General features: G+C 70.4%; 115 protein-coding genes (2 of these 115 running past the window's edge). 27 read left to right on the top strand and 88 right to left on the bottom strand.

Annotation, left to right across the window (positions count from 1 at the left end; all coding sequences use genetic code 11):
* Both DEJ31_RS06095 and DEJ31_RS06090 read left to right on the top strand, forming a co-directional pair.
* Nucleotides 1-651, top strand: the 3' portion of a protein-coding gene (locus tag DEJ31_RS06095) for an ATP-binding cassette domain-containing protein (protein WP_111043481.1). It extends 351 nt beyond the left edge of the window; the window shows 651 of its 1,002 coding nt (coding positions 352-1,002); its start codon lies off the left edge, out of view; the stop codon is at nt 649-651.
* Nucleotides 648-1,493 (top strand): ABC transporter permease, encoded by an 846-nt coding sequence (locus DEJ31_RS06090; RefSeq protein WP_111043482.1) that lies wholly within the window; start codon nt 648-650, stop codon nt 1,491-1,493. Before DEJ31_RS06095 ends, DEJ31_RS06090 begins: the two co-directional genes overlap by 4 nt.
* Here DEJ31_RS06090 and DEJ31_RS06085 read toward each other — a convergent pair.
* Nucleotides 1,462-4,764, bottom strand: coding sequence for a BTAD domain-containing putative transcriptional regulator (locus tag DEJ31_RS06085; protein WP_111121434.1), 3,303 nt, complete (start codon nt 4,762-4,764; stop codon nt 1,462-1,464). The two genes, DEJ31_RS06090 and DEJ31_RS06085, sit on opposite strands and share 32 nt — an antisense overlap.
* Nucleotides 4,765-4,847: 83 nt before the next feature.
* On the opposite strand from DEJ31_RS06085, the gene DEJ31_RS06080 reads away from it, so the two are divergent.
* On the top strand, nt 4,848-6,026 hold the full coding sequence (locus DEJ31_RS06080; protein ID WP_111121433.1) for a hypothetical protein: 1,179 nt from the start codon (nt 4,848-4,850) through the stop codon (nt 6,024-6,026).
* Nucleotides 6,027-6,031: 5 nt separating this feature from the next.
* On the opposite strand, the gene DEJ31_RS06075 is transcribed toward DEJ31_RS06080, so the two are convergent.
* From DEJ31_RS06075 to infA, 7 genes are all read right to left on the bottom strand, one after another.
* Entirely contained in the window at nt 6,032-7,222 is a 1,191-nt protein-coding gene (locus DEJ31_RS06075; RefSeq protein WP_111121432.1) for an aromatic acid exporter family protein, read from the bottom strand.
* Between the two features lie 136 nt (nt 7,223-7,358).
* On the bottom strand, nt 7,359-7,931 hold the full coding sequence (gene rplQ / locus DEJ31_RS06070) for a 50S ribosomal protein L17 (RefSeq protein WP_110903550.1): 573 nt from the start codon (nt 7,929-7,931) through the stop codon (nt 7,359-7,361).
* Nucleotides 7,932-7,995: 64 nt separating this feature from the next.
* Entirely contained in the window at nt 7,996-8,991 is a 996-nt protein-coding gene (locus tag DEJ31_RS06065; RefSeq protein ID WP_110903551.1) for a DNA-directed RNA polymerase subunit alpha, read from the bottom strand.
* Nucleotides 8,992-9,179: 188 nt separating this feature from the next.
* Nucleotides 9,180-9,578, bottom strand: coding sequence for a 30S ribosomal protein S11 (rpsK, locus tag DEJ31_RS06060; RefSeq protein ID WP_110824227.1), 399 nt, complete (start codon nt 9,576-9,578; stop codon nt 9,180-9,182).
* A 9-nt stretch (nt 9,579-9,587) separates the two neighbouring features.
* Nucleotides 9,588-9,962: a 30S ribosomal protein S13 gene (gene rpsM / locus DEJ31_RS06055; RefSeq protein ID WP_110903552.1), complete on the bottom strand. Its 375-nt coding sequence runs from the start codon at nt 9,960-9,962 to the stop codon at nt 9,588-9,590.
* A gap of 226 nt (nt 9,963-10,188) precedes the next feature.
* Nucleotides 10,189-10,305 (bottom strand): 50S ribosomal protein L36, encoded by a 117-nt coding sequence (rpmJ, locus tag DEJ31_RS06050; RefSeq protein WP_022903266.1) that lies wholly within the window; start codon nt 10,303-10,305, stop codon nt 10,189-10,191.
* 70 nt (nt 10,306-10,375) lie between these two features.
* Nucleotides 10,376-10,597, bottom strand: a complete 222-nt coding sequence (gene infA, locus DEJ31_RS06045; RefSeq protein ID WP_017885509.1) for a translation initiation factor IF-1 — start codon at nt 10,595-10,597, stop codon at nt 10,376-10,378.
* Between the two features lie 331 nt (nt 10,598-10,928).
* Here infA and DEJ31_RS06040 point away from each other — a divergent pair, with 331 nt between their 5' ends.
* Nucleotides 10,929-12,203, top strand: coding sequence for an LCP family protein (locus DEJ31_RS06040; RefSeq protein ID WP_111121431.1), 1,275 nt, complete (start codon nt 10,929-10,931; stop codon nt 12,201-12,203).
* Nucleotides 12,204-12,398: 195 nt separating this feature from the next.
* Here DEJ31_RS06040 and map read toward each other — a convergent pair whose 3' ends face one another.
* The 23 genes from map to rpsJ form a co-directional block, all read right to left on the bottom strand.
* On the bottom strand, nt 12,399-13,178 hold the full coding sequence (map, locus tag DEJ31_RS06035; protein WP_375537615.1) for a type I methionyl aminopeptidase: 780 nt from the start codon (nt 13,176-13,178) through the stop codon (nt 12,399-12,401).
* A gap of 59 nt (nt 13,179-13,237) precedes the next feature.
* The gene (locus tag DEJ31_RS06030) at nt 13,238-13,828 is read right to left on the bottom strand and encodes an adenylate kinase (RefSeq protein ID WP_111043489.1); all 591 of its coding nucleotides are present in this window, start codon (nt 13,826-13,828) and stop codon (nt 13,238-13,240) included.
* A complete protein-coding gene (secY, locus tag DEJ31_RS06025; RefSeq protein WP_110824231.1) occupies nt 13,825-15,147 on the bottom strand; it encodes a preprotein translocase subunit SecY in 1,323 nt (440 codons plus the stop codon). The genes DEJ31_RS06030 and secY overlap by 4 nt, the downstream gene beginning before the upstream one ends.
* Before the next feature lie 177 nt (nt 15,148-15,324).
* Nucleotides 15,325-15,789, bottom strand: coding sequence for a 50S ribosomal protein L15 (rplO, locus tag DEJ31_RS06020; RefSeq protein WP_110903556.1), 465 nt, complete (start codon nt 15,787-15,789; stop codon nt 15,325-15,327).
* Entirely contained in the window at nt 15,786-15,971 is a 186-nt protein-coding gene (rpmD, locus tag DEJ31_RS06015) for a 50S ribosomal protein L30 (protein WP_022906355.1), read from the bottom strand. Before rpmD ends, rplO begins: the two co-directional genes overlap by 4 nt.
* Nucleotides 15,971-16,843: a 30S ribosomal protein S5 gene (gene rpsE / locus DEJ31_RS06010; protein ID WP_110903557.1), complete on the bottom strand. Its 873-nt coding sequence runs from the start codon at nt 16,841-16,843 to the stop codon at nt 15,971-15,973. Before rpsE ends, rpmD begins: the two co-directional genes overlap by 1 nt.
* Complete coding sequence (rplR, locus tag DEJ31_RS06005; protein ID WP_110824233.1) at nt 16,840-17,217, bottom strand: 50S ribosomal protein L18; 378 nt, start codon at nt 17,215-17,217, stop codon at nt 16,840-16,842. Before rplR ends, rpsE begins: the two co-directional genes overlap by 4 nt.
* 2 nt (nt 17,218-17,219) lie before the next feature.
* Nucleotides 17,220-17,756 carry a 50S ribosomal protein L6 gene (gene rplF, locus DEJ31_RS06000; RefSeq protein ID WP_110903558.1) on the bottom strand — a complete coding sequence of 179 codons (537 nt, stop codon included), beginning with the start codon at nt 17,754-17,756 and terminating at the stop codon, nt 17,220-17,222.
* Between the two features lie 6 nt (nt 17,757-17,762).
* The gene (rpsH, locus tag DEJ31_RS05995) at nt 17,763-18,161 is read right to left on the bottom strand and encodes a 30S ribosomal protein S8 (protein WP_110903559.1); all 399 of its coding nucleotides are present in this window, start codon (nt 18,159-18,161) and stop codon (nt 17,763-17,765) included.
* 158 nt (nt 18,162-18,319) lie between these two features.
* On the bottom strand, nt 18,320-18,910 hold the full coding sequence (rplE, locus tag DEJ31_RS05990) for a 50S ribosomal protein L5 (RefSeq protein ID WP_110903560.1): 591 nt from the start codon (nt 18,908-18,910) through the stop codon (nt 18,320-18,322).
* Nucleotides 18,910-19,263, bottom strand: a complete 354-nt coding sequence (rplX, locus tag DEJ31_RS05985; protein ID WP_110903561.1) for a 50S ribosomal protein L24 — start codon at nt 19,261-19,263, stop codon at nt 18,910-18,912. The genes rplE and rplX overlap by 1 nt, the downstream gene beginning before the upstream one ends.
* 3 nt (nt 19,264-19,266) lie before the next feature.
* Nucleotides 19,267-19,635: a 50S ribosomal protein L14 gene (gene rplN, locus DEJ31_RS05980; RefSeq protein ID WP_110903562.1), complete on the bottom strand. Its 369-nt coding sequence runs from the start codon at nt 19,633-19,635 to the stop codon at nt 19,267-19,269.
* 31 nt (nt 19,636-19,666) lie between these two features.
* The gene (gene rpsQ / locus DEJ31_RS05975; protein WP_110903563.1) at nt 19,667-19,951 is read right to left on the bottom strand and encodes a 30S ribosomal protein S17; all 285 of its coding nucleotides are present in this window, start codon (nt 19,949-19,951) and stop codon (nt 19,667-19,669) included.
* Nucleotides 19,951-20,271, bottom strand: a complete 321-nt coding sequence (gene rpmC / locus DEJ31_RS05970; protein WP_110903564.1) for a 50S ribosomal protein L29 — start codon at nt 20,269-20,271, stop codon at nt 19,951-19,953. Before rpmC ends, rpsQ begins: the two co-directional genes overlap by 1 nt.
* Entirely contained in the window at nt 20,271-20,690 is a 420-nt protein-coding gene (rplP, locus tag DEJ31_RS05965; protein ID WP_110903565.1) for a 50S ribosomal protein L16, read from the bottom strand. The genes rpmC and rplP overlap by 1 nt, the downstream gene beginning before the upstream one ends.
* A gap of 2 nt (nt 20,691-20,692) precedes the next feature.
* A complete protein-coding gene (gene rpsC / locus DEJ31_RS05960; RefSeq protein ID WP_110903566.1) occupies nt 20,693-21,505 on the bottom strand; it encodes a 30S ribosomal protein S3 in 813 nt (270 codons plus the stop codon).
* Complete coding sequence (gene rplV / locus DEJ31_RS05955; protein ID WP_111043490.1) at nt 21,505-21,897, bottom strand: 50S ribosomal protein L22; 393 nt, start codon at nt 21,895-21,897, stop codon at nt 21,505-21,507. The genes rpsC and rplV overlap by 1 nt, the downstream gene beginning before the upstream one ends.
* A 25-nt stretch (nt 21,898-21,922) precedes the next feature.
* Nucleotides 21,923-22,204 carry a 30S ribosomal protein S19 gene (rpsS, locus tag DEJ31_RS05950; RefSeq protein ID WP_017885529.1) on the bottom strand — a complete coding sequence of 94 codons (282 nt, stop codon included), beginning with the start codon at nt 22,202-22,204 and terminating at the stop codon, nt 21,923-21,925.
* An 11-nt stretch (nt 22,205-22,215) separates the two neighbouring features.
* Complete coding sequence (gene rplB, locus DEJ31_RS05945) at nt 22,216-23,055, bottom strand: 50S ribosomal protein L2 (protein WP_110903568.1); 840 nt, start codon at nt 23,053-23,055, stop codon at nt 22,216-22,218.
* Between the two features lie 18 nt (nt 23,056-23,073).
* Nucleotides 23,074-23,373, bottom strand: coding sequence for a 50S ribosomal protein L23 (gene rplW, locus DEJ31_RS05940; protein ID WP_110824245.1), 300 nt, complete (start codon nt 23,371-23,373; stop codon nt 23,074-23,076).
* On the bottom strand, nt 23,370-24,029 hold the full coding sequence (gene rplD, locus DEJ31_RS05935) for a 50S ribosomal protein L4 (RefSeq protein WP_111043491.1): 660 nt from the start codon (nt 24,027-24,029) through the stop codon (nt 23,370-23,372). The genes rplW and rplD overlap by 4 nt, the downstream gene beginning before the upstream one ends.
* A gap of 2 nt (nt 24,030-24,031) precedes the next feature.
* Nucleotides 24,032-24,685, bottom strand: coding sequence for a 50S ribosomal protein L3 (rplC, locus tag DEJ31_RS05930; RefSeq protein WP_110903570.1), 654 nt, complete (start codon nt 24,683-24,685; stop codon nt 24,032-24,034).
* 14 nt (nt 24,686-24,699) lie between these two features.
* Nucleotides 24,700-25,008, bottom strand: a complete 309-nt coding sequence (gene rpsJ / locus DEJ31_RS05925) for a 30S ribosomal protein S10 (protein ID WP_110824248.1) — start codon at nt 25,006-25,008, stop codon at nt 24,700-24,702.
* A 502-nt stretch (nt 25,009-25,510) separates the two neighbouring features.
* On the opposite strand from rpsJ, the gene DEJ31_RS05920 reads away from it, so the two are divergent.
* Nucleotides 25,511-26,308: a TrmH family RNA methyltransferase gene (locus DEJ31_RS05920; RefSeq protein WP_111121429.1), complete on the top strand. Its 798-nt coding sequence runs from the start codon at nt 25,511-25,513 to the stop codon at nt 26,306-26,308.
* Nucleotides 26,309-26,370: 62 nt separating this feature from the next.
* On the opposite strand, the gene DEJ31_RS05915 is transcribed toward DEJ31_RS05920, so the two are convergent.
* The 21 genes from DEJ31_RS05915 to DEJ31_RS05815 form a co-directional block, all read right to left on the bottom strand.
* A complete protein-coding gene (locus DEJ31_RS05915; protein ID WP_110903572.1) occupies nt 26,371-27,168 on the bottom strand; it encodes a DarT ssDNA thymidine ADP-ribosyltransferase family protein in 798 nt (265 codons plus the stop codon).
* A gap of 98 nt (nt 27,169-27,266) precedes the next feature.
* Entirely contained in the window at nt 27,267-28,244 is a 978-nt protein-coding gene (locus DEJ31_RS05910; RefSeq protein ID WP_111043493.1) for a DNA topoisomerase IB, read from the bottom strand.
* A gap of 138 nt (nt 28,245-28,382) precedes the next feature.
* Nucleotides 28,383-29,570 (bottom strand): elongation factor Tu, encoded by a 1,188-nt coding sequence (tuf, locus tag DEJ31_RS05905; protein ID WP_110903574.1) that lies wholly within the window; start codon nt 29,568-29,570, stop codon nt 28,383-28,385.
* 148 nt (nt 29,571-29,718) lie between these two features.
* Nucleotides 29,719-31,833, bottom strand: a complete 2,115-nt coding sequence (fusA, locus tag DEJ31_RS05900) for an elongation factor G (RefSeq protein WP_110903575.1) — start codon at nt 31,831-31,833, stop codon at nt 29,719-29,721.
* An 87-nt stretch (nt 31,834-31,920) separates the two neighbouring features.
* Nucleotides 31,921-32,391, bottom strand: coding sequence for a 30S ribosomal protein S7 (rpsG, locus tag DEJ31_RS05895; protein WP_110903576.1), 471 nt, complete (start codon nt 32,389-32,391; stop codon nt 31,921-31,923).
* 5 nt (nt 32,392-32,396) lie between these two features.
* Nucleotides 32,397-32,765 (bottom strand): 30S ribosomal protein S12, encoded by a 369-nt coding sequence (gene rpsL / locus DEJ31_RS05890; protein WP_058728453.1) that lies wholly within the window; start codon nt 32,763-32,765, stop codon nt 32,397-32,399.
* A 250-nt stretch (nt 32,766-33,015) separates the two neighbouring features.
* Nucleotides 33,016-34,164 carry a hypothetical protein gene (locus DEJ31_RS05885; protein WP_111121428.1) on the bottom strand — a complete coding sequence of 383 codons (1,149 nt, stop codon included), beginning with the start codon at nt 34,162-34,164 and terminating at the stop codon, nt 33,016-33,018.
* Nucleotides 34,165-34,239: 75 nt separating this feature from the next.
* Entirely contained in the window at nt 34,240-34,695 is a 456-nt protein-coding gene (locus DEJ31_RS05880; protein WP_110903578.1) for a DUF6121 family protein, read from the bottom strand.
* A gap of 42 nt (nt 34,696-34,737) precedes the next feature.
* Nucleotides 34,738-35,367, bottom strand: coding sequence for a hypothetical protein (locus tag DEJ31_RS05875; RefSeq protein ID WP_146243103.1), 630 nt, complete (start codon nt 35,365-35,367; stop codon nt 34,738-34,740).
* Nucleotides 35,368-35,563: 196 nt separating this feature from the next.
* The gene (gene pilO, locus DEJ31_RS05870) at nt 35,564-36,301 is read right to left on the bottom strand and encodes a type 4a pilus biogenesis protein PilO (protein ID WP_111121426.1); all 738 of its coding nucleotides are present in this window, start codon (nt 36,299-36,301) and stop codon (nt 35,564-35,566) included.
* Between the two features lie 5 nt (nt 36,302-36,306).
* Nucleotides 36,307-36,840 carry a hypothetical protein gene (locus DEJ31_RS05865; protein ID WP_111121425.1) on the bottom strand — a complete coding sequence of 178 codons (534 nt, stop codon included), beginning with the start codon at nt 36,838-36,840 and terminating at the stop codon, nt 36,307-36,309.
* A gap of 227 nt (nt 36,841-37,067) precedes the next feature.
* Entirely contained in the window at nt 37,068-38,120 is a 1,053-nt protein-coding gene (pilM, locus tag DEJ31_RS05860) for a type IV pilus assembly protein PilM (protein ID WP_111121424.1), read from the bottom strand.
* 20 nt (nt 38,121-38,140) lie between these two features.
* Nucleotides 38,141-38,965, bottom strand: a complete 825-nt coding sequence (locus DEJ31_RS05855; protein WP_111121536.1) for an A24 family peptidase — start codon at nt 38,963-38,965, stop codon at nt 38,141-38,143.
* Nucleotides 38,966-38,976: 11 nt separating this feature from the next.
* A complete protein-coding gene (locus tag DEJ31_RS05850) occupies nt 38,977-40,752 on the bottom strand; it encodes a hypothetical protein (protein WP_111121423.1) in 1,776 nt (591 codons plus the stop codon).
* Nucleotides 40,753-40,799: 47 nt separating this feature from the next.
* A complete protein-coding gene (locus DEJ31_RS05845) occupies nt 40,800-41,507 on the bottom strand; it encodes a prepilin-type N-terminal cleavage/methylation domain-containing protein (protein ID WP_181433466.1) in 708 nt (235 codons plus the stop codon).
* Entirely contained in the window at nt 41,504-42,883 is a 1,380-nt protein-coding gene (locus DEJ31_RS05840) for a prepilin-type N-terminal cleavage/methylation domain-containing protein (protein WP_181433465.1), read from the bottom strand. The genes DEJ31_RS05845 and DEJ31_RS05840 overlap by 4 nt, the downstream gene beginning before the upstream one ends.
* Nucleotides 42,884-42,970: 87 nt before the next feature.
* A complete protein-coding gene (locus tag DEJ31_RS17710; RefSeq protein WP_309147273.1) occupies nt 42,971-43,405 on the bottom strand; it encodes a prepilin-type N-terminal cleavage/methylation domain-containing protein in 435 nt (144 codons plus the stop codon).
* A gap of 198 nt (nt 43,406-43,603) precedes the next feature.
* Complete coding sequence (locus tag DEJ31_RS05830) at nt 43,604-44,827, bottom strand: type II secretion system F family protein (RefSeq protein ID WP_111121420.1); 1,224 nt, start codon at nt 44,825-44,827, stop codon at nt 43,604-43,606.
* The gene (locus DEJ31_RS05825; protein ID WP_309147272.1) at nt 44,827-46,464 is read right to left on the bottom strand and encodes a type IV pilus twitching motility protein PilT; all 1,638 of its coding nucleotides are present in this window, start codon (nt 46,462-46,464) and stop codon (nt 44,827-44,829) included. Before DEJ31_RS05825 ends, DEJ31_RS05830 begins: the two co-directional genes overlap by 1 nt.
* 17 nt (nt 46,465-46,481) lie before the next feature.
* Entirely contained in the window at nt 46,482-48,149 is a 1,668-nt protein-coding gene (locus DEJ31_RS05820; RefSeq protein ID WP_110903689.1) for a GspE/PulE family protein, read from the bottom strand.
* 190 nt (nt 48,150-48,339) lie between these two features.
* Nucleotides 48,340-49,371: a GNAT family N-acetyltransferase gene (locus tag DEJ31_RS05815; RefSeq protein WP_181427314.1), complete on the bottom strand. Its 1,032-nt coding sequence runs from the start codon at nt 49,369-49,371 to the stop codon at nt 48,340-48,342.
* Between the two features lie 56 nt (nt 49,372-49,427).
* Here DEJ31_RS05815 and DEJ31_RS05810 point away from each other — a divergent pair, with 56 nt between their 5' ends.
* A complete protein-coding gene (locus DEJ31_RS05810; protein ID WP_110903687.1) occupies nt 49,428-49,826 on the top strand; it encodes a VOC family protein in 399 nt (132 codons plus the stop codon).
* 130 nt (nt 49,827-49,956) lie between these two features.
* Here the strand turns inward: DEJ31_RS05810 and DEJ31_RS05805 are convergent, their stop codons facing one another.
* The 6 genes from DEJ31_RS05805 to DEJ31_RS05780 form a co-directional block, all read right to left on the bottom strand.
* A complete protein-coding gene (locus tag DEJ31_RS05805) occupies nt 49,957-53,838 on the bottom strand; it encodes a DNA-directed RNA polymerase subunit beta' (RefSeq protein ID WP_111121419.1) in 3,882 nt (1,293 codons plus the stop codon).
* 44 nt (nt 53,839-53,882) lie between these two features.
* Nucleotides 53,883-57,371, bottom strand: a complete 3,489-nt coding sequence (gene rpoB / locus DEJ31_RS05800; RefSeq protein WP_110903685.1) for a DNA-directed RNA polymerase subunit beta — start codon at nt 57,369-57,371, stop codon at nt 53,883-53,885.
* 360 nt (nt 57,372-57,731) lie between these two features.
* Nucleotides 57,732-58,352, bottom strand: a complete 621-nt coding sequence (locus DEJ31_RS05795) for a hypothetical protein (RefSeq protein WP_111121418.1) — start codon at nt 58,350-58,352, stop codon at nt 57,732-57,734.
* Between the two features lie 347 nt (nt 58,353-58,699).
* Nucleotides 58,700-59,209 (bottom strand): response regulator, encoded by a 510-nt coding sequence (locus tag DEJ31_RS05790; protein ID WP_111121417.1) that lies wholly within the window; start codon nt 59,207-59,209, stop codon nt 58,700-58,702.
* Nucleotides 59,206-60,495 carry a sensor histidine kinase gene (locus DEJ31_RS05785; RefSeq protein ID WP_181433464.1) on the bottom strand — a complete coding sequence of 430 codons (1,290 nt, stop codon included), beginning with the start codon at nt 60,493-60,495 and terminating at the stop codon, nt 59,206-59,208. The genes DEJ31_RS05790 and DEJ31_RS05785 overlap by 4 nt, the downstream gene beginning before the upstream one ends.
* Entirely contained in the window at nt 60,495-60,902 is a 408-nt protein-coding gene (locus DEJ31_RS05780; RefSeq protein ID WP_146243102.1) for a hypothetical protein, read from the bottom strand. Before DEJ31_RS05780 ends, DEJ31_RS05785 begins: the two co-directional genes overlap by 1 nt.
* Here DEJ31_RS05780 and DEJ31_RS05775 point away from each other — a divergent pair.
* From DEJ31_RS05775 to DEJ31_RS05750, 6 genes are all read left to right on the top strand, one after another.
* The gene (locus tag DEJ31_RS05775) at nt 60,901-61,743 is read left to right on the top strand and encodes a spermidine synthase (protein ID WP_111121414.1); all 843 of its coding nucleotides are present in this window, start codon (nt 60,901-60,903) and stop codon (nt 61,741-61,743) included. The two genes, DEJ31_RS05780 and DEJ31_RS05775, sit on opposite strands and share 2 nt — an antisense overlap.
* A gap of 108 nt (nt 61,744-61,851) precedes the next feature.
* Nucleotides 61,852-62,493: a DUF4064 domain-containing protein gene (locus tag DEJ31_RS05770; protein WP_111121413.1), complete on the top strand. Its 642-nt coding sequence runs from the start codon at nt 61,852-61,854 to the stop codon at nt 62,491-62,493.
* 109 nt (nt 62,494-62,602) lie between these two features.
* Complete coding sequence (locus DEJ31_RS05765) at nt 62,603-63,415, top strand: hypothetical protein (protein WP_111121412.1); 813 nt, start codon at nt 62,603-62,605, stop codon at nt 63,413-63,415.
* The gene (locus DEJ31_RS05760) at nt 63,412-63,918 is read left to right on the top strand and encodes a SprT-like domain-containing protein (protein WP_258366182.1); all 507 of its coding nucleotides are present in this window, start codon (nt 63,412-63,414) and stop codon (nt 63,916-63,918) included. The genes DEJ31_RS05765 and DEJ31_RS05760 overlap by 4 nt, the downstream gene beginning before the upstream one ends.
* A 9-nt stretch (nt 63,919-63,927) precedes the next feature.
* Nucleotides 63,928-64,623, top strand: coding sequence for a CGNR zinc finger domain-containing protein (locus DEJ31_RS05755; protein WP_111043514.1), 696 nt, complete (start codon nt 63,928-63,930; stop codon nt 64,621-64,623).
* Nucleotides 64,624-64,719: 96 nt separating this feature from the next.
* Complete coding sequence (locus tag DEJ31_RS05750) at nt 64,720-65,970, top strand: Nramp family divalent metal transporter (protein ID WP_111121411.1); 1,251 nt, start codon at nt 64,720-64,722, stop codon at nt 65,968-65,970.
* A gap of 57 nt (nt 65,971-66,027) precedes the next feature.
* Here DEJ31_RS05750 and DEJ31_RS05745 read toward each other — a convergent pair whose 3' ends face one another.
* Nucleotides 66,028-66,330 carry a DUF427 domain-containing protein gene (locus tag DEJ31_RS05745; RefSeq protein ID WP_110903675.1) on the bottom strand — a complete coding sequence of 101 codons (303 nt, stop codon included), beginning with the start codon at nt 66,328-66,330 and terminating at the stop codon, nt 66,028-66,030.
* A gap of 51 nt (nt 66,331-66,381) precedes the next feature.
* Nucleotides 66,382-66,990 (bottom strand): hypothetical protein, encoded by a 609-nt coding sequence (locus DEJ31_RS05740; protein ID WP_111121410.1) that lies wholly within the window; start codon nt 66,988-66,990, stop codon nt 66,382-66,384.
* A gap of 158 nt (nt 66,991-67,148) precedes the next feature.
* Here DEJ31_RS05740 and DEJ31_RS05735 point away from each other — a divergent pair, with 158 nt between their 5' ends.
* The 4 genes from DEJ31_RS05735 (at nt 67,149) to DEJ31_RS05720 (ending at nt 69,342) form a co-directional block, all read left to right on the top strand.
* Nucleotides 67,149-67,781 carry a GNAT family N-acetyltransferase gene (locus DEJ31_RS05735; RefSeq protein ID WP_111043517.1) on the top strand — a complete coding sequence of 211 codons (633 nt, stop codon included), beginning with the start codon at nt 67,149-67,151 and terminating at the stop codon, nt 67,779-67,781.
* Between the two features lie 68 nt (nt 67,782-67,849).
* On the top strand, nt 67,850-68,323 hold the full coding sequence (locus DEJ31_RS05730) for a hypothetical protein (protein WP_111121409.1): 474 nt from the start codon (nt 67,850-67,852) through the stop codon (nt 68,321-68,323).
* Between the two features lie 16 nt (nt 68,324-68,339).
* Entirely contained in the window at nt 68,340-68,972 is a 633-nt protein-coding gene (locus DEJ31_RS05725; protein WP_111043519.1) for a DUF1684 domain-containing protein, read from the top strand.
* Between the two features lie 10 nt (nt 68,973-68,982).
* Nucleotides 68,983-69,342 (top strand): GntR family transcriptional regulator, encoded by a 360-nt coding sequence (locus DEJ31_RS05720; protein WP_111043706.1) that lies wholly within the window; start codon nt 68,983-68,985, stop codon nt 69,340-69,342.
* A gap of 70 nt (nt 69,343-69,412) precedes the next feature.
* Here DEJ31_RS05720 and DEJ31_RS05715 read toward each other — a convergent pair whose 3' ends face one another.
* Entirely contained in the window at nt 69,413-70,309 is an 897-nt protein-coding gene (locus tag DEJ31_RS05715) for an endo alpha-1,4 polygalactosaminidase (RefSeq protein ID WP_258366181.1), read from the bottom strand.
* A gap of 409 nt (nt 70,310-70,718) precedes the next feature.
* Here DEJ31_RS05715 and DEJ31_RS05710 point away from each other — a divergent pair, with 409 nt between their 5' ends.
* Together DEJ31_RS05710 and DEJ31_RS05705 are read left to right on the top strand one after the other, a co-directional pair.
* Complete coding sequence (locus tag DEJ31_RS05710; RefSeq protein WP_110903669.1) at nt 70,719-72,350, top strand: DEAD/DEAH box helicase; 1,632 nt, start codon at nt 70,719-70,721, stop codon at nt 72,348-72,350.
* Nucleotides 72,351-72,463: 113 nt separating this feature from the next.
* The gene (locus tag DEJ31_RS05705; RefSeq protein ID WP_110824283.1) at nt 72,464-72,664 is read left to right on the top strand and encodes a CsbD family protein; all 201 of its coding nucleotides are present in this window, start codon (nt 72,464-72,466) and stop codon (nt 72,662-72,664) included.
* Between the two features lie 122 nt (nt 72,665-72,786).
* On the opposite strand, the gene DEJ31_RS05700 is transcribed toward DEJ31_RS05705, so the two are convergent.
* Entirely contained in the window at nt 72,787-73,341 is a 555-nt protein-coding gene (locus DEJ31_RS05700; RefSeq protein WP_110903668.1) for an NUDIX hydrolase family protein, read from the bottom strand.
* 146 nt (nt 73,342-73,487) lie between these two features.
* A complete protein-coding gene (locus DEJ31_RS05695) occupies nt 73,488-74,171 on the bottom strand; it encodes a PadR family transcriptional regulator (protein WP_375537614.1) in 684 nt (227 codons plus the stop codon).
* Between the two features lie 150 nt (nt 74,172-74,321).
* Between DEJ31_RS05695 and DEJ31_RS05690 the strand changes: the two genes are divergently transcribed.
* Both DEJ31_RS05690 and DEJ31_RS05685 read left to right on the top strand, forming a co-directional pair.
* Complete coding sequence (locus tag DEJ31_RS05690; protein WP_111121535.1) at nt 74,322-79,070, top strand: ATP-dependent helicase; 4,749 nt, start codon at nt 74,322-74,324, stop codon at nt 79,068-79,070.
* Between the two features lie 8 nt (nt 79,071-79,078).
* On the top strand, nt 79,079-79,858 hold the full coding sequence (locus DEJ31_RS05685; RefSeq protein WP_110903666.1) for an Fpg/Nei family DNA glycosylase: 780 nt from the start codon (nt 79,079-79,081) through the stop codon (nt 79,856-79,858).
* Nucleotides 79,859-79,907: 49 nt separating this feature from the next.
* On the opposite strand, the gene DEJ31_RS05680 is transcribed toward DEJ31_RS05685, so the two are convergent.
* From DEJ31_RS05680 to DEJ31_RS05660, 5 genes are all read right to left on the bottom strand, one after another.
* Nucleotides 79,908-80,426, bottom strand: a complete 519-nt coding sequence (locus DEJ31_RS05680; RefSeq protein ID WP_110903665.1) for a hypothetical protein — start codon at nt 80,424-80,426, stop codon at nt 79,908-79,910.
* A gap of 75 nt (nt 80,427-80,501) precedes the next feature.
* The gene (locus DEJ31_RS05675; protein WP_111121407.1) at nt 80,502-82,574 is read right to left on the bottom strand and encodes a glycosyl hydrolase; all 2,073 of its coding nucleotides are present in this window, start codon (nt 82,572-82,574) and stop codon (nt 80,502-80,504) included.
* Nucleotides 82,571-83,311: an HlyD family secretion protein gene (locus tag DEJ31_RS05670; RefSeq protein WP_110903663.1), complete on the bottom strand. Its 741-nt coding sequence runs from the start codon at nt 83,309-83,311 to the stop codon at nt 82,571-82,573. The genes DEJ31_RS05675 and DEJ31_RS05670 overlap by 4 nt, the downstream gene beginning before the upstream one ends.
* A complete protein-coding gene (locus DEJ31_RS05665; RefSeq protein WP_258366180.1) occupies nt 83,308-85,308 on the bottom strand; it encodes a cellulose synthase catalytic subunit in 2,001 nt (666 codons plus the stop codon). Before DEJ31_RS05665 ends, DEJ31_RS05670 begins: the two co-directional genes overlap by 4 nt.
* Nucleotides 85,309-85,696: 388 nt before the next feature.
* Nucleotides 85,697-86,617: a LysR family transcriptional regulator ArgP gene (locus DEJ31_RS05660; protein ID WP_220033146.1), complete on the bottom strand. Its 921-nt coding sequence runs from the start codon at nt 86,615-86,617 to the stop codon at nt 85,697-85,699.
* A gap of 68 nt (nt 86,618-86,685) precedes the next feature.
* Between DEJ31_RS05660 and DEJ31_RS05655 the strand changes: the two genes are divergently transcribed.
* Nucleotides 86,686-87,474, top strand: a complete 789-nt coding sequence (locus tag DEJ31_RS05655; RefSeq protein WP_181433463.1) for a LysE/ArgO family amino acid transporter — start codon at nt 86,686-86,688, stop codon at nt 87,472-87,474.
* Between the two features lie 218 nt (nt 87,475-87,692).
* Here the strand turns inward: DEJ31_RS05655 and DEJ31_RS05645 are convergent, their stop codons facing one another.
* The 5 genes from DEJ31_RS05645 to DEJ31_RS05625 form a co-directional block, all read right to left on the bottom strand.
* The gene (locus tag DEJ31_RS05645; RefSeq protein WP_111121406.1) at nt 87,693-89,165 is read right to left on the bottom strand and encodes an APC family permease; all 1,473 of its coding nucleotides are present in this window, start codon (nt 89,163-89,165) and stop codon (nt 87,693-87,695) included.
* Nucleotides 89,166-89,272: 107 nt separating this feature from the next.
* Nucleotides 89,273-90,160 (bottom strand): hypothetical protein, encoded by an 888-nt coding sequence (locus tag DEJ31_RS05640; RefSeq protein WP_111121405.1) that lies wholly within the window; start codon nt 90,158-90,160, stop codon nt 89,273-89,275.
* 18 nt (nt 90,161-90,178) lie between these two features.
* Entirely contained in the window at nt 90,179-91,003 is an 825-nt protein-coding gene (locus tag DEJ31_RS05635; protein ID WP_111121404.1) for an alpha/beta fold hydrolase, read from the bottom strand.
* A 219-nt stretch (nt 91,004-91,222) separates the two neighbouring features.
* The gene (locus tag DEJ31_RS05630) at nt 91,223-91,735 is read right to left on the bottom strand and encodes a methylated-DNA--[protein]-cysteine S-methyltransferase (RefSeq protein WP_111121403.1); all 513 of its coding nucleotides are present in this window, start codon (nt 91,733-91,735) and stop codon (nt 91,223-91,225) included.
* Nucleotides 91,732-93,345 carry a DNA-3-methyladenine glycosylase 2 family protein gene (locus DEJ31_RS05625; protein ID WP_111121402.1) on the bottom strand — a complete coding sequence of 538 codons (1,614 nt, stop codon included), beginning with the start codon at nt 93,343-93,345 and terminating at the stop codon, nt 91,732-91,734. Before DEJ31_RS05625 ends, DEJ31_RS05630 begins: the two co-directional genes overlap by 4 nt.
* A gap of 104 nt (nt 93,346-93,449) precedes the next feature.
* Between DEJ31_RS05625 and DEJ31_RS05620 the strand changes: the two genes are divergently transcribed.
* On the top strand, nt 93,450-94,010 hold the full coding sequence (locus DEJ31_RS05620; RefSeq protein WP_110903657.1) for a molybdenum cofactor biosysynthesis protein: 561 nt from the start codon (nt 93,450-93,452) through the stop codon (nt 94,008-94,010).
* 83 nt (nt 94,011-94,093) lie between these two features.
* On the opposite strand, the gene DEJ31_RS05615 is transcribed toward DEJ31_RS05620, so the two are convergent.
* The 5 genes from DEJ31_RS05615 to folE form a co-directional block, all read right to left on the bottom strand.
* Nucleotides 94,094-94,642: a type 1 glutamine amidotransferase domain-containing protein gene (locus tag DEJ31_RS05615; protein ID WP_111121401.1), complete on the bottom strand. Its 549-nt coding sequence runs from the start codon at nt 94,640-94,642 to the stop codon at nt 94,094-94,096.
* Between the two features lie 134 nt (nt 94,643-94,776).
* Nucleotides 94,777-95,433 (bottom strand): HAD-IA family hydrolase, encoded by a 657-nt coding sequence (locus DEJ31_RS05610; protein WP_110903655.1) that lies wholly within the window; start codon nt 95,431-95,433, stop codon nt 94,777-94,779.
* Between the two features lie 30 nt (nt 95,434-95,463).
* Nucleotides 95,464-96,210 carry a pyrimidine reductase family protein gene (locus DEJ31_RS05605; RefSeq protein WP_110903654.1) on the bottom strand — a complete coding sequence of 249 codons (747 nt, stop codon included), beginning with the start codon at nt 96,208-96,210 and terminating at the stop codon, nt 95,464-95,466.
* Complete coding sequence (gene folP, locus DEJ31_RS05600; protein WP_110903653.1) at nt 96,207-97,148, bottom strand: dihydropteroate synthase; 942 nt, start codon at nt 97,146-97,148, stop codon at nt 96,207-96,209. The genes DEJ31_RS05605 and folP overlap by 4 nt, the downstream gene beginning before the upstream one ends.
* Complete coding sequence (folE, locus tag DEJ31_RS05595; protein WP_110903707.1) at nt 97,148-97,750, bottom strand: GTP cyclohydrolase I; 603 nt, start codon at nt 97,748-97,750, stop codon at nt 97,148-97,150. The genes folP and folE overlap by 1 nt, the downstream gene beginning before the upstream one ends.
* Before the next feature lie 154 nt (nt 97,751-97,904).
* Here folE and DEJ31_RS05590 point away from each other — a divergent pair, with 154 nt between their 5' ends.
* Complete coding sequence (locus DEJ31_RS05590; RefSeq protein WP_110903652.1) at nt 97,905-99,374, top strand: NCS2 family permease; 1,470 nt, start codon at nt 97,905-97,907, stop codon at nt 99,372-99,374.
* A gap of 103 nt (nt 99,375-99,477) precedes the next feature.
* Here the strand turns inward: DEJ31_RS05590 and DEJ31_RS05585 are convergent, their stop codons facing one another.
* Entirely contained in the window at nt 99,478-99,933 is a 456-nt protein-coding gene (locus DEJ31_RS05585) for a hypothetical protein (RefSeq protein WP_110903651.1), read from the bottom strand.
* 132 nt (nt 99,934-100,065) lie between these two features.
* On the opposite strand from DEJ31_RS05585, the gene DEJ31_RS05580 reads away from it, so the two are divergent.
* Together DEJ31_RS05580 and DEJ31_RS05575 are read left to right on the top strand one after the other, a co-directional pair.
* Nucleotides 100,066-100,329, top strand: a complete 264-nt coding sequence (locus tag DEJ31_RS05580; protein ID WP_110903650.1) for a hypothetical protein — start codon at nt 100,066-100,068, stop codon at nt 100,327-100,329.
* Between the two features lie 62 nt (nt 100,330-100,391).
* The gene (locus tag DEJ31_RS05575) at nt 100,392-100,913 is read left to right on the top strand and encodes a DUF1697 domain-containing protein (protein WP_110903706.1); all 522 of its coding nucleotides are present in this window, start codon (nt 100,392-100,394) and stop codon (nt 100,911-100,913) included.
* Between the two features lie 21 nt (nt 100,914-100,934).
* On the opposite strand, the gene DEJ31_RS05570 is transcribed toward DEJ31_RS05575, so the two are convergent.
* The 3 genes from DEJ31_RS05570 to DEJ31_RS05560 form a co-directional block, all read right to left on the bottom strand.
* Entirely contained in the window at nt 100,935-101,702 is a 768-nt protein-coding gene (locus tag DEJ31_RS05570; protein WP_110903649.1) for an SDR family NAD(P)-dependent oxidoreductase, read from the bottom strand.
* A gap of 145 nt (nt 101,703-101,847) precedes the next feature.
* Nucleotides 101,848-104,355 (bottom strand): glycoside hydrolase family 65 protein, encoded by a 2,508-nt coding sequence (locus tag DEJ31_RS05565; protein ID WP_110903648.1) that lies wholly within the window; start codon nt 104,353-104,355, stop codon nt 101,848-101,850.
* Nucleotides 104,352-105,122: an HAD family phosphatase gene (locus tag DEJ31_RS05560; RefSeq protein ID WP_111121400.1), complete on the bottom strand. Its 771-nt coding sequence runs from the start codon at nt 105,120-105,122 to the stop codon at nt 104,352-104,354. Before DEJ31_RS05560 ends, DEJ31_RS05565 begins: the two co-directional genes overlap by 4 nt.
* Nucleotides 105,123-105,280: 158 nt before the next feature.
* Here DEJ31_RS05560 and DEJ31_RS05555 point away from each other — a divergent pair, with 158 nt between their 5' ends.
* Complete coding sequence (locus DEJ31_RS05555; RefSeq protein ID WP_111121399.1) at nt 105,281-106,633, top strand: APC family permease; 1,353 nt, start codon at nt 105,281-105,283, stop codon at nt 106,631-106,633.
* 128 nt (nt 106,634-106,761) lie between these two features.
* Here DEJ31_RS05555 and DEJ31_RS05550 read toward each other — a convergent pair whose 3' ends face one another.
* From DEJ31_RS05550 to hxlB, 6 genes are all read right to left on the bottom strand, one after another.
* Nucleotides 106,762-107,400 (bottom strand): PepSY domain-containing protein, encoded by a 639-nt coding sequence (locus tag DEJ31_RS05550; protein ID WP_111121398.1) that lies wholly within the window; start codon nt 107,398-107,400, stop codon nt 106,762-106,764.
* A gap of 79 nt (nt 107,401-107,479) precedes the next feature.
* The gene (locus DEJ31_RS05545) at nt 107,480-108,826 is read right to left on the bottom strand and encodes a HAMP domain-containing sensor histidine kinase (RefSeq protein ID WP_258366179.1); all 1,347 of its coding nucleotides are present in this window, start codon (nt 108,824-108,826) and stop codon (nt 107,480-107,482) included.
* On the bottom strand, nt 108,819-109,496 hold the full coding sequence (locus DEJ31_RS05540) for a response regulator transcription factor (RefSeq protein ID WP_111121397.1): 678 nt from the start codon (nt 109,494-109,496) through the stop codon (nt 108,819-108,821). Before DEJ31_RS05540 ends, DEJ31_RS05545 begins: the two co-directional genes overlap by 8 nt.
* A gap of 160 nt (nt 109,497-109,656) precedes the next feature.
* Nucleotides 109,657-110,124, bottom strand: coding sequence for a hypothetical protein (locus tag DEJ31_RS05535; protein WP_146236721.1), 468 nt, complete (start codon nt 110,122-110,124; stop codon nt 109,657-109,659).
* A 196-nt stretch (nt 110,125-110,320) separates the two neighbouring features.
* A complete protein-coding gene (gene hxlA, locus DEJ31_RS05530; RefSeq protein ID WP_110903642.1) occupies nt 110,321-110,950 on the bottom strand; it encodes a 3-hexulose-6-phosphate synthase in 630 nt (209 codons plus the stop codon).
* Nucleotides 110,951-110,970: 20 nt separating this feature from the next.
* A complete protein-coding gene (hxlB, locus tag DEJ31_RS05525) occupies nt 110,971-111,543 on the bottom strand; it encodes a 6-phospho-3-hexuloisomerase (RefSeq protein ID WP_111043529.1) in 573 nt (190 codons plus the stop codon).
* A gap of 113 nt (nt 111,544-111,656) precedes the next feature.
* Here hxlB and DEJ31_RS05520 point away from each other — a divergent pair, with 113 nt between their 5' ends.
* On the top strand, nt 111,657-111,719 hold the beginning of the coding sequence (locus DEJ31_RS05520; RefSeq protein ID WP_110903640.1) for a LuxR C-terminal-related transcriptional regulator. 762 nt of this gene lie beyond the right edge of the window; only the first 63 of its 825 coding nucleotides appear in the window; its start codon is at nt 111,657-111,659; its stop codon lies beyond the right edge, outside the window.

Raw genomic sequence — 111,719 nt, 5'->3', positions numbered from 1 at the left:
AAGTCGACGGAGCTGCTCGAGCGCTTCGGCTTGAGCGAGGCCGCACGACGACCGCTCCGCGGGTTCTCCGGCGGCATGCGCCGACGGTTGGACCTGGCTGCGAGCCTCATCGCACAGCCGCCGCTGATCTTCCTCGACGAGCCGACGACGGGCCTCGATCCCCGGACCCGGGCGCAGATGTGGGACACGATCCGGGAGCTCGTCGCGACCGGGTCGACGGTGCTGCTGACGACGCAGTACCTCGACGAGGCCGACCAGCTCGCGGACCGGATCGCGGTGATCGACCACGGCCGGGTCGTGGCCGAGGGCACGAGCGACGAGTTGAAGGCCTCGGTCGGCACCGCGTCGCTGCAGCTCCGGCTGGCCGACTCGACGCCGGCACGACTGGCCGAGGCGTCCGACCTGGTGCTCCGCGTGCTCGGGACCGAGGCGGTGGCGAGCCCGGAGGGCTCCCGCCTGACCGCGCCGATGGCGGACCCCGACCGTGTCACCGACCTGCTCGTGTCCTTCCGGGACGCCGGCATCTCCCTCGCCGAGATGAGCGTGCAGAAGCCGACGCTCGACGAGGTCTTCCTCACCATCACCGGCGAGGGGGCGGGCGCTGGCACGCCTGCACCCGCCGCCCGCGCGCTCGAAGGGAGCAACGCATGAGCACGCTCACCACCCCCGACCTGGCCGCCGCACCGTCGGGTGCCCCGCGGGTCGCCCCGCGGCCCGGCGTCGGCGGATCCGGCCTGGCCGCGACCGTCCGGCAGTCGCTGACGATGGCGTACCGCGGCCTGGTCAAGGTCCGACGGACGCCGGAGCAGCTCTTCGACGTGACGCTCATGCCGATCGTGTTCACCGTGATGTTCACGTACATCTTCGGGGGCGCGATCGCCGGGGACGTCAGCAGCTACCTGCCGATCATCATCCCGGGCATCCTCGTGCAGACGAACATCACGTCGTCGATCGTCACCGGCGTGCAGCTCCGTGAGGACATGGACAAGGGCGTGTTCGACCGCTTCCGGTCGCTGCCGATCGCCCGTATCGCCCCGCTCGCCGGAGCGCTGCTCGCCGACACGGTCCGCTACGCGATCGCCACCACGATCACGTTCACGGTCGGGTTCATCATGGGGCTGCGTCCCGCCGGTGGCATCGGCGCGGTGCTGGTCGCCGGCCTGCTCGTCGTCGTCGTGGCCTGGGCGATCAGCTGGGTCTTCGCCTACTTCGGTGTCGTCGCCCGCACCGCGTCGAGCGTGTCGGGCATCTCGAACCTGGTGCTCTTCCCGCTGACGTTCCTGTCGAACGCGTTCGTCCCGGCGGACACGCTGCCGGACTGGCTGCACTGGTTCTCCGACGTGAACCCGATCTCGCACCTCATCACCGCGGTCCGCGACCTGGTCAACCACGGCACGGTCGGCGGCGACCTGTGGTTGAGCCTGCTCGGCGCAGCGGTCGTCGTCGCGGTGTTCGCCCCGCTCACCGTCCGGGCCTACATGCGGAAGGCCTGACCGCTTCGAGCGTCGCTCGCGCGGCAGCGACGGCCTCGGCCCGGGACATCCCGGCCGAGGCCGTCTCGGCGTCCTCCACGAGGGCCTCGCCGACCGCGGCCACGACCAGCGGCCGGAGCCGTCCGTGACCGAGGACCGCGAAGTCCTGCCGGGCACCCAGACGGAGCGCACTGGCCCAGGCAGCGGCGACCAGGGCCGGGTCGACTCCGCGGTCGATCGCCTCGAGCGTGGCGCCGAGGACGGCCGTCCCGACGACCGGCAGGTCGTTCCACAGCGACGGCATGCGGAGCGCGACCAGGGCGCTCACCCGGACCTGCCGGGCGAGGTCCGCACGGGCCTCCCGACCGGCGTCCTGGAGGCCCGCTGCGGCCCCGGCGGACCGGGCCTGCGCCGCCTCGTCCTGCGCGGCCTCGTCCTGCGCGGCCAGGAGCGCCGCACCGATGACCATCACCCACTGGCTCGCCTCGCGCCGGTGCGGCACCACCTGGTCCCAGGCCCGCCGGTACTCGACGACCGCGCGGGCGGGGTCCCCCTCGGTCCGTGCGACCTCGGCCCGGACCGCGTGCGCGAGCAGCGTCATCTGTGCCCGCTCCCCGCCGGGGCCGCCACCCGGGCCACCGACCGGTCCGGAACCGGGGGACGCCGGGAGCGCGGCGAGTTCGGCCGCCAACGAGCGGGCGCGATCGACGTCCCCGGTCGCCGCGGCACTCAACCCGACGCTCCACCCGACCTCGACCAGGTCGTCCTCGGCGCCGAACTGCTCGAGCCGTTCCCGGGCTGTGGCCGCCGCGGCGAGTGCCTGCTCGTACCGACCGAGTTGCCCGGCGAGCTGCGTCACCGAGACGGCCGCGGTGCCCGAGGTCCAGACGTCACCGGCCTGCTCGGCGAGCAGCCGCGCGCGGGTCGAGAAGCCGAGGGCGCGTTCGAGCTCACCGTCGTTCTCGGCCAACGGCGCGCTGAGCAGGTGCGCCAGGCACGCCACCCCGGTGTCCGGGTCCTCGCGGAGTCGGGTCAGGGCGGTCTCACCCGCGGCCCGACGGCCGAGGGTGAGGAGCAGCTCGGCCTGGGCGTCGACCACCGGGACGCCGGTCACGCCGGCCCGGTGCAGGCGGCGGAGCGCGGCGCGGGCGCGCACCGAGGTGCGGCGGTCGGAGAAGGCGGCGGTCGCGCAGGCGATGACGAGGCAGAGGACGGCGGCCGTCCGCACGCCGGTCGCGGGCTCGGGCTCGGGCTCGGGCTCGGGCTCGGGTGGGACGGTGCGGAGGACGGCCACGACGTCGGACGCGATCGCCGCGACCTCGCCGTGGGCCCCACGGAACGACCAGTACCCAGCGAGTGCCGAGAAGAGCGGCGCGACCGCGACGGCGTCCTCGGCGCGCAGGTTCCAGCGCAGCATCGTGACGAGGTTGTCGGCCTCACGTTCGAGCACCCGGAAGCGCACGACCTGGTCCGTGGTCCGCACGATGAACAGGTCGTGCTCGGCCGCGACCCGGCAGGCCCAGCGGGTCATCGCCGCGCGGACGTCCCCGGTGGCGCCGGACTCCTCCAGCCGTGCGGCACCGAACTCGCGGACGGTCTCGAGCAAGCGGTAGCGGACGGGCTCGCCCTCCTGCTCGACGAGCTGCACGAGGGACTGCTCGACCAGTTCGGCCAGGTCGTCGAGGGCGTCGTGGACCCGTGACGGTGCGGCGACCGCTTCGACGGCGTCAACGGACAGGCCGTCCGGGAAGAGCGTGAGGCGGGTCAGCAGGTCCCGGGCCCCGTCGTCGAGCAGTCGCCAACTCCACTCGATGACGGCGAGCAGGGTCCGGTGCCGTTCCGGGGCCGACCGGTCGCCACCGCGGAGCAGCGCGAAACGGTCGTCGAGTCGTCGTTCGATCTCGTCGACGCTCATCCCCCGGATCCGCGCGGCGGCCAGCTCGATCGCCAGCGGGGACCCGTCGAGCCGCGTGCAGATCCGGCGGACCGCGTCGACCGGCAGCACCGCACCCGGTCGTGCCGCGCGTGCCCGGTCGGTGAACAGGCAGACGGCGGCCCCGTCGGCTTCCACCGGCAGCGGCGCCAGCGGCGCGACGACCTCGCCGGCGACCGCGAGCGGCGCGCGCGAGGTCGTCAGGACCCGCAGTCCGGGCAGCTCCGCGAGCAAATCGGCGGTGAACGCGGCGACGGGTTCGAGGATGTGCTCGCAGTTGTCGAGCACGAGCAGGGTGGGTTCCTCGCCGAGTGCTCGGACCACCCGGCTCCGCAGGTCGGCCACCACGGCGTCCCGCAGGCTCCGTGCGCTGCGGACCTCGGCGATCCCCAGCAGCGCACCGATCGCGGGGACCACGTCCTCGCCGGTGGTGAGCGGCGCGAGCTCGACCACGACGACACCGCAGGCGGGCGGGACCGTCGTCGCCGCGGCCTGCGCGAGTCGCGTCTTGCCGAGACCGCCGGCACCGAGGATCGTCACCAGCCGCGCCTGGGACAGGAGGCGCGTGACGGTGGCGAGGTCGGCCTCCCGTCCGATGAGCGCATTCGGCGCGGCCCGCAGCCCGACCCGCCGGACCGAGCCGCTGACGGGACCGGTGCTGCGGAGCACCTCGGCGTTGAGTCGCACCAGGTCGGCGGACGGATCGGCGCCGAGTTCGTCGGACAGCCGGTCGCGGTGCGCGGCGAAGACGGCGAGCGCCTCGGCTGCCTGTCCGGCACCGGCGAGGGCACGGACCAGCCCGGCGACGGCTGCCTCGTCGAACGGGTCGGCCGCGGCCTCGTCGCGCCAGAGGGCTGCGGCGGCATCCGGGTCGCCACTGGACTGGAGGACCGTGGCGAGTCGACGACGGAGGTCCCGTCGGACCGCGCCCGCCCGGTCGGCGAGCTCCCCGGCGACGGAACCCTCGAGGTCCCCTCCGGGCTCGCCGCGCCAGCGGTCCAGGGCCGCGCGCAGCACCGGCGCGTCCGGGGTGCCGCCGAGCATCCGTTCGGCCGCACCGAGGTCGGTCGCGTCGGTGTCCACGCCGAGGACGTACCCGGACGGGGTGGAGACGACGAGCCCGTCGGCGGTGGCGCGGCGGAGGCGCGAGACGAGCGTCTGCAGGGCCGCGCGGGCGCCCCTGGGTGGTTCGTCGGCCCACAGGTCGTCGATGAGGGACTCCGTGGTCACGGCGCGGCCGCGCGCCAGGACGAGCGCGGTGAGGAACGTCCGAGCCAGCGTCCCGGGGACCGGGACGAGGGCACCGGTCCGGTCCTCGGCGAGCACCGGACCGAGGACGGCGACACGGAGCTCGGGCACGCTCGGAGTCTAGGCGCGCCTCGTCACGCGATCGTGATGGGAACGGCCTCTGCTGCCGTCGTGCCCGCCCGTACCCTGAGCATGTGTCCACACGCTTCCGCCGTATCACGACCGCCGCCGTCGCGGTCACGGTCGTCCTCGGTCTGACGGCCTGCTCAGGCACCGACTCGTCGTCCGCGCCGGGTCCGACGTCGGGAGCTGCGAGCGGGACGACCTCCACGCCGGACACCGGGGCTGCCGGGTCCGACCAGGACGGTGCCGACCAGCGGGTCTCCTTCGGGCGCACCCCGGACAGCGCCGGATGGCCGAGCTGTGCGCACCTGCTGCCGGGCGGCCTGGTCGAGGCGGTCGTCCCGGGCGTCGCCGTCGAGGACCCGCTCACCGGGCAGGCACACACCCTGGGCGCGTGGGCGTTCCCGCAAGCCGCCGGTGGCACGTCCTGCTGGGCCACCAACGGGGTGTCCACCCTCGATGACGTCGCGGAAGCCCGACGGGACGACCCCGTGTTCCAGGGCGTCCACGTGTCGGTGCTCCCCGACGCGGGCCCCGAGTTCCGGGCTGCGGGCGGGAGCGACGCGGCCAGTGCGGGCATGTCCGTGACCGAGGTCCGCTGCGACGCGTCGGATGCCGCACGGGTGCAGTGTCAGGGTGGCGTCCTCGCCGGTGACGCCTGGGTCGACGTCACGGTCGTCCGGGCGCAGGACAGCGCCGCTGCGGTGCCCGAGGCCGTGCTGCCCGCCTTCCGGACGCTCCTCGGACACGTGCAGCAGGACGTGGCGAGCTCCGCCGGAGCGTCGGTGTCCACCGGTCATGCCGCAGCGAGCAGCCGACTGACGGTGTGCGACAGCAGCCGGGTGGACGACGTCAGCGACGTCGACCTCTCGACGCCGTCCGACGTCGCCACCGACACCGCCGCCGAACTCGGCGACTTCGCGATGCACCGGGTCGAAGGCGCCGTGTGCGTCTTCCGGTACGACGGCTCGGGGCGCTACCCGCTGACCGGTGCCACATACTCCGCACTGCCCGACGGCGGGTGGGTGCTCGAACAGCGGCTCGGCAACGGCACGGTCGACCGGTCCGGCCGACTCGACCTCGACGGACTTGAGAGCGGCGACGCAGCCTGGCGTACCTGCGACGACACGCTCTGCTCGGTGGACGTCCTGCGGGGCGGCAGCTGGGAGCACTTCGCGCTCTGGCGTGCGGTCGCGCCGGACACCACCTCGGCGGTCGTCCGCTGGGTGGAGGCCTCGCTGACCGCCTGAGCCGCCTACCGCTCCCGGCGCCGCTCCGGACGGGCCGCACGGAGCCGCCGCCCGATCCCGGTGCTGACCCGCTGGGGAACCGGCGACCGGTCCGTGTCGTCCGAGGGCCCGGTCGCGGTGTCCAGGTCCTGCGTCGCCTGGCGCTCGGACTCGACGATGCCGCGGAGCGACACCAGCGCGGACGAAGTCACCGCCACGTCCGACGGGTACTCGCGCGATGCGTCGAGCGCCCGTTCGAGTTCGGAGATCGCCCGGTCGCCCTCCTCCGGCGGGTGGTCACCCCGGACCATCGCCGCCACCTGCCGGACCGCCGTCGTGAGCGACACGGTGAACGCCTCGTCCGGCCGACCGAGGTTCGACGACACCGGCCCTGACCGGGCGACGAGTTCGGTGAGGTCCGTCGTGTACCAGGCGACCCGCTCGAGTGCGCGGAACCGGGAACCGTCGCGCTGCAGCCGCGCACGCGATCCCCGGAGCGCTCCGCGGGGGTTGATGCGACGACTCTCCTGCGCGACCGACACCCGGCTCCGGACGTCGGCGATGGCACGGTCGAGACGGTCCTGCGCGCGGTCCCACGCCCGCTCGTCCCGCTCCCCCTGCTCGAGCACGTCGGCCAGTCCGTCGAGGTGTTCGGCCAGCACGCCGTTCACCTGGTCGATCCGACGTTCGGCGTCCCAGAACCGCAGGGGTGGGAACACCAGGAAGTTCACCAGCAGGCCGACGAGCACACCGACCGCCATCTGCACGAGGTACCCGAGCGAGTACCCCTCGGCGTGGGCGCCACCGACGAGCAGAACGAAGAGCGCCGCCGTGGAGACCCACGAACTGCCCTCGCCGAGGATCCGGAACCCACCGACGAGCACACCGACGCCGACCGCGAGGGCGACCGCCAGGACTCCCGAGTGCCCCACCCACATCGTGAAGGCGGCGACAGCGATGCCCAGGGCGATGCCGACCAGGGTCTGCACGCCGCTGCGGAGGCCGGCGAACACCGTCGTCTGCATGGCGACCACCGCCCCGAGCGGGGCGTAGTACGGGTAGTCGGACGCGACGCCCGGGACGTGCCGGGCGATCATCCATGCGAGCGCTGCGGCGGCGGCGGCCTTGCCGGCGTGCAGCAGGCGCGGCTGTGTTCCGGAACTCCGGCTCCACCGCCACACGCGCGTGCCGACCCCGGCGATGTGCTGGAACTGCATGGGTGCTCTCGTCTCGTCGGCCGGCACCGTGGCGGCGGGCGCTGGGCGTGCCTCCCGGCCGCGCGGGTCCACGCACGAACACCGGAGGGCCCCCACAGCCTGCGCTGCGAGGGCCCTCCTGTGTGGTGCGGTGCGACTACTTGGAGGCGTCCGCGGCGTCGTCCGACTTGGCGGCGGCGTCGGCCTCGACCTCAGCGGCAGCGTCGGTCGTGGTCTCCTCGGCGACCGGCGTCGACTCCTCGGTGGTCTCGGTCTCCTCGACCGGGGCCTCCGTGGTGTCGGACTCCGTCGCGGCCGGCGCTGCGGCGGCCGGAGCAGCCGTGCGCGAGACCGGAGCCGGCGTGCTCGACACGGGCTCGAGGACGAGCTCGATCGAGGCGAGCGGCGCGTTGTCGCCCTTGCGGAAGCCGAGCTTCGTGATGCGGGTGTAACCGCCCTGGCGGTCGGCCACCTGCGGCGCGATCTCGGTGAACAGCGTGTGCACGACGGTCTTGTCGCGCAGCGCTGCGATCACACGACGACGAGCGTGCAGGTCGCCACGCTTCGCGAACGTGATGAGCCGCTCGGCGACCGGGCGGAGGCGCTTGGCCTTCGTCTCGGTCGTGGTGATGCGGCCGTGCGTGAACAGGGCGTTGGCGAGGTTGCTCAGGAGCAGGCGCTCGTGGGCGGGACCGCCACCGAGGCGGGGGCCCTTGGTGGGCTTCGGCATGTCAGTTCTCCAGTGGTGATGGTGGTGCGCCCCGTGTCAGGAGCGCGTGCGCGTGAGCGCGAGGTCAGTTGCTGGACTCGTCCTCGTCGTACCCGCTGTAGAAGTGGGCACCATCGAATCCGGGGACGGTGTCCTTGAGGGACAGGCCGAGCTCGGTGAGCTTGTCCTTGACCTCGTCCACCGACTTCTGGCCGAAGTTGCGGATGTTCATGAGCTGCGTCTCCGAGAGGGCGACGAGCTCGGACACCGTGTTGATGCCCTCGCGCTTCAGGCAGTTGTAGCTCCGGACCGACAGGTCGAGGTCCTCGATCGGCGTCTGCAGCTCGTTCGAGAGCACGGCGTCGACCGGCGCGGGGCCGATCTCGATGCCTTCAGCCGCCGTGTTGAGCTCGCGGGCGAGCCCGAACAGCTCGACGAGCGTGCGACCGGCCGACGCGATGGCGTCGCGCGGCGTGATCGCGGGCTTCGACTCGACGTCGACGACCAGACGGTCGAAGTCCGTCCGCTCACCGGCACGCGTCGCCTCGACGCGGTAGGTGACCTTGAGCACGGGCGAGTAGATCGAGTCGATCGGGATCTGACCGGCTTCGCTGAACTCCGAACGGTTCTGCGTCGCCGAGACGTAGCCGCGGCCACGCTCGATGGTCAGTTCCAGCTCGAAGCGAGCGGCGTCGTTCAGGGTCGCGATGACGAGGTCCGGGTTGTGGATCTCGACACCGGCCGGCGCGGAGATGTCCGCAGCGGTGACCTGTCCGGCGCCCTGCTTGCGCAGGTAGGCCGTGATCGGCTCGTCGTGCTCACTGGAGACGACCAGGCTCTTGATGTTCAGGATGATCTCGGTGACGTCCTCCTTGACACCGGGAACGGTGCTGAACTCGTGGAGGACACCGTCGATGCGGATGCTCGTGACGGCAGCACCCGGGATGGACGAGAGGAGCGTGCGGCGCAGCGAGTTGCCGAGGGTGTACCCGAAGCCCGGCTCGAGCGGTTCGATGACGAAGCGCGAGCGGAATTCGGAGATCGACTCCTCGTTCAGGGTGGGGCGCTGTGCAATGAGCACTGTGGAATTCCTTTCGGCGAAGTGTCCGCTATATGACACTTGGCGGTACGACGGGGCCGGCCGGGCCCCGACGGGTCTGTTTCAGTTGTGATCACGCGCACAGGAGTGCGCGATCGAACGACCAGGAATGGCCGCCCCCACTCGTCCCGGTCAGGGAACGAGCGGGGAACGGCCGGTTGCTCCTCGCGTCAGACGCGGCGGCGCTTCGGCGGGCGGCACCCGTTGTGCGCCTGCGGCGTCACGTCGTTGATCGAGCCGACCTCGAGGCCAGCGGCCTGGAGCGAACGGATCGCCGTCTCGCGACCCGAACCCGGGCCCTTGACGAAGACGTCGACCTTCTTGACGCCGTGCTCCGCTGCCTGGCGGGCAGCCGACTCGGCGGCGAGCTGCGCCGCGAACGGCGTCGACTTGCGCGAGCCCTTGAAGCCGACGGCCCCGGAGGACGCCCAGCTGAGGACGGCACCCGACGGGTCGGTGATGCTGACGATGGTGTTGTTGAACGTGCTCTTGATGTGGGCCTGGCCCACAGCGACGTTCTTCTTCTCCTTGCGGCGCGGCTTGCGCGCGGCGGTCTTGGGGGTAGCCATCGTGATCTCCTATCGAGCCTTCTTCTTGCCTGCCACGGTGCGCTTCGGGCCCTTGCGGGTACGAGCGTTCGTCTTGGTGCGCTGACCGCGCACCGGGAGACCGCGACGGTGGCGGAGACCCTCGTAGCTACCGATCTCGACCTTGCGGCGGATGTCGGCGGCGACCTCACGGCGGAGGTCACCCTCCACCTTGAAGGTGCCCTCGATGAAGTCACGGAGGGCGACGAGCTGGTCGTCGGTGAGGTCCTTGACGCGGATGTCGCCGGAGATGCCGGTCTCCGCGAGCGTCTGGACGGCGCGGGTACGGCCGACCCCGTAGATGTAGGTGAGTGCGATCTCCACGCGCTTCTCGCGCGGGATGTCGACGCCTGCTAGACGTGCCATTGTGCTGGCTGCTCCTGTTGTCGATGGAGGTGTGGCGCAGTGCCGGTGCCCGGGCCTCCGACCCGAGGTGTCCCCCGCCCGCTGGTGCGGACGGGATCTGACACTGCGTTGTCGATGTTCAGTTGTGGGTCGTGCTCGAGCCGCTGGCAGTCTCTCGACTGGCGGCCCCGGTCGTGCAACCGGACCGGAGTCCGTTCCGGAGCAGCTCTCGCTGGTCCGTCAGGGACTAACCCTGGCGCTGCTTGTGACGCGGGTTGCTCTTGCAGATCACCATGACGCGGCCCTTGCGGCGGATGACGCGGCAGTGCTCGCAGATGGGCTTGACGCTGGGGTTGACCTTCATTGTTCGTTCCTCGTGCTCGCTGGCTTCGTGCTCGGCGGGTTCGCCTTGCCGTTCCTTTCCAGCTCGCGGATCACTTGTAGCGGTAGACGATCCGGCCGCGGGTCAGGTCGTACGGGCTCAGCTCCACGATCACGCGGTCCTCGGGGAGGATGCGGATGTAGTGCTGGCGCATCTTCCCGGAGATGTGCGCGAGGACCTTGTGTCCGTTGGTCAGCTCAACGCGGAACATCGCGTTGGGCAGAGCTTCGAGCACCGAGCCTTCGATCTCGATGACGCCGTCTTTCTTGGCCATAGCCTCACTGTCGCTTGGTTGGATTACCGGTGTGATCCCCGAGCCGGTCTGCGGGTTCGGGCGCCACGCCAGAAGGCATGGCACACCAAAGATCGATCTTATGTGGTAGTCGGCGGATTGCCAAGTGCGGGTTCCGTGCTGCGCGCGTCGGGCCCCGGTCCGGCGCGCGGCGAGCACCCGTGCGGCAGGGGCCGAGCACCCCAGTGCAGGGGGTGGATCGTCCGTCCGGGTCCGCGGATGCGCTGTTCCACAGGGATCTCCTGGCCACACCGTCGTCGCCACCGAGCCCGGAGCCGTACGGTGACGGGAGCAGTGACCGAAGGAGAACCCCGTGCCCGACGCCCCCGGCCACACGCGCCCTGTCGCGCGACACGGTCGCCTCCCCCGCCGACGCGGGTGGACGACCCTGCTCTCCGTCGTCGCCGCCGCCGCCGCGGTGGTGCTGGTCAGCGGCACCAGCGTCGCCACCATCGCCGCAGCGCAGCTCGCCGCCGCACCGCGGACCGTGCAGCTGAGCACCGACGACCAGAGCACCGCGAAGACCGCCGACGTCACCGCGATCAAGGGCGGTGCGAACATCCTGCTCATCGGCAGCGACACCCGCATCGGACAGTTCGACTCCGACGAGGACGTCGAGGGCGCCCGGAACGACGTCACGATGCTCATCCACGTGTCCGAGGACCACCAGCAGCTCACCGCCGTCAGCTTCCCCCGCGACCTCATGGTCCCGATCCCGGCCTGCACCAACCCGGAGACCGGCACCACCTACCCGGCCGCGTCGTCCGCGCAGTTCAACACGGCCCTCGGCAACGGTGGTGTCTCCTGCGTCGTCGACACGGTCGAGAACCTCACCGGTCTGACGGTCCCGTACGCCGGACTCATCACCTTCGACGGCGTGATCGAGATGTCGAACGCCCTCGGCGGGGTCGACGTCTGCGTGGCCTCCCCGATCGACGACACGTACACGGGGCTGCACCTCAGCGCCGGCGCCCACTCGCTGCAGGGCTCGGACGCCCTCGCCTTCCTGCGGTCCCGGCACGGCGTCGGCGACGGCAGCGACCTGGCGCGGATCAGCTCGCAGCAGGTGTTCCTGTCGGCGCTGCTCCGCCAGGTGACGTCGAACGGCACGCTCTCGAACCCGATCACGCTCTACAAGCTCGCCGGCGCGGCGCTGTCGAACATGACGCTCTCGGACGGCCTCGCCCAGACCCGCACCCTGGTCGGGCTCGCCTCCGCACTCCGGGGGATGAGCACGTCGAGCATGTTGTTCGTCCAGTACCCCGTCGTCGACGATCCGGCGGACTCTGCCCGCGTGGTCGTCGACGAGGCGAACGCCCACACCCTCAACGTCGCCCTGCAGACGGACGAGCGGACGACGCTCAACGACTCCTCCACGGGTCGAGCCTCGCGGGAGTCGTCCGACACCGCGAGCCCGTCGGCCTCCGCGGCACCGTCGGCTCCCGCGACGACGCCCGGTGCTGCGACGCCGGCCCCGGAGACACCCGCTCCGGAGACCACGACGACCAGCAGCCCGTCCTCGACGCCACTCCCCTCGTCCATCACCGGCCAGAGTGCCGCCGAGCAGACCTGCTCGGTGGGGAACTGACCCCGACGCCCCAGGGCCGCGACGCGGCGCGACCACGACATGACGGGAGGCCCGTCGCCAGCAGGCGACGGGCCTCCCGTCATGTGGGCCGGTGCGTCGGCACGCCTCGGAGCACGACCCCGACGCGGGTGGAGTCGGGGAACCGTTCCGCAGCCCCGTGGACCGTGTGGCCGTCCGGCTCCCTGGCGCAGTCCGCTAGGGGACCGGGACCGGCGTCACGCCGAGCGGCTCGAGGCCGGCGGCACCACCGTCGGCAGCCGTGAGGACCCAGATGCCACCGGGATGGACCGCGACGCTGTGCTCCCAGTGGGCGGCGTCGGAACCGTCGAGCGTCCGCACGGTCCACTCGTCGGCGTCGGTCGAGCTGTCGATCGTGCCCGCGGTGACCATCGGTTCGATGGCGACGGCCAAGCCCGGCTTGACGGCAGGCCCGGCGCCACGGACCCGGTGGTTGAACACCGGTGGTTCCTCGTGCATCGAACGCCCGATGCCGTGCCCCGTGTAGTCCTCGACGATGCCCCAGTCACCGGTCTCGTCGATGGCGTCCTCGACCGCCGCGCCGACCTCGTGCAGGTGCTTCGCGTGCGCGAGGGCGGCGACCCCGTGCCAGAGCGCGCGTTCGGTGGTGTCGCAGAGCTTCTGACGCGCCGTGGCCGTGGTGGCGTCACCACCGGGCACGACGACGGTGAAGGCGCTGTCGCCGTTCCACCCGTCGACCTCGGCGCCGGCATCGACCGAGACGATGTCACCTGGCTCGAGGGTGCGGTCCCCCGGGATGCCGTGCACGATTTCGTCGTTCACCGAGACGCACAGCGTGTGTCGGTAGCCGGGGACCAGCTGGAAGTTCGGCACACCGCCGCCGTCGCGGATGGTGCGCTCCGCGATCGCGTCGAGCTCACCCGTGGTGACGCCCGGCCGGACAGCGGCGCGGACGGCGTCGAGCGCCTGCGCCGTGAGCAGCCCGGGGCGCACCATGGCGCGGAGCTCCTCGGGCGTCTTGTAGATCGATGGCTTCCGGAGACGCGACACGGAACTCAGACCGAGGCTGCGAGGCCGCGGGCAGAGAGCGCCGCAGCGATCCGGTCGCCGACCTCGTCGACCGCGCCGAGGCCGTCGACGTCCACGACCAGCCCACGCTCCTGGTAGACCGCCACGAGCGGAGCGGTCTGCTCCTGGTACACCTGCTGACGGCGGCGGATGGTCTGCTCGTTGTCGTCGGCGCGGCCCTGGTCGGCCGCACGGTTGAGCAGTCGCCCGACCAGCGCGTCCTGGTCCGCGACCAGCTGCACGACGGCGTCGATCCCGGTGCCCTGCTCCGCGAGCAGCCCGTCCAGGTACTCGACCTGGGCCGGCGTCCGCGGGTAACCGTCGAGGAGGAACCCGTCAGCGGCATCCGACTCGGCGAGGCGGTCGCGGACCAGCTCGTTCGTCAGGTCGTCCGGGACGTAGTCGCCCGCGTCCATGATCGCCTGCGCACGCTGACCGAGGGGCGTGCCCTCGGCGACGTTCTTCCGGAAGATGTCCCCGGTCGAGATCGCGGGGATCCCGAAGGACGACGCGATCCGACCGGCCTGCGTGCCCTTCCCGGCTCCGGGAGGTCCGACGATGACGAGACGTGCGCTCAACGGAGAAGCCCTTCGTAGTGACGTTGCTGCAGCTGCGAGTCGATCTGCTTCACCGTCTCGAGGCCGACACCCACGATGATCAGGATGCTGGCACCGCCGAACGGGAAGTTCTGGTTCGCCCCGAACAGCGCCAGTGCTGCGAGCGGGATGAGTGCGATGAGACCGAGGTAGAGCGCACCGGGCAACGTCACCCGGGTCAGGACGTAGTCGAGGTACTCGGCGGTCGGACGTCCGGCACGGATGCCCGGGATGAACCCGCCGTACTTCTTCATGTTGTCGGCGACCTCTTCGGGGTTGAAGGTGATCGCGACGTAGAAGTACGTGAAACCGACGATGAGCAGGAAGTACAGGACCATGTAGAACCAGTTGTCACCCGAGGTCAGGTTGCTCTGGATCCAGGTCACCCACGGGGCCGGCGCGGAGCCGTCCGAGGGCTGGTTGAACTGCGCGATCAGCGCCGGCAGGTAGAGCAGCGACGACGCGAAGATGACGGGCACGACGCCGGCCATGTTCACCTTGATCGGGATGTACGTGTTGTTGCCGCCGTACGTACGCCGCCCGACCATGCGCTTGGCGTACTGCACCGGGATCCGTCGTTGCGACTGCTCGACGAACACGACGGCCATCATGATCACCAGTCCGACCAGGATCACGAAGAGGAACAGCTCGAAGGACTGCGACTGCTCGATCGCCCACAGGGCGGACGGGAACTGCGCGGCGATCGAGGTGAAGATGAGCAGCGACATGCCGTTGCCGATGCCGCGCTCGGTGACGAGCTCGCCCATCCACATGATGAGGCCGGTACCGGCGGTCAGGGTGATGACCATGAGCAGGATCGCGTACCAGCTGTCGTTCGAGATGATCGACGTGCAGGACGCCGAGGCGCTCGTGCCGAACAGCGCGCCCGAGCGGGCGACGGTGATCAGGGTGGTGGACTGCAGCACGCCCAGCGCGATGGTGAGGTAGCGCGTGTACTGCGTCAGCTTGGCCTGACCCGACTGACCCTCCTTGTAGAGGGAGTCGAAGTGCGGGATGACCACGCGCAGGAGCTGCACGATGATCGACGACGTGATGTACGGCATGATCCCGAGCGCGAACACCGACAGCTTGAGGAGCGCGCCGCCGGAGAACAGGTTGATCAGGTCGTAGAGGCCGCCGGAGGACGACGCGGACGCCAGGCAGGCCTGGACGCTGGCGTAGTCGACGAACGGTGCGGGGATGTACGAGCCCAGGCGGAACAGCGCGATGATCGCCAGGGTGAAGCCGATCTTCTTGCGAAGATCTGGGGTGCGCATGATGCGCGCGACCGCTCTGAACACGAGTTACTCCGAACTTCTGTGACCGGTCGAGCCGGTCGAGCCGGGCGAGGTGCCCGTGGCCGGAAGCGCCGACCCCGTGGCCCGTTGACGCACGTCGAACGACGCAGTCTTGCCGGGCCTGCCATCAAGGAAACCGTAACGGCGGCCCGCGCGCAATGCGCGGGCCGCCGACGGGGACTACTTGGTGACGGTGCCGCCCGCCGCCACGATCTTCTCCTCGGCGGATGCCGAGACCTTGTCGACCGTGACCGTGAGCTTCACGCTGATGTCACCCTGACCGAGAACCTTGACCTTCTCGTTCTTGCGGACGGCGCCCTTGGCGACCAGGTCCGCGACGGTGACGTCGCCACCGTTCGGGTAGAGCTCCGCGATCTTGTCCAGGTTCACGGGCTGGTACTCGACGCGGAACGGGTTCTTGAACCCGCGGAGCTTCGGGGTGCGCATGTGCAGCGGCATCTGCCCACCCTCGAAGCCGACCTTGACCTGGTACCGGGCCTTCTGACCCTTGGTACCACGGCCGGCGGTCTTGCCCTTCGAGCCCTCACCGCGACCCACACGGGTGCGGTCCTTCTTCGAGCCAGCGGCCGGACGAAGGTGGTGCACCTTCAGGATCTGGACGCGCTCGTTCTTCTCGTCGCTCATGCGTCGACCTCCTCGACCTTCACGAGGTGCGCCACCGTGGCGACGTACCCGCGGTTCTGGGCGTTGTCCTCACGCAGGACCGTACGGCCGATGCGCTTGAGACCCAGGCTGCGGAGCGTGTCGCGCTGGTACTGCTTCTCGCTGATGACGGACTTCGTCTGCGTGATCTTCAGCATGGCCATCAGGCACCTGCCTTCTCGTTCGCGGCGGCACGCGCGGCTGCCTCGGCGTGCAGCAGGCGAGCCGGCACGACGTGGTCGACGGGGAGGCCACGACGTGCTGCGACGGCGCGGGGCTCCTCGAGCTGCTTGAGGGCCTCGACCGTGGCGTGCACGATGTTGATGGTGTTCGACGAGCCGAGCGACTTGCTCAGGACGTCGTGGATGCCGGCGCACTCGAGCACGGCGCGGACCGGACCACCGGCGATGACACCGGTACCGGCAGCGGCCGGACGCAGGAGGACGACGCCAGCGGCGGCTTCACCCTGCACCGGGTGCGGGATCGTGTTGCCGACGCGGGGGACGCGGAAGAAGTTCTTCTTGGCCTCTTCGACGCCCTTCGAGATGGCGGTCGGGACCTCGCGGGCCTTGCCGTAGCCGACGCCGACCAGACCGTTGCCGTCACCGACGACGACGAGCGCGGTGAAGCTGAAGCGACGACCACCCTTGACGACCTTGGAGACGCGGTTGATGGTGACGACGCGCTCGAGGAACTGGCTGTCGCCACCCCGCCCGTTGCGGTCGCCGCCACGGCCACCCTGCTGGCGGTCACGGCCGCCACCGCTGCCGCCACCACGGCGACCACGGTTGTCGACGGAGTCGCGGTTGTTCGAAGCCGAACCCGCCGCGGTCTCGACGGGACGCTCGACGACGGGGACCTCGGGCTCCTTGACCGCGGGGGCCTTGGCGTCTGCGTCGGTCGTCTCGGCAGCGTCGGTGCTCTCCGTGGCGGTGTCCGCCTCGGTCGGCGCCGCAGCGGTCGTGTCGACCTCGGCGTCGGTCGTGGCCTCGGCCTTGACCTCGGCGTCGTCGTTGGTGTTCGCGATGTCGCTCACAGGTTCAGCCCTCCTTCACGGGCACCGTCGGCGATCGCGGCGACGCGACCGGCGTACTTGCTACCACCGCGGTCGAAGACCACGGCCTCGACGCCAGCCGACTTCGCGCGCTCGGCGACGAGCTCGCCGACACGACGGGCCTTGGCGGTCTTGTCGCCGTCGAACGAGCGGAGGTCGGCCTCCATCGTCGATGCGCTGGCGAGGGTGTGACCCTTCGCGTCGTCGATGACCTGGACGAACACGTGACGTGACGAACGGGTGACGGCGAGGCGGGGACGGGTCTCGGTCCCGGTGATCTTCTTCCGGAGACGGTTGTGGCGGCGGGCCTTGGCTGCCGCCTTGCTCTTGCCTCGAGTACGAGTTCCGATGGCCATGATCACTTACCTGACTTTCCGGCCTTGCGGCGCACGATCTCGCCGGCGTAGCGGACACCCTTGCCCTTGTAGGGCTCGGGCTTGCGCAGCTTGCGGATGTTGGCCGCGACCTCACCGACGAGCTGCTTGTCGATGCCGTTCACGGTGACCCGGTTGTTGCCCTCGACGGCGAAGCTGATGCCTGCCGGCGGGTTGACCGTGATCGGGTGGGAGTACCCGAGCGCGAACTCGAGGTCGCTGCCCTTGGCGGCCACGCGGTAACCGGTACCGACGACCTCAAGGCCCTTGGAGTAGCCCTGGGTCACGCCGATGATCTGGTTCGCGATGAGCGACCGGGTCAGGCCGTGCAGCGCGCGGGAGGAACGCTCGTCGTCCGGACGGCTGACGAGGACCTGGTTGTCCTCGACAGTGGCCTGGATGGGCTCAGCGATGACGAGCGTGAGCTCGCCCTTCGGGCCCTTGACGGCGACGTTCTGGCCGTCGACCGAGACGGTCGCTCCGGCCGGGATGTCGATGGGGAGACGTCCGATACGAGACATGATCGATCACCAAACGTAGGCGAGGACTTCCCCACCCACGCCCTTCTGCTCGGCTTCGCGGTCGGTCAGGAGCCCCGAGGAGGTCGACAGGATCGCCACGCCGAGGCCACCGAGGACACGGGGCAGCTCGGTCGACTTCGCGTAGACGCGGAGGCCCGGCTTCGAGACGCGCTTGATGCCGGCGATCGAGCGCTCGCGATCGGGGCCGTACTTGAGTTCGATGGTCAGGGTCTGCCCGACACGGGCGTCCTCGACCTTCCACTCGCTGATGTAACCCTCGCGCTTGAGGATGTCAGCGATGGTCTGCTTGAGCTTGGAGCTCGGAAGCGAGACGGCGTCGTGGTGCGCCGAGTTCGCGTTCCGCAATCTGGTCAGCATGTCTGCGACCGGATCGGTCATCGTCATGATGCGTATCCGTTCTTCGTCCGGTTTCGATCACCCGTTCCACGAGTGCCGACCTCGACGATCGATGTGATCCCAGGGCGGTTCCCCGGGATCGGTGTGACTTCGTGCGTGCGGGCCGGAGGAGATGAACTCCTCCGGCCCGCACCGCCCGGAGTAGCTTAGACCGTCTGCTCGCCCGAACGGAACGGGAAGCCGAGCTGGCGGAGCAGCGCGCGGCCTTCGTCGTCCGTCTTCGCGGTGGTCACGACGGTGATGTCGAAGCCACGCACGCGGTCGATGCGGTCCTGGTCGATCTCGTGGAACACGCTCTGCTCCGAAAGACCAAAGGTGTAGTTGCCGTTGCCGTCGAACTGGCGGTCGCTCAGCCCACGGAAGTCGCGGATGCGCGGGAGGGCCAGCGACAGCAGGCGGTCCAGGAACTCCCACGCACGGTCACCGCGGAGCGTGACGTGTGCGCCGATGGCCTGGCCCTCGCGCAGCTTGAACTGCGCGATCGACTTGCGGGCCAGCGTGACCTGCGGCTTCTGACCGGTGATCGCCGTGAGGTCCTTGATGGCACCCTCGATGATCTTCGAGTCGCGCGCGGCCTCACCGACACCGGTGTTGACGACGACCTTGACCAGGCCGGGGACCTGGTTCACGTTCGCGTAACCGAACTGCTCGGTCAGCGCCGCCTTGATCTCATCGCGGTACTTCTGCTTGAGGCGCGGCTGAACTTTCTCAGTCGTCGCGGCAGTCGTGTCAGTCATCAGAGCTTCTCACCAGACTTCTTGGCGTAGCGGACGCGGACGGTCTTGGTGACGCCGTCCTTCTCCACCTCTTCGTTGCGGAAACCGACGCGCGTCGGCTTCTTGGTCGTCGGGTCGACGATCGCGACGTTGGACACGTGGATCGGAGCTTCGTGCTGCTCGATGCCACCGGTCTTCGAACCGCGCTGGGTCTGACCGACGCGGACGTGCTTGGTCACGAAGTTGATGCCCTCGACGACCAGACGGTCGCCGCGGACCTCGATGACCTTGCCCTGCTTGCCGCGGTCGCCGCCACGCTCCTGCGTGGCACCGGTGATGACCTGGACCAGGTCACCCTTCTTGATGTTCGCCATGGCTTACAGCACCTCCGGCGCGAGCGAGATGATCTTCATGAACTTCTTGTCACGGAGCTCGCGACCGATCGGCCCGAAGATGCGCGTACCGCGCGGGTCGCCATCAGCCTTGAGGATCACTGCCGCGTTCTCATCGAACTTGATGTAGGAGCCGTCTGCACGACGGGTCTCCTTCTTGGTGCGAACGATGACCGCCTTGACGACGTCACCCTTCTTCACGTTGCCGCCGGGGATGGCGTCCTTCACCGTGGCGACGATGACGTCACCGAGGCCGGCGTAGCGACGACCCGAGCCGCCGAGAACACGGATGGTGAGGATCTCCTTGGCGCCCGTGTTGTCAGCCACCTTCAGGCGGGATTCCTGCTGAATCACTGCTGTCTCCTATTCCGAAGCGGGCCGAGGCCTACTTGGCCTTCTCGAGGATCTCGACCAGGCGCCAGCGCTTCGTGGCGCTGAGGGGACGGGTCTCGCTGATGACGACCAGGTCGCCGATGCCGGCGGAACCCTGCTCGTCGTGGGCCTTGACCTTCGACGTGCGACGGATGACCTTGCCGTAGAGGGGGTGCTTCACGCGGTCCTCGACCTCGACGACGATCGTCTTGTCCATCTTGTCGCTCGTGACGTAGCCACGACGGGTCTTGCGGTAGCCGCGGGTGACGGCGGCGGAGTCCTTCTCTTCGGTGGCCATCAGTTCTCCTCGGCGGTCGCGGCCTCGGTCGACTCAGCCGGCTTCTCGGCCTTCTTCGACGACTTCTTGGCCTTCGGGGCGGTCTCGACGGGCGCGGGCGTGGCACGGATGCCGAGCTCGCGCTCACGGAGCACGGTGTAGATGCGCGCGATGTCGCGCTTGACGGCACGGAGACGGCCGTGGCTCTCCAGCTGGCCGGTGGCCGACTGGAAGCGGAGGTTGAACAGCTCCTCCTTGGCCTTCTTCAGCTCGTCAGCGAGACGCTCGTTCTCGAACGTGTCGAGCTCCGTCGGACGGAGCTCCTTGGAACCGATCGCCATTATGCGTCGCCCTCCTCGCGCTTGATGATGCGTGCCTTGAGGGGCAGCTTGTGAATTGCACGGGTCAGTGCCTCGCGAGCGACGTCGTCGCTCACACCGGCGAGCTCGAAGAGCACGCGACCCGGCTTGACGTTGGCGACCCACCACTCGGGCGAACCCTTACCGGAACCCATTCGGGTCTCAGCCGGCTTCTTGGTCAGCGGGCGGTCCGGGTAGATGTTGATCCACACCTTGCCGCCACGCTTGATGTGACGCGTCATGGCGATACGAGCGGACTCGATCTGACGGTTGGTCACGTAGGCCGGGGTGAGCGCCTGGATTCCGTACTCACCGAAGGAGACCTTCGTGCCACCGGTCGCCTGGCCCGAACGCTTCGGGTGGTGCTGCTTGCGGTGCTTGACTCGACGGGGGATAAGCATGGTTACGCCTCAACTCCTGCGCCGGCCGGCGCGTCCTGCGGGGCCTGCTGCTCGCGACGGTCGCCACCGCGGTCGTTGCGGTCGCCACGGGGGCCGCCGCCACGACGGTCGTTGCCGCCGCCACGACGCTCCGGGCGGGACGAACGCTGGTTCGCCTGCTCGCGAGCGAGCTCCTTGTTCGTGATGTCGCCCTTGTAGATCCAGACCTTCACGCCGATGCGGCCGAACGTGGTCCGGGCCTCGTAGAAGCCGTAGTCGATGTTCGCGCGGAGGGTGTGCAGGGGCACGCGGCCCTCGCGGTAGAACTCCGAACGGGACATCTCGGCGCCGCCGAGGCGGCCCGACACCTGGATGCGGACACCCTTGGCACCGGCGCGCTGTGCACCCTGCAGGCCCTTGCGCATGGCGCGACGGAACGCGACACGAGCGGAGAGCTGCTCGGCGATGCCCTGCGCGACGAGCTGGGCCTCGGTCTCGGGGTTCTTGACCTCGAGGATGTTGAGCTGGATCTGCTTCTTGGTGAGCTTCTCGAGCTCGCTCCGGATGCGCTCGGCCTCGGCGCCGCGGCGACCGATGACGATGCCCGGGCGCGCCGTGTGGATGTCCACGCGGACGCGGTCGCGGGTGCGCTCCAGCTCGATACGGGCAACGCCCGCGCGGTCGAGGCTCTTCGTCAGGAACTGACGGATCTTGACGTCCTCGGCCACGAAGTCGGCGTAACGCTGACCCTTCTTCGTGCTGTCGGCGAACCAGTGGGAGATGTGGTCCGTCGTGATCCCGAGACGGAAGCCGTACGGGTTGACCTTCTGGCCCATTACTTGCTCGCCTTCTTGCTCGTCGCGGCGGCCTCGGCCTCATCCGGCGTCGCGAGGACGACCGTGATGTGGCTGGTGCGCTTTTTGATGCTGAAGGCCCGGCCCTGGGCACGCGGCTGGAACCGCTTCAGGGTCGTTCCCTCATCGACGTAGACGCTGCTCACGTAGAGATCGCGCTCGTCGAGGAAGCTGTTCGTCGAGTCAGCCTTGACCCGTGCGTTCGCGATCGCCGAAGCGACCAGCTTGTACACGGGCTCCGAAGCGCCCTGGGGGGCGAACTTCAGGATGGCGAGCGCCTCGTGGGCCTGCTTGCCGCGGATCAGCTGGATGACGCGACGGGCCTTCTGAGGCGTGACGCGGATGTGTCGCACGCGTGCGATCGACTCCACCATTTCGTTCCTCCTCTTCGTCGCCGCCTTAGCGGCGACGGCCCTTCTTGTCGTCCTTCACGTGGCCGCGGAAGGTGCGGGTCGGCGCGAACTCGCCGAGCTTGTGACCGACCATCGACTCGGTGACGAACACCGGGATGTGCTTCCGGCCGTCGTGCACCGCGATGGTGTGACCGAGCATGTTCGGGACGATCATCGACCGTCGCGACCACGTGCGGATCACGTTCTTGGTGTTGGCCTCGTTCTGCGTGACGACCTTGCGGAGCAGGTGCTCGTCGACGAAGGGGCCCTTCTTCAGACTGCGTGGCATCTTCGGAACTCCTACTTGCGCTTCTTGCCGGCGTTACGGCGACGGACGATGAGCTTGTCGCTCGGCTTGTTCGGCTTGCGCGTACGGCCCTCGGACTGGCCCCACGGGCTGACCGGGTGACGGCCACCGGAGGTCTTGCCTTCACCACCACCGTGCGGGTGGTCGACCGGGTTCATCGCGACACCACGCACCGTCGGGCGGACGCCCTTCCAGCGCATGCGGCCGGCCTTGCCCCAGTTGATGTTCGACTGTTCGGCGTTGCCGACCTCGCCGATCGTGGCGCGGCAGCGGGCGTCCACGTTCCGGACTTCACCCGACGGCAGACGGAGCTGCGCGTAGGGGCCGTCCTTCGCGACGAGACGCACCGAGGCACCGGCGGAGCGGGCGAGCTTGGCGCCGCCACCGGGGCGGAGCTCGATCGCGTGCACGACCGTACCCACGGGGATGTTGCGCAGCGGCAGGTTGTTGCCGGGCTTGATGTCAGCACCGGGGCCCGTCTCGACGACGTCGCCCTGCTTGAGCTTGTTCGGCGCGATGATGTAGCGCTTGGTGCCGTCCACGAAGTGCAGGAGCGCGATGCGCGCCGTGCGGTTCGGGTCGTACTCGATGTGTGCGACCTTGGCGTCGACACCGTCCTTGTCGGCACGACGGAAGTCGATCACGCGGTACTGGCGCTTGTGGCCACCACCGATGTGACGCGTCGTGATGCGACCCGAGCTGTTCCGGCCACCGGTCTTCGGCAGCGGACGGAGCAGGGACTTCTCCGGGGTCGAACGGGTGATCTCGGCGAAGTCGGCGACCGAGGAGCCGCGACGACCGGGGGTCGTGGGCTTGTAGTTACGAATAGCCATGATTTATCCCTCTGGTCCTCAGCCGACAGCCGTGAAGATGTCGATCGAACCGGACTTGAGCGTCACGATGGCGCGCTTGGTGTCCTTGCGCTTGCCGATCCCGAACTTGGTCCGGCGGGTCTTGCCCGGACGGTTCAGCGTGTTGATGCCGGCGACCTTGACGTCGAAGATCTTCTCGATCGCGAGCTTGATCTCGGTCTTGTTCGCACGGGGGTCCACGAGGAACGTGTACTTGCCCTGGTCGATGAGGCCGTAGCTCTTCTCCGACACGACCGGCGAGATGATGATGTCGCGCGGGTCCTTGTTGAAGCCGCTCATGCGGTGATCTCCTTCGCGGTCTTCGACGCGATGAAGGCGTCGAGGGCGCTCTTGCTGAAGACGACGGCGTCCGCACGGAGGACGTCGTAGGCGTTCAGCTGGCCGTACGAGAGCGCGTGGACGTTCGGCAGGTTGCGGACGCTCTTGAGCGTCAGCTCGTCGCCCGACTCGAGCACGATGAGCACGTGCTTGACGGGTGCGACCTTCTCGAGCAGCGTGCGGGCGGTCTTGGTCGACGGCAGTTCTGCCTCGACGAAGCCCTCCACAGCGGAGATGCGGCCACCGCGGGCACGGTCCGAGAGCGAGCCGAGCAGAGCTGCGGCGATCATCTTCTTCGGGGTGCGCTGCGAGTAGTCACGCGGGGTCGGTCCGTGGACGACGCCACCACCGGTGTGCTCCGGGGCGCGGACCGAACCCTGACGGGCGCGGCCGGTGCCCTTCTGCTTGAACGGCTTGCGACCCGAACCGCGGACTTCGCCACGGTTCTTGGTCTTGTGGGTGCCCTGACGCGCGGCGGCGAGCTGCGCGGTGACGACCTGGTGGATGAGCGGGACGTTGGTCTCGACGTCGAAGATCGCTGCGGGGAGCTCGACGGAGCCGGACTTCACGCCCGAGGCGTCGAGGACGTCGATCGTGGTTGCGGTCGTGGTGGCCATGATCACTTACCCTTCACGGCGGTGCGGACGAAGACGGAACGGCCACGAGCACCGGGGACGGCGCCCTTGACGAGCAGCAGACCCTTCTCGGCGTCGACGGCGTGGACCGTGAGGTTGAGGACGGTCACGCGGTCGCCACCCATACGACCGGCCATGCGCATGCCCTTGAAGACACGCGACGGGGTCGAGGAGGCGCCGATGGAACCGGGCTTGCGGTGGTTACGGTGCGAACCGTGCGAGGCGGAGACACCGGCGAAGTTGTGACGCTTCATGACACCGGCGAAGCCCTTGCCCTTGCTGGTGCCGACGACGTCGACCTTCTGGCCGGCCTCGAACGTGTCGACGGTCAGCTCCTGACCGAGCGAGTACTCCGCGGAGTCGTTCGTGCGGATCTCGGTGAGGGTGCGTCGCGGCGTGACACCGGCGGCTTCGAAGTGGCCAGCGGCCGGCTTGTTCACCTTGCGGGGGTCGATCTGGCCCGCGGCGATCTGGATCGCCTCGTAGCCGTCGCGCTCGATGTTGCGGATCTGGGTGACCACGTTCGGGCCGACCTCGATCACGGTGACGGGGATGAACTTGTTGTTCTCGTCCCACACCTGGGTCATCCCGAGCTTCTTGCCGAGGAGGCCCTTGACGGTCTTGGTTGAGTTCGCCATGAGTTCCAGCCCCCTTACAGCTTGATCTCGATGTTGACGTCGGCCGGGAGGTCGAGACGCATGAGCGAGTCGACGGCCTTCGGCGTCGGGTCGACGATGTCGATGACCCGCTTGTGCGTGCGCTTCTCGAAGTGCTCGCGCGAGTCCTTGTACTTGTGAGGGGAACGGATCACGGGGATCACGTTCTTCTCGGTGGGGAGCGGCACCGGGCCGACCACGGTCGCACCGGCACGGGTCACCGTGTCGACGATCTTCCGGGCCGACGTGTCGATGACCTCGTGGTCGTACGACTTGAGCCGGATGCGGATCTTCTGTCCCGCCATGTGTTTTCCTGTCCTCTCTTGCGCCGCGCACCCTCAGGCCGCCTGACGCCGCCGGGGCTCCGCTGTCGCGTGCCCGGCTGTTTACGTGAACCACCGGCTCCATCCGCAGGGATGACCGCTGTTCTCCTGTCAACCGCGCGAGTACCCGGGGCACACGCGTGGGCATGTCGTCACCCGCGCACCGTGGTGCTGGCGGATGTCGATCGTGTTCTGCTGCCTGCGGCCCAACCCAGCCCTGCTGAACAGGGGGGTTGTGCACTGCCAGAGCAGTGACCCCACGAGCGCGAACGCCCGCGGAATTTCGGAACCGCACAAGTCTCGCATAGGCCATGCCTCCGTGCAACCCGGGCGTGTCGCGATCTCGACGGCGTGTTGCGGAGCGCTTGACGAGCCTCCCGGCCGGGCTCCCACTGCCGGTCCGGAGCCCGGACTGGAGGCACTGCCCGCGCCTGCCAGGTCGGCCCCCGTCGGGCCCTCGGAACGCCGCTGCTAGCCTTCGCGCATGCCCGATCTCGATGTGCTCGCCGATCCTTCCGACCCCGCCGTCCAGCGGCTCAGCGACCTCGCCAAGCCCGCCCGCGGGGCCGTCCGGACCGCGATCATCGAGGACCAGGAGCCGCTCGTGCAGGCCCTCCACGCGGGAGTCCGGTTCATCGAGGTCTACGGCGAGTCCACGCGGGAGTTCCCCGACGACCTCGCGGCTCTCTGCGCCGAGCTCCGGGTGCCGGTCCGGCTCGTCGAGCCGGCCGTGCTCACCAAGGTGTTCCGCAGCGAGAAGCGCCCGAAGGTCTTCGGCGTCGCGAACATCCCCGCACCGGCCCGTTTCTCGGCGCTGGCAGAGGGCACCGGCGATGTGCTGGTCCTCGACGGGGTGAAGATCGTCGGCAACATCGGCGCCATCGTCCGGACCGCCGTCGGCCTCGGCGCACGCGGGGTCGTCCTCGTCGACAGCGACCTGCCGACCATCGCCGACCGCCGGGTCGTCCGCGCGAGCCGCGGTCACGTGTTCTCGGTCCCGGTGCTGCTGGAGTCACGGGAGCGGGTCGCCCGCTGGCTCGCCGAGTCCGGCCTGCGGGTCGTCGACGTGGACATGGACGGCTCGCTCTCGCCCGAGTCGCTCGGCGAGCTCGAGGGTGACGTGGCCCTGCTGCTCGGTGCCGAGAAGACCGGCGCTTCGGACGTGCTGCAGGCCCTCGCGGCGGACACGGTCTCGGTGCCGATCGACAGCCGCGTCGAGTCGCTCAACGTGTCCGTGGTCGCCGGCATCGTCCTCTACGCCCGCAGCCGACGCAGCGCCTGACCCCGGACACCACGACGCCCCGGCCCGCACGTGCGGTCCGGGGCGTTCTGTGCATCCGGGGATCAGTCCTCGGGCAGCGGCGGGACGAACCACGGCGGGAAGACGGCCACACGCGGAGCGGGCCCACCGTGTTCGGCGAAGACGGCCTTCACCTGCTGACGGACCTTGTCGTTCGGCACCCCCACCAGGGCGACCGAGGACATCGGCACCTGTGGGCCGGCGAGCAGCTCCACGCCGTGCATCGACGGGTCGGTGATGTCGGTGCGGCGGAGCAGGTTGGTCGCTGCATCCGGCCCGACGGCGAAGCGCACGTCCGGGTCGTCGGCGTCGGTGTCGGCCAGGATCACGGACGCACCGAAGGCGGTCGTCGGGACCACGAGGACGACGAACTCGGTCGCGCGGGTGCGCCGGGCGGCGTCGGACCAGCGGTCCTCCTCGGCTCCGGAGCGCAGCTCGTCCCACCGGCGGGCGTCGGGCGAGAGGGTGAACGGGACGTGGCCGGCCACGCTCGAACCGTCTGGGGCGGTGGCCGCACCACGGGCCTCCCGGGTGGCGGCGGAGCTGACGTCCACGGCCGGCGTGGCCTGGTCCGACGCGAGGATCGCGCCGTCCGCCACGATGCCCGCCAGGTTGTCGATGTGGGTGACGTGGTGCGCGCGGAGCGCACCGAAATCCCGGGTCGCCGGCAGCACCTGCTCGGGGACCTTGCCGCCCGGCGTCGACGGGGTCGACCGCAGTGACGTGGTCACGCGGGTCCGACGCGGCGTCGGGGTCTTGATGATGTCCTCCGGATCACGCTGCCGTGGGGAGCAGATGTCGCAGAGTTCGATGGGGAAACCGTGGATGCACTCGTCGGTCACGACTGATGGGTCCTTCCGTGCCTCGTGGGGTGGGCGGGCACGACCACCAACGCTACGTCATCACGGCACTGCCTGCGACCGTTCACCACTCCACCACGTCATTGTCGGTAGAGCAGCGCCCGGACCTCGGACTCGGCCGCGTGCAGACGTTGGGGGTCGATCGTCTCGCCGTGCTCGTACGCGTCGAGCAGCCTGGGGTCGATATAACTCTGTCTCGCGACGGTCGGTGTGTTGCCCAGGACATCGCTCGCGGCCTTGACGGCGTGCGAGATGGCCTTCTTCCGCTTCGCCTGACTCGACAGTACGCCGGTCTGGGCCAGGTCGACGGCGGCCGCGACCGTCCCGTGCAGCGTCCGGAAGTCCTTCGCGGTGAAGTCCTCCCCCGCACGCTCCTTGACGTAGGCGTTGATGTCCTCAGCGGTCACCGGCTCCCAGTCGTCACCGCGGCGCTCTCGGAACGAGAGCAGGCGGGCGTTCGGACCGCGACGCTTCATGCCGACGAGCACGCGCGCCAGGTCCGCGTCGTGGATCGTCGACGACCACGCCTGGTGGCTCTTGCCGGGGAACTCGAGCTCGATGTCATCGCCCGAGATGTGGGCGTGCGTGCAGAGGAGCGTCGACAGGCCGTGGCTGCCGTGCTCGGTGGCGTACCGCTCGGACCCGACGCGCAGGGAACCCTGGTCGAGCATCCGGAACGCCGCGGCCAGCGCACGGCGTCGGTCCGGCTCCGGACGGCGCAGGTCCTGTGTCACCATCCGTCGCGCGGCTGGCAGGGACTCAGCCAGGGCGAGCGCACGGTCGTACTTGATCTTGTCCATGCGATCGCGCCAGGACGGGTGGTACATGTACTGCCGTCGTCCGGCGCCGTCGATGCCGGTCGCCAGGATGTGCCCGTTCTCGTACGGCGAGATCCACACGTCGTCCCACGCCGGCGGGATGACGAGGTCCTCGAGACGCTGGCGGACCTCCGGATCGGTCACGGTCGTACCGTGCGGGTCCTTGTACGAGAAGCCCTTGCCGCTCCGAACGCGGTGGTAGCCCCGACCCTTGGTCGAGGAACGGCGCAGACGTGTCACGTTCCTGATGCAACACCATGGGGGCTGCCCGACTGAGCAGGAACGTACCCCGGTGCGCGTGCTGGCCCGGACGGCCGGGCCGAACGGAAAGCGGGGCCGGACCCGAAGGTCCGACCCCGCTGACGCAAGTGACCGGAGTTACTTGATGATCTTCTCGACCGTGCCGGCGCCGACCGTACGACCACCCTCACGGATGGCGAAGCGGAGGCCCTCTTCCATGGCGATCGGCTGGATCAGCTCGACCGTCATGGCGACGGTGTCACCGGGCATGACCATCTCGGTGCCCTCGGGCAGCGTGATGACGCCGGTGACGTCCGTGGTGCGGAAGTAGAACTGCGGACGGTAGTTCGCGTAGAACGGGTTGTGACGACCGCCCTCTTCCTTGTTCAGGATGTACGCGTTCGCGGTGAACTCGGTGTGCGGCGTGACCGAACCCGGCTTCACGACGACCTGGCCGCGCTCGACGTCCTCGCGCTTGAGGCCACGGATGAGCAGACCGGTGTTGTCACCGGCGACTGCCTTGTCCAGCAGCTTGCGGAACATCTCGATGCCCGTGACCGTGGTCTTCTGGGTCGCCTTGATGCCGACGATCTCGACCTCGGAGTTGATGTCCAGCTCGCCACGCTCGACGCGACCGGTGACGACGGTGCCACGACCGGTGATCGTGAAGACGTCCTCGATCGGCATGAGGAACGGCTGGTCGGTGGCGCGCACCGGGTCCGGGACGTTCTCGTCGACGGCGGCCATCAGGTCCTGGACGGACTTGACCCACTTCTCGTCGCCCTCGAGCGCCTTGAGCGCCGAGACCTGCACGACGGGGGCGTCCTCGTCGAACTCCTGCGAGCCGAGGAGCTCGCGCACCTCGAGCTCGACGAGCTCGAGGATCTCCTCGTCGTCCACCATGTCGGCCTTGTTCAGCGCGACGACGATGTACGGGACGCCGACCTGGCGGGCGAGCAGCACGTGCTCACGCGTCTGGGGCATCGGGCCGTCGGTGGCGGCGACCACGAGGATCGCGCCGTCCATCTGGGCCGCACCGGTGATCATGTTCTTCACGTAGTCAGCGTGACCAGGAGCGTCGACGTGCGCGTAGTGGCGCTTCTCCGTCTGGTACTCGACGTGCGAGATGTTGATCGTGATGCCGCGCTGGCGCTCTTCGGGAGCGTTGTCGATCTGCGCGAAGTCGCGGGCCTCGTTGAGGTCCGGGTACTGGTCGTGCAGAACCTTGGTGATCGCCGCCGTGAGCGTGGTCTTGCCGTGGTCGACGTGACCGATGGTTCCGATGTTGACGTGCGGCTTGGTCCGCTCGAACTTGGCCTTGGCCACTGTGGGTCCTCCTCAGGACTCGGATGCGTCGCCCCCAGCAGGACCTGGTCGGTCCTGCGCTGTTGGCGCGCGGTGTGTGTGTCTCTACTTTACTTGGTGGCGAGGGGCCCGTCGCCGGGCACCCTCGCCTGGGGATGACGCGGGAGCGTCAGGCCCCGGTGCTCTTCTGGATGATCTCGTCCGCCACGTTGCGCGGGACCTCGTTGTAGGTCTCGAACACCATGGAGAAGACAGCACGACCAGAGGTCTTGGAGCGCAGGTCGCCCACGTAGCCGAACATCTCGGACAGCGGGACGCTCGCACGGACCACCTTGACGCCGGACGCATCCGTCATCTCGGAGATCTGGCCACGACGCGAGTTCAGGTCGCCGATGACGTCGCCCATGTACTCCTCGGGCGTACGGACCTCGACGGCCATGATCGGCTCGAGCAGCACGGGACCGGCCTTGCGGGCCGCTTCCTTGTACGCGATCGAGCCGGCGATCTTGAACGCCATCTCGGACGAGTCGACGTCGTGCGCCGCGCCGTCCTTGAGGGTCGCCTTGACACCGACGGTCGGGAAGCCGGCGAGGACGCCGACCTGCATCGCGTCCTGGATGCCCGCGTCGACCGAGGGGATGTACTCACGCGGGACGCGACCACCGGTCACGCCGTTCACGAACTCGTACACCTTCTCAGCGGTGACGGGCATCGGCTCGAGCGCGATCTGCACCTTCGCGAACTGACCGGAACCACCGGTCTGCTTCTTGTGGGTGTAGTCGTAGCGCTCGACGACCTTGGTCAGGGTCTCGCGGTAGGCCACCTGCGGCTTGCCGACGTTCGCCTCGACCTTGAACTCACGCTTCATGCGGTCGACGAGGATGTCGAGGTGGAGCTCGCCCATGCCCTTGATCGTCGTCTGACCGGTCTCGGCGTTCTGCTCGACGCGGAACGTCGGGTCTTCTTCAGCGAGCTTCTGGATGGCGACGGAGAGCTTCTCCTGGTCGGCCTTCGTGTTCGGCTCGATCGCGACCTCGATGACCGGCTCCGGGAACGTCATCGACTCGAGGACGACCTGGTTGGACGGGTCGCACAGGGTGTCACCCGTGGTGGTGTCCTTGAGGCCGATGACCGCGTAGATGTGACCGGCGGTGACCGAGTCGACCGGGTTCTCCTTGTTGGAGTGCATCTGGAAGATCTTGCCGATGCGCTCCTTCTTGCCCTTGGTCGAGTTGATGACCTGGGCACCGGAGTCGATGTGACCGGAGTACACGCGGACGTAGGTGAGGCGACCGAAGAACGGGTGCACCGCGACCTTGAACGCGAGCGCCGAGAAGGGCTCGGAGGACTCCGGCTTGCGGATGATCTCGACCTCTTCGTCCTTGACGTCGTGGCCGATCATCGGCGGCACGTCGAGGGGCGAGGGGAGGTAGTCGATGACCGCGTCGAGCATCGGCTGCACGCCGCGGTTCTTGAAGGCCGAGCCACAGAGGATCGGGTAGACCTCGGAGTTGATCGTCAGCTTGCGGATCGCAGCCTTGATCTCGGCCTTGGTCAGCTCTTCGCCACCGAAGTACTTCTCGAGCAGTGCGTCGTCGGTCTCCGCGACACGCTCGACGAGCTTGGCGCGGTACTCCTCGGCACGCTCCTGGAGGTCCGCGGGGATCTCCTGGACCTCGTACTGGGCGCCCATGGTGACGTCACCCTTGGCATCGCCCGGCCACACCTTGGCGTGCATCTCGATGAGGTCGATGACGCCGGTGAAGTCGTTCTCGGCACCGATCGGGAGCTGGAGCACGAGCGGCTCCGCACCGAGGCGGTTGATGATCGTGTCGACGGTGAAGTAGAAGTCAGCGCCGAGCTTGTCCATCTTGTTGACGAAGCAGATGCGCGGGACGTTGTACTTGTCCGCCTGACGCCACACGGTCTCGGACTGGGGCTCGACGCCCTCCTTGCCGTCGAAGACGGCGACCGCGCCGTCGAGGACGCGGAGCGAACGCTCCACCTCGACCGTGAAGTCCACGTGACCCGGGGTGTCGATGATGTTGATCTGGTTGTTGTCCCAGAAGCAGGTCGTCGCGGCCGACGTGATCGTGATGCCGCGTTCCTGCTCCTGCGCCATCCAGTCCATCGTGGCAGCGCCGTCGTGGACCTCACCGATCTTGTGCGTGATGCCCGTGTAGAACAGGATGCGCTCGGTCGTCGTGGTCTTGCCGGCATCGATGTGCGCCATGATGCCGATGTTGCGGACCTTGTTCAGGTCGGTGAGCACGTCCTGTGCCACAGGTTCCTCCGGGAGAGTTGTAGGAGAGGGTGGCGGCCGTCCGGGTGCCGCGGCTCTTGGCCGAGGCACCCGGACGGTGCCGGATGACTACCAGCGGTAGTGCGCGAAGGCCTTGTTCGACTCGGCCATCTTGTGGGTGTCCTCACGGCGCTTGACCGCGGCACCGAGACCGTTCGACGCGTCGAGGATCTCGTTCATGAGACGCTCGGTCATCGTCTTCTCGCGACGGCCCTTGGCGTACGAGGTCAGCCAGCGGAGCGCGAGGGTGTTCGCGCGGTGCGGCTTGACCTCGACCGGGACCTGGTAGGTCGAGCCACCGACGCGGCGGCTGCGGACCTCGAGGGTCGGTCGGACGTTGTCGAGCGCCTTCTTGAGCGTGACGACGGCGTCCTGGCCGTTCTTGGAGGAGACCCCTTCGAGCGCGTCGTAGACGATGCGCTCGGCGAGGCCCTTCTTGCCGTCGAGGAGGATCTTGTTGACGAGCTGGCTGACGACGGGGGCGCCGTAGACCGGATCGGCGACGACGGGGCGCTTCGGGGCGGGACCCTTACGAGGCATCTAACTCAACCCTTCTTCGCACCGTAGCGGCTACGAGCCTGCTTACGGTTCTTGACGGCCTGGGTGTCCAGGGCACCGCGGATGATCTTGTAACGCACACCCGGGAGGTCCTTCACACGACCGCCGCGGACGAGCACCATCGAGTGCTCCTGGAGGTTGTGGCCCTCACCGGGGATGTAGGCCGTGACCTCGGTGCCGTTCGAGAGCTTCACACGAGCGACCTTGCGCAGGGCGGAGTTCGGCTTCTTCGGGGTGGTGGTGTAGACGCGGGTGCACACGCCACGCTGCTGGGGGTTCGCCTTCAGTGCCGGCGCCTTGGTCTTGACGACCTTGGGCGTACGACCCTTGCGAACGAGCTGCTGGATGGTAGGCAACTGTTCTCCTGGTTCTTCGCTCGTGCTCTCTGGCCGACGCGGTCCGTCGGCTTCCTCATCCCACGCGGACCAACGCCTGACGGCGGAGGGAGATGGGGGATGGAGTGATCGGGAGGCCAGAGGCCTGCAAGATCTGGGCGCGCCCGAAGGCGCACACCCGGAAGAGCCTAGCCGTCGCGACAGACGAGGTCAATCCGTGGTAGGTCGGACACCGGCGCGTCCGCTGTGGGCGTGACCGGGGTCGTCGACGTCAGGACCCGGAGTCGGACTGGCCGTTGCCGACGGCCGACACGAAGGTCGCTCCGTCGTCGCTGAACGCGGTGATCCACCCCGAGGCGTTCACCGTGATCGGCCCGGCGGTGGCGGTGCCCCGGCCGGCCGGACCGGTGAACTGCGCCCGGAACGTCGCCGATCCCGCCGAACGGGTCTCGACCGCCCATCCCTTCGACGCCCAACCCCCGACGGCGACCGACGGTCGCGCATCGAGCGTCCATTCCTGGTCGGAGTAGGTGTTCGCCGGGTCCTCGCCGTAGGCGTAGAAGCTGCAGCCGTCGGGAGCTGCGGAGGTCGAGGCAACACAGGCGTCCACCCACGCGTCCACGGCGGTCGACGCCGCCTGTGCCCCCGCGTCGGTCAGGGTCGTCGCCACCACGACCGGGGTGCCGGCAGCGCCGAAGCCCGGGACCGCCGCGGTCGAGTCCGTCGCCGTGAACCACTTGCCCCCGTCGAGGTGCACCCCGTACGAGCCCGGGAACGCGCGGAGGTCAGCAGCACCGGAAGCGTCGGTCCGGACGTCGACGCCCGCGACGTGCACGGTGCTGCGTGGCGGCCCCTGCACGACGACCTGCACCGACCCCAGCGCCGGCGCCCGCAGCGACCAGACGGGGAAGACACCCCAGTCGGTGCCCGACCGCTCGAGTTCGAACGTCGCCGGGACGATCCGGCCCGCCTGGGTCAGCACGGCCTGGACGGTCGCCCGGTCCGACCCCTGCTGGACGGAGGTGATCCGGTGCGCCGTGATCTTGTCCCCGGCACGCGCGTAGGCCGCGTCCGTGAGGAGCACGTCGTCGCGGCCGCGGTCGATGCCGGCGGTCCGGAGGGCGTCGGCGAGGTGGCCGTGCTCGACGTCGTCCAGGAAGGACTCCACGGGCCGCTCGGCCGAGTGGCTGTCCGATCCGACCGACCACCCGATGCCCCCGGCGACGACGAGCAGGACCACTGCTGCGACACCGGCCACGATCCCGACGACCATGCCACGGCGCATCGGTCGACGTCCGCCGCTCGAGGTCGGCGACGACTGGGTGAGGGTCATGGCGGGCGGCAGCACACGGTCGCCGTGCAACGACTCGTCGTCCGGCACCGACTCCCAGCCCGGCGTGCGGTCAGCTCGGTCGGTCATCGGTCCCCCATGGTGCATCGGTCAGCGCTTCCCCGGAATCGTACCGGCCGGGGCGGGGGTGGGCCGCGCCTCCCGTCAGTCCTGTGGACGGACCGGCGGCCGCTGTGACCCCTGTGGATGACTCGCCTGCCAGCGCACCGCGGAGATGCCGCCGACGACGGTCAGGAGGGCGACGACGACCGCACCCACCACGAAGGGACTGAGGGCGTAGCCCGCGGGGAACACCAGGAGCTCGGCGACGTCGGACCGGACCAGGGAGTAGCCCACCGCACCGACCCCGAGCATGACGAGGTAGGTGGTCGCGGCGGCGACCAGACCGGTGACGCCGGGGTTGCCCTCCCGGGCGCCCATCGCGGTCGAGAGGAACACGACGAGTGCGGCACCGACGACCATTGCCGGGCCGAGGTACGGGGTCGCGTCGGGCTGGCGGATCGCCTCGGCATCGGCGAGCAGGGCTTCGAAGCCCGCCACCGCGATGACGAGCGCGATGAAGAGGACGGACGTCATCGTCGCCACCAACCACCGGGACATGGGCCGATCGTAGCCCTCCCCTGCTGACGGGCAGCGACGCGGCTACGGGGCGTCGGCGCGTTCCGGCTCGGGGGCGTGGCCGGCGGGTCGCGGGGTCGTGTCGTGCCGCGTCCGGTGCTGCTGGGTCGTGTGCTGCGGGCCCGTGTGCTGCTGGGCCGTGTGCTGCTGGGTCGCGGCTCGGACGAGGGCGAGGGCGATCGTCGCGGTGATGACGGGGACGGACTCCGTCATCGGGGCGGGGGCATCCGTGCCGGTTCCGGTTCCGGTGCTGGCTCCGGCTCCGGCTCCGGCTCCGGGCACGGGCACTGCCACGGCCGGGAGGCTCGGGGCCGCGTCGGCGACGGACGTCACGTCATCGTCGTGGTCGCGGAGCGCGGGACCGATGACGGGGAGGACCGCAGTGGTCGCCGGCAGTTCAGCGTGGAGGTCGGGGAACCGGGTCTCGGACGACCCGGTCACGCGACGGCCGCGGGCTCGGCGCAGACCCATCCGGACCAGGACGACGGCCGCGACGACCGCCCAGATGCTGTTGACGATCGTCGACGGCACGGCGTGGTGCGCGGCGACGTTGACCGCCACGGAGACTCCTCCGACCAGGTTGAACAGCTGGTACACCGGGCCGTTCGGGATCTTGCCGAGCGAGAAGAGCAAGTAACCGGCAAGAACGGTCATTGCTCCGAACCATCCGAGGAACTCGATGACACCGACGAACACGCGCGACTCCGGGCACGACGAGGAGCGCCCGTTTCGAGGGGCGTCCGAGAGGGAGATAGGCAGCCGCGACCGCGGGCCCGAGCAGCATCGTAAGGGGAGCCGGCGGCGCGGCGGAAGTGGGAGCGGCGTGGCGGGTGGCCCCGGTGGGGGGAACTTACTTCGCGGCGTCCGCTGAGACGGCAGCGGACGCGTCTGCCGATCGGTCGAGGACGTACACCGATCCCCCGAAGGTCCAGGTCGATGTCGCGGACGCCGCCCCGTCATCACCACTCTGCTGGGCTGAGGACACTGCGGTGATGAGGAAGAGTCGCTCTCCCGCCTGCAGAGCGCTGACGAACTTGAGGGCCTGGTCGAGAGTCCCGGTCACTGCGACCGTCACGGGGATGACCGAGAAGTTCCTGGACGTGATCAATGGGTTCGTGACGGCGCTCGGCGCGGCAGGCTCGGCCGGAGCGGAGGCCGCCGGAGTGGATTCGGGCGAGGCCGTCGAAGCATCACCGGGAGCAGAGCCGGCTGCCGAGACCGAAGCATCGGCGGCTGCTGGCGGCGCGTACGGCACGGCATCGCTCGTCGTGTACGACGCGATGTTGACTCCTGCCTCCTGCGCCACGCGGTCGAGCTCGTCGATGAAGCCGGAGACGTCAGCACTGTCCGGGACCGAGGAACTGAGCTGAGCGAGGCGCGCCTGCATGTCGGGCAGCTTCTCCGCCTGCTTCCGCAACCGGTCGAGCTCCTGCCGACTGGCGGCGTTGTTCTCCTCGACGGTGCTGCGCTGCTCGTGGGCGGCGTTCGCCTGAGTGAGTTGCGGCTGCACCGCGAGGAAGAACCCACCCGCGACGACGAGCACCATCGCCACGAAGGCGGCGACCAGGTTGAGACGGTTCCGAGACATCCCGGTCAGCCCTTCTTCGCGGCGTATCGAGCGTCGTACGCCTTCTCGTCGAGGTGGATCGTCATGTTGACCGTGTAGATCCCGGTGTCATCCCGGGTCACGGTGTTGGTCGTCGCATCGACGAATCCTTTGACTCCCTGGACCGCGGTGAGCCAGTCGGGGACGGACGGAAGGGTGGCGCTCTTCGCGTCGATGGTCAGCGTTGCGACTCGGCGCCTCTGCAGCGGGTCGTCCGACTGACCGTATGCCTGGAGGGCGGTTGCGGAGTCGATGGCGACGCCAGCGATCGAGACGTCGGAGGGCAAGGCCCCTCGGACGGCACCCAGCGTGCTTGCCCAGTCGATCTCGGTGCTCCCGCCGACCTGCTGTGCCGAGCCGAGCAGGGCCGACTCCTTCTCGGTTGAGCGGACGTCCTTGAACTGCAACTGCTGCTGGAGGAGGGTCGATGTCTCGGCCTCGGCCGCGGTGAGGTCGTCCTGTGCGCTCATGCGGGTGACGGCCGCCGCGCCAGCGCCGATGCCGACGGCGATCGCGACCACGACGACACCGGCCCAAGCTCGGCGACCGGCGGCTCGTTGACGACGATCGACGTGCACCTCTGTCGGCAGGAGGTCTGCACGAGGAGCACCCCCGATCACGATCGGCTGGTGCCCACGGCCGCCCTGGCTCGATCGGTCCGACGTCTTGCGTGACGTCTTCTGGGACGGGACCGCTCCGCGGCGTGCCGACCCTTTCTGAGCGATCCCGGGAGCATCTGTTGTGCTGGTCATGCTGCTCGGCTCCCCACGGCCAGACTCCAGGCGACGGAGATGGCAGAACCACGTTCTCGGAGGGCCTCCGGGGAGATCCCGCGTCCAGTCCGCGATGAGACGAAGGGGTCACCGTACGACACAGGCAGGCCGGTCAAGGCGTGGAGGGCTTCCTGGAACCCGGGCAGCGCGGCGCCGCCCCCGGTGAGGACGAGTCCGTGCACGTGTTCGTCCTCATGCGTGTTCGCGAAGTAGTTGACGGTGTTGCGGATGCTCTGGGCGATCTCGCCGACCGACTCCCGTGTCGCCGCGACGGCACGGAGATCGTCAGGCGTGCGCGGTTGCCCGGCCATGCCGAAGTGGCGCTTCACAGCCTCGGCTTCGTCCGTCCCGATCTCGAGTCGCCCGGCGATCGCCTTCGTGATGTCAGCACCACCCGTCGGGATGATGCGGACGAACTTCGGCACGCCATCGGTGGCCATCACAACGGAGGTCGTGTTCGCACCACAGTCGACGATCGCGACGGTGCCGGACCCCCCGATGCGCGGCGCGAGGACGCGGGTCAGGGCGAACGGGATGAGGTCCACGCCGACCGGGTTGAGGCCAGCGAACTGCACCGCGCGCACGTTGGCGAGCACGGAGTCCTTGACGGCTGCGATGAGCAGGCCACGGATGACCGGGCCACTCTCGCTCTCCGTCTCGTCCGTGGGGTAGAAGTCGAGGATCGCGTCGCCTACCGGGACCGGGAGCATGTCCTGCACCTGGAACGGCAATGACTCGCGGATCTGCGCCAGGGGTGCCCTCGGCACGGTGAGGTCTCGGGAAAGCACCCGTTGGTTCCCCATGCCGAGGACGACGTCCTTGCTCCGGAACTTGCCGAGCGCCCAGAGCGCCCGCAGAGCTCCGGCCACGGTGTTGGCCTCGAGTACCTCTCCGTGCTTCGTCGCTCCCGCAGGAACGGCGATCTCCGCGAAGCGCAGGATCGTCGGCTCTGGCCTGTCGACGTCAGCGACCTCGACAGCACGGATCGCGTCCGCGCCGATGTCGATACCGACGATGCTCTTCGCCATGTCGTTGTTCCTTCCGAGGCCTAGGCCAAGCCGATGAGACGGAGGTAGGCGTCCCAGATGGTCGTGCCGGAGAACGCTCCGACCCAGGCCCCGAGGAGCATCCACGGGCCGAACGGGATTCCGCTCGAACGGCTGGCCCGACCCAGGAGCAGCAGCCCGATGCCGAAGCTACCGCCGAGGAGGAAGGCTGCGAAAGCACCCACTGCGAGGGGGCCCCATCCGAGGTACGCGAGCACGAGACCGAGGACACCGGCCAGTTTGACGTCTCCGAGACCCATACCACGGGGCACGGTGAGGGCGAGGGCGAGGTACGCGCCTCCCAGGACGAGCGAACCCGCTACCGCGCGGAGGAGGGAGCCCCAGTCCCCAGTGGACAGAGCCGTCACGCCGAGGAGGAGCGCGACGGTCGGGTACATCGGGAGCACGATGCGGTTGGGCAGAGTCCGGGTGTCCAGGTCGATGAGCGCCAGAGCGACGCTGCACGCCATCAGGTAGAGGAGCGTGGCAAGCAGGACGAGCCCGCCGACCAGTGGGAGCCCCTCCTCGGCGGAGGGGAAGAAGCGGATGGAGACGACGATGAACAGGACGGCCGTCGCCCCTTCGACGAGTGGGTAACGGCCTGAGATCGGCTCCCCGCAGTCTCGACAGCGGCCGCGGAGCAAGAACCACGAGAGGACCGGGAGGTTGTCAGCCCCCCTGATGCCACACCCACATCGTGGACATGTCGAGGGCGGAGAGACGACGGAGCGCCCCAAGGGCACTCGGTACACGACCACGTTGAGGAACGAACCGATGGCAGATCCGAGGAGGGCGCTGAACCCCGCAGCCAACACGGTCAGGGGCATGATCTCCGCGGTCACGACGTCGGCGCTCCGTTCGCCGTGTACGCGGTCTTGGACTCGACCTGCGTCGCGACACGGTAAGTCGTGACGGTCGGCTGGGGGAACTTCGGCGGCGTGTAGGTCGAGAGGCTCGGATCGAACTTGTAGCTCTTGTCGTAGCCCTGCCCGCTGCCCATCCCGACCGCCCCGCGGAAGTTCTGCGCGATCGATCCACTCAGGGTCAACGTTCCGCGTCCGCTGGTCGGGCCCTTCGTCCAGTTCTGCACGACGAACGTCCCCTGGTTCGACAGGACCGCCGCGTCGATCTCACGGTTCGCCGGCCGGTAGGTCGAACCATCAGTGTTGATCGGGTTCCAGACCCACACAGCGCGCTGCCCGATGAGTCCCAGAACGGTGGAAGGGCTCCGGGTCGTCGGGTAGACGATGTCACCCGTGACGTACACGTAGTTCTCCGCAGCGATCGTCACGGCCTTGTCGACGGTCCCCTGAACGAACGCGTCCCCCCGGTCGCACCCGTACGGCGTCGAGACGGCGGCACCACCGCCCGCAGTCGGCGCCACTTCGGACGTCGATCGTGAGCCGGTGGACTGGGGGAAGCCCACACCGTTCGAACGCATGCTCGTCCAGTCATTCGCCCGGACGGTCGAGTCGCAGGCGTTCGAGATGTTCTTGTAGGCGGACGCGTCCCAGTAGTTCGGGTCTTGGGCGTTCCCCGATCGCACAGCTGGCTCGTTCTGCACGAAGACCATGTTGTTCTTCGGGATCGGCACCCGGGCTCCGCTCGCAGCATGCAGGTCATCGATCGCACCGCACTTGCTGGACACCTGTCCGTCCGTGATGACTGCGCCGGACGTCGCACTGGCACCCTTGATCACCGTCTTGACCGTCAAAGGTGAGACGACTGTCATCGTGCCATCCCCGTTGAAGGTGATCTTCGTCGGGCCGGTGTAGAGGCAACCTGTGCCCTCGACCGTGTTCGTCGTCGACGGGAGGTCGTACCGCATGGAGTCCCGCAGATCGCCGATGGTCGCTGGCGGGGTCAGGGTCGACACGGTGGTCGGGTTCGAGGCGAACTTCGCGGCGGCGGTGCCGCAGTTCGCACTGGTCCAGCTGTACACACTCTGTACGGTGCTTCCGAAGGTCGAACCACAGATCTTCAGCTGGTCGTTCGAGCGGACAGGGCCTGCCAGATTGTCGTTCGGCCCGAACTGGATCTGATCGCAGGTGGCGGAAGTGGCGACAGGCCGGTACGCACTCGTGCACGGCGACAGACCACTCTTCTCGTTGGTCACCGTGGGATCGCCAGATTCGTAGTTGGTGAAGTAGAGGTAGTTCGAGAAGCCGTCAGGCCGCACGTTCGCCACCACGGACCGTGTGGTCCCCGCCGACCTGCCCGTCGACTGCAACCGGATGACGCCCTGGGAGGAGAGCTTGCTGTTGTCCACCGCGTACCGGAACGATGCGTCGCTGCCGGTTCCGTCGGAACCCGGCACCGTCACCCATGCAGCGCCGGACTCGTAGTTGAACGCGGGGTTCCCACCGGTCCCCTTCGTGAACGTACTCGCGGATGCACGGCTGAACGGAGCAGCCGCCTGTCCGTAGTTCCCGTAGGTGTTGTCCGCGTTGAGCCGGGACTGGTAATCAGCCACGCCCGCGTACGCGGCCGCGATCGCTCGATTCCAGGACGTGTCCGTAGTCGTCACACGCGCGCCGGTGGTCGCGATCGTCACCATCGTCGCGACCAGGAGCATCACGACCGCGCCGATGCCGACCACGGCGACGAGCGCCACGCCCCGTTCGTCATCGCGAGCACGAAGCGCGCGGAGAAGACGGACCATCACGGGGCTCCCATCACGATGTTCGGCATGCTGGCGGAGTTCACCAACGTCACCGCACTCGGGTCCGACGCGGCCCTACCGACGGTCGCCGTCACGGTGACCGTCCGGATGTTGGGGAGATCCGAGGCCGCGATGGCGGCTCCTGGCGAGCCCAGGACGTTTCCGGCGCCGTCCTTGAAGACGAACATCGCCCCGTTGACGACCGAGTTCGCCAGCGTCCGTTTCGACGTCGGCACCGCGGTCAGGGTCGGGCCGGACCCGAGCGGGAACGAGAAGTAGGAGCTGTTGCCCGCAACAGCGACTCCGCTCCATTTCGTCTCCGTGATCGTCTTCCGCGCCGGGTCGAGGGTGATCTGCACCTCTACGGCCTGCGACAACGTCGACTCGAGGTTGACGTAGGCGAAGAAGCGAATGGAGTTGGCGCTCGCGTACTGGAAGGCGAACTGCGAGTCGTCACCAGTGGGAACTGGGTTGTCCGTGGCCGCTCGGAGAAGACGACCGACCGCGTTCATAGCGTTCGCCGCGGTCCGGGTGTTGGCGCTCACCGAGCTCGCGGTGTTCGACGCGCGCTGCGACGAGATGAGGAACGAGCCGGCGACGGTCAGGACGATGAGGCTGAGCGTCATCGCCACGAGGAGCTCGACGAGGGTCAGCCCACGCTGGTCCGATCGCGCGCGCGCGTAGACCTGACGGATCCAGGAGTTCACGACCCACCCACGGTTCGCGGGTCGAGGGTGACGACGTTCCCCGTCAGTGCCACGTTGACGTTGCTGGCACGGGGGCTCGCGGCCACCGTCGGGGTGTTGGTACCCGTCAGGGCGCCGAGCACCGTCGTGCTGCGCAGCGCCCAGGTACCGTACGGGAGGGCCACCGTGGTCGCGGTCTTCGAGTTGAGTCCCGTGAACCAGTAGGTGGTCGACGGGGCACAGCCCGGATCGCCCCCCGGGTCAGCGGTCGTGTTCTTCACGGTCGCTGACACGATGGTGTCGAGTCCGCTGGTCTTCACGTCGAACAGTCCCATCGGAGCTCGCGCAGTGGCGGTCGTGTCCCCCGTCGCGAGGAAGCCGGGCTGGCCGTTCTTGTCGCTGAAGACGTCAGGCGCCACGACCAGACCGTTCAGCGGAGTGGTCCACGCGGTCGGGTCGACGTTCGTGCAGGTGCTCGTGTACGCACCTGCCACGGTCGTCCAGCCGTCCGTGTACGGGAAGAGCGTCGTCGACGTCGTCGAGACTGTGCGTACGGTGTCGTCGTGACGGAACGAGGTAGCGATCGACGTCGGGAGCTGCGGCGCTGCGCCGACGATGTTCACCGGGGACCCGATGTTGACGCTCAGGGCTTGGTCGTAGAGGAATGACTTGTTGCCGATCCCGCCCTGCGACGTCGTGATGACGTACGAAGGCGAGGTTTGGTAAGCGGTGTCGATGTTCCCGGACTTGTTGATCGTGATCTTGTACGTCCCGGGCTTGACCCCGAGCGCGTAACTGCAGCCGTTGCCGTCCGTCGGCGCTGGCTGCGCAGCGAGGCTTGCCGCACCGCCGGACACCGGAGCGATTGTGACGGTGACGCCCTCGTTCGGTCCACCGTTGGCTGTCTGGACTCCGACCACGATGGTGGAGGCACTCGCGCTGGACACAGCCGACGCCGGAGAGATCAACGTGTCGAGATCGACACTCTTCTGCCGCGGTGACGTCCCGCTGGTCCAGGAGACCGAGATCGAGACGCGCTTGTAGGCGAGGACACCAGAGCCTGCGCCGCAGGAGTTGTCCGTGCCGTCGGAGTTGATCCAGTTCGTTGTCCGCCGGATCGAGTAGGCCTGGTTGCCGACGGTCTGCGTGCTCGTGTCGTCGTCGAGCGTGAAGACGTCCTTGGTGCTTCGGGCAGCATCGAGGGCTTGGTTGGCGAGGTTGAGCGCGGCTTCGCGCGAGCGGTTGTCCTGCGTCAGGTACAGCGTGGAGGCGATGCCGGCGGCGAACCCAGCAGCGATGATCGCGAAGACGGTCATCGCGACCATCACCTCGATGATCGTGAACCCGTCCTGGTTCTCACGCGCCGTGCGGAGACGGTCGACGATGCGCAGCAGCACGTTCAGCCTCTCAGGAACACGAACACGAACACGAACACGAACGCAGTGAGGGGCCACGACGCCTGCCGCGACCCCTCACCCCTCGGATCATGCCGGGCAGAGACCATCCGTCACGCCTTCGGAATCCGAGGCGTGGAAGACATGCGTTGCACCGGCCGAGCTGGTCGCTTCGATGCAGAAGTTCGAACCAGTCAACTTGTAGCTGATCTTCGTCGTGTTCGTGCTGACGCTGCCACCCTGCGCCTTGATGGCCGCGGGAACGCCGGACGATGCAGTGACGTTCAAAGCAGACGCCGGCAGGCTGCCGTCGTTCGTCTGGACAGCGATGACCGCGGTCTTCCAGTTCGTGATGTCGGACTTTGCAGCGCTGTCCTTGGCGTTGTTCGTGATGCCGAGGTACACCGGGATCGCGATCGCGGCGAGGATGCCGATGATGATGACGACGACGAGGAGTTCGATGAGCGTGAAGCCCTTTTCCTTGTCCTCGAGAAGACCCTTGCGGCGAGCGTTCAGCTTGCCCATGAGAGCGAAGTACATGGCTGGTCCATTCGATTGTGAATGTGATGGGGAGTTGTTTCGGGGGCTTGCTCTGCCGCCGCAACGAGCGTATTCAGAAGCATCCCGTGACAGAATCCCGAGAACGGGGGGTGCGAGCGCAAGGAAATGCCCCCAGTAGCGGGGGCAGAACCCGTCACACCTCCCCCATTGAGGGGACGATGACTACTTGACGAGGGAGGAGATCTGGAAGATCGGGAGGTAGAGCGCGACGATCATGCCGCCGACCACGACACCGAGGAACGCGATCAGAAGTGGTTCGATGAGCGAAGTCAGCGCCTCGGTCGTCGATTCGACCTCATTGTCGTAGAAGACCGCGATCTTCTCCAGCATGATCTCCATGGATCCCGCGTCTTCACCGACGGCGATCATCTGCGAGACCATGGACGGGAAGACTTTCTCCTTTTCGAGCGGCGCGGCAATGGACTCCCCTTTCCGCACGGATTCGGAGACGCGGCCGAGGGCTTCCTGGACGACATGATTACCGGACACTTGGCCAGCGATCTGCAATGCTTGGAGAATCGGGACGCCTGCTCCGATCATGCTCGAGAGATTGCGTGAGAAACGGGCCATCACGATCTTCTTGTTGAGATCGCCGAACACGGGGACGCGCAACTTCAGGGGGTCGACGACGCCGCGGACACGATCGGAGTTCTTGTTCGCGCGCCACCAGAAACTCCCGACGACCAGGACGACAGCGAGGACCGGGCCGATGTACACCATCGCGTGTGACAGGTACACGAGCATCATGGTCGGCAGCGGCAGCTTGCCGCCGAGCGACGAGAACATGTCCTGGAAGATCGGGACGATGAACACGAGCATGATCACGACCGCGGCCAGCGACATGCACAGCACCACGACCGGGTAGGTCATCGCGGACTTGATCGTCGACCGGAGCTTGTGCTCCTTCTCGAAGTTCGTCGCGATCGAGTCCATGGCCTGGTCGAGGAACCCGCCGGTCTCCCCCGCACGGATCATGTTGATCATGATCGGCGGGAACTCGATCGGGAACTTCGCGACGGCATCGGAGAACGAGACGCCCTGCTCGACCTCGTCGCGCACCTTGCCGAGGATGTCCTTGAGCTTCTTGCTCTCGGTCTGGTCGGCCAAGATCGTCAGCGCACGCAGCAGCGACAGCCCCGACGACAACATCGTCGACGCCTGCCGCGCCATGATCGCCAGGTCCTTGAGTCCGACGCCCTTCTCGAAGCCCGGGATCTTGATCTCGGTCTGCAGGCCGGTGCCGGCCTTCGCCTCGGTGATGGCGATCGGCGAGACGCCCATGCCACGCAGGCGCTGGACGACGGCACCTTCGGACGCGGCGTCGACGCGCCCCTTGACGAGCTTCCCCGCCCCGTCCCGCCCGCGGTAGTCGAATGCGAGGGACATCAGTAGCCTCCGGAGAACTTGTCGCCGAAGTCGATCCCGCTCGCAGCGATGGCGTCGGCGGACGCGTCGGACGGGGACTCGACGCGCTGCACGAGCCGGTCGAAGCCCTCGAGGTCGTGCACCTTCTCGAGCGCCGCCTTGCGGGTGATGGTGCCGACGTTGACCAGTTCGGCGAGGTCCTGGTCCATCGTGTGCATGCCCGCGTCGCGCCCGGCCTGCATGGCCGAGGTGATCTGGTACGTCTTGCCCTCGCGGATGAGGTTGCCGATGGCGGGGGTGGTCTTCATGATCTCGGTGGACACGATGCGCCCGGTGCCGTTGGCCTTGGGGACGAGGGTCTGGCAGACGACGCCTTCGAGGGTGGCGGCGAGCTGGGTGCGGATCTGGCCCTGCTGGTGCGGCGGGAACACGTCGATGACGCGGTCGATGGTGCCGGGGGCGCTCTGCGTGTGCAGGGTGGCGAACACCAGGTGGCCGGTCTCGGCGGCGGTGAGCGCGACGGAGATCGTCTCGAGGTCGCGGAGCTCACCGATGAGGATGACGTCCGGGTCCTGGCGCAGCACGTGCTTCAGCGCTCGGGCGAACGAGTGCGTGTCCGCGCCGACCTCGCGCTGGTTGATGATCGCCTTCTTGTGCTCGTGCATGAACTCGATCGGGTCCTCGACCGTCACGATGTGGTCGGCCCGGGTCTCGTTGACCAGGTCGATGAGCGCGGCGAGGGTGGTCGACTTGCCGGAGCCGGTGGGTCCGGTGACGAGCACGAGGCCGCGCGGCAGCTTGGCGAAGTCCCCCACGTACTCGGGGATGCCGAGTTGCTTGAGGGTCTTGATCTTGGTGGGGATGATGCGGAAGGCCGCGCCCCAGTTGCCGCGCTGCTGGTAGTAGTTCACGCGGAAGCGGAACTCGGGCGACAGCGAGTACGCGAAGTCGAGTTCCTGTTCCTGGTCGAACTGTGCAGCCTGCTCGGCGGACATGAGCGTCTTGAGGGCGGCGATGACCTTGTTGCGCGCCCACGGGCCTCCCGGCACGGCGGGACGCAGCGAGCCGTCGACGCGCACGGTCGGCGGTGCGTCGGCGGTGACGTGCAGGTCGGATGCCCCCTGGTAGACGACCTGGGCCAGGGCGGTCACGAGGTCGGAGTCGGCGTCTTCGCGCGCGTGGCGCGTGAAGTTGATCTCGGCGCTGCCCGTCGGGGCGACCATCTGCACCGGCGGGGCGGCGACGGTCTGGAGGTTCGTGGTGGCGACCGCAGGCACCACCGGCAGCCGTTCGGTCACCTGGTACCCGAGAGCCGGGTCCGGTTCGTACCCGTAGCTCGCGGTCGACGGCGGCACCGCGGCGGGAGGTGTGGCCGGTACGGCGTACGGTTGCGCGACGGGGACGGCGACCGGCACGCCACTCGGGGCGGCCCAGCCGGCGAGGTCGTCGCTGAGGTCGTAGACGGGGGTGGCTGGTGCGGCTGGTGCAGCTGATGCGGCAGGGACGACGGGTGCCCCGGATGGTGCCGGGGACTGCTGCGCGGCCTGCGCGAGACGTGCAGCACGACGTCCACCGACCTCGAGACCGGGGGGGCCGGGGTGCCAGCCGTCGACGGGTTCGTCCCCGGCGGGGCTCAGGTCGTACACGGAGTCGGTCATCTGTTCGTCTCCCACGGCTACGCGACCACGCGGAGGATCTCGTCGACGCTCGTCAGGCCGAGCTTGACCTTCTCCCACCCGTCCATGCGGAGGGTGAGCATGCCCTGCGCCTGGGCGACCCGGCTGATCTCGGCGCTCGAGGCCCGGGACACGGCGAGGCGCTCGATCTCCTCGGTCACGGTCATCACCTCGTGCAGGGCGATGCGTCCCCGGTACCCGGTGTTCGAGCAGACCGAGCAGCCGATCGGGGCGAAGAAGTCGGGCACGGGGGCGTCGGCGCTGTCGAGGAACCCGAGCGCGTGGAGCTGCTCGGCCTCGTAGAACGCCGGGACCTTGCACCGGTCACAGAGCTTGCGGGCGAGCCGCTGGGCGACGACGCAGTCGAGCGCCGACCCGACGAGGAACGGCTCGATGTCCATCTCGGTGAGACGGGTGATCGCCGAGGGGGCGTCGTTCGTGTGCAGGGTGGAGAGCACGAGGTGCCCGGTGAGGGACGCTTCGATCGCGATCTGGGCGGTCTCGTGGTCGCGGATCTCACCGAGCAGGACGACGTCGGGGTCGGAGCGGAGGATGCTGCGGAGCGCCGAGGCGAAGGTCAGCCCGGCCTTCGGGTTGACCTGCACCTGGTTGACCCCCGCCATCCGGTACTCGACGGGGTCTTCGACGGTGATGACGTTGATCTCGGGCTTCGCGACGGCGTTCAGCGTCGTGTAGAGCGTGGTCGACTTGCCGGAACCGGTCGGGCCGGTGACCAGGATCATGCCGTACGGCTTCGAGTAGGAGCGCTGGTAGGCCGCGGCGTTCCGGTCGAGCAGGTTGAGGTCCTTGAGGGTCAACGACGTGTTCGTGTTGTCGAGGATCCGCATGACGACCTTCTCGCCCCACACCGTCGGCAGCGTCGCCACTCGGAGGTCGATCTGGCGTCCACCGTGACGGACGGACATGCGGCCGTCCTGGGGCTTCCGTCGCTCCGCGATGTCGATGTCGCTCATGATCTTGAGGCGGCTGATGACGCCGTTCTGGATGTTCTTCGGCGCCGGGCTCATCTCGTGCAGGACGCCGTCGATGCGGTAGCGGACCCGGACCTCGTGCTCGCCGGGCTCGATGTGGATGTCGGACGCGTGGTCCTGGATCGCCTGTGACACGAGCAGGTTGACGAACCGGACGATCGGGACGTCGTCGAGTGAGCCGTCGCCGATGTCGGCCTGGTGCTCGGTGGTGCGCGCCTCTTCTTCGAGCGAGGAGGTGAGGTCGTTGAGCTCGTCGTCGGCGCGCAGGTAGCGTTCGAAGGCGGACAACAGGTCACGTTCGTCCACCTGCAGCGGCTTGATCGGCCGGCCGGAGGCCGTGCGTGCGTCGTCGATCGCCAGGACGTTGGCCGGGTTGACCATCGCGAGCACGAGGGTCTCGCCCTCGAAGCCGATGCCGAGCACCGAGTGCCGACGGCAGAGCGGAGCGGGCAGGACCGAGACGGCCGTGCCGTCGACCGGGTAGTCGGTCAGCGGGACCGTCTTCGAGTTGTGCGACGCAGCACGCGCGGTGATGTACTGCGCCTCGCTCACGACGCCCTGCTCGACGAGTGAGCGGATCGCCTGCTCGTCGACGTCTTCGTGACCGGTCATCGCGTCGAGGTACTCGATCGGGAGGGCGCCGTTGAGGATCAGGATCTCGGACAGGGTTGCCATGTGCCCTGTACCTCCTTGCTTGCGCGCGCGACGGATCGGCGTGGTTCGGTGGGCGCCGCCAGGGTTGCGGCGCTCGACCACGGTACGTCCGGTGTCACTGCGCGGATCAGTCCCAGAAGGAGGGGGCGGCGGGGTCCTGACTGGACCCAGAACAGGGGTACCCGGGGGTACCGAGTTCCGCGGACGGAGCCTAGAGGGCCATCGAGGTCGTGATCGTCGCGGTCCCGGCGACGAAGCCGAACCGTTCGTACAGCGCGACGGCACCGCTCGGGTTCTCGGCGTCGACCTCGAGCGACGCTGCGGAGAGGCCGGCGTCACGGACGGCGTCGAGGGTCGCACCGAGCACCAGCGGAGCGAGGCCGCGACCGCGTGCGCGACGGACGACGCCGACCCAGTGGAGGTACCCGAAGCTCCGACCGCGGGCAGCGAAGGCACCGGGGTCGGACTCGACGACGGTGAAGGCCAGGACGTCCCCGTGCTCGTCCACCACGACGCGCGACAGGTCCAACCGGCTCTTCTCCGCCGTGAGGTACCCGCGCCAGTCCGCTTCCACCATCGGCTGCGAGCCCCAGTGGTCACGGAAGGCGTCGTTCTTGGCCGCCCGCATCGGCTCGACGTCGGCCACCGTCGCCGCGCGCAGCACGAGCCCGTCGGGCAACGGCGGCACGGACTGCCGCCCGGGCGCATCCGCGTCGTCCAGGACGACCTGCATGTCGACCCACGTCCGCACCGGGTGCAGTCCGGCGTGCGCGGCGAGCGCGAGTGTCGACGACCCCTGCGGTGCGGTGAGGTCGATGGCGCCGGGCAGGTCCAGGTCGAGCCCGGCGAGATGCTGCCGTGCCCGCCCGGTCTGCCACGCGAGCATCCGTCGGCCGATCCCCCGTCCGCGGTGCGCGGGGCGCACCGAGCCGCCGAGGATGACCCGGGCAGCGGTGTCCCGCGTCGGGACCGGGATGACGATGGCGTAGGCGTGCACATGCCCCTCAGCATCGATCGCGACCACCGTGTCACGCTCGGGGTCGAGCCCTTCTGTGGACAGCCGGTGCATGAAGTCCTCTGTGGAGGGATGCGCGTGCGGCTCGTCGACCGCGGCCGACTCGAGGGCGATGCCGTGCACCTCCGGCAGGTCCGCCATCGTGGCGGGCCGGAACGTCAGGCCACCGACCGGTGTCGGGACATCGAGGTGAGCCGGAGCCGTGACCCGTTCGCGCAGCGTCGCCATCCTCACAGCATGCCCTACCCCTCGACGCACCGGGCATCGACGGACCATGATGAGACATGGACATCACGAGCGTGACCGTGGGGTTGCCCGTCACCGACCTGGAGGCCTCCTGCCTCTGGTACGGCGCGGTGTTCGAACGGGTCGAGCCCGATCTCGAGCCCACCGAGGGCGTCGCCGAGTACGAGGTCGGCGGCATCTGGATCCAGCTCCTCGAGGACCCGGACGCCGACGACAACCCCGTCATCGTCCGCTTCGGCGTCGACGACGTCGTGGCGCAGCACGCCCGGATCGCCGCCCTCGGGATCGACGTCGGACCGGTCGAGTGCGTCGACGGAGCCGTCGACTGGTTCGACGCCCGCGACCCCGACGGCAACGTCCTGAGCCTGTACTCGCTCGCCGACGAGGGCGGCCGTGGTTCCGGCGGTCGCGACAGCGACGCCGGTCGCTCCGTCTAGGACCGGGCCGGATCGGCACGGGAGGCCCGTGGCGGGCCCGCCCCGTGCCTCCCGTCCGGCGTCTCCCCCGCGACAGCGGAAGGGCCCCGCATCCACTGGATGCGGGGCCCTCCTCAGGGACTCACTCGGTTCAGTTGTACGTACCCGGCGTGAAGTCGTCCGACGAGAAGCTGTCGAAGTCGACGAAGCTCAGGTCGGCGTCCGAGAACGACGAGTCGTCCGCGAAGATGCGGTTCGGGTACCGCTCCGCCTTCGCTTCTTCCGTCGCGTTCACGTCCACGTCACGGTACCGGCTGAGGCCCGTCCCGGCGGGGATGAGCTTGCCGATGATGACGTTCTCCTTGAGGCCGACGAGCTGGTCCTGCTTGCCCTCCATGGCCGCCTGCGTCAGGACGCGGGTGGTCTCCTGGAAGGACGCGGCGGACAGCCACGACTCGGTCGCGAGGGACGCCTTGGTGATGCCCATGACCTCCTGGCGAGCCGAGGCGGTCTTGCGACCCTCCTGCAGCGCCGCCCGGTTGATCGCGTTGTAGCGCGACCGGTCGACGAGCTCGCCCGGCAGCAGGTCGGTGTCGGCGTGGTCGACGACGGTGACCTTGCGGAGCATCTGGCGGACGATGACCTCGATGTGCTTGTCGTGGATCGGCACACCCTGCGAGCCGTAGACGTCCTGCACACCGTTGACCAGGTGCTTCTGGACCTCTCGGACACCCTTGACCCGGAGGACTTCCTTCGGGTCGACGGTGCCGGCGATGAACTGCTCGCCGAGCTCAACGTGCTGGCCGTCCTCGATGAGGAGGGTCGCACGCTTGAGCACCGGGTAGATGAACGGCTCGTCGCCGTTGTCCGGCGTGAGGATGATCCGACGACCCTTGTCCGTGTCCTCGATCGTGGCGCGGCCGGGGGCCTCGGCGATCGGGGACGCGCCCTTCGGGGTGCGAGCCTCGAAGAGCTCGGTCACGCGGGGCAGACCCTGCGTGATGTCGTCGGCCGAGGCCGAACCACCCGTGTGGAAGGTACGCATCGTCAGCTGGGTACCGGGCTCACCGATGGACTGGGCGGCGATGATGCCCACAGCCTCACCGATGTCGACCAGGTTGCCCGTGGCGAGCGACCGGCCGTAGCACTGCGCGCAGACACCGACGGCCGACTCGCAGGTCAGGACCGAGCGCACCTTGATGCTCTCGACCCCGGCCGCCAGCAGCTTGTCGAGGAGGACGTCACCGACGTCCTCGCCGCCCTCGGCCACCACGGTGCCCGAGGCGTCGACGGCCTCGGTCGCGAGGGTGCGCGAGTAGACGGTGTTCTCGACGCGCGGGTCGCGGACGAGCTTGCCGTCGGCACCCATCGTCGCGATCGGCAGCTCGAGGCCACGGGTCGTCCCGCAGTCGTCCTCACGGATGATGACGTCCTGCGACACGTCCACGAGACGACGGGTCAGGTACCCCGAGTCGGCGGTACGGAGAGCCGTGTCCGCCAGACCCTTGCGAGCACCGTGCGTGGCGATGAAGTACTCCGCCACGGTCAGGCCCTCGCGGTACGAGTTGATGATCGGGCGGGCGATGATGTCACCCTTCGGGTTGCTCACCAGACCACGCATACCGGCGATGTTGCGCACCTGCAGCCAGTTACCACGAGCGCCCGAGGACACCATGCGGTTGATGGTGTTGTCCTTCGGGAAGTTGTCGCGCATCTCCTGCGCGATCTCGTTCGTGGCCTCGGTCCAGATCTTGATCAGGTCGGCGCGACGTTCCGCGTCGGTGATCAGACCCTTGTCGAACTCGCCCTGGACCTTGGCGGCCTGGATCTCGTAGCCCGCGATGATCTCCTTCTTGCGAGGAGGCGTCACGACGTCCGAGAGGGCGACGGTCACACCGGAGCGGGTGCCCCAGTAGAAGCCGGCGTCCTTGATCCGGTCGAGGGCGGCGGCCGTCTCGGTCTTGGAGTAGCGCTCGGCGAGGTCGTTGACGATCGCGGAGAGCGTGCCCTTGTCGGTGACCTTCTGGACGAACGGGTAGTCCGTGGGGAGGGTCTCGTTGAAGAGCGCACGGCCGAGGGTGGTCTCGAGGAGGATCGACTGACCGACCTCGTAGCCCTCGGGCGCTTCACCCTCGGCGAAGTGGACACCCGACATGCGGATCTTCACCATCGCGTTGAGGTGCAGCGTGTTCTGGTCCTTCGCCATGATCGCCTCGGCGACCGAGGAGAACGAACGGCCCTCACCCACGGCGCCCTCGCGGACGGTCGTGAGGTGGTGCAGACCGATGATCATGTCCTGTGCGGGCAGGGTCACCGGACGGCCGTCGGACGGCTTGAGGATGTTGTTCGAGGCGAGCATCAGGATGCGGGCCTCGGCCTGGGCCTCGACCGACAGCGGCAGGTGCACGGCCATCTGGTCGCCGTCGAAGTCGGCGTTGAACGCAGCACAGACCAGCGGGTGGAGCTGGATGGCCTTGCCCTCGACGAGCTGCGGCTCGAACGCCTGGATGCCGAGACGGTGCAGCGTGGGTGCACGGTTCAGCAGCACGGGGCGCTCGCGGATGATCTCCTCGAGCACGTCCCAGACCTGGGCACGCGAACGCTCGACCATGCGCTTGGCCGACTTGATGTTCTGCGCGTGCGACAGGTCGATGAGGCGCTTGATGACGAACGGCTTGAACAGCTCGAGCGCCATCTGCTTGGGCAGACCGCACTGGTGGAGCTTGAGCTGCGGGCCGACGATGATGACCGAACGACCCGAGTAGTCGACGCGCTTGCCGAGCAGGTTCTGGCGGAAACGACCCTGCTTGCCCTTGAGCATGTCGCTCAGGGACTTGAGGGCGCGGTTGCCGGTACCCGTGACGGGGCGACCACGACGACCGTTGTCGAACAGCGCGTCGACCGCTTCCTGCAGCATGCGCTTCTCGTTGTTCACGATGATCTCGGGAGCACCGAGGTCGAGCAGGCGGCGGAGACGGTTGTTGCGGTTGATCACACGACGGTAGAGGTCGTTGAGGTCCGACGTGGCGAAGCGGCCACCGTCGAGCTGCACCATCGGGCGCAGTTCCGGCGGGATGACCGGCACGACGTCGAGCACCATCGCTGCCGGCGAGTTGCCGGTGGCGAGGAAGGAGCTGACGACGCGCAGACGCTTGATCGCACGGATCTTCTTCTGGCCCTTGCCCTCGGCGATCTGCAGACGCAGCGCCTCGGCCTCGGCGGCCAGGTCGAAGGCCTCGAGCCGCAGCTTGATCGCCTCGGCGCCCATGTAGGCGTCGAAGTAGATCCCGAAGCGGTCCTGCAGCTCGTGGAAGACGGCGTCCTCGGGCTTGAGGTCGCCCACCTTGAGGTTGCGGAAGTCCTCCCACACACGCTCGAGACGGGTGATGTCCTCGTCGAAGGACTTGCGGACCTGGGACATCTCCTTCTCGGCGGTGTCCTTGGTCCGACGCTTCACGTCGGCCTTGGCACCTTCTTCCTCGAGCGCTGCGAGGTCGTCCTCGAGCTTCTTGAGGCGGTCGGCGATGATCGAGTCGCGCTGGTTCTCGAGGTTCTTGATCTCGAGGCGCATCTCGTTCTCGAGGCCGGGCATGTCAGCGTGACGGCCCTCCTCGTCGATGCTGATGATCATGTACGCCGCGAAGTAGATGACCTTCTCGAGGTCCTTCGGGGCCATGTCCAGCAGGTAACCCAGGCGCGACGGGACGCCCTTGAAGTACCAGATGTGCGTGACGGGTGCGGCGAGCTCGATGTGGCCCATGCGCTCACGGCGGACCGAGGACTTGGTGACCTCGACGCCGCAGCGCTCGCAGACGATGCCCTTGAACCGGACTCGCTTGTACTTGCCGCAGGCGCACTCCCAGTCGCGGGACGGACCGAAGATCTGTTCACCGAACAGACCGTCCTTCTCGGGCTTCAGGGTGCGGTAGTTGATCGTCTCCGGCTTCTTGACCTCGCCGTACGACCACTGGCGGATGTCCTCGGCGGTAGCGAGGCCGATCCGAATGGCGTCAAAGGAAGTTGCTTCGAGCAATGTTCTTCTCTCTTGCTGGTTCGAAACGTGTTCAGCGGGCGGGATCAGATGTCGTCGACGGACGACGACTCGAACCGCGAGGAGATGTTGATGCCGAGCTCTTCAGCGGCACGGAAGACCTCGTCGTCCGTGTCGCGCAGGCTGACCGCCTGGCCGTCCGCCGAGAGGACCTCGACGTTCAGGCAGAGCGACTGCATCTCCTTCATGAGGACCTTGAACGACTCCGGGATGCCGGGCTCCTGGATGTTCTCGCCCTTGACGATCGCCTCGTAGACCTTCACGCGGCCGAGGATGTCGTCGGACTTGATCGTCAGGAGCTCCTGGAGGGCGTACGCGGCACCGTATGCCTCGAGCGCCCACACCTCCATCTCACCGAAGCGCTGTCCACCGAACTGCGCCTTCCCACCCAGCGGCTGCTGCGTGATCATCGAGTACGGGCCGGTCGAACGGGCGTGGATCTTGTCGTCGACCAGGTGGTGCAGCTTCAGGATGTACATGTAGCCGACCGACACGGGCTCCGGGAACGGCTCGCCGGAGCGGCCGTCGAAGAGCTGTGCCTTGCCCGAGGAACCGATCAGGCGCTCGCCGTCACGGTTCGGGAGCGTGGAGTCGAGGAGGCCCTCGATCTCGCGCTCGTACGCACCGTCGAACACCGGCGTGGCGACCTTCGTGCCGGGGGCTGCGCTGTGCGCGGCTTCCGGCAGGTTCTCGGCCCACTCCTGGATGCCCTCGACCTGCCAGCCCTGCTTGGCGAGCCACCCGAGGTGGATCTCCAGGACCTGGCCGAAGTTCATGCGACCGGGGACGCCGAGCGGGTTGAGGACGATGTCCACCGGGGTGCCGTCCGCGAGGAACGGCATGTCCTCCACGGGCAGGATCGTCGAGATGACGCCCTTGTTGCCGTGGCGGCCGGCGAGCTTGTCACCCGCGGTGATCTTGCGCTTCTGGGCGATGTAGACGACCACGCGCTGGTTGACGCCCGAGCCGAGCTCGTCGTCGCCGTCCTGCGAGTCGAACACCTTGACGCCGATGATCGTGCCCTCTTCACCGTGGGGCACCTTGAGCGAGGTGTCGCGGACTTCGCGCGACTTCTCGTTGAAGATGGCACGGAGCAGGCGCTCTTCAGCGGACAGCTCGGTCTCGCCCTTCGGCGTGACCTTGCCGACCAGGATGTCGCCGGGGCGGACCTCGGCACCGATCCGGATGATGCCGCGCTCGTCGAGGTCGGCCAGGAGGTCCGGGCTGACGTTCGGCAGATCGCGGGTGATCTCTTCCTTGCCGAGCTTGGTGTCGCGGGCGTCGACCTCGTACTCCTCGATGTGGATCGAGGAGAGCGTGTCGTCCTTCACGAGGTTCTGCGACAGGATCATCGCGTCCTCGTAGTTGTAGCCCTCCCACGGCATGAACGCGACGAGGAGGTTCTTGCCGAGCGCGAGCTCGCCGTTCTCCGTCGCGGGGCCGTCGGCGATGACCTCGCCCTGCTCCACACGCTCACCGGCGCTGACGATCACGCGGTGGTTGTAGCTGGTGCCCTGGTTGGAGCGGTCGAACTTGCGCAGGTAGAAGGTCTGCGTGCCACCCTCGTCGAGCTGCAGGGTCACGGCGTCGGCCGAGACCTCGGAGACGACGCCGGCCTTGTCGGCGGTCACGACGTCACCGGCGTCGATGGCGGTGTAGCCCTCCATGCCGGTACCGACGAGCGGCGACTCGGAGCGGAGGAGCGGCACGGCCTGGCGCTGCATGTTCGCACCCATGAGCGCGCGGTTCGCGTCGTCGTGCTCGAGGAACGGGATGAGCGAGGTCGCGACCGACACCATCTGGCGCGGCGAGACGTCCATGTAGTCGACCTCGTCGCGGGCGACGAGTTCGACCTCTCCGCCCTTCTTGCGGACGAGCACCTTGTCGTCGGCGAAGTGGAAGTCGTTCGTCAGCGGGGCGTTGGCCTGCGCGACGACGAACTCGTCCTCTTCGGAAGCGGTCAGGTAGTCGATGGTCTTCGTGACCTCGCCGTCGACGACGCGACGGTACGGGGTCTCGATGAAACCGAACGAGTTGATCCGACCGAACGACGCGAGCGAACCGATCAGGCCGATGTTCGGGCCTTCCGGGGTCTCGATCGGGCACATGCGGCCGTAGTGCGACGGGTGAACGTCACGGACCTCGACGCCGGCGCGCTCACGGGACAGACCACCCGGGCCGAGGGCCGACAGGCGACGCTTGTGCGTCAGACCCGCGAGCGGGTTGTTCTGGTCCATGAACTGCGACAGCTGGGACGTCCCGAAGAACTCCTTGATCGCGGCGACGACGGGACGCACGTTGATGAGCGTCTGCGGCGTGATGGCCTCGATGTCCTGCGTGGTCATGCGCTCGCGGACGACGCGCTCCATGCGGGACAGACCGGTGCGGACCTGGTTCTGGATCAGCTCGCCGACCGCGCGGATGCGACGGTTGCCGAAGTGGTCGATGTCGTCCACGTCGAGGCGGAGCTGGACCGGCTCACCGTCACGGACGCCGTCCATGTGGGTGCGCTCGGCGTGCAGGGACACCAGGTACTTGATCGTCGCGACGATGTCCTGCACGGTGAGCACCGAGTCGGACAGCGGGGCGTCGATGCCGAGCTTGCGGTCGAGCTTGTAGCGACCGACCTTGGCCAGGTCGTAGCGCTTCGAGTTGAAGTAGAAGTTGTCGAGGAGCGCACGCGCGGCCTCGGCAGCGACCTGCTCGCCCGGACGCAGCTTGCGGTAGATGTCCTTGAGCGCCTCTTCCTTCGTGAGGACGGCGTCCTTCTCGAGGGTCGACTCCATCGACGCGAAGCCCTGGAACTCCTCCATGATCTCTTCGCTCGTCAGGCCGAGGGCCTTGAGGAAGACGGTCACGGACTGCTTGCGCTTGCGGTCGATGCGCACGCCCACCTGGTCGCGCTTGTCGATCTCGAACTCGAGCCAGGCGCCACGGGACGGGATGATGCGAGCCGAGTAGATGTCCTTGTCGGACGTCTTCTCCTGCTGGCGCTCGAAGTACACGCCCGGCGAGCGGACGAGCTGCGAGACGACGACACGCTCGGTGCCGTTGATGATGAACGTGCCGCGCTCGGTCATGAGCGGGAAGTCACCCATGAAGACCGTCTGCGTCTTGATCTCACCGGTCATGTGGTTCATGAACTCGGCGTTGACGTAGAGCGGGGCAGCGTAGGTCTTGCCACGCTCCTTGCAGTCGTCGATGGAGTACTTCGGGTCCTCGAGCTCCGGGGACGTGAACGAGAGCTGCATGGTCTCGCCGAGGTCCTCGATCGGGGAGATCTCCTCGAAGATCTCCTCGAGGCCGGAGTGCAGCGCGAGGTCGGTACGACCCTGCTCCTGCCCTTCGGCGAGGCGGGCCTTCCATGCGTCGTTGCCGACGAGCCAGTCGAAGCTCTCCGTCTGGAGGGCGAGCAGATCAGGAACCGTGAGGGTGTCCGTGATCTTGGCGAACGAGAGTCGCGAGTGGTTGCGACCGTTCTTGGGGTTGGTGGATGCGTTGGGCGCAGCAGCCAAGGGTGTGACCTCCGGTAGGCCCCGTCGGGCCGACACTGACGAAGCAGTGTGTAGGTGAGTGGATTGATCGCTCGGCGCAACCCGGTGATCAGGACACGAGTACGGTGTGCTCCGGGTCCGGAGCCGCGTGTGGGATGATCGGTGAGCGGGCCCCGCCGCCATATACGGGACCGGCATCACCAGGCGTGTTCAGCGAAGCACCTGCTGAGAGGCGTCTTCGTGGAACTCGGTCGACCGCAATATGACGACACGGATGCCAGGGAGCGCGAACTATCATCATAGGTGGCTCGACAGTGCGCTGTCCAGTCCCTGGCTTGACCGAGATCGAGTCCGACGTGTATAAGCCCCGGGCGACCGGTCTCATTCCCCGGCGGAGGGCCCTGCAGGCCCGCCGGGACGGCCACCAGGACCAGTGGCAGCGGCGCCGACCAGCGCCCGCACTGCGTCCTGCGGCCGGTCGCTCCGCACGAACGTCGTCCGTCCTGACGCGTCGGTGATCTCCACACCGGGCCCCGGCGTGAGCACCAGGGCGCGGCGACGACGACCGATCCGCAACCCGAGGCCGCCGTAGGTGCGCGCGTCCGCCTCGGTCACCCGGACGGCCGTGATGCTGCGCCGGGCGATGCGCCGCCGCGGGAGCGGGCGGAAGTGCAGGACGACGGCGTCCTCGGTGACGGTCAGGCCGGCCCGGGCGACCAGCGCCAGGACCCCGACGACGACCGCGACGAGGCCGGGGATCACGAGCGCCGACTCCGGCGCGTCCCCGGGCCAGCCGAGGACGGCTGCGGTGAGCGCCAGCCCGGCGGCCAGGACGACCCCGCCGACGACGCGCATCCAGGCTGGCGCACCCTGGTGGTCGTCGACGAGCGGACGGGAGGCACGGCTCGGCCCCGCCGTGCTCCGTACCCGGTCCGGAGCGGACGTCGGCGACCGGTCCGGTCGGCTCGGTCGGACGGGGACGGACATGGTGTCGGCGGTCATGGGGTGCTCCTTCGGGCGCGGGGCCCGGACGTCGTGCGGCGGTGCGTCTGCAGCGGTGCGTGGTGCAGCGCTCGGTGCAGCGGTGCGCGGTGCAGCGGTACGGGTGGACGCGGAGCACGTCGTCGAGACCCGCGACGGGAGCGGGGCTCGTCGTCGGGCAGGCGTCCGGGTCGGACCCCTGCGGGGACGCCCGAGGGACCGGGACGACGGGCACGACCGGTCGGTGGGGACCCGCGGTCGCGTCGCTCGTCGTCGTGAGGACCGCACCACGGTACGTCGCGAGGCTTGACGTCCCCTGTCAGTCGATGCAGAAGCATCGATCAGCGCGGTACGACGAGCCCGGCCGGTCAGCGCAGGACGCGGGCGACCGCCTCCGCCCGGGTCCGGACGCCGAGCATCGCGAAGACCTGGTTGACGGAGGACTTCACGGTCGGCACGGTCAGGAACAGCTCGGCGGCGATCTCGGGGTTCGTCCGGCCGTCGGCGATCCGGGTCAGCACGTCGGCCTCGCGCGGGGTCAGCCCCGGGAAGTGGCCGGCTTCCTTCGTCAGGTAGCCGCGGGCCCCGGCGGCGAGCGCGGTGAGGATCGAGTCGTCGTCCGCGTGCGTGGTCAGCACGAGGACCGCGACCTGCGGGTGTCCTGCGGTGATCCGCCCGGTCGCCGCCGCCCCGTCGAGGACGGGCATCCGCAGGTCCATGAGCACGACGTCCGGCGTGAGCGCCTCGACCATCGCGACGGCGGCCGCGCCGTCCTCGGCTTCGCCCACGACATCCAGGTCGTCGACGAGCGAGAGCACCGTCACCAGTCCGTCACGGACGATCGCCTGGTCGTCGGCGACGAGGACCCGGATCGTCACGAGGTCCGGCCGGTCGTTCCGTCGACGCCGGGCCGGTCGGCGACCTGGGCGACGGGCACGTGCATCGCGACGACGAACTCGCCGTCGGACCGCTCCGCCTCGACGGTCGCGTCGGTGCCGAGCTCTTCAAAGCGCTCGCGCATCCCGAGCAGGCCGTGTCCGTCCGCGGCGACCGGGTTCGCGACCACGACGTCCACGGCGTCGCCGTCCCGGATGACGGACAGGGACACGGGGCGGCCGGGAGCGTGCCTGCGGGCGTTGCTGAGGGCCTCCCGGACGCCGGCCATGACGACCGCGCGGGTGGGCTCGTCGACGTCGGGCAGGTCGAGGTCGCCCTGCACGACTGCGGTGCCACCGAAGGAGCGGTGCGCGTCGACCAGGGCGGCGATGCCGTCGCCGGCCGGCCGGGAGGTCCGTGCCGACTCCGGCGCACTGCTCTCGTCGGACGAGGGGTCGCCCTGGGCGACGGCGGTCTCCGTGCCCGTGTCGGCGTCGGCGTCGGGCAGGTCGTCGCGGAGGGCGCGGACGGCCCGACGTGCCTCGGCGAGCCCGTCGGCGGCGAGCGCGCGGGCATCGGTCGCGCGCCGTCGGGCGTCGTCGACCCGGCCGACCTCGAGCAGGGCCTCCACCGCGTCGAGCTGCAGGACGAGTGCGCCGAGCGAGTGCGCGAGGACGTCGTGCACGTCCCGGGCGTCCCGGGCCCGGTCGGCGAGCAGGCGGGCACGCTGCTGGTCGCGGTCGGCCTGGCGGGCCTGCTCCTCGAGGACGCGCGTCTGTTCCTCCGCAATCCGGAGCTGTCGGCGGCTGATGCCGATCACGACGCCGAGTGCCAGGCCGAGGGCGACACCGAGGACCAGGGCGACCGATGTGCCGACGACCGTCGCGATCCCGGCGACGACGACCACGGCGGCGAGTGCGGCGAGGACGGCAGCCCAGCCGGGGAGGGTCGGCGCGGCTCCGAGGACCACGAGCCCGATGATGACCGGGACGAGCAGGAGTCCGTCGGTGTGGACGACCGCGAGCGACCCCGCGGCGACCATCAGCACGGCCGAGGGCACGACGACGCGGGGTGGGCCGTACTCGCGGACCGCCCACGCGGCGAGCGCCACGGCACCGCCACCCCAGACCCAGACGGGGAGTTCCTGGGCGACGCCGTTCCGGACGAACCAGAAGGCGACGACGACGATGCCGATCGCGGTGAGCCCGACGGACAGCCCGGCGCGGGACCGGCCCCGTGCGGAGTCGGTCCCGGCGTCACGCCCCTCGGGGCCGCGGAGGTCGCTCATCACACCATCATGCCGCGGGCGGTGCGGGCGTCGTGCTGGAGGCGCTGGTCGACGACCAGTGCCGGGGCGGCGCGGTTGACGGCGAGCATGAGGAGGATGACGCCGGTCGAGGTGGGCAGGTGTGCGCCGAGGTGGGCACCGACGACGTCGAGGCCGATCCGGACGACGATGAGGGCGATCCAGAGGCCGGCACCGACCCAGCCGGTGCGGGACTGCATGGTGCGTCCCTTCCCGTCGGGGGTGCCGACGGTCCGGAAGCGGGTGCGGCCGCCCATCGCGAGGCCGATGCCGACGGAGAGCAGCGCCTCGATGCCGAGGAAGACGACGTCCTGGGAGGCCGCGTCCGCCGGCCCACCACCCACGGGTGGGGACCGGGCAGGGGTCCGGGTGGTGTTCCATGGACGCATGGCTGATGCGTTCGACGGGTTCCGGGTGGGTGCGGGGTACGCGGTCGTCGAACCAGACCGACACCGTCCGGGGTCGTTCACCCTGGTGGTGGACGGGACGCCGCAGTCGCACGTCGACCTCGAGGACCCGACGCACCTGGCGTTCGAGTACATCCGGCGGATCGGGCACGCGATCGACCTGCTGCCGCCGGGGCCGGTGACGGCGCTGCACCTGGGCGCCGGCGCGCTGACGCTGCCGCGGTACGTGGCGGTGACCCGGCCGGGTTCCCGGCAGCAGGTCATCGAGCTCGAACGGGACCTGGTCGACCACGTCCGGGACGCCCTGCCGTTCCCCCGCGGCGCCTCGATCCGGGTGCGGTACGGCGACGCCCGCGAGGTGCTCGAGAAGCTGCCCGCGGGGCTCCGCGGCACGGTGGACCTGGCCGTCGTGGACGTGTTCTCGGGGGCACGCACGCCCGCGCACGTCACGAGCGTGGAGTTCTACCGCTCCGTGGCGTCGTTCCTGTCCCCGACCGGCATGGTCGCGGTGAACGTCGCGGACGGTGCCGGACTGGCGTTCGCCCGCGGGCAGGCGGCGACGCTGCAGTCGGTGTTGCCCTCGGTGGCGGCGGTGGCGGACACCGGGATGCTGAAGGGCCGACGCTTCGGCAACATCGTGCTGCTCGGCTCCCCCGGCGAGTTGCCGATCGCCGACATGCCCCGGCGGTACTCGTCCGATCCGCTGCCGAGCAAGGTCATCCACGGTGACGAGCTGCGGTCCTTCATCGCGGGGGCACCCATCGTCACCGACACCACGGCCGTCGGGTCGCCGGAGCCGAACCGGTCGGTCTTCGGCGCCTGAGCCCCGGCTGCGGATCACCTCCTGGCCGCACCCTGCGCGGGGGACGCTGCCAGGATGGGCTGAGCACGCCGCGCCAGCGCGCGACCGCACACCACGAGGAGGCCGCCGATGACCAACGACGATCGCAACGACCAGCAGCCGCGCTACGGCGAGCGCGTCAGCCCGGAGCAGGGCGGAGCGCCGCGGTACGAGGACCAGCCGACACAGCAGTACGGGCAGCAGCAGTCCGCACCGAATTGGGGCCAGCCGACACAGCACGGGCAGCAGCAGTACGGGCAGCCGCAGCAGTACGGCAACCAGCAGCAGCACGGCGGGGCGCCCGCATGGCACTCGTACGAGGAGCCCGCGAAGAAGAAGAAGACCGTCGGCCTGATCGCGTTCGCCGCAGCCGTCATCGCGCTCGTGATCGGGGTGATCGCCGGCGTCATGCTCGGCACCGCACTGTCGAGCAGTCAGCTGCTGCAGGACTACGCGCAGAACGGCGGATCCGGCAACCCCGCCGACTCGCAGGAGCTCCAGCGTCAACTCATGCAGGACCCGGAGGCGATGGCAGGACTCGGCACCGGCGCCGTCCTCATGCTCGTCGGTTCGGTCTTCGGCCTGTGGGCGATCGTGCAGGGCATCGTCGCGATCGTCGCGAAGCGCGGTCGGCTCTGGGGTGTCCTGGCGATCGTCCTCGCCGTCCTGGCCGCCGTGGTGGCCGGTGCGGTCTACATCGGTGTCGCCGCCAGCTCCTTCAACGGGATGTGACCAGCAGCACTCTCGAGCACGGCCCGTCCCGGAGACCCGGGGCGGGCCGTCCGCGTTCGTGCGCGTGGCACGGACACCTCCCGGGGCGACGCGGATACCCTCGACCGTGATGTCCCTCCCGCCCGAAGAACGCCGAGACCACGACCGTGCCGACCAGGCCCGGGAGCCCCGTCATGCCGCTCCGGTGACCGCCGGGGTCAGCCCGGGCAGCACCTTCGCGCCGGTCAGCCTCCGCCCGGCCGTCGACGTCCAGGCCGTGCAGGACCGCCTGCGGGACCTCGGGCAGAGCCGCAGCACCGACGCCCTGGCCGAACGTGCCGAGCTGCTCCGCCTGCTCGGACGGCTGGACGAGGCGCTGACCGTCGCCGAAGAGGTGTTCCGGCTGACGATGTTCACCGGGGAACGCCAGGACAAAGTGGCCGCCCGGATCCGCCGCGCTCACGTCCTGCACGACCTCGGGCGGTACGAACGTGCGGCGACCGAGGCCTCGATGGCGCGGGACACCGCCGCGACCGAGGAGTGGCCGGAGCTCGAGGGCGCCGCCGCCGAACTCGAGGGCTGGTCCCTCTACGAGCTGTCCCGCTTCGAGGAGGCCCGCGCCGTCCTCAGTCGGTCGTACGACGCGTTCCGCGCTGCCGGCGCCCCGGCGGAGCGCACCGAGGCGCTCCGGACCGCCGTCGAGGCCGCGCTCCGGGCCTCCATGACGCAGCCCGCGGTCGAACCGGAGGCCGAACGCCCGCGGACCGCACGCGACTTCGCGGTGCGCACCGACTCGGAGCCCGCACCTCGTCCGGCCGAGACCGCGCCGCAGGTGCCGCCGGCCCCGCGTCGGGTGCTCGGCGCCCCGGACGCGGCGCGGACCGAGGGCGACTCGCTCTGGGGTCGGCTGGCGCGTCCGTCCCGCACGGACCGGGACGAGTGACCCCGCTCGACCACGTGCGGAACCGCGCCGCCGAGCTGATGGGGCACCACCTGCCCGACGGCTCGTGGGTCTTCGCGTTCGACAACGCGAAGACCCGTGCCGGCCAGTGCGACTTCGCGCGACGCCGGATCACGGTGAGCCGCCACCTCGCGGTCCGCTCCACCCCGGAGGACGTCGAGCAGGTGCTGCTGCACGAGATCGCACACGCGCTGAGCGGGCCGCGCGCCGGACACGGTCCCACGTGGCGGCGGACGGCCCAGGGCCTCGGGTACACGGGCTCGCGGCTGCACGACGGCCCGATCGCCAGCGAACTGGCCCCGTGGGTGGGGACCTGTCCCGCGGGGCACGAGCACTTCCGGTACCGCACGCCAACTCGCCCGCTGGCGTGCGCGCGCTGCGGTCGGCGGTTCGACGAGCGGAACGTGATCACGTGGCACCGCCGGAACGGAACGGCTAGCCCAGCCTCGGGAGATCGTGTCGGAGGCGCGCCGCGCACCCGTTAGCCTGGGCGGATGCGAACAGGGCAGGACATCCGGACCGATGCCGGGTCCTCGTGGTTCTTCGACGCCGGTCGGATCGCCCTGGACTTCGCCCACACCGGTGGGTTCGCCGACGACCCGGACCGTCGACGCCCCCGCGGTCACCTCGGCGAGTTGCTGGCCACACCCGCTGACCTCGACGAGTGGCTCGGGTTGCACACCGAACCGATCGACGTCGGGGCGACCGCCCGCGAGCTGCAGGACGCCCGTGCGCTCCGGGCCGCGATCGCCCGCCTGGCCACCGCCGCCGCTCCGGCACCCGCCGACTCCGCCGCCGAACGGACCGCGGTCGCGGCGGGCCTCCGTGCCGGGACCGGACGGACCCGGCCGGTGCCGGACGACATCGACACGGTGAACCTGTTCGCCGCCCTGCCGGACGTGCCCCCGAGCCTCCCGGGTGGCCGACGCCGTGCCGGGGCGAACCGGGTGCGGCTGGCGCAGGCACTGTCGAGCGTCGCGCGCGACGCGGTCGCCCTGCTCACCGAGGTCGGGTTCGACGACGTCGAGGCCGACGGCCGGCCGGCACGCCTGAGCCGCTGTTCAGCGCCGGACTGCGGCCTCGTGTTCTACGACTCCTCGCGTGGCGGCACGCGCCGCTGGTGCTCGATGCAGCGCTGCGGCAACCGCGCGAAGGTCCGGGCCCACCGGGCCCGGCGCGCGGCCGTCTGAGCGGAGCTCGGGGCGCGCTCCCCGAAGACCCGCGGAGATCGGACGGCTCGTCGAAAGTCTGGATTCGGCGCACCGAAACTCTGGCATGGTGGGTGCATGACGGACACCGCTGCCCCGGTCGTGGGCCACCGCCCGCCCGGTCGTCGAGCCACCGGACTCGGACTCCTCGGCCCGGCGTTCGTCGCGGCGATCGCCTACGTCGACCCCGGCAACGTCGCCGCGAACCTGACAGCCGGCGCCCGCTACGGGTATTTGCTGCTCTGGGTCCTGATCGCCGCGAACGCGAGTGCCGTCGTCGTCCAGTACCTCTCCGCGAAGCTCGGCATCGTCACGGGGAAGTCGCTGCCGGAACTGCTCGGTCTGCGGATGCGCCGCGCACCCCGGCTGCTGTTCTGGGTGCAGGCCGAGGTCGTCGCCGCCGCAACCGACGTCGCCGAGGTGATCGGCGGCGCCCTCGCCCTGCACCTGCTCTTCGGCGTCCCGCTCGTGGTCGGCGGCGTGATCACCGGCGTGGTCTCGATGGCGATCCTGCTGCTGCAGCACCACCACGGTGCCCGGACCTTCGAGGCCGTCGTCACGGCGATGCTCGCGGTCCTGACGATCGGGTTCTGCGCGGGACTGCTGTTCGCGCAGGTCTCCCCCGGGGCACTGCTCGCGGGCATCGCGCCGCGGTTCGCCGACTCCGGCTCGGTGTTGCTCGCGGCGTCGATGCTCGGTGCGACGGTGATGCCGCACGCCGTCTACCTGCACTCGGCGTTGGCCCGCGACCGACACGGCGACACCCCGGTGGCTCCGGAACGCCGACGCGTGCTGGTGGCGACGCGGTGGGACGTGGCCCTGGCGCTCGTCCTCGCCGGCGGGGTGAACATCAGCATGCTCGTCCTCGCCGCCGCCACACTGCAGGGGGTGTCGGGCACCGACTCGATCCCGGGAGCGCAACACGCCATCGCCGAGAACGTCGGCCCCGTCGTCGGGGTGCTCTTCTCGGTCGGGCTGCTGGCGTCCGGGCTCGCGTCGACCTCGGTCGGCTGCATGGCCGGAGCGGAGATCATGCACGGCCTGCTGCACATCCGGGTCCCGCTCGTCGTGCGGCGGCTCGTGACACTCGTGCCGGCGATCGTCCTGCTGGCGCTGCAGTACGACGCGACACAGCTGCTGGTGATCAGCCAGGTGGTGCTGAGCTTCGGGATCGCCTTCGCGATCGTGCCCCTGGTGGCCTACACGTCCCGGCGGAGCGTCATGGGCGACGACGTGAACGCGGTCGGGACGCGTGTGCTCGCGTGGCTCATCGCGGCGGTGATCGTCGCACTGAACGTCGCGCTGATCGTGCTCACCGTCACGGGGTGACGCCACGGAGGTGCCGCGGCCGCGCAGCACGAGCGGGTGCGGTGCGGCCGCGGGTGCTCACTCGGAGACCTCGACGTCCTTCCAGAACGCCACGTACCCGCTGTAGTCCTTGCCGACGCGGTCGAACGACGTCGGGATCGGCTCCGGGTAGGACCACGCGTTGTCGACGTGCTGCTGCCCGTCGACGGTCACGGTCCAGTACTGCGTGTCGCCCTTCCACGGGCAGTGGTACTGGGTGGGGCTCTCGCTGAAGAGCTCGGTCTTCACGCTCGCCGGCGGGAAGTACCAGTTGCCCTCGATCTGGATGAGGTCCGTCTCCGGGGCCTCCGCGATGACGGTGTCACCGATCAGTGCCTGCATGGCTCACTCCTCGTTCTTCGCCGTCGGTGGGACGGCGGTCGAACCGGGACGTTACGCCCGCTCGGTGGACGGCCGCAGCGTGACCAGCTCCGGGCCCACGGCGAGCGCCGCGTGGACACGCTCGACACCGAGCACGTCTGCCGACTCGGATGCGGTCACCAGGTGTCTCACCGCCCGCCGGAGGCCCGTCCACGCCGCGCAGGCCGCCGCGGCCTCGGGTGAGGTGTGGTCGATCCCGGTGGTCACGAGGGCGTCGATCACGGCCCCCGCCGCGAGCAGGTCCTCGACCGCGAACTCCGGCACCGCGGGCACGTCGGGGAACTCGCCGGCGTCGTCCGCCGCACCGCCGCCGACGGGCTCATCGAGGTGACCGGCAGCAACGACCGCCACGACACAGCGGCCGCCGCGGTCGGCCTGGAGGCGCAGCACCCGTTCCGCGACGGTCGTCACGTTCCCCAAGTGGCCGAGCACGACCTCCGGCCCGACCGGCAGCAGCGTGAGGGGCGCGTGGTGTCCGTCCGGTCCCGGTGCCGCTGCTGCTGCTGGGGTCGGGAGGACGTCGACCCAGACGAGGAGGTGCGCGTCCGCGGCGATCCGTGCCGCTCCCGCCGCACCCCAGCCGAACCGGACCTGGTACCTCCGCTGCCCTCGTTCCTGCACCCTGACACGATACCGAGACGCGAGCGGGTGCCCACCGTCTCGTCGCGGGTGCACGGCGGTCGCTGGATGCACCGTGCATGCGGTGTGTGTCGTGCACACGGGATGTGATGGCCCGCACGCAGCCTGGGTGTGGGCGCCGGCCGGTACGATCCGATGCCATGGAGACCGACCCCGCGCCCACCCTCACCGGCGACCGCGTCACGCTCGAGCCCCTGTCGCTCGAGCACGCGGACGACCTCCGGGCAGCGGTCGCGGACGGGGACCTCTGGCGCGCCTGGTACACGTCCGTCCCCGCGCCGTCGCAGGTCGACACCGAGATCGATCGACGCCTGTCCGAGCAGGCCGCCGGCCGGATGGTGCCCTTCGCCGTGCGGGACCGCCCGACCGGCCGGGTCGTCGGCGCCACCACGTTCCTCAACCTCGACCGTGAGAACCGCCGGGTCGAGGTCGGGGCGACCTTCCTCGCCGCGTCGTCGCAGCGCACCGGCATCAACACCGAGGCGAAGCTGCTGCTGCTCTCGCACGCGTTCGAGACATGGCAGTGCATCGCCGTCGAGTTCCGGACGCACTGGCACAACACCCGGTCCCGTGCGGCGATCAGCGGGCTCGGCGCGAAGCAGGACGGGGTCATCCGGAACCACTCGATCGGGCGGGACGGCAGCATGCGCGACACCGTGGTGTTCTCCGTCATCCAGTCGGAGTGGCCGACCGTGCGGCTGTCGTTGTCTGAACGTCTGCGCAGCCACGACCGGGCGGAGGGCGCGCGCCGCCGCTCGGCTCGTCACGCCTGAACCCGGGCCCGCCCCTCACCGCGGGAGTGCGCGGCCGGACCCCAGCCCGTCCGCGTAGCGTCCGCCGCATGCACGTCGGTCTCCGCATCGTCCTGGACGCTCCCGTCGACGCCGTCCGGGACGCCCTCCTCCGGCCGTCCGTGATGGTCGCCGTCACGAAGCCGTTCCTCGTCTACCGCTCGCTCGACCCCGCCGGGTTCCCCGAGCACTGGACCCCGCATCAGCCGCACCCGATCAGCGCGTCGACGTTCGGCCTGGTGCCGAGTGGGTCGAGCCACGTCGACATCGACCTGCACCAGACCGACGGGGTCCCGGTCCAGGTCGACCGCGGTGGTGGCACGAGCGGCCTGTTCGCCCGGATGGACATGCGGCACCGGATGGCCGTCTCCGCGCTCCCCGACGGCCGGACCCTGTTCCGCGACCGCCTGACCTACGGCACGCGCCCCGCGCTCCTCGGCGTCGCGCTCTGGCCCGGCATGTGGGTCATCTGGCAGTGGCGGGCGTTCCGGATGCGCGCACTCGCCCCCAGCTGGCGGGCGTGAGCGTACGCTCGACGACGTGCCCCAGACGGAGACCGCCGACCGCGTCCGCACCGCCCTCGCCACCGCCGACTGGCGTCGCGACACGTTCGACCTCTTCCGCCGGGTCCGGGCCACGCCCGAGCCCGAGGCGGCGCACACGCTGTGGCGCGAGGGGCGCGACGCGATGTTCGCCGGACACCCGGCCAGTCCGCTGCTCCCCGAGGACGCCGCCGGGTTCACCTCGCTGCCCTTCCCGGCGTACGACCCGGCCTGGCGCTTCCACGTCCGGATCGAGGAGGCCGAGCCACGGGTGCTCGACGTCGAGACCGGCACCGACGGCATCGTGCACTTCGACCGACTCGGCGTGGTGCAGGTCCCCGGCGTGGGCTCGCTCGACGTCTGGGAGCACGGCGGGTACGCGGGCGGGCTGTTCGTCCCCGTGAAGGACGCGAGCGCCGGCAAGCCGGGCGGCACGTACGGCGGCGGGCGCTACCTCATCGACACCATCAAGGGCTCCGACCTGGGTGGCGATGACGGCGAGCTGGTCCTCGACTTCAACTTCGCGTACAACCCGTCGTGCGCGTACGACCCGGCGTGGGCGTGCCCGCTCGCGCCTCCCGGCAACACCCTGCCCGTGGCGGTCCCCGTCGGCGAGCGGTACGGCTCCTAGGGTGGACCGCATGTCGGGATTCGTCGCGATCGACGCCGGTGGCCGCGTGCCGCCCTTCGAGCAGGTGCGCTCGCAGCTCGCAGCCCAGATCGCCGCTGGGTACCTGGTCGACGGAGAGCGCCTGCCCAGCGTCCGCGGACTGGCCGCCGAACTCGGGCTCGCCGCCGGGACGGTCGCGAAGGCCTACCAGCTGCTCGAGGAAGCGGGGCTCGTGCAGACCGCGCGCGGGGCGGGGACCCGGGTGGTGCGCCCCGCCGCCGTCCCCGAGTCGGTGACGCACGCCGCGGCCGCCCTGGTCGCGGTCGCCCGCGAGGCCGGTCTGTCGGCTGACCAGACGGCGGCCGCGTTGCACGACGCCTGGCCCGTGTAGGCCCGCACACCACCGCATCCGCGCTGGACACGAGGCCTTCCCGGGGCGCCCGGACCCCGACCGGGTCCGCTCAGCAGTGGCGGAAGACGTACCCGTCCTCGCCGGCGGCGACGAGTTCCCGGTCGCGGAGGATCGTCATCCGCGGGCGGTCGGTCATCGCGCAGACAGCGGACCACTTCCCCTGCAGCGTGTCCGCGTACTCGACGTCGATCACCCGCGCCCCGTACACGTCCGTGTAGGCGGCGCACTCGTCGTACTGCACGCACTCCTCGGCGACGGCGAAGTCGAACCCCGTGCGCTCCCGTCCGGAGACGCCGAGTTGCGGGGTGTTCTTCTGCGCGGCGGCCAGGCCGTGCTGGTGGGCGACCCGGACGAGCGACGTCGCCAGTGCGAGGTTCCCCGAGCGGGTCAGACGTCCACCGGAGCGGGTCCACGAGTCCAGGTTGTCGAACTCGACGGCGTCGAACCCGCGGTCGGCGCACCGGGCGATCGACCGCGTCGACACCGAGGTGATCGTGGCCCGGGCGCTCGCGGTCCGGGTGTCCAGGATGAGCTCGTCCGGCCAGCCCGGGTCGATGACGGGCTTGCCGGCCGCCGTGCGGAGGACCGCACCGGGGTGCTCGGACAGCCAGGAGGCCCGGTCCTCCGGCTGCGTCTGGAAGCCGTTGACGTAACAGATGCCGTAGGTGCCGGCGGCGGGCTTCGCGGTGCTGTCGCGCTCGACGATCGTCACCCCGGCGGGTGGTGTGTACGACCCGCCGAGCTGGTAGTCGGGGATGCCGCCGGTGGGCAGTGCACGTGCGGCGACGTCGACACCGGCGGTCGCGCCTCCCGTCCCGGCGTCATCGACGGTGTGCTGCGCGCCAGGGGCGGTGCCCGTGGGTCCCGCGCCGGCGGCACAGCCCGTCAGGCCGGTGACGGCGACTGCGAGCAGGGCGGTGGTGACGAGGGACCTGCGGGAGAGCACGAGGCATCCTCGCACGTCGCCGTGACCCGCTCGTGCCACCGTGCAGGAGGCCGCATCGCCACGCTCGCCGCGAACACCCCTCCCGTTCCGACGCCCGAGCCCGCTATGCTGGGACCACTCGAGGCACCGATCGCCTCGTGCGTCGTACGGACGCCCCCGAAACCTCCCGGTGTCCCGCACGAGTCCACGTGACTCCCGCGGAACCGACACCGATGTGTATCGTGCACCACCCTCGCCCCGGAACCCGTCCGGTGGCGCAGATCCCGGTGCCAGGCTCTCTGCTGCGGCGACAGCACCCGCACTCCAGCGCCGACGTCCTCCCGGACCCGGACCGCTGAGCGGATGCGCTCCCGCCCGCGCCGGCCTCGACCGCGCGCCCTTCCGGCCCTCACGGGCCCGAGAGGTCACCATGACCACCCAGAACACCACCCAGAGTGCTGACAGCACCGACGTCCGGTTCGCCGACCTCGGTGTCCCCACGCCGATGGTCGACGTCCTCGTCGCCCAGGGCAAGGAGAACGCCTTCCCGATCCAGGTCGACACCCTGCCCGACTCCCTCAAGGGCAAGGACGTGCTCGGCCGCGGCCGCACGGGTTCCGGCAAGACGATCGCCTTCGCGATCCCCCTCGCCGCCCGTCTCGCCGCGTCGGCCCGCAACCGTCGCGCCGGTCGCCCCCGCGCCCTCGTGCTCGCACCGACCCGCGAGCTCGCGACGCAGATCGACGCGACCCTCGCCCCCCTCGCCAAGGCGATGGGCCTGAACACGACGACCATCTTCGGTGGTGTGGGTCAGGGCCGTCAGGTCGAGGCACTGAACCGCGGCGTCGACATCGTCGTGGCCTGCCCGGGCCGCCTGGCGGACCTCATGCAGCAGGGCCACGTGCACCTGGACGCCATCGAGGTCACCGTCCTCGACGAGGCCGACCACATGGCGGACATGGGCTTCCTGCCCGGCGTCACCAAGATCATGCAGGCGACCCCGGTCAAGGGCCAGCGTCTGCTGTTCTCCGCCACGCTCGACAACGGCGTGGACAAGCTCGTCAAGAAGTTCCTGCACGACCCGGTGATGCACTCGGTCGACGACGAGAACAGCCCCGTCGAGGCGATGACCCACCACCTCTTCGAGGTCGCGGACGCCGACGCCAAGAAGGACCTGGTCAAGGCCCTCGCCTCCGGCACCGGCCGTCGCATCCTCTTCATGCGCACGAAGCACCACGCCAAGCGCCTCGCCAAGCAGCTCTCCAGCCAGGGCATCCCGGCCGTCGACCTGCAGGGCAACCTGTCGCAGGGTGCCCGCGAGCGGAACCTCGCCCGGTTCTCCTCCGGCGACGCGCTGGTCCTCGTCGCGACCGACGTGGCCGCCCGCGGTGTGCACGTCGACGCCGTCGAGCTCGTCGTGCACGTCGACCCGCCGACCGAGCACAAGGCGTACCTGCACCGCTCCGGCCGCACCGCCCGTGCCGGTTCGTCAGGTGACGTCGTCACCGTGACGATGCCCGCCGAGCGTCGCGACGTCGCGCAGATGATGCGTGCCGCCGCGATCAAGGTCACCCCGCAGCACGTCACCGCGACCTCCGCGGCCGTCACCGAGCTCGTCGGCGAGGTCGCCCCGTACCGCGAGGACACCACCCCGGCGCCCCAGCAGCAGCAGCCGCGCCGCCAGTCGTCCGGTGACGCCGCCGGCCAGGGCCGTGGCCGCTCGCGTGGTCGTGGCGCCCCCGCCGGTGGCACCGGTGGCCGGTCTGGAGGCTCGTCCTCCGCCGGTCGTTCCGCCGCCGGTTCCGAGTCGACCGGTTCCGGCGCACGCCGTGGCGGTCGCGCCGAGGGCGCCGGTCGTGACGACCGTCGTGGCGCCTCGGCCGGTCAGCGTGGCGGTGCCCCGCGCCGTGCCGGTTCCGACACCACCCGCGGTGGCTCGGCGTCGGTCTGGTCCTCGGACGGCGGCTACAGCGCCGGCCGTGCCCCGCGCGACGACGCTGCTCCCGCAGGCCGTCGTGGTGGCTCGCGCCGCGCCTCCCGTCCGGCCGGCTCCGGCCGCTGACCCCGGTCCTGGACGCTTCCTCCGAAGCGCGCGGATCGCGCGCGTACGGTTCTGGTCACCGGCGGGTGCGCGAGCAGCCGTCGGGGAACTTTCCGTTGTCGAGAGGAGCGCACATGGCTGGGATCGAAGACATCAAGAACGCCGCTGAAAAGGCGGCTGGCAAGGCCAAGGAAGGCTTCGGCAACGCCACGGACAACGACCGCCTGAAGGCCGAGGGTCAGACCGACCAGGGCAAGGCCTCGGCCAAGCAGGGCGTCACGGACGTGAAGGACGCAGCCCACGGCGTCGCTGACAGCTTCAAGAACGACAAGTAACGAAGCCGGTCTCGTACCACGCTGCGAAGCCCCCGGATCCGATCGGATCCGGGGGCTTCGTCGTTCGTGGGCTTCGTCGTTCATGGGCTTCGTCGTTCATGGGCCCGGACGCGTCCCAGCGGTCAGTGCAGCGCGCCGACCGAGGCGAGGCCGGCGCGGAGGAGCGTGCCGCGACCGCCCTCCATCTCGTCCGCGACAGCGTCGGACGCGGCCTCCATCGGGCTCATCCAGGTGAGCTCGAGGGCGTCCTGCCGCGGCTCGCACGTCCCGGTGACGGGGACGACGTACGCCAGGGAGATCGCGTGCTGCCGCTCGTCCGTGTAGACCGAGGCTCCGGGCAGCGGGAAGTACTCGGCGACCGTGAAGGGGTTCGGGCTCGCCGGCAGCTGCGGGAACGCCATCGGCCCGAGGTCCTTCTCGAGGTGGCGGAACAGTGCGGTGCGGATCGACTCGCCGTACATCACGCGGCCGGAGACCAGCGTCCGGGCGATCGACCCGCTCGGCGACACCCGCAGCAGCACCCCGACCTCGGTCACGACCCCGAGGCCGTCCAGGCGCACCGGCACCGCCTCGACGTAGGTGATCGGGAGACGACGGCGGACGGACGCGAGCTCCTCGTCCGACAGCCAGCCGGAGCCGGAGTCGGGATCGGGATCGGGGGTGCGCAGCGAGGACATGCACCGTTCCTACCAGGCCCGGTCGCGGAAACGGCCCCCGGCGCGGCTTCTGTGGACACCGACCGCTCGCGACGAACGGACGGGAGGCCTGTTGCCAGCTGGCAACGAGCCTCCCGCCCGGACTGTGGTGCTGCGGTGCGGACCGCTCAGTCGCTGAGGACCTGGAGCAGGTCGCGGCGCAGGCCGTCGATCTTCTCGGTGGCGGCCTTCGTCTGCTCCTCGGTCGCGCTCGTGCGGAACACGTGGACCACGCCCACGAGCTTCCGGAGGGCCTCGAAGAACTCGCGCTGCGAGTCCGGCATGCCGGGCGTGGACTCCCACGCGGCGGCGATCTCGTCGGCCTTGGCCTCGGCCTCGGCCCGACCGGCGTCGGTGAGCTCGAACAGGGTCTTCCGACCGTCGCCCGTGGAGACCACGAGCTCTTCGTCGACGAGCTGCTGGAGCGTCGGGTAGACCGAGCCGGGACTGGGCTTCCAGGCGCCGCCGGTGCGCTCGGCGATCGTCTTGATGACGGCGTAGCCGTTCTGCGGGCCCTCGGCGAGGAGCCCGAGGATGGCGAGGCGGACGTCGCCGCGGCGACGGCGCTCGCGGCCGGGGCCGAAGCCCGGACCGAAGCCGCCGCCGAACCCGGGGCCGAAGCCCGGTCCGCCGAACCCCGGGCCGCCGAAGCCGGGACCGAAGCCCCGGCCACCGCGGCCGTGTTCGTGGTCACCGTGGTCACGGCCGGGGAACCCGGCACCGTGGTGCTGTCGGGCGCTGCCGAAGCGCGGCCCGCGGGAGCCGCGACCGAAGGGGTCGCGGGGGGACGTGGAACTGTTCTCGTCGTTCATGGGGCGCATGACGACTCCTTTCGTGAAGTTGGTTCGCGATGGGTCCAAGACCGCTCGCGATGCTGTAACGATAGATCGTTGGTGTTCTCGTTGTCAAGCATCGATCCGCATGGCCTCCTGTCGGTGGTCAGGAGCAGGATGGAGCGGACCATGACGGACGTCTTCGAGCGCTTCTCCCCCGCCACCGCCGAGTGGTTCCGAGGGGCCTTCCGCGAACCGACGGCTGCGCAGGCCGGGGCGTGGGACGCCATCTCCACCGGGCAGCACGCTCTGGTCATCGCCCCGACGGGCTCCGGCAAGACCCTGGCTTCGTTCCTGTGGTCGATCGACCGGCTGATCTCGGCGTCGGACACCCCGCCCGCCAAGCAGCGCACCCGGGTGCTCTACGTCTCACCGCTCAAGGCGCTCGGCGTCGACGTCGAGCGGAACCTGCGCTCGCCGCTCGTCGGGATCACCCAGACGGCCAAGCGGCTCGGCCTCGAACCGCCGGACGTCACCGTCGGCGTGCGGAGCGGTGACACCCCCTCGTCCGACCGACAGAAGCTGCTCCGACTGCCACCGGACATCCTCATCACCACGCCCGAGTCCCTCTACCTGATGCTGACGTCGAAGGCGCGCGAGACCCTGGTGAACGTCGACACGGTCATCGTGGACGAGGTGCACGCGGTCGCGGCGTCGAAGCGCGGCGCCCACCTCGCCGTCTCCCTCGAGCGCCTCGACGACCTGCTCGAGAAGCCCGTGCAGCGCATCGGGTTGTCGGCGACGGTCCGCCCCGCCGAAGAGGTCGCCCGGTTCCTCGGCGGTCGAGCTCCCGTGCAGATCATCGCCCCGCCCGCGCAGAAGACCTTCGACCTGCGCGTGGTCGTGCCGGTCGACGACATGACCGAACTCGGCGCACCGCCGGTCGGGGCGGACGCGACCTCCGGGCCGACGAACGGGTCGATCTGGCCGCACGTCGAGGAATCCGTCGTCGACCTGGTCGAACAGCACCGGTCGACGATCGTCTTCGCCAACTCCCGGCGGCTCGCCGAACGGCTGACCGCTCGACTCAACGAGATCCACGAGGAACGGGCCCTGGCCGCAGCCGGCGACGGGGTCCTGGTCCCCGCGGGGGTCGTGCCCGAGGACGACGACCTGCCCGCTGCCCGACCAGCGGCGCGACCGGCCCCGACGCGTCCGCCCGCGCAGTTGATCGGTGGGTCCGGCCAGACCGACGGCGGTGGCTCCGACCGGACCGTCCCGGTGCTCGCCCGTGCGCACCACGGCTCGGTGTCGAAGGACCAGCGCGCGATCATCGAGGACGACCTGAAGTCCGGGCGACTCCGATGTGTGGTGGCCACCAGTTCGCTCGAACTCGGCATCGACATGGGCGAGGTCGACCTCGTCATCCAGGTGGAGGCACCACCCTCGGTGGCGAGCGGCCTGCAACGCGTCGGCCGTGCCGGGCACCAGGTCGGCGAGATCTCGCGCGGCGTGCTCTTCCCGAAGCACCGGGCCGACCTGGTCAACAGCGCCGTGACCGTCGAGCGGATGGTCGCAGGGCAGATCGAGTCGATCTCCGTCCCCGCGAACCCGCTCGACGTCCTCGCGCAGCACACCGTCGCCGCCGGGGCCATCGACACCGTCGACGTCGAGCACTGGTTCGAGCTCGTCCGCCGCAGTGCCCCGTTCAGCAGCCTGCCCCGGTCGGCGTTCGAGGCCACGCTCGACCTGGTCACCGGCCGCTACCCGAGCGACGAGTTCGCCGAACTCCGGCCGCGCCTGGTCTGGGACCGCGTGCACGGCACCCTCACCGGACGTCCCGGGGCCCAGCGCCTGGCGGTGACGAGCGGCGGCACGATCCCGGACCGCGGCATGTTCGGCGTCTTCATGGTCGGTGAACGGGCCTCCCGCGTCGGTGAACTCGACGAGGAGATGGTCTACGAGTCCCGCGTCGGCGACGTCTTCGCCCTCGGTGCCACCAGCTGGCGGATCGAGGAGATCACCCACGACCGGGTCCTGGTCAGCCCCGCGTTCGGACAGCCCGGCCGGGTGCCGTTCTGGAAGGGCGACGGGTTGGGACGACCGGCCGAGCTCGGTCGCGCCACCGGTGCCTTCGTCCGTGAAGTGGAGTCCGCGTCCGACGAGGACGCCCGCAGCCGCGTCGCCGCCGGCGGGCTGGACGAGCGTGCCGTGACGAACCTCATCACCTTCCTCCGCGACCAGCGCGCCGCCACCGGGCACGTGCCGAGCGACACCACGCTCGTCGTCGAGCGCTTCCGCGACGAACTCGGCGACTGGCGGCTCATCCTGCACTCCCCCTACGGCATGACCGTGCACGCGCCATGGGCCCTCGCGGTCGCTGCCCGACTGCGCGAGCGGCACGGGATCGACGGCGGCGCCATGGCCGCGGACGACGGCATCGTCGTGCGGATCCCGGAGACGGACGCCGAGCCTCCCGGGGCGGAACTGTTCGTCTTCGAGCGCGACGACCTCGAGACGATCGTCACCGACGAGGTCGGCGGTTCCGCGCTGTTCGCCGCACGCTTCCGCGAGTGCGCGGCCCGCGCACTCCTGCTCCCCCGCCGTGACCCCGGACGCCGATCACCGCTCTGGCAGCAGCGGCAGCGGGCGTCCCAGCTGCTCGAGGTGGCGCAGAAGTACCCGACGTTCCCGATCCTGCTCGAGACCGTGCGCGAAGTGCTGCAGGACGTGTACGACGTCCCCGCCCTCCTCGGCATCGCGGACGAGATCGCCCGACGACGGATCCGCCTGGTCGAGAGCGAGACCGAGCAGCCCTCGCCCTTCGCCCGCACCCTGCTGTTCGGGTACGTCGCCGCGTTCATGTACGAGGGCGACTCCCCGCTCGCCGAACGCCGGGCCGCCGCACTGTCGCTCGACTCGACCCTGCTCAGCGAACTGCTCGGTCGCGCGGAACTCCGTGAGCTCCTCGACCCGGCCGTCATCGACAGCGTCGAACGCGACCTGCAGCGACTCTCCCCGGACCGCCGCGCCCGCGATGTCGAGGGCATGGTCGACGTGCTGCGGCTCGTCGGTGCGCTGGACCTCGACGAGCTGGTCGACCGGAGCTGGCTGGCCGAGGCCACCGACCGGGCCGACGCCCATGCAACGCTCCGGACGGCGCTCGGAGGACTCGAGCGCGACCGTCGGGTCCTGGCGTTCTCGCACGCCGGGGCCACGCGCTGGGCCGTGATCGAGGACGCCTCCCGGCTCCGCGACGCCCTCGGGGTGCCGCTGCCGATCGGCGTGCCCACCGCCTTCGTCGAGCCGGTCGCGGACCCGCTCGGGGACCTGGTCGGCCGGTACGCCCGCAGCCACGGCCCGTTCGGCGCGCACGAGGCCGCAACACGCCTCGGCCTCGGCGTCGCCGTCGTGCAGGACACGCTGCGCCGACTGACCGCCGACCGTCGCCTGGTCGAGGGCGAGTTCCGCCCGGACCGCCAGGGCGCCGAGTGGTGCGACTCCGAGGTGCTCCGGCGTATCCGCACGAAGTCGCTCGCGGCACTCCGGCACGAGGTCGAGCCGGTCGCCCCGGACGCTTTGGCCCGCTTCCTGCCCGCCTGGCAGCACGTCCGCGTGCCCGGTGCGCGCGGCGGCCTGCGCGGCATCGACGGCGTGCTGCAGGTCGTCGACCAGCTCTCCGGGGTCGCCCTGCCGGCGAGTTCGTGGGAGTCGCTCGTGCTGCCCTCCCGCGTCTCCGACTACGCCCCGAGCATGCTCGACGAGCTGACCGCCACCGGCGAGGTGCTCTGGTCCGGCGGCGGCACCCTGCCCGGCAACGACGGCTGGGTCCGGCTGCACCTCGCGGAGACCGCCGCGACCACCCTCGCCGAGGCCGCGGGAGACGAGACCACCGAGCTGCAGCGGGACGTCCTCGGCGCCCTCGCCGGCGGCGGCGCGTACTTCTTCCGGCAGCTCGGCCAGGCCGTCGGCAGCACCGACGACTCCGCCCTGACCACCGCGCTGTGGGACCTGGTCTGGGCCGGCCAGATCACCAACGACACGTTCGCGCCACTCCGGGCGATGCTCGGCGGCAAGGCCCGGTCCTCCAGCGCGCCGCGCACCCGCGCCTACCGGGGGCGGCGCCGCCCGACGCTGCCGACGCAGTCCGGTCCGCCGAACGTCGGCGGACGCTGGTCGTTGCTGCCGCTCGCCGAACCCGACGCCACCGTCCGGGCGGCGGCGACCGCCGAACTGCTGTTGGAGCGGTACGGCGTCGTCACCCGTGGTGCCGTCCAGGTCGAGGGCGTCCGGGGCGGCTTCGCCGGGGTCTACCGCGTCCTGGCGAAGTTCGAGGAGTCCGGCCGCGCCCGACGCGGGTACTTCGTCGAGGGGCTCGGCGCCGCGCAGTTCGCCACCGGGCCGACCGTCGACCGCCTCCGCACGTACGCCCGTGACCTGGACGACGAGGAGCGCGCCGACCCCGACCGGGCACGCGAAGCCCTGACGCTGTCCGCCACCGACCCGGCGAACCCCTTCGGTGCGGCCCTGCCATGGCCGCACGACGCCGCAGCGGTCGACCCCGACGACCCCACCGCAGCCGACCCCGCGGCAGCCGGTGTCGGGCCGGTCGCACAGACCAGCGTGAGCACCGCCGCCGCGAAGGGCGGTGCCCGCGGACACCGTCCGGGTCGCAAGGCCGGTGCGCTCGTCGTGCTCGTCGACGGGCGGCTGGCCGTCTACGTCGAGCGCGGCGGCAAGAGCGTGTTGACCTTCACGGAGGACCCGGCCGACCTGGCGGCAGCCGCCACGTCGATCGCGGCGACCGTCCGGAGCGGGCTCGGCAAGCTGTCCGTCGAACGGGTCGACGGGGTCTTCGTGCTCGAGGCCCCGCTCGGCGACGCCCTCCGCACCGCCGGCTTCACCGCCACCCCGCAAGGGCTGCGACTCCGTGCTTGAGGTGGACCGTGCCTGAGGGCGACACCGTCTTCCGCGCCGCGGCACGGCTGCACACCGCGCTGGCCGGCAAGGTCCTCACTCGCAGCGACTTCCGGGTGCCGGCGTTCGCCACGCTCGACCTGGTCGGCCGCACCGTGGACGAAGTCGTCCCGCGCGGCAAGCACCTGCTGCACCGGATCGGCGATCTGACCGTGCACTCGCACCTCAAGATGGAGGGTCGGTGGGACGTCTACGCTCCCGGTGAGCGCTGGCGACGGCCGGCGTTCCAGGCACGGGTCGTCCTCGACGCCGCCGACGTCTCGACCGTGGGCTTCACCCTCGGTGTCCTCGAGGTCGTGCCGCGCGACCGGGAGTCCGAGGTCGTCGGGCACCTCGGACCGGACCTGCTCGGGCCGGACTGGGACCCCGACGTCGCCCTCGCGAACCTCACCGCGGAGCCGGACCGGCCCGTCGGGCTGGCGCTCCTCGACCAGCGGGTGATGGCGGGGCTCGGCAACGTCTACCGGAACGAGCTCTGCTTCCTGCGGGGCGTGCTGCCCACCCGGCCGGTCAGCGAGGTGCGGGACCCGGCGCGGATGGTGACCATGGCCTCCCGGCTGATCGTCGCGAACCGCGACCGGAGCAACCGGGTGACCACGGGCGTCGACCGGCCGGGACAGCGTTTCTGGGTCTACAACCGAGCCGGCAAGCCGTGCCTGCGCTGCGGGACCCGGGTGCGGTCCGGGGATCTGGGCGAGTCGGAACTCACCCTGCGGGACACCTACTGGTGCCCGCGCTGCCAGACCTGAGCCGGGCCGGACGGAGCAGCCCGGTCCGGCCCGGGCCCCCGGCGGTGGGTCAGTGGTCGACGGCCTCGACGATGCAGCTCTGGACCTGCTTCGCGGCGTCCGAGGTCTCGGAGAAGTCGGACGGCGCGGCGGTCGCGGTGCTCTCGTCGGCAACGACGTCCTCGGCGACCTTGTTCACCGGCACGACCATGCCGTCGAAGTCCTCAGCGGTGGGGTCGGACTCGGTGCCGAAGATCGCGACCTCGTCGTCGTTGGGGTCATCGCTCTGGTTCGGGGCGACCGAGACGCCGAGGTACCAGCCGGCATCGCCCTTCGTGACGCTCGCGACGTCCGTGTTGTCGTGCGGCCCCACCGCCTTGTCCACAGCGTCGACGGCAGCGCTCGAGGCGACCTGGCACGGGGCGCTGTTGCGCTGACCCGGGTCCGTGCGGGCGGCGGACTCCTCCGAGCCCGGGACTTTCGCCACGGGGTCGCCGTTCTGGGCGCCGGCGTTCGAGCAGCCGCCGAGCAGCATGCCGATGGTGGCGAGGCCGACGAGGGTGGCAGTGGTCTTCGCGCGCATGGTCATGGCGTGGACGGTAGGCGGACGCAGGTGTGCCGGAGCCCAGGAGTGCGTCCTGTGGCTCCGGCACACCGACTCGCGCTACTCGTGCGACATGATCCAGGCGAGCAGGTACGACCGGGTGTTGCCGGTGTCGATGTCCTCCGCCGGCAGGTCCCGGGCGACGGCGAGCGCCGCCTTCGCCTGACTGCCGGACGCCAGCGCCCGGTACATGAGCAGGTAGTCACCGAACTGCACCGCGTAGTCGCCCTCCGGGACGGCTTCGTCGAGCACCTTCCCGATCTGCTGCTTGCCGCCGGCGGCCACGTAGTCCGCGGCGACGGCGGGCATCGGGATGAGCTCGATGCCGGCCGGTGCCGCCGGGTCCGCGCTGAACCAGGTGGCGTGGTCGCGCTTGCCGCCCCAGTTCAGGGAGACGACGGTGTGCTGGAACCCGGGGAACGTGCGCAGGTCCGGGTCGAGGACATCGCGCCGCGCTGATGCAGCCTCGTTCGCCAGCAGCCAGTCGCCGAGTCGTTCGGTGGCTCGGGAGCCGGAGACCTGTCCCCAGCGGGCGAGCCCGTTCCAGGCCGACACCGCCTCGGACGACGACTCCTGGTTGTTCCCGTCCGCGAACGGCGAGTACCCGGAGGCCCAGGAGTGCTGTGCGTACGGGTCGTACACGCGGAGCTCCGGGAACGACTTCGTCGCCTCGGGGGACGCGATGTCATCCGCCACCAGGTCGAGGACCGGCTTCCACTTCACGACGAGGTCGTCCGACCCGTCCGCCACGATGGCGGCTGCGGACAGCAGGTACCCGTAGTGGAAGTGGTGGTCGTTGAACTCGTCCGAGCCGAACGAGGGCGCCTGTCCGACGAGCCCCTTCACGGTGTCGTCGTAGGCGAAGCACCGGGTGCCGCTGACGCCACACCCGTCGGGGTCGGTCCACTGGTCGATCTGCGCGACGAGTTGCTGCTTGAGGCCGGCGGCGACGTCGTCCAGGTCGAGCTGTGTGGCGAGCCGGTACAGGTTCGCGACCCGGTACAGGTCCTTGCCGCCGCCGTAGCTGTCGGCGCCGAAGGACGCCTCGGACACCCCGCCGGCGTCCGCACGGACCTGTGCGACGAGGATGGCACGCTGCGCCGACGTCAGGCCGGACAGGTCGAGCCGGTCCGCGGCCGGGAGGCTCGGTGCCGCGATCCGCAGCACTTCACCGGTGCAGACGGGTGCGTCCCCGGTGATGGTCGCGTAGTGCAGTCCGGTGCAGCTGAGGCCCGTGGTCCCCTGGCCGGGTTGCGGCACGATGAGGGTCTTCCCCCTCGCGGCGGTGCGGTATCCGAGCGCGGTCCGCTGCTCGCCGTCGGACGCGGTGCCGGTGGACGAACGGGCCATCGTGACCTCGGTCAGGGGCGACGCGGCGGCCACGGACAGCGCTCTGACCTGCTTCGCGGTGGCGTCGTCCGGCACTGGGAAGAGCACGACCGAGCCGCCGGCGGCGAGGCGGATGCCACTGCCGCTGACGTCACCGGTGGTGACGACGCCCCAGGTGCGGCCGTCGGCGGTGATGGTGCCCGTCGTCGTGCCGTCCGGACCGTCGGTCGTGTCGGAGACCGTCCCCGTGGCGGTGACGGACTGCGCGGTCTCCGCGGTGTACGAGACGAGGGGTGAGCCCTGCGCGAGCACGGTGTGGCCGAGGACGGTGGAGCCCTTCCGGTGCTCGACCGTGACGGACACCTGGTCGTACGCGGACACCAGGGTGCGGTCCGAACCGAGGTCCAGGCCGACCTGCTGCACGGCACCGCCGGCGATCGTCTTCTCGGTCGCGCTGACGACGGGCAGGCCGGCGGCGAACCCGTCGTCGGTCACCTGCCACGAGATCGGTGTCGGGAAGACGGGCTGTGGCGCTGGGCCGTGGACGAGGCCGGAGAACCACCGGTTCGTGGGCGGGACCAGGCCGTCGGCGAGACGCATCGTGCCCGCGGTGGTCTTCGTGACCGAGCCGAGCGCCTCGACGGCCCGCTGCTGGGCCGCACCGTCCACGGAGGGTGACGCCATCCCGGTGGCCCGGTCGGAGCCTCCCGTCCCGGTCTCACCGCCGGTGCCGGTGCAGGCGGTGAGCACGAGTGCTGACGCGGCCACCAGGGCGACGGCGCCGACGCGGAACCGCACCGTCACAGGCCGATCTGCCGGAGGAAGTCGCGGAAGCCGTCGGTGACGCCTGACAGACGACCGTCGTCGCGGAGGTGCAGGGTCGCATCAACGGGCGTGCCCGGGCTGGTGACACCGGAGGACGGCGAGGCCGACAGCTCCGGACTCTCCACCGACACGGTCGTCTTCGCCTGGCCGTCACCGTCGGTGACGACGCTGACGTTCTTGACCTTGCCCTCGAGCGAGCGGTCGTTCGGCAGGAGCAGGTCCACGGTCGCGCCGTCGGCGATCCGTCCGTAGTCGCGGGCGCTGACGAGGAACTCCGACGTCACGAACAGGCTCTGGGACTTGTGGATGGTCCCCAGCTCGGAACCGGCCTGGACGTAGCCGCCGGCCTTCACGTCGAGCTTCGCGACGGTGCCGGAGACCTCGGCCTTGAACGTGATGAGGCCGTCCGGGGCGATCTCGTAGGCGCTCGTCTTCGTGTTCGCGCCGACGACGCCCTTCCGGATGTCCTGGGCGAGCTGCAGGCTCTGGACCTGCATCAGCTTCTCGCCCTCCTGGACGGTGTCGCCCTCTTCGACGTACTCCTCGGTGACGGTCCCGCCGTAGTCGGTGCCGACGGCGTACTCCTGCGCGGTGATCGCGGCCGAGGTGCTGGCGACGGCGCTCTGCCGCTGGTTGAAGACGAGCGTGCACGCCGCCACGATGACGAGCACCACGAGGATGCCGCCGTACAGACGGAGTCGGTTGGTCCAGGTCACGAGGCGACCTCCACGGGGGTCGGGGTGCCGGAGGCGGCACTCGCGGTGATCACGTCGCGTGCGGGCTGCAGCGAGTCGGGTCGGACCACCTGGGTCCGGAGGGCCGGTGCGGGCTCGAGCCCGGCAGCGGCGGCGAGCACGAGCACCGGCGCGGTGTCGGCGTCGCGCTCCTGGCGGGCCGCCCGACGGTTCGCCGACTGCTCACGGAACGCGGTGATGATGAACGCGCCGAAGATGAGCGAGTTCGTGATGTTCCACGCGGTCGCCAGGGTCAGTTGTCCGTTCGAGACGTCACGCCAGATCGCGACGACGCTCGTCAGGGACAGGAACACGAAGACGAGCACCTGGGGCACGATGAAGTTGAACGGTGACGGCGCCCGGCCTCGACCGGCTCCGGTGACGTGCCACGCCTGCTCCTTCCCGCAGAGGACGTTCCACAGCGCACGTGCGTAGATCGGGAACGACACCGCCGCGAGCAGCAGCGTCTCGTAGCGGAACGACCCGAGCGCGTAGAACGCCAGGACGACCTGCATGAGGTAGAAGCCCAGGTAGAAGAGCACCCACTCGCCCACGCCGATCGACATGTTCATCGGTCGGAGGTCGAAGAAGATCTCGAGCGGCGGGACGAGCAGCAGCAGTCCGGGCACGATGCCGGTCAGGTAGAAGCTCGCCGTCACGAAGTACTGCAGGCGCTGGTCCATCGTCAGCTTGCGCTTCGGGTTGAACGGGAAGTGCGTGAGCAGGATCTCGAACCCGCCGGTCGCCCAGCGGAGCTGCTGCTTGCTGTACGCCTCGATCGTCTCGGGGGCGTCACCGACCGCGAGGGTCATCGGGATGAAGACCGACTTCCAGCCGCGCTCGTGCAGGTGCAGGCTCGTCCAGACGTCCTCGGACTTCGAGTCGGTGTGGATGCCACCGACGTCGTCGATCGCGGCGCGACGGAAGATGACGTTCGTGCCGACGCAGAAGGCCGCGTTGAAGCGGTTCCGGCCGGGCTGGATGAAGCGGTAGAACACCGTCTGCATGTAGCCGGCGCCGCGGGAGACGAGGTTGTGCAGGTTGCCGTAGGTCTGCGGCGTCTGCACGAACGCGATCGACCCGTCCGCGAAGAACGGCACGGTCTCGAACAGGAAGTCCTTGCCGGGGACGAAGTCAGCGTCGAACACCGCGAAGTAGTCGCCCTTCGCCAGGGTCAGGGCGTGGTTGATGTTGCCCGCCTTCGCGCCGTTCGAGGACAGGCGCCGGACGTACCGCGCGCCGAGGCGGTCCGCCAGGGCCCGCACGTCGTCGCTCCGGCCGTCGTCGAGGATCCAGGTGCGGTGCTCGCCGCGCATCGCGACTGCGGCGGCGACGGTGGCCGCGATCTTCGTCAGCTCCTCGCCGTAGACCGTGATGAACACGTCGACGACGACACGCTTGCCACGGACCCGCATCGGCCACAGGTGGCTGCGGTTCGTGAGCCCCTCGCGGTCGATCTCGTCCAGGTCGAACATCGTGTCCTGGGTGTTGTGGAACGCGAAGTCGCGGGGGTCCGAGCCACCGGACAGGATCGTCCACATCGACAGCAGCGACTGCCCGACGAGGACGCTCTCCGCCACGATGACCAGGCCGTAGGGCAGGAAGTCGCCGCGGTTCGCGGGGTTGAGGAGGAACACCGCGTAGGTGACGACGCCGAGCGTCGCCAGCAGCACGATCAGCACCATCACCGGGCTGTGGGCCCGGGTGTCGGCGCGGGACCGACCGGTGGCGGCGGTGCCGGTCAGGCGCTGGAGCTGCTCGCGGTCGTCACGGCCGCGCTCGTCACGGTCGCGCTGCTCGCCGACACGGCGGACGGAGCGGCGGGTGGCGCCACGGCCGCGGGGGTCGGACGCCGCTCCGGTGCCGGGTCGCTCGCCGCCCCGCTCGCTCGCGGGGACGTCGATGACGACCTGTTCGGCCGGGTCGTTCGGGGGTTCTGGGGTCGTCCGGGGTCGCCGGACGTCCGTGGGTGCGGACATGCGCGTTCTCCTGTCGGGTGTCGGAGATGTCGTCCGTCGGGCCCACGGGGGCATGACAGACGACGGTGTCGGCGACGGTGGCGACAGGACCCGGACGCGGTGGTCCGGCGCGGACGGAGGCTAGGGTTCCTCGTCCGTGGCACGGTGCCCGCCGAGGGTGCGGCGTGCACCGGAGCGGTCCGCCCTCGGGAGACGGGACCGGTGTTCGGTGTGTGTTCGGATGTGTGCCGACGACCCGTGCCGTCGGTGGAGTGATCGTACGTCACGGTCCGTGCTCCCCATGTGACGATCGCGTGAACACGCCCCCTGAGCAGGGGTCAGGGGCCTGTCCCCCGGCGGGCCGTGCGTTCTGGGGACAGTCACAGGCGGGCGGCGCGCCCACGCCCGGTCACCCCGGCTGGTGCAGCCGTTCCGCAGCAACCGTGCGCACGGCATCGGTCACGCGTTCGAGCAGCGGCGACGCCAGGTTCCACCGCTGCCACCAGAGCGCCACGTCCGCCCGGCGCCCGGGCGTGAGCTCGACCAAGTCGCCCCGCTCGAGCGCCTCGAGACACTGCGCTTCGGGCAGCAACCCCCACCCGAAGCCGAGCTGTACCGCCCGGGCGAAGTCCGCCGAGTTCGGGACGAAGTGCCGCGGACCCCGGGGAGCGTGCCCGAGCACCCGCCGGAGGAACCCCTGCTGCAGGTCGTCGTCACGGTCGTAGTCCACGAGCGGCACACGGTCGAGACGGGTCGTCATCCGCCGCTCGGTGTCCGCACCGTCGAGGTACCGCCGGACGAACGACGGCGCGGCGACGGCCCGGTACCGGTCCACCCCGAGCGGGACGGACGAGCAGCCCTGCACCGGCTCCGCCTCGGCTGTGACCGCCGCCATCACCGTGCCGGCACGGAGGAGCTCGGCGGTGCGGTCCTGGTCCTCGCGGTGCAGGTCGAAGACCACCTCGGTGTCGTCCCGGACGATCGCGAGGGCGTCGAGGAACCACGTCGCGAGCGAGTCCGCGTTCACCGCCAACGGGATCGACGGTGTCCGACCGGGGACGTCGGAGTCGGGGACGTCCAGGGCACGCGAGGTCTCCTCGTCGAGCAGCCGCACCTGTCGCGCGTGCCGGAGGACGACCTCGCCGTCGGGCGTCGGCACGATCGGCGTGGTCCGCTGCAGCAGCACCCGGCCGACGAGCTGCTCCATCGCCTTCACCCGCTGCGACACCGCCGACGGGGTGATCGACAGCTCCCGGGCGGCGGCGTCGAAGGTCCCCGCGTCGACGGCGGCCAGGAGGGTCTCGAGGTGGTCACGGTGGAACTGCACCATCAGCGCAGCTTACGGCGCACCAGGAACCTGAGCTGGCCTGCAGCTCGAGCACGGCCTACGGTTCCCCTGTGACCACGCCGCTCGACGCCCTGCTCCCCGCCCTCTCCGGCCTGGGCACCGGGCTGGCCCTCATCGTCGCGATCGGCGTCCAGAACACCTACCTGCTGCGGCTCGCGGTGAGCGCACGACTGGCGGTGGTCGCCGTCGCCGTCGCGGTGTGTGCACTGTCGGACGCGGCGCTCATCATCGCCGGCGTGCTCGGCGTCGGGGCCGTCGTCGAGCGGGTGCCGGCAGCACTGCTGGTCATCCGCTTCGTCGGGGCGGCGTTCCTGCTGACGTACGGGGTGCTCGCGGCCCGACGGGCGCTGCGGCCCTCGGGCGAGGCCATCCGTCTCGACGAGCGGGCCGCCGAGGACGGGGTGCCCGTCGTGACGGGTGCGGGCCGTGGGACCGATGGTCTGGAGGCTGCACCGACGTCACGGGGTGCGGGCGCGCCTCCCGACCGGGCCGGCATGGGCGACCGGCGTCCGGGCGAGTGGCGTCCGGGCGGCGACCACGGTGGACCGACGATGCGTGCCGCGGTCCTGACCATGCTCGTCTTCACATGGGCGAACCCGCACGTGTACCTGGACACCCTGGTGTTCCTCGGGTCGGTCGCGAACCAGCAGGGTGTCGACGACCGCTGGTGGTGGACCGTGGGAGCGGTGGCGGCGAGCTGCCTGTGGTTCGGTGCGCTCGGTTTCGGCGGCCGACTGCTGCGGCCGCTGTTCGCGCGACCGATGACCTGGCGGGTCTTCGACGCCCTGGTCGCCGTCGTGATGCTGGCCTTCGGGTCGGCGCTGCTCCTCGGCGCCTGAGGGCTGGCCCGCCCCGGCGTCGGCCGGCCGGCCGGCGTCTGGCGTCACCCGGCCGGCGTCGTCCGGCGTCGCCCGGCCTGCCGACGTCGTCGTCCGGCCGGCGTCGCACAACAGAAGACGGCTCGCGCCACTGGATCCGGTGGCGCGAGCCGTCTTCTGTTGTGCTGATCCGAACGGTACCGCGGGGCGCGGGGCGTACCGCGCGGCGGCGACGGTGGTTACTCGCGCATGGCCTTGCCGACGCGGCTGTTGCGGCGGCTGTAGCCGAAGTAGATCGCGAAGCCGATGACCAGCCAGATGACGAACCGGATCCAGGTCTCGACCTCGAGGTTGAGCATCAGCCAGAAGCAGAGCACCGCGGACAGGATCGGGATCACGGGCGACCACGGCACCCGGAAGGCGCGAGGTGCGTCGGGGCGGGACTTCCGGAGCACGATGATGCCGATGGACACGAGCACGAAGGCCGACAGCGTGCCGATGTTGATCAGGCCCTCGAGCTTCTCGACCGGCGTGAACCCGGCGAGCACCGCCACCACGATCCCGGCGATGAGCTGCACCCGGACGGGTGTCTGCGTCTTCGGGTTCGTGACCGAGAACCAGCGGGGCAGCAGCCCGTCGCGGCTCATCGAGAAGACGATGCGGGACAGGCCGAGGAGCAGCACCATGACGACGGTGGTCAGGCCGATGAGCGACCCGATGGCGATGATGCCGGCGGCCCACGGTAGTCCGACGATGTCGAAGGCCGAGGCCAGGGACGGAGCGTCCTCCTGCGCGAGCTGCTTGTACGACACCATGCCCGTGATGACGATGCTCACGCCGACGTAGAGCAGCGTCACGATGCCGAGCCCGATGAAGATGCCGCGGGGCAGGGTCTTCTGGGGGTTCTCGGTCTCCTCGGCGCTGGTGGCGACGACGTCGAAGCCGATGAACGCGAAGAACACCAGCGACGCCGCGGCGAGCAGCCCGAAGACGCCGTACTGCGCCGGCTCGGACCCGGTGGCGAAGGACACGAGCGACTGGGTCCAGACGCTGCCCTCGGCGCCCTTCGTCGGCTCGGCAGCGGGGATGAACGGCGTGAAGTTCGCGGCCTTGACGAAGAAGGCGCCGACCACGATGACGAACAGGACGATCGCGACCTTGATGACCGTGATGACGGCCGAGACCCGGCTGGACAGTCGGGTGCCGAACGCCAGCAGCGCGGTGAACACGCCGACGATGAGCACCGGGCCCCAGGTGAAGCCGATCGGGCCGATCGCGATGGTGCTCGGCACCGTGATGCCGAACACGTCGAACGCGGTGCTGAGGTAGATGCCCCAGTACTTCGCGATGACGGCGCTGGCGGTCAGGGTCTCGAGGATGAGGTCCCACCCCACGATCCAGGCGAGCAACTCGCCCATCGTCGCGTAGGTGAACGTGTAGGCGGAGCCGGCGACGGGGATCGTCGAGGCGAACTCGGCATAGCACATGATCGCCAGGCCGCACGTGACGGCAGCGAGCAGGAACGACACGATGACGCCCGGGCCGGCGAAGTTCGCGGCGGCGTTCGCACCGACCGAGAAGATGCCGGCACCCACCGCGACGGCGATGCCCATCGCGGCGATGTCGAACGTCCCCAGGGAGCGCTTGAGCGAGCGCCCCTTCTCGTCGGCGTCGGCGAGCGACGCCTCGATGGACTTGGTGCGGAGGGCCATGGGACTTTCCCGTCATCGGAGCAGGCGGACCACGGAAGGGTAGTGGTATACCGCACGATGGTGCAACCGCAGGTCCTGCGACCCGTCAGGGCCGGTCGCGGGTCCGGTCAGACCGCCGAGTCGGAACGTCCCTCGCGCCAGGCACGGAGGAACCGGGCGCCGGCCTCGTCGTGGATGACCCCCTCCGGCGCGGTGAGCACCGCGTACGGCGTCTCGGGCACCCCGTCAGCCGGTCGGACGTCGACGTGCGCGACCCGGTGCCCGTTCGCGTGCAGCCAGTCGGCCATCGCGTAGTCGCTCCGGGAGTCGCCCACCGTGCGCCACTCGAGCGGCAGGGCACCGTCCTCGGCCAGGAGCTCCAGCGCACGCTCGGCCCCGAGGTCCTTGCCGCTGCGGTCGGACTCGATGTCGGTCGAGATGATGGTCGGGTCGACGCGCCAGTCCACGGCTCCCCGATCGTCCGGCCGGACGTCGTCCAGGCGACGGACGCCGAGCCCGCGACGCTCGAGCGCGGCCATCGCCTGGGCGTCGAAGTCGGGCTGCCGGGCCAGGTACGCCGCGTTGTCGACGTCCACCAGCTGCTCGATCGACACCATCGCGTGCTTCGTCTCGTCGAAGAACACCAGGTCGGCGTACTCGTCGTGGACGAGCCCACGCATCTCGTCGGCGAAGTCCCGCGGCAGCGCCAGGTCCTCGGCGACGGTCAGGTCACCCATGCCGTCCGGGAACTGCGGGCCGATCGAGCACCAGACGGCGCCCTTCTCGCACACCGCGTGCACCCGGCCGCCCGCCGCGAGACCGCCGGCGAGGAGCGGGCCGACGACCTGCTTCCGGATGAAGGCGTCGCTGCGGCCGGTGTTGAACACCACGGGGATGCCCTCGGCCGCCAGGGCGACGAGGTCCTCGACGATGCTCGGGATCGCGATGGTCCGCGAGAGCGGGCTGGCGATCGGGCCGTCGACGTCGAGCAGGAGTCCGAGGCGGGGTGCGTTCACCCGTCCATCCTGGCCCAGTCAGTGCGGGTCGGGACTGGGTTGAGCCTGGAGGAAATCGTCGACCGTGCTCCGCAGCACCGCGGGGTCCGGCACGTGCCCCTGTCCCTCGAGCACCACGGACGTGGAACCCGGCACGGTCTCGACCACGGCGCGGGCGGCCGCCCGTGTCCAGGTCGGGCCGCTGGTCCCCGCGGCGACGAGCACCGGGATGCCCACGGCGGCGAGCTCCCGCTCCGGCACCACGAGCCCGCTGAGCACGCGGACGTCGCGGCCGAGGACACCGGCGTCAGCGAGCAGCGCCTTCCACAGCTTCGGTTTGAGGGGCACGGCGGAGACCTGGAGCATCGGGACGCCGAGCACCCGGGTGAGGTAGGCACGGACCGCGGCGGCTCGACGCCCGCCGGCGATCATCTCGTCGAGGCGGTCGGCGAACAGGACGTCGTCGGCGTGCGCGTCGACGCTCGCGCGGTACGGCGGTTCGTAGAGGACGGCCCGGCCGACCGGGACCCCGGTGGCGACGGCGTGCAGGACGACGGCGGCACCGACGCAGATGCCGAGCAGGTCGACGGGGGCGCCGACGTCGGCGACCACGGCGGCCAGGTCCTCGATCTCACGCGTGACGGACCACGGTCGGGTGTCGCCGCTCGCGCCGCGTCCGCGCCGGTCGTAGGTGACGACCCGGTAGCGGTCGGAGAACGCGGCGACCACTCCGTCCACGAACGGTGTGCCCCGGTGGTCGAAGGCCCCGCCCACGACCACGAGCGCGGGCCCGTCGCCGCTCGACGAGACCGCGATCCGGGTGCCGTCCGCAGACAGCACCGATCGGTCAGCGGTGGTCGTCATGGGCGTCCTCGTTCGGTCTCGACGGCGAGTGGCGCGTCCCCGGTCGTGCCGCACCTCGAGGTGCCGCACGCATCGCGCTCGACGCTGCTCTCGGTCCACGGTGTCCGTGGGCCACGCCGTCGTCGCGAGTCTGACAGGCCCCGGGCTCCGCGTCACCACCCACGTCCTGGGGGAGCGCTTGGTGCTCGCTGTGAACGCGTCACCTGTCCGAGGGGCCGCTCAGACGAGGGCGTCGGCGGCCACGGACTCGCGTTCGAGCAGGGCCCGTTTGACGTCGAGTCCCCAGGCGAACCCGCCGAGCGACCCGTCGGAGCGCAGGACCCGGTGACAGGGGACGAAGAGGGCGGGGGCGTTCCGGGCGCAGACACTGGCGGCAGCGCGGACCGCTTCGGGGCGTCCCATCGCACTGGCGAAGGCCGTGTACGTCAGGGTCGACCCGGCGGGGATGTCCCGCAGTCGTCGCCAGCCCTCGGCGAAGAGCTCGGTGCCGACCTGGTGGACGGGGACCTGCATGGCGTGCTCGGGCTCTCCCGCGTAGTAGGCGTCCACGGCGTCGGCAGCGCGGACCTGCCCGTCGAGGACCCGGGTCGGGCGGTGCCGTTCGGCGAGGCGCGCGAGGATCCGGTCGGGGTCGGCGGTCCACCCCGAGGAGAGGACCCGCCCGCGGTCGTCCTCGAGCACGGTGAAGGGCCCGTCGGGGGTGGAGAGGGTGGTGAGGACGGCGTCGTTCATCGGGGTTCCTTCCCGGGGTTCGTGGAGGTCGCTGCGGTCCGGTCCATCGCGCGATCGATGATCGGCCGCCAGCAGTGCATCGTGAGGTAGCTCCGCCAAGGGGCCACCCGTTCCGACCATAGGGAGAGCGCACGCGCCGTCCCGGGCAGCCCGAGTTCCTGTGCACCGTTCCGCACGGCGAGGTCGCTGTGCAGGAAGAGATCGGGATGGTGGCGGACCCGGAGTGCGACGTAGTCGGCCGTCCACGGCCCGATGCCCTTCACGGCGAGCAGGCCGGAGCGGAGTTCCTCGAGCGACTGTCCACCGTGGACCACGAGGCTGCCGTCGGCGAGCGCCACCGCGACGCGCATGATCGTGTCGACACGGGCTGTGGGGCCGCGGAGGACCTCCCGCCCGCGCTCGGCGACCACCGCGGCTCGGGGGAACAGCCGCACGAGGGACTCGTCGCGATCGGAGGCACCCGGCCCCTCGACGACACCCGGCACGAGGCCCGCCGCCACCCGCTCCCCCAACGCCGCGACGAGCCGTGTCTGCGCCGTCCGGGCCGCCGCGACGGACACCTGCTGCCCGATGAGGGTACGGAACACCACCTCGTGCGGGTCCACCGCCCCCGGCAGCCGCATGCCGGGCACTCGTGCGACCGCCGGTGCGAGCTCGGGCACTGCTGCGAGGGCGGTGTCCACCGCCACCGGATCGGCATCGAGGTCGAACAGCGCCCGCACCCGGGCCACGAGGGTCGGCAGGTCGGACAGGTCGGTGAGCCGGACGAGCAGGTCCAGTCCGGTCCGCACCCGGCCGACCCGAGCGCCGGACGCGGCCGTGTCGGCGCCCGCAGCCGTCGCGCGGAACCAGCCCGGGCCTCCCGGCAGGTCCAGCACCCGCCCGTAGGAGGCGACCCGCCCCGCCGCGTCGAACCCGACCTGTTCCATGCCGGCGAGGGCGTGCAGCGCATGCCACTCGAGGAGCCCCTGCACGTCGAACGGCGGGCGCGCCGGCAGGTGCACGCGCAGCGCACCGTCACCACCCGGTGCGGTCCGTCGTCGGGCACGCAACTCGGTGGGTGTGAGCGCGAAGACCTCGCGCACGGTGTCGTTGAACTGGCGGATGCTCGCGAAGCCGGCGGCGAAGGCGACGTCCGCGATCGGCAGGTCCGACGAGGTGAGCAGGGTCCGCGCGGTCTGCGCCCGATGCGCGCGGCTCAGGGCCTTCGGGCCGGCGCCGAGCTCGTCGGTCATGATCCGGTTGAGCTGCCGCTCCGAGTAGCCGACGCGCCCCGCGAGGCCGGGGACGCCCTCCCGCTCCACGACACCGTCGAGGACCAGGCGCATCGCACGGGCGGCGACGTCCTCACGGAGGTCCCACTCCGGGCTGCCGGGGGTCGCCTCGGGCAGGCAGCGGCGGCAGGCGCGGAACCCCGCGAGGTGCGCGGCGGCGCTCGTCCGGTAGAAGGTGACGCCCGTCGAGCGGGGTGTGCGGGCGGGGCAGCTCGGGCGGCAGTAGATGCCGGTCGAGTGCACGGCCGTGACGAACTGCCCGTCGAACCGGGCATCCCGTGACGCCGCGATCCGGTACCGCTCGTCGTGCAGCGCCTCCGCTCCGGTGGTGGTCATGTGGTCAGCCTGACATGCGCCGACGACAGCGGACTGGCGGGAATCGGACGTCGCAGCACCGCGGATGGACGGGCCGGCCGGGAGGCACGGCTAGCGTCGTCCGCATGGCTCCCGTCGTCGACCCGGTCGCCTCCGTCGCGCTGCCGCATGCCCGCGACGTCGAGGTGACGATGCTGCTGGTCTCCCGACGGCACCGCTACGAGGGGCGTCCCGCGGACGGCGCGTCACCGGCCGACGGGGAGGAGCTCCGCGACCGCGTCGAACTGCGCGCCGGACTCGGCATCGTCGGTGACCGCTACTTCGCCGCCCGGGCGCACGTGCACGCCTCGGTGACCCTGATCGGAGTGGCGGGCCTCGAGGCGGTCGGACGCGGACTCGGGGTGTCGATCGACCCGGCGGCGACCCGGCGGAACGTGTTCCTGCGCGGCGTCGACGTCGAGGCGCTGCGGGGCGAGCCGTTCTCCCTGGACTCCGGCGACGGCCCGGTCCTGTTCCGCGGGTACCGGCCGGCGAACCCGTGCGCGTGGATGGACACCGAGGTGGCTCCGGGAGCGTTCCGGGCGATGCGCGGGCGTGGCGGGGTGCGGTGCGACCCGGAGTCCGACGGGGTGCTCACCCTCGGTCCCGCGGTGCTGCGCACGGCACTTGCGGTCCCCGTCGCCTGACCGCTCCGCGGAACGCAACGCGGGCGGCACCACGCCACGGAGTACCGCTGCGCGCTGCCGCCCAGGTTGCATGTTGCGAGGGGTCAGGCGAGCGCGGCCTGGATCGCGTCCACGAACGCCGGCAGGTCGCCGGGGTTCCGCGAGGTGATGATCGTGCTGCCGGTCTCGTCGACCTGGACCTCCTGGTCGACCCACTCGGCACCGGCGTTGCGGACGTCCGTCTGCAGCGACGGGAACGAGGTGATCGTGCGACCCGGCAGGACACCGGCCTCGACGAGGGTCCACGGGCCGTGGCAGATCGCCGCGATCGGCTTGCCGGCCTCGACGAACGCCTTGACGAGGTCGATCGCGGTGGGCTCCTGGCGGATCGTGTCGGCGTTGATCGTGCCGCCGGGGACGACGAGTGCGTCGAAGTCGCCCGCTGCGACGCCGTCGAGGGTGGTGTCCGAGTCGACGCTCTTGCCCGGGTCCTTGTCACCGACCAGGGTCTGGATCGGGCCGGACTCCTTCGCGGCGACGGTCACGGTGGCCCCGCGCTCCCGGAGCTGCTCGGTGGGGACGACGATCTCGTCCTGCTCCACGCCGTAGTTCGTCGCGATGACGAGGATCTTCTTGCCGTCGAGGGCTGCCATGGTCACTCCTTCCGCAGACCGGGGTCTCCGGCTGCGCACACCACGGTCGTCGGAGCCCGCTGGGTGCGTTCGCAGTGCGCAGGGGGCGTCGACCCGGAGTGCGCGGAGCACCCCCCACGGCGCTCCCGCTGAGCTCAGCCGCGGATGCGGAACCCGTCGCCCTCGGCCGTCACGGTGACCCCGTCGTACCCGGTGATCCGCACCAGGTCCGCCGGCAGGTCGGCGGGGGCGAGCGGCCCGACGGCGACGGTCGTCGCACCGGAGGCGAGCGCAGCCTCCAGTCCGGCGGGGGCGTCCTCGAAGGCCAGGCAGTCCTCGGCCGCGACCCCGAGCAGGGCCGCACCGCGGAGGTAGCCGTCCGGGTGCGGCTTGCCGAGCTCGACGTCGTCGGCGGCGACCACGGCGTCGGGGATGGGCACGTCGGCGGCGCGCATCCGGTTCACGGCGAGGTCCCGCGGGGCGCTGGTGACCAGCGCGACGGGCACGCCGGCGGCGAGCAGTCGGCGGACGAAGGCGCCGGCACCCGGGACCTCGATGATGCCCTCGGTGTTCTCGACCTCGTCGTTGACGAGTTCGAGTGCGACCCGACGCTGCTCGTCGGGTGCGAGGTCGGGCAGGAAGTGCCGGATCGTGTCGATCGTCTGCCGGCCGTGCGAGAAGCCGAGGATCGTCTGCGGGTCGAGGTCGTGGTCGGCGCCGAAGCGACCCCACGCACCCTCGACGATGGCGGTCGAGTCGACGAGCGTCCCGTCCATGTCGAACAGGACCCCGGACACCACGACGTCGATCACGGTGCCGACCCTACCTGCCGCCCGCCGCCGTCATCGCGCACGGACGTACCGCGTCAGCAGCACGTCCCCGGCCCCGTGCAGCACGTGCGCGAGCCGCATCGACCGCAGCTCCGGCGACGACCCGTGCACGATGCGTCCCCCCTCGCCGCCCTCGAGGGACGGGTCGATCGACAGGCACAGCTCGTCGACCAGGTCCGCCGCCACCAGGGCACCGAGGAACGACGGCCCGCCCTCGCAGTGGATGGTCGGCAGGCCCCGGTCGACCAGGGCGGCCCGGACCTGGGCCGGGTCGACGGAGTCCTCGCCGCAGGACACCACGTCCGCGACGGCCTCGAGCGCCTGTCGCCGCGAGGGGTCCGCGGACGCCGAGGTCAGGACGACCGGCCGGACCGGCGCCTCGGTGAACACCCGCGATGCCGGGTCGAGGCCGAGTGACCCCGTCACGATCGCGAACACCGGGTGGTCGGACAGGCCGTGCTCCCGGCGCCAGGCGACGTCGGCGTCGTGCAGCACCATCGGCCCGTACCCCTCGTCGCGGACGGTGCCCGCTGCGACCAGGACGACGTCGGCGACCCGGCGCAGCAGGTCGAACACGCGCAGGTCGTCGTCCCCGCCCAGCGAGCCGGACTTCCCGGAGGCGGTCGAGGAGCCGTCGAGGGAGCTGACGAAGTTGACGCGGAGCCAGCCGCCGTCCGCGGTGCCCTCCGCACCGTCGGTGTAGACGTCGAGCAGCTCGTCGTCGGACAGGTCGGCGATCGGGTCGGGCAGGTGCGTCACGTGTTGTGCCTCGCTTCCAGGGGCGCTCGCCAGCCGAGGACGGTCTCGACCATGCGCATCGCGTCGACGGACGCGACGACGTCGTGCATCCGGACGATCCGCGCCCCGAGCATCGCGCTCATGGTCGCCGCGGCCAGCGACCCGGGCAGCCGCTCCCCGCGCGGCCGGCCGAGGCTCTCCCCCACGAAGTCCTTGTTCGACACCGCGGCGAGGACCGGGTAGCCGAGGGCGACGACCTCCGGCAGACGCCGGGTCAGCTCGAGCGTGTGCACGGTCGTCTTGTTGAGGTCGTGCCCGGGGTCGATGATGATCCGGTCCTCGGGGATGCCCGCCTCGAGCGCCCGGTCGACACGGAGCCGCAGGAAGGCCGCGACCTCGCCCGCCACGTCGGCGTACTGCGGCTTCGGGTACTCCTGCCGGGGCGCCGCGAGCGAGTGTGTGATGACGATCGTCGCGTCCGAGTCCGCGACGACGGCGGCCATCCGCGGGTCGGCCAGGCCGGTGGTGTCGTTGACGACGCTGGCACCGGCGGCGATCGCGGCGGCCGCGACCTCGGGTCGGAAGGTGTCGACGCTGATCGTCACGTCGGACTGCTCGGCGACCTGCTCGACGACCGGGAGGACGCGCTCGATCTCGTCGGCCGCGGACAGCTCCGGCCCGGGGGCGAACTTCACCCCGCCGATGTCGACCCAGTCGGCGCCCTGCTCGGCGGCCGTGACCGCGGCTTGGACCGCACGGTCCAGGGCGAACGTGCGGCCCTCGTCGTGGAACGAGTCCGGCGTGCGGTTCACGATCGCCATCACGGCGATGCGGTGGTCGAAGTCGAAGGTGCGGCGGCCGATGGTCCGGATCGGCTGGCCCAGGTCCGGGACCACCCACCCGGGTCCGGTCGCGCCGGCCGCACCGGACTGGAGGCCCGCACCGAGTCCGACGCGCATCAGCCGTCCGCCCCGGCGGCTCTGGCTCCAGCTGCGGGCCCGGCCCCGATGAGGGCGATCGCCTCGGCACGCCCGGCCGCGTCGGCGAGGATCCCGCTCGCCGCGACGGTGACGGTCGTGGAACTCGTCTGCCGTTCACCCCGGGTCGTCACGCACTGGTGCTGGGCGTCGAGCACCACGAGGACACCCCGTGCCTCGAGGCCGTCCTGCACCGCGGCGACGATCTGCTCGCCGAGGCGCTCCTGCAGCTGCGGACGGGAGGCCAACGCCTCCACCACCCGCGCCAGCGTCCCCAGGCCGATCAGTCGTTCGCCCGGTGCGTACGCCAGGTGGGCCGTGCCGAGGAAGGGGAGCAGGTGGTGCTCGCACACCGAGCGGAACAGGACGTCGCGGACGATCACCAGGTCACCGCGTTCGCCGTCACCGGCGGGCACCGTGCCGTCCCGGGCGATCTGCGTCGCGTCCTGGTCGAGCCCGGCGAAGAACTCCGTGTACGCGTCCGCGACCCGTTGCGGGGTCCGCTCCAGTCCGGGTCGGTCGGGGTCTTCGCCGATGCCCGCCAGCAGCTCTCGCACGGCGGCCTCGACACGGGCACGGTCCATGCGCTGGGTCACCCGCTCATCCAACACCGCCGAGCGGCAGTGCAACTGACCACGGAACGCGGTGCCGTACCCCGATCAGCAGGATCGGGCCTCCAGGACGGCTACCCTGCCGCCCCGACGTGCCCGCGGTCCCAGGTTCCTTTAAACTCCCCCGGTGAGCGCCCCGCAGACATCCAGCCCGCCCCGGAACCGCGTCGCATCCGGCCTCGACCGCTTCTTCTCGGTCACGAAGCGCGGATCGACCATCCCCCGCGAGATCCGTGGTGGTCTCGTCTCCTTCGTGACGATGGCCTACATCGTCATCCTCAACCCGCTCATCCTCGGCGGGTTCAGCGCCGACCAGGCCGCCAAGGACGTCAGCGGCGGGTGGCTCGAGAACGCTCAGGTGGCCGCGGCCACCGGCCTCGTCGCCGGGCTGATGACCATCGCGATGGGCCTCGTCGCGAACCTGCCGTTCGGCATCGCGGCGGGCCTCGGGATCAACTCGTTCCTCGCCGTCAGCGTCGTACACCAGGTGACGTGGGCCGAGGCGATGGGCCTCGTCGTCATCAACGGCGTGATCATCGTGATCCTGGCGTTGACCGGCATCCGGACGATGATCTTCACGGCGGTGCCCGCGCAACTCAAGGCCGCGATAACGGTCGGCATCGGCCTGTTCATCGCGTTCATCGGGCTCGTCGACTCCGGCTTCGTGCGGTCCTCCGGGCTCGCGTCGCCACCGCTGCAGCTCGGCGAGGACGGTTCCGTCGGCGCCCTGCCGACGATCGTGTTCCTGATCGGCCTCGTCATCATCGGCACGCTCATGGCCCGCCGGGTCAAGGGCGCACTGCTCATCGGCATCATCGCGACGACGGTCATCGCGGTCATCCTGCAGGCCGTGTTCCACGTGCCGACCTCGGTCGACTCGAAGACCGGCTGGAACCTCAACGCTCCCGGCCTGCCGAGCGCGCTGTTCGCCCTGCCCGACCTGTCCTTGGTCGGTCAGTTCGACTTCGGCGCCTTCGCCCGGATCGGTCCGCTCGCCGCGTCGATGCTCGTCTTCACGCTGGTCTTCACGAACTTCTTCGACGCCATGGGCACGATGACCGGCCTGGCGAAGGCAGCCGGGGTCGCGGAGAAGGACGGCACGTTCCCCCGTCTCCGTGCGGCGCTCGTCGTCGAGGGTGCCGGGGCGATCGCCGGTGGTGGCGCCTCGGTGTCGTCGAACACCGTGTTCATCGACTCCGCCGCCGGCATCGGTGAGGGCGCCCGGACCGGCATGGCCTCGGTCGTCACCGGTCTGCTGTTCCTGGCGTCGATGTTCCTGACCCCGCTGACGCAGGTCGTCCCGCTCGAGGTCGCTGCCGCCGGGCTCGTCGTCGTCGGTGCGCTCATGGTGGCGCAGGTCGCCGACATCGACTGGACCGACTTTGGGTCGGCACTGCCGGCGTTCCTGACCATCGTCGTGATGCCGCTGACGTACTCGATCGCGAACGGCATCGGCGCCGGCTTCATCAGCTGGGTGCTCATCAAGGCGCTGTCCGGCAAGGGCCGACAGGTCTCGTGGCTGCTCTACGTCGTCGCCGCCGGCTTCCTGCTCTACTTCGCACGCGGTCCGCTGGAGGCCTTGCTCGGCGTCGGCTGACCCGCCCCGCTGAACGCAACGTGGGCGGTTGCTCGCAACGGTATCCCGTGGCGAGCAACCGCCCACGTTGCGTTCCGCGGAGGGGACGGACGGGAGGCCAGGATCAGTCCGGCAGGTCGGCCGGCGTCGCCTCGTGGTGGGGCTGGGCCGGCGTGCGCCGGTCCTCCTTCATGCCCGCCTCGAACAGGTGGCGCTTGCCGCCGACGAGCTGCTCGCGCGCGGTCCGCTCGAGCTCCTTCGCGGTCGCGTAGTAGCCGTCGTCGTAGTCCTCGACGATCTGGAACGTCCACCGCCCGGCGATGACGTTGCGGCCGACGAGCTCGGTGTCGATGCGCTCCGCGAGTTCGGTGTGCCCGGCCTTCCGCAGCTGCTCCACCGCCTCGCCGATGTTCAGGTCGGCGGTGCCGGTCAGCCGGTGGAACCCGTAGAGCAGGCCGCGAGCGTGCTCGATGACCTCGATCGCTGCAGAGAGGCTACCGAGGGCCTCCACCGTCGCTTCGGAGACCCCCTCCGGGACCTGGTGTGCGGCGTCGGGACCCTGGGTGTCGTCGTTCGTCATGATGCCCGTCTACACGACCGGCCCTCGACTGTCCCGCCGTACTCCGGCGGACGAACACGGCGCGCCGGGCCGCTTGCAGGTGTCGGACGGTCGACCTAGCATTCGAACACACGTTCGAACGAGGAGGCCCTGATGATGATCGTCGACACCGCTGTCACCGTGTGGTGGACCGGCGGCGCGCCCGTCCGACTGGTCTGGCTCGGGCGACGCTGGCGGGTCTCCGACGTCCCGACACGGCTGACCACGACCCCGGCCGACCTGCCCACCGCCATCACCCACGCGCCGGAACGCACGGCCGGTTGGCGCTTCCAGGCCACCGCGGAGGACGGGGAGACCCTGGTGGTCGACATCGTGCCAGAGGGTGGCGGCTGGACCGTCGCCCGGACCTGGACGTGAGCAGCGCGGACGCGGCCACGACCCGCGTGGACCCGGTCACCGACGCGCGCTACGGTCACGACATGACGAACTGGATCGCCCTGCTGCGCGGGGTCAACGTGAACGGCATCACGATCCGGAGCGCCGACCTCGCTGAGCTGTTCCGTGGCCTCGGGTACACGGACGTCCGGACGGTCCTCGCTTCGGGCAACGTCGTCTTCACCACCGCCGACCCGGTCGATCCCGCGGTGCTGCGGTCCTCGATCGAGCAGGCACTCCGCGACCGCTTCGGGTACGACGCCTGGATCGTGCTCGTCCGCCACGACTCCCTGGCCGACCTCGTCGCGGGGTTCCCCTTCGCGTCGACGGCCGACCGCCATGACTACGTCCTGTTCGCCTCCGAGCCCGTCGCACTCGACGACCTGCTCGCCGGGCTCGACCACGACCCGGCGATCGAGCAGGTCGCCCGGGGCGACGGCGTCGTCTACTGGTCGTGCCCGAAGGGGTCGAGCACGACGACCCCCTTCGCGAAGCGCGCCGGTGCCGGCCGCTTCAAGCGCACGACGACAGCCCGCAACACGAACACGCTCCGCAAGCTCCTCTGACCGGAGCAGCCAGCGCCGACGTCAGGCCTGCGCCGGCTGCCCGTTGCTCGCCATCGTGCCGCCGTCGACCGGCAGGATCGCCCCGGTGATGAACGACGCCTCGTCGCTGGCCAGGAAGAGCACCGCCGCCGCGACCTCCTCCGAACGGCCCCCGCGGCCGAGGGCGATGCGCTCCGAGAACTCCCGCTTGAGCTCCTCGTCCTCCGCCTGCGACTGCGTCAGGTCCGTCCAGATCAGGCCGGGTGCGACGGCGTTCACCCGGACACCGAACCCGCCGTTGTCCAGGGCAGCAGCCTTGGTGAAGTTCGAGACGCCGCCCTTCGCCGCGTTGTAGGGACTCATCCGCCAGTCCGCGGCCTCGCCGGACACCGACGAGGTGTTCACGATCGAGCCCTTCGTCTCCCGCAGGAACGGCAGCGCGACCCGGGTGCCGTAGAACACGCTCGACAGGTCGGTCTCGACCACCCGGCGCCACTCGTCCGGTGAGATGTCGGTGATGTCGCCCGAGGTGAACGTGCCGGCGTTGTTCACGAGCACGTCCAACCGGTCCCAGCGGTCGATCGCCGCGTCGACGACGGTCTGCCACGCGTCGGGGTCGGCGACGTCGGCCTGCAGCCACAGCGCCTGGGCGGTCGGCAGCGAGTCGGCGACGTCGCGGACCTTCTCCTCGACGCTGTCGACCAGGACGACGCCGGCGCCCTCCGCGACGAACGCACGCGCGGTGGCCTCACCGATGCCGGACCCCGCGCCCGTGACGATCGCGACCTTGCCCTCGAACCGCTTGCCCATGGTGTTTCCTCCCGCGTCGGTGGTCCCCGTGGAGGGACGCCGTCGGCCCGGAGGACACGGGAGACCACGGTGCCCGCCGCGCCCTGGACGGTGGTCCAGGCGGGGCGGGCACCGGGGCGGACGGAGGACGGGCCTCCTGGCCGGGTCAGGCCGTGGTGTCCTCGTCCTCCATGTCGCGTTCGAGCGAGATCGTCGGGATGGAGGCGGTGATCACCGAGCCGTCGGCACGGAGCGTCCCCTGGATGTCACTGGTGGTCGGCGCGTGGCCGGCCATCCGCGGTCCCTGGTGTGGCAGCGGCACGACGGTCGGTTCGCCGGGACGCACCTCGACCTGCTGGTTGTGGACCCACGCGTCGAGGCCGGCGCCGGTCTCGACCGTGAAGGTGAGCGCCTCCTGCTCGAGGTCGACCCGTACCCGCGAGCCGTTGACCGTGATGCGGTACGTCAGGCGGTCCCAGTCGGTCGGCAGGCGCGGGTTGAAGGTCAACCGTCCGCCGTGGTCGCGCATGCCGCCGAAGCCGTTGACGAGCGCACCCCAGATGCCACCCGTGGACGCGATGTGCACGCCGTCCGTGGTGTTGCCGTGCAGGTCGGCGAGGTCGACGTAGAGCGCGGTCTGGAAGTACTGACCGGCGAGCTCGTGGTAGCCCACCTCGGCCGCCATGATCGACTGCACGACCGCGGACAGCGTGGAGTCGCCGGTGGTCAGGGCGTCGTAGTAATCGAAGTCGCGGCGTTTCTCGGCGGGCGTGAACTCGTGGCCCTGCAGGAACAGGGCGAGCACGACGTCCGCCTGCTTGAGCACCTGGAACCGGTAGATGACCAGCGGGTGGTAGTGCAGCAGCAGCGGACGCTTCGACTCCGGCGTGCGCTCGAGGTCCCACAGTTCCTTGTCGAGGAACTGGGCGTCCTGCGGGTGGATGCCACGGTGCGGGTCGAAGGGGATCTCCATCGACTCGGCGGCGCGCTCCCAGTTCACGACCTCGTCCGGGTCGAGCCCGGTGCGACGGACCATGCGGGCGTACTCGTCCGGGTCGTCGACGGCCAGCTGCCGACAGGCGTTGACGGCGAACCAGAGGTTCGCCCGCGCCATCACGTTCGTGTACATGTTGTCGTCGACGACGGTCGTGTACTCGTCCGGCCCGGTGACGCCGTCGATGTGGAACTTCTGGTCGCCGTTCGAGCGCCAGAACCCCAGGTCCTCCCACAGCCGCGCGGTCTCGACGAGGATGTCGATCGCGCCACGCTTCAGGAAGTCGGTGTCGCCGGAGGCCCGCACGTACTGCATGAGCGCATGGGCGATGTCCGCGTCGATGTGGTACTGGGCGGTGCCGGCGGCGTAGTACGCGCTGGACTCCTCGCCGTTGATCGTGCGCCACGGGAACAGGGCTCCGCGCTGGTTCAGCTCGCGGGCCCGGGACCGGGCGGCGTCGAGCATGTTGTAGCGGAAGCGGAGCGCGTTCCGGGCGACGATCGGCGCCGTGTACGACAGGAACGGCAGGACGTAGATCTCCATGTCCCAGAAGTAGTGGCCGCCGTAGCCGGAGCCGGTGACGCCCTTCGCCGCGATGCCGTGGCCGTCAGTCCGGGCGGTGGCCTGCGCGAGCTGGAACAGGTTCCACCGGACGGCCTGTTGGATCTCGGGCTGACCGGCGATCTCGACGTCGCTGCGCGCCCAGTAGTCGTCGAGCCACTTGCGCTGGTCCCCGAAGACCTGCTCCACGCTCTCGTACTTCGCGCGGTCGAGGGTGCGGTCACAGCGGTCGGCGAGTTCACGCGCCGGGACACCGCGGGACGTGTGGTAGACGACGCTCTTGACCAGGCGGATCGGCTGCCCGGCCTTCGCCTGGACCCGGTAGACGTGCTTGGCCAGGTCGTCCTCGATGCTCGAGGTCTCGTCCCAGCTGTTCTCGGTCTCCAGGCGGTGCTCGACGCCGACGCAGATCGTCATGCCGGAGCTGGTGGCCTGGTAACCGAGCAGGGAGCGCGAGCCCGCGTTCCGCTTGAGCCGCGGCTGCAGCACACGGTCGGTGAAGGACTCGGCCTTGCGCGGGTCGAACGCCGCCGCGGCCGCCTTCATGCCGGCGTGGTACTCGTCGGCGACGTCCTGGCGGTTGAGCACCTGGCTCGACAGCAGGACGGAGGCGTCGTGGTCGAGCATGGTGACCTCGTAGTCGATGACGGCGAGGTGCCGTTCGACGAAGGACACCAGGCGCCGGGAGCGGATGAGCACCCGCTTGCCGGACGGCGTCGACCACTCCGTCTCACGCAGCAGGTAGCCCCCGCGGAAGTCGAGCCGACGCGTGTGCCGCAGGATGTCCGCCTCGGACAGGACGAGCGGCTCGTCGTCGACGTACAGGCGGATGACCTTGGCGTCCGGGACGTTGATGATCGTCTGCCCGGTCTTCGCGAACCCGAACGCGGTCTCGGCGTGCCGGATCGGCCAGGTCTCGTGGAAGCCGTTGATGTACGTGCCGTACTGCACGCCGCCGCGGCCCTCGTCGAAGTTGCCGCGGAGGCCGAGGTACCCGTTGCCGACCGCGAAGTTCGTCTCGTCGACGCCCTGCTCGTCCGCGTACTCGGTCTCGATCAGCGCCCACTCGTCGACCGGGTACCGGACGCGGTCGAGGGGGTCGGAGGTGATGGGGTTCATGCGGTCTTCCGGGGTTCGACGGGAGGCAGGTCGGGGAGCAGGTCGGCGAGGTCCGTCACGACGACGTCCGCGCCGTGCTCGCGGAGGGAGTCGGCACCGGCGCCGCGGTCGACCCCGATCACGAGGCCGAACGCCCCGTTGCGGCCGGCTTCGACCCCGCTGGTGGCGTCCTCGACGACGACGCACTGCGCGGCGGTCAGGCCGAAGCGCGTCGCAGCATCCAGGTAGGTGTCGGGCGCGGGCTTGCCGGCGAGGCCGTCCGCGCGGGCGACGGCACCGTCGACGATGACGTCGAAGCGGTCGATGATGCCCGCGGTCCGGAGCACCTGCTTCGCGTTCGCGGAGCTGGACACGACGGCGACCTCGTACCCGGCGTCGATCGCCGCGGTGAGGAACCGCACCGAGCCGGGGTAGGGCGCCACACCGTGCTCCTGCAGCTCGGCGGTGAACTCCGCGTTCTTCCGGTTGCCGAGCCCACAGACCGTGTCGAGCGTCGGGTCGTCGTCCGGGGTGCCCTCGGGGAGGTCGATGCCGCGGGCCTGCAGGAGCGAGCGGACTCCGTCGTACCGGGGCTTGCCGTCGACGTACGCGAAGTAGTCCTGCTCGGTGTACGGCGCCACCCCGTGGTGGTCGAGGTAGGGCGTGAAGAGGCGGCTCCACGCTCGCATGTGCACCTCGGCCGTGGGCGTGAGGACGCCGTCCAGGTCGAAGAGGAGCGCCCGCTGGTCAGCGAGCGGTGCAGGGGTTCGCCGGTCCGACGACGTCATGGGCAGACCTTCCAGGGGAGCGGTGTCGATCACGGTTGCTGCGGGGTCAACTCTAGGACCGCTCCGCCGCGCCGGGTTCCAGGTGGGGAGCGTGCCGCGCACGTCCGGGGAGCGCGGACCTGGACCCGCGTCCAGCCGGGCCCCGGGACGCTCGCGACATGACCACTGACACCTCAGCGCCGGCGCAGGACGGGACCGGATCGAAGCTCAAGCAGGCGATCACCGGTCCCCTGCTGTTCCTGTTCATCCTCGGCGACGTGCTCGGCGCGGGCATCTACGCGCTCATGGGCACCCTGTCCAAAGACGTCGGTGGTGCGCTCTGGGCGCCGCTGGTGCTCGCCCTGCTGCTGGCGCTGCTGACCGCCGGCTCGTACGCCGAGCTCGTCACGAAGTACCCGAAGGCCGGTGGTGCCGCGGTGTTCGCGGAGCGCGCGTACAAGGTGCCGCTGGTGTCGTTCCTGGTCGGGTTCTCGATGCTCGCCGCGGGTGTCACCAGCGCCGCGGGTCTGTCGCTCGCCTTCGCCGGTGACTACCTCGGGACGTTCATCGACGTCCCGCCGGTGCCGGCCGCGATCGTGTTCCTGGCGCTCGTCGCCTGCCTCAACGCCCGCGGCATCTCGGACTCGCTGCGGAGCAACGTCGTGATGACGATCATCGAGCTCTCCGGTCTGGTCATCGTCATCGTCACGGTCGCCGTGATGATGGGCGGCGGTGGTGGTGACGTCTCGCGTGTCGGCGCGTTCCCCGCGGAGGCGAACCCAGCGCTCGCGACCCTCAGCGCCGCGATCGTCGCCTACTACTCGTTCGTCGGCTTCGAGACGTCGGCGAACGTCGCCGAAGAGGTCCGCGAACCCCGCAAGGTGTACCCGCGAGCCCTGTTCGGCTCCCTCGCCACCGCCGGGGTCGTGTACGTGCTCGTCGCGCTGGCCAGTTCGATCGCGCTGCCCGCGTCGAAGCTGTCCGACTCGAGCGGCCCGCTCCTGGCGGTCGTCGCCGCGACCGGCGTCCCGATCCCCGAGTGGGTGTTCAGCATCATCGCCCTGGTCGCCGTCGCGAACGGCGCCCTGCTCACGATGATCATGGCGAGTCGCGTCACCTACGGCATGGCCGAGCAGCGCCTGCTGCCGCGCCTGCTCGGCAAGGTCCTGCCGAACCGGAAGACCCCGTGGACGGCGATCATCGCGACGACCGTGGTCGCGATGCTCCTGACCCTGGTCGGCGACGTGGGCACGCTCGCCGAGACGGTCGTCCTGCTGCTGCTCTTCGTGTTCATCAGCACGAACATCGCGGTCCTGGTCCTCCGCAAGGACCGGGTCGAGCACGAGCACTTCCGGGTGTGGACGTTCGTGCCCGTGCTCGGCGTCGCGTCCTGCATCCTGCTGCTCACCCAGCAGAGCGGGCAGGTCTGGCTGTACGCGGCGGTGCTGCTCGCGGTCGGCGTGGTCCTGTACTTCATCGCCCGTGCCACGCGGGGTCGGGAACGCACCGACTCGGAGACGTCGGCCCGCTGACGGTGGTGGGGCGGGCCTCCCGACCGCTCTGGAGGCACGCCCCACGTCCACCACGCCGCTCGCCCGACCGCATCGCACCCCGTCCGACGCATCGGTGCAGGTCGCGGGCCCGGCTCGCGCCGGCGGGGTCAGTCGTCGGTGTCGACCGTGTTCGTGACGACCTTGCCGCTGCCGGCGTCGATGCGGACGCTGTGCGTCGTGCCGGAACCGCCGAGGACGTCGCCCTCCCAGACGACCGCGCCCGCGTGGTCGTCCAGGCCGAGCTCGGTGACGGTGCCGGAGACGGTCTTCGTCAAGGTCGAGGCGGCCTGCGCGACCGAGAGGTCGGCGGCACCGACGAACCGCTCGTTCTCCGTGACGTCCTCGGCGTCCGAGGTCTCCTTCGTCGGGCCCGCGGTGGTGCGCTGGCCGTCGGCGTCCACGTGGACCTCCTGCTCGTCGCCGTCGGAGGTGACGACGAGGACCTCCCACGAGGTACCGCCGGCCTCCTGCTCGATCGACGTCACGGTGCCGGAGCCGACGGCCTTCCGGGCGGTCCCGGCGGCGGCGATGAGGGCGTCGTTCCCGGCGGCGCTGCCGGAGGTGGAGGCGCTGGCACCGGTGCTGCCCTCGGTCGCGGCGGCTGCCGGAGCGGAGGCTGCCGGTGCGGCGTCGTCGTCGCGGTCGTCGTCGTCGGACGAGCAGCCGGCGAGCGTCAGGGCCCCGACGAGCGGGAGTGCGGTGAGGAGCGTGATGCGGCGGGTGGTGGTCTTCTTCGTGGTCTGCATGTGCCCACCCTGGGCAACGGGCACTGAAGCAGACCTGAAGCGACCTGGGGCGACGCCCGGACAGCCGGACGTCGCCGCTTCAGTCCTGCAGCAGCGGCAGCCGCACCGTGAACCGCGCTCCCCCGCCGGGCGCCGCCGACACCGTCACGCTGCCGCCGTGCCCGCGGACGACGGCGTCGACGATCGCGAGCCCCAGCCCGGATCCGCCGGCGTCCCGCGCCCGGCCCTCGTCGAGTCGCACGAAGCGCTCGAACACCCGGGTCCGGTCGGCCTCGGGGACGCCGTGCCCGTCGTCGTCCACGGTGAGCACCGCACCACCACCGTCGGTCCGGAGAGCGACGACGACCGCGTCCGCGGCGTGCCGGACGGCGTTGTCGACCAGGTTCCGGACCACCCGTCCGAGCAGCCGGTCGTCACCGCTGACCCGCGCGGGGGCGACACCGGACACGTCGACCCGGATGGCCGCGCCCTGCGCCGAGCGCGGTCGGGACGCCTCGGCGAACACGAGGTCGTCGAGGTCCACCGCACGGTCCCGGTCGCGTCCGCGTTCGTCGACGCGGGTGAGCAGGAGCAGCGACTCGACGAGCTCCTGCAGCCGGGCACCCTCGTCGAGCACGACGTCGGCGAGGTCCGCGGTGCCGGTGACATCCGGGTGGGCGCGGGCGACCTCGGCGTGCTGCCGGATCGTCGCGAGCGGGGAGCGGAGTTCGTGCGAGGCGTCGGAGACGAACTGCCGCTGCGCCTGCTGCGACGCCTCGAGCCGTCCGAGCATCCGGTTCATGGTCGCGGCGAGCCGGTCGACCTCGTCCCCGGACCCCGGTTCGTCGACGCGGGCGTGCAGGTTCGTGCCCTCCACGTCGTCGACCTCGCGGCGCATGCGGTCGACCGGACGGAGCGCACGGCCGACGACGAACCAGGTCACGAGCGACATCAGTGCCACGACGACCGGGACCGCGACGAGCAGCAGCACGCTGACGGTCCGGACGGCGGCGTCGGCGTCCTCGAGGGGAGCGCCGACGACCAGGACCCCCTCCCCGCCGCCCGGCAGGTCGACGTCGTCGGCGACGAGCAGCCACCGGTCGCCGTCGTGCCGGGTGCGGGACTGCTCGGCGGTGTCGAGCGGCCGGGTGGGAGTGTCGTCGGCGCGGGCCAGCACCCGGCCGTCGCCGTCCTGCAGTTGGGCCAGCACGTCGTCGTCCTCCGCCTCCACGGCGGTGGGGCCGTCGGCCTCCACCCGGGTGGCGAGGCCGTCGAGCGTCTGCTCCGCCGACGACCGGACACCGTCGGACAGCGAGCTCCGCAGGACGCCGACGAAGGCGACCGCCCCGATGACGAGGGCGACGAGGACGACGAGGGCCGCGCCTCCCGTCGCCCGCGCCCGGATGGAGACGGGTCGGCGAGGGCGACGGGGCGGGCGCTCAACCACCGTCGACGTCGAGGCGGTACCCGGCCCCGCGGACGGTCTCGATGGCGTTCCGGCCGAACGGGCGGTCGACCGTGCGGCGGAGGTGACCGACGTAGACCTCGACGATGTTCTGGTCGCCGGTGAAGTCGTCGTCCCAGACGTTGGCGATGACGTCGCGCTTCGACAGCACCTGGCCGGGGTGGCGCATGAGGTACTCGAGGACCGTGAACTCCCGGCTGGTCAGGTCGAGCAGGACGTCGCCCCGCCACACCCGTCGCTCCGCCGGGTCCAGACGCAGGTCACCGGCCTGGAGGACCGTGGGGCGTTCCCGGGACCCCCGCCGGACGAGCGCACGGAGACGCGCGACGAGCACCGGGAACGAGAACGGCTTGGTCACGTAGTCGTCGGCACCGGCGTCGAGGGCGTCGACCTGGTCCCACTCGCCGTCCTTGGCGGTGAGCATGAGCACCGGGGTCCAGTTCTCCTCGTTGCGGAGGGCCTCGCACACCTTCCAGCCGCTCATGCCGGGCATCATCAGGTCGAGGACGATGGCGTCGTAGGGGTTTTCACGGGCGTACCAGAGCGCGTCGACCCCGTCGTGGGCGACGTCGACGGCGAACCCCTCGGCCTGCAGCCCGTTGCGGATGCCCTCGGCGAGCCGCACCTCGTCGTCGACCACCAGCACGCGCATCGTCCGAGCATGGCGGGGCGGCCTGAACCGGCGCTGAAGTGGGTGGCGAGACGCCCCGGTCAGCCCGAGACGCCCTCTTGCGCTCGAGACGCCGCCAGATCTCGCGGCGTCCCGCCCGCTCGGCGGCGTCTCGACGGGACAGAGGCGTGTTGCGGCAAGGTCAGCGGCTGAGCGCCCAGGTCTCGATGCCCTGTGCCACGAGTCCGAGCCCGACCAGCACGCCGGCGGCACTGAGGACCATGGCCACCACGGGGCTCCAGCGCATCCGACGCCGGCGGGCCGACCACGCTGCGGAGGCGAACAGGACGACCATGACCGGCAGCGTCGTGAGTTGCAGCATTCCCCACACCCCACGGATGTGGTCCAACTGGTCCGGCGACGCCCCGCTGTCGGCTCCCGGCATGACACCGCCGAGCGGGACGCCCCAGGCCTCGGCATGTCGCACGACCGCGACCAGACCGGCGACCCAGAGCAGGACGCCGACGCTCGTGGCGACGGCCAGCGTGTGCGCCAGCTCACGGGACGGGCGTTCGGCCCGCTCCACCGTTCCGCGCTCGGCCCGGGGCGGCCTGGCCGTCCACCGTTCCCAGTCGTCGTCCTGCCCCCACGCATCCCACCCCGAAGTCATGGCTCCACGGTAGGCAGCGCGGTGGGACGGCGACATCGGCCGAACGGTGGTGCCGGGTCAGCCGAAGGGCTGAGCCGGCCACGGGCCTCCCGGCTCCCGAGGCGCTGCCGCGGTCCCCGCGGAACGCAACGCGGGCGGCCCCACGCAGCGGAGTACCGCTGCGTGGGGCCGCCCACGTTGAGTCTTGCGGAGAGGACTACGCGGCGTCGATCGCGGCGCGGATCTCGGCGGCGGCAGCGCCGACGTCCGAGGCGCTGTAGATCGCGCTGCCGGCGACGGCGACACGGGCACCCGCGGCCTTGACCGAGGCGACCGTGGCGGCCTTCACACCGCCGGCGATCGAGAACGGCACGCCCGAGGCCTTGCCCTCGTCGAGGAGCGTGTCGAAAGTGAAGCCCTCTTCGGCCTGCTCGTCGAGGCCGGCGTGCACCTCGACGAACTCGACGCCGAGCTCGGTCACCTCACGGGCACGGGCGGCCTTGTCGGGGACGCCGATCAGGTCGACGACGATGCCCTTGCCGTGCTTCTTCGCCGCAGCGACCGCACCGACGATGGTGCTGTCCCCGGCGACACCGAGCACGGTGACCAGGTCAGCGCCAGCCTGGAACGCCATGTCGGCCTCGAGCTCACCGGCGTCCATAGTCTTGAGGTCGGCGAACACGATCTTGTCCGGGTGGGCTTCCTTCATCGCCGTGATGGCAGCGACGCCGGCGCTCTTCACGAGCGGGGTGCCGAGCTCGAGGATGTCGACGTGCGGGGCTGCCGCGGCGGCGAGTTCGAGGGCGGTCTCGGTGGAGAGGGTGTCGATGGCGAACTGGAGCTGCATGGTGGTTCCTTCCGGAGGGGTCATTCGAGGTTGGCGTGCCGCGGCCAGAGGTCGTCGGCGGAGTGTCCGCTGCGCTGCCAGAGCGCGTGGAACAGCGCGTCGCCGAGCAGGACGACGCCCTGCTCGAACAGGCTGCCGGCGTACTGGGCCGATGCGGTGCCGGATCGGTCGGTCTTCGTCGCTGCCGGCAGCACGAGGGTGACCTCAGCCAGCTCGGCGAGCGGCGACGAGGACGTGGTCGACACGGCGACGACCGTCGCGCCGACGTCCACCGCGGTCCGTGCGGCCTGCACGATGCTGCCGGTGGTCCCGGAACCGCTCGCGGTGAGCAGGACGTCGCCCGGTTCGATCGCGGGAGTCGTGACCTCGCCGACGACGTGAACGTCGAGGCCGAGGTGCATGAGCCGCATCGCGGTCATCCGCAGCGCGAGCCCGGACCGTCCGGCGCCGTGCACGAACACGCGTTCGGCACCGTCGAGCAGGTCGAGCGCCCGGTCTGCGGCGCCCTGGTCGCCCTCGGCCACCCCGTCGACGAGGTCGTCGAGTTCGTGACTGACGAGGTCGAGCGCGGCGGCGAGCGTCTGTTGGGACATACAACGAGCATGCGCGTCGACGTCTGGACACGCCGCTACCCGACACGGCGGGCGCCCCACCCGTTCGAACGGCTCCCTGTCCACGGTTGGGCAGGGCGGGTAGGTTCGTCCGGATGGACACGCAGCACGGCCGGGAGGCCCGGATCACCCCCGCCGAGCACGCTCGCCTCCTCGCG

Source organism: Curtobacterium sp. MCPF17_031 (genome assembly GCF_003234035.1).
Taxonomy (GTDB): Bacteria; Actinomycetota; Actinomycetes; order Actinomycetales; family Microbacteriaceae; genus Curtobacterium.
The sequence above is the reverse complement of the archived record's forward strand: the minus strand, read 5'-3'. Positions and strand labels throughout refer to the sequence as shown.

Coding starts and splice junctions, on each gene's coding strand:
- rplQ (WP_110903550.1), bottom strand. CDS start 7,931: ATGCCGAAGCCCACCAAGGGCCCCCGCCTCGGTGGCGGTCCCGCCCAC.
- DEJ31_RS05745 (WP_110903675.1), bottom strand. CDS start 66,330: ATGCAGGCACTGATCGGTGACACCGTCATCGCGGAGGCCCCGGAGACG.
- rplB (WP_110903568.1), bottom strand. CDS start 23,055: ATGGCTATTCGTAACTACAAGCCCACGACCCCCGGTCGTCGCGGCTCC.
- rpmJ (WP_022903266.1), bottom strand. CDS start 10,305: ATGAAGGTCAACCCCAGCGTCAAGCCCATCTGCGAGCACTGCCGCGTC.
- folE (WP_110903707.1), bottom strand. CDS start 97,750: ATGGACCGTGCCCGTGTCGAGGCCGCCGTGCGAGAGCTGCTGGCGGGC.
- DEJ31_RS05585 (WP_110903651.1), bottom strand. CDS start 99,933: ATGACGAACGACGACACCCAGGGTCCCGACGCCGCACACCAGGTCCCG.
- DEJ31_RS05750 (WP_111121411.1), top strand. CDS start 64,720: ATGACGGACACCGCTGCCCCGGTCGTGGGCCACCGCCCGCCCGGTCGT.
- folP (WP_110903653.1), bottom strand. CDS start 97,148: ATGCGCGTCGGACTCGGTGCGGGCCTCCAGTCCGGTGCGGCCGGCGCG.
- DEJ31_RS05810 (WP_110903687.1), top strand. CDS start 49,428: ATGGACATCACGAGCGTGACCGTGGGGTTGCCCGTCACCGACCTGGAG.
- DEJ31_RS05710 (WP_110903669.1), top strand. CDS start 70,719: ATGACCACCCAGAACACCACCCAGAGTGCTGACAGCACCGACGTCCGG.
- DEJ31_RS05690 (WP_111121535.1), top strand. CDS start 74,322: ATGACGGACGTCTTCGAGCGCTTCTCCCCCGCCACCGCCGAGTGGTTC.
- DEJ31_RS05830 (WP_111121420.1), bottom strand. CDS start 44,827: ATGTCCCTCGCATTCGACTACCGCGGGCGGGACGGGGCGGGGAAGCTC.
- rpsH (WP_110903559.1), bottom strand. CDS start 18,161: ATGACGATGACCGATCCGGTCGCAGACATGCTGACCAGATTGCGGAAC.
- pilM (WP_111121424.1), bottom strand. CDS start 38,120: ATGGCGAAGAGCATCGTCGGTATCGACATCGGCGCGGACGCGATCCGT.
- map (WP_375537615.1), bottom strand. CDS start 13,178: ATGGTGCGCCCCGGGCTGCTCACGGCGCAGGCGCTCGACGCCGTCCGC.
- DEJ31_RS05815 (WP_181427314.1), bottom strand. CDS start 49,371: ATGGCGACGCTGCGCGAACGGGTCACGGCTCCGGCTCACCTCGATGTC.
- rpsM (WP_110903552.1), bottom strand. CDS start 9,962: ATGGCACGTCTAGCAGGCGTCGACATCCCGCGCGAGAAGCGCGTGGAG.
- DEJ31_RS05625 (WP_111121402.1), bottom strand. CDS start 93,345: ATGACCACCACCGGAGCGGAGGCGCTGCACGACGAGCGGTACCGGATC.
- DEJ31_RS05660 (WP_220033146.1), bottom strand. CDS start 86,617: ATGGTGCAGTTCCACCGTGACCACCTCGAGACCCTCCTGGCCGCCGTC.
- DEJ31_RS05920 (WP_111121429.1), top strand. CDS start 25,511: ATGCCCGATCTCGATGTGCTCGCCGATCCTTCCGACCCCGCCGTCCAG.
- DEJ31_RS05765 (WP_111121412.1), top strand. CDS start 62,603: ATGTCCCTCCCGCCCGAAGAACGCCGAGACCACGACCGTGCCGACCAG.
- rpsQ (WP_110903563.1), bottom strand. CDS start 19,951: ATGGCCACCGAAGAGAAGGACTCCGCCGCCGTCACCCGCGGCTACCGC.
- DEJ31_RS05565 (WP_110903648.1), bottom strand. CDS start 104,355: ATGAACCCCATCACCTCCGACCCCCTCGACCGCGTCCGGTACCCGGTC.
- rplX (WP_110903561.1), bottom strand. CDS start 19,263: ATGGCGAACATCAAGAAGGGTGACCTGGTCCAGGTCATCACCGGTGCC.
- DEJ31_RS05885 (WP_111121428.1), bottom strand. CDS start 34,164: ATGACCGACCGAGCTGACCGCACGCCGGGCTGGGAGTCGGTGCCGGAC.
- DEJ31_RS05620 (WP_110903657.1), top strand. CDS start 93,450: ATGGCTCCCGTCGTCGACCCGGTCGCCTCCGTCGCGCTGCCGCATGCC.
- rplC (WP_110903570.1), bottom strand. CDS start 24,685: ATGGCGAACTCAACCAAGACCGTCAAGGGCCTCCTCGGCAAGAAGCTC.
- DEJ31_RS05785 (WP_181433464.1), bottom strand. CDS start 60,495: ATGAGCGACCTCCGCGGCCCCGAGGGGCGTGACGCCGGGACCGACTCC.
- DEJ31_RS17710 (WP_309147273.1), bottom strand. CDS start 43,405: ATGGGCAAGCTGAACGCTCGCCGCAAGGGTCTTCTCGAGGACAAGGAA.
- rpmD (WP_022906355.1), bottom strand. CDS start 15,971: ATGGCCATGCTGAAGATCACGCAGACGAAGTCCGTCATCAGCGAGAAG.
- pilO (WP_111121426.1), bottom strand. CDS start 36,301: ATGTCTCGGAACCGTCTCAACCTGGTCGCCGCCTTCGTGGCGATGGTG.
- DEJ31_RS05570 (WP_110903649.1), bottom strand. CDS start 101,702: ATGGGCAAGCGGTTCGAGGGCAAGGTCGCGATCGTCACGGGCGCGGGG.
- DEJ31_RS05795 (WP_111121418.1), bottom strand. CDS start 58,352: ATGACCGCCGACACCATGTCCGTCCCCGTCCGACCGAGCCGACCGGAC.
- DEJ31_RS05680 (WP_110903665.1), bottom strand. CDS start 80,426: ATGACCATGCGCGCGAAGACCACTGCCACCCTCGTCGGCCTCGCCACC.
- rpsC (WP_110903566.1), bottom strand. CDS start 21,505: ATGGGCCAGAAGGTCAACCCGTACGGCTTCCGTCTCGGGATCACGACG.
- DEJ31_RS05575 (WP_110903706.1), top strand. CDS start 100,392: ATGACGAACTGGATCGCCCTGCTGCGCGGGGTCAACGTGAACGGCATC.
- DEJ31_RS05820 (WP_110903689.1), bottom strand. CDS start 48,149: ATGGCAACCCTGTCCGAGATCCTGATCCTCAACGGCGCCCTCCCGATC.
- rplO (WP_110903556.1), bottom strand. CDS start 15,789: ATGAGCGACGAGAAGAACGAGCGCGTCCAGATCCTGAAGGTGCACCAC.
- DEJ31_RS05705 (WP_110824283.1), top strand. CDS start 72,464: ATGGCTGGGATCGAAGACATCAAGAACGCCGCTGAAAAGGCGGCTGGC.
- DEJ31_RS05695 (WP_375537614.1), bottom strand. CDS start 74,171: ATGAACGACGAGAACAGTTCCACGTCCCCCCGCGACCCCTTCGGTCGC.
- DEJ31_RS06075 (WP_111121432.1), bottom strand. CDS start 7,222: ATGCAGTTCCAGCACATCGCCGGGGTCGGCACGCGCGTGTGGCGGTGG.
- DEJ31_RS05700 (WP_110903668.1), bottom strand. CDS start 73,341: ATGTCCTCGCTGCGCACCCCCGATCCCGATCCCGACTCCGGCTCCGGC.
- rplV (WP_111043490.1), bottom strand. CDS start 21,897: ATGGTGGAGTCGATCGCACGCGTGCGACACATCCGCGTCACGCCTCAG.
- DEJ31_RS05780 (WP_146243102.1), bottom strand. CDS start 60,902: ATGCGTCCATGGAACACCACCCGGACCCCTGCCCGGTCCCCACCCGTG.
- rpsK (WP_110824227.1), bottom strand. CDS start 9,578: ATGGCTACCCCCAAGACCGCCGCGCGCAAGCCGCGCCGCAAGGAGAAG.
- DEJ31_RS05775 (WP_111121414.1), top strand. CDS start 60,901: ATGGCTGATGCGTTCGACGGGTTCCGGGTGGGTGCGGGGTACGCGGTC.
- DEJ31_RS05615 (WP_111121401.1), bottom strand. CDS start 94,642: ATGGCAGCCCTCGACGGCAAGAAGATCCTCGTCATCGCGACGAACTAC.
- DEJ31_RS05720 (WP_111043706.1), top strand. CDS start 68,983: ATGTCGGGATTCGTCGCGATCGACGCCGGTGGCCGCGTGCCGCCCTTC.
- DEJ31_RS05880 (WP_110903578.1), bottom strand. CDS start 34,695: ATGTCCCGGTGGTTGGTGGCGACGATGACGTCCGTCCTCTTCATCGCG.
- rpsG (WP_110903576.1), bottom strand. CDS start 32,391: ATGCCTCGTAAGGGTCCCGCCCCGAAGCGCCCCGTCGTCGCCGATCCG.
- DEJ31_RS05645 (WP_111121406.1), bottom strand. CDS start 89,165: ATGGCCCTCCGCACCAAGTCCATCGAGGCGTCGCTCGCCGACGCCGAC.
- DEJ31_RS05550 (WP_111121398.1), bottom strand. CDS start 107,400: ATGCAGACCACGAAGAAGACCACCACCCGCCGCATCACGCTCCTCACC.
- hxlB (WP_111043529.1), bottom strand. CDS start 111,543: ATGTCCCAACAGACGCTCGCCGCCGCGCTCGACCTCGTCAGTCACGAA.
- DEJ31_RS05825 (WP_309147272.1), bottom strand. CDS start 46,464: ATGACCGACTCCGTGTACGACCTGAGCCCCGCCGGGGACGAACCCGTC.
- rplE (WP_110903560.1), bottom strand. CDS start 18,910: ATGACTGACACGACTGCCGCGACGACTGAGAAAGTTCAGCCGCGCCTC.
- infA (WP_017885509.1), bottom strand. CDS start 10,597: ATGGCCAAGAAAGACGGCGTCATCGAGATCGAAGGCTCGGTGCTCGAA.
- DEJ31_RS05735 (WP_111043517.1), top strand. CDS start 67,149: ATGGAGACCGACCCCGCGCCCACCCTCACCGGCGACCGCGTCACGCTC.
- DEJ31_RS05555 (WP_111121399.1), top strand. CDS start 105,281: ATGACCACTGACACCTCAGCGCCGGCGCAGGACGGGACCGGATCGAAG.
- DEJ31_RS05580 (WP_110903650.1), top strand. CDS start 100,066: ATGATGATCGTCGACACCGCTGTCACCGTGTGGTGGACCGGCGGCGCG.
- DEJ31_RS05875 (WP_146243103.1), bottom strand. CDS start 35,367: ATGACCGTTCTTGCCGGTTACTTGCTCTTCTCGCTCGGCAAGATCCCG.
- rpsJ (WP_110824248.1), bottom strand. CDS start 25,008: ATGGCGGGACAGAAGATCCGCATCCGGCTCAAGTCGTACGACCACGAG.
- DEJ31_RS05635 (WP_111121404.1), bottom strand. CDS start 91,003: ATGACGACCACCGCTGACCGATCGGTGCTGTCTGCGGACGGCACCCGG.
- DEJ31_RS05630 (WP_111121403.1), bottom strand. CDS start 91,735: ATGAACGACGCCGTCCTCACCACCCTCTCCACCCCCGACGGGCCCTTC.
- rpmC (WP_110903564.1), bottom strand. CDS start 20,271: ATGGCGATCGGTTCCAAGGAGCTCCGTCCGACGGAGCTCGACACGTTC.
- DEJ31_RS05755 (WP_111043514.1), top strand. CDS start 63,928: ATGCGAACAGGGCAGGACATCCGGACCGATGCCGGGTCCTCGTGGTTC.
- DEJ31_RS05540 (WP_111121397.1), bottom strand. CDS start 109,496: ATGCGCGTGCTGGTGGTCGACGACGAGGTGCGGCTCGCCGAGGGCATC.
- DEJ31_RS05535 (WP_146236721.1), bottom strand. CDS start 110,124: ATGACTTCGGGGTGGGATGCGTGGGGGCAGGACGACGACTGGGAACGG.
- rplR (WP_110824233.1), bottom strand. CDS start 17,217: ATGGCCATCGGAACTCGTACTCGAGGCAAGAGCAAGGCGGCAGCCAAG.
- hxlA (WP_110903642.1), bottom strand. CDS start 110,950: ATGCAGCTCCAGTTCGCCATCGACACCCTCTCCACCGAGACCGCCCTC.
- rplF (WP_110903558.1), bottom strand. CDS start 17,756: ATGTCTCGTATCGGACGTCTCCCCATCGACATCCCGGCCGGAGCGACC.
- DEJ31_RS05560 (WP_111121400.1), bottom strand. CDS start 105,122: ATGACGTCGTCGGACCGGCGAACCCCTGCACCGCTCGCTGACCAGCGG.
- rpsS (WP_017885529.1), bottom strand. CDS start 22,204: ATGCCACGCAGTCTGAAGAAGGGCCCCTTCGTCGACGAGCACCTGCTC.
- rplW (WP_110824245.1), bottom strand. CDS start 23,373: ATGAGCGGCTTCAACAAGGACCCGCGCGACATCATCATCTCGCCGGTC.
- DEJ31_RS05665 (WP_258366180.1), bottom strand. CDS start 85,308: ATGTCCGCACCCACGGACGTCCGGCGACCCCGGACGACCCCAGAACCC.
- rplD (WP_111043491.1), bottom strand. CDS start 24,029: ATGGCCACCACGACCGCAACCACGATCGACGTCCTCGACGCCTCGGGC.
- rplP (WP_110903565.1), bottom strand. CDS start 20,690: ATGCTTATCCCCCGTCGAGTCAAGCACCGCAAGCAGCACCACCCGAAG.
- DEJ31_RS06090 (WP_111043482.1), top strand. CDS start 648: ATGAGCACGCTCACCACCCCCGACCTGGCCGCCGCACCGTCGGGTGCC.
- DEJ31_RS05730 (WP_111121409.1), top strand. CDS start 67,850: ATGCACGTCGGTCTCCGCATCGTCCTGGACGCTCCCGTCGACGCCGTC.
- DEJ31_RS05855 (WP_111121536.1), bottom strand. CDS start 38,965: ATGCCCCTGACCGTGTTGGCTGCGGGGTTCAGCGCCCTCCTCGGATCT.
- DEJ31_RS05770 (WP_111121413.1), top strand. CDS start 61,852: ATGACCAACGACGATCGCAACGACCAGCAGCCGCGCTACGGCGAGCGC.